Annotated in this window: 85 protein-coding genes and 4 pseudogenes; 51 read left to right on the plus strand and 38 right to left on the minus strand. The window is 70.3% G+C overall.

The window, feature by feature from the left end:
* The 3 genes from ACZ67Q_RS36515 to ACZ67Q_RS36525 all read right to left on the minus strand — a co-directional run.
* On the minus strand, nt 1-362 hold a 362-nt coding region (locus tag ACZ67Q_RS36515), incomplete at its 3' end, for a DUF7144 family membrane protein (protein WP_471190987.1).
* Between the two features lie 27 nt (nt 363-389).
* Nucleotides 390-863 (minus strand): SHOCT domain-containing protein, encoded by a 474-nt coding sequence (locus ACZ67Q_RS36520; protein ID WP_471190989.1) that lies wholly within the window; start codon nt 861-863, stop codon nt 390-392.
* 370 nt (nt 864-1,233) lie between these two features.
* Nucleotides 1,234-1,935, minus strand: coding sequence for an HdeD family acid-resistance protein (locus ACZ67Q_RS36525; protein ID WP_471190991.1), 702 nt, complete (start codon nt 1,933-1,935; stop codon nt 1,234-1,236).
* 193 nt (nt 1,936-2,128) lie between these two features.
* Here ACZ67Q_RS36525 and ACZ67Q_RS36530 point away from each other — a divergent pair, with 193 nt between their 5' ends.
* Together ACZ67Q_RS36530 and ACZ67Q_RS36535 are read left to right on the plus strand one after the other, a co-directional pair.
* Nucleotides 2,129-2,752, plus strand: a complete 624-nt coding sequence (locus tag ACZ67Q_RS36530) for a potassium channel family protein (RefSeq protein WP_471190993.1) — start codon at nt 2,129-2,131, stop codon at nt 2,750-2,752.
* A complete protein-coding gene (locus ACZ67Q_RS36535) occupies nt 2,749-4,158 on the plus strand; it encodes a DUF2252 domain-containing protein (protein WP_471190994.1) in 1,410 nt (469 codons plus the stop codon). Before ACZ67Q_RS36530 ends, ACZ67Q_RS36535 begins: the two co-directional genes overlap by 4 nt.
* 57 nt (nt 4,159-4,215) lie before the next feature.
* On the opposite strand, the gene ACZ67Q_RS36540 is transcribed toward ACZ67Q_RS36535, so the two are convergent.
* The gene (locus tag ACZ67Q_RS36540; RefSeq protein WP_471190996.1) at nt 4,216-5,832 is read right to left on the minus strand and encodes an MFS transporter; all 1,617 of its coding nucleotides are present in this window, start codon (nt 5,830-5,832) and stop codon (nt 4,216-4,218) included.
* A 451-nt stretch (nt 5,833-6,283) separates the two neighbouring features.
* Between ACZ67Q_RS36540 and ACZ67Q_RS36545 the strand changes: the two genes are divergently transcribed.
* Nucleotides 6,284-7,588 carry a chloride channel protein gene (locus ACZ67Q_RS36545; RefSeq protein ID WP_471190999.1) on the plus strand — a complete coding sequence of 435 codons (1,305 nt, stop codon included), beginning with the start codon at nt 6,284-6,286 and terminating at the stop codon, nt 7,586-7,588.
* Nucleotides 7,589-7,635: 47 nt separating this feature from the next.
* On the opposite strand, the gene ACZ67Q_RS36550 is transcribed toward ACZ67Q_RS36545, so the two are convergent.
* Complete coding sequence (locus tag ACZ67Q_RS36550; protein WP_471191002.1) at nt 7,636-8,469, minus strand: YhjD/YihY/BrkB family envelope integrity protein; 834 nt, start codon at nt 8,467-8,469, stop codon at nt 7,636-7,638.
* A 384-nt stretch (nt 8,470-8,853) separates the two neighbouring features.
* Here ACZ67Q_RS36550 and ACZ67Q_RS36555 point away from each other — a divergent pair, with 384 nt between their 5' ends.
* A complete protein-coding gene (locus ACZ67Q_RS36555; RefSeq protein WP_471191205.1) occupies nt 8,854-9,516 on the plus strand; it encodes a GAP family protein in 663 nt (220 codons plus the stop codon).
* A 35-nt stretch (nt 9,517-9,551) separates the two neighbouring features.
* Here the strand turns inward: ACZ67Q_RS36555 and ACZ67Q_RS36560 are convergent, their stop codons facing one another.
* Nucleotides 9,552-10,994, minus strand: a complete 1,443-nt coding sequence (locus ACZ67Q_RS36560; protein WP_471191005.1) for a hypothetical protein — start codon at nt 10,992-10,994, stop codon at nt 9,552-9,554.
* Here ACZ67Q_RS36560 and ACZ67Q_RS36565 point away from each other — a divergent pair.
* The 6 genes and pseudogenes from ACZ67Q_RS36565 (at nt 10,993) to ACZ67Q_RS36590 (ending at nt 15,988) form a co-directional block, all read left to right on the plus strand.
* Nucleotides 10,993-11,436: a DUF6325 family protein gene (locus tag ACZ67Q_RS36565; protein ID WP_471191008.1), complete on the plus strand. Its 444-nt coding sequence runs from the start codon at nt 10,993-10,995 to the stop codon at nt 11,434-11,436. The two genes, ACZ67Q_RS36560 and ACZ67Q_RS36565, sit on opposite strands and share 2 nt — an antisense overlap.
* 203 nt (nt 11,437-11,639) lie before the next feature.
* Nucleotides 11,640-11,945: an SHOCT domain-containing protein gene (locus tag ACZ67Q_RS36570; protein ID WP_471191011.1), complete on the plus strand. Its 306-nt coding sequence runs from the start codon at nt 11,640-11,642 to the stop codon at nt 11,943-11,945.
* 183 nt (nt 11,946-12,128) lie between these two features.
* Nucleotides 12,129-12,758, plus strand: a complete 630-nt coding sequence (locus ACZ67Q_RS36575; protein WP_471191014.1) for a hypothetical protein — start codon at nt 12,129-12,131, stop codon at nt 12,756-12,758.
* A gap of 307 nt (nt 12,759-13,065) precedes the next feature.
* On the plus strand, nt 13,066-13,461 hold the full coding sequence (locus ACZ67Q_RS36580) for a hypothetical protein (protein WP_471191017.1): 396 nt from the start codon (nt 13,066-13,068) through the stop codon (nt 13,459-13,461).
* A gap of 382 nt (nt 13,462-13,843) precedes the next feature.
* Nucleotides 13,844-14,802 (plus strand): annotated as a pseudogene (locus tag ACZ67Q_RS36585) (zinc-binding dehydrogenase).
* A 337-nt stretch (nt 14,803-15,139) separates the two neighbouring features.
* A complete protein-coding gene (locus ACZ67Q_RS36590; protein ID WP_471191019.1) occupies nt 15,140-15,988 on the plus strand; it encodes a patatin-like phospholipase family protein in 849 nt (282 codons plus the stop codon).
* Between the two features lie 647 nt (nt 15,989-16,635).
* Here the strand turns inward: ACZ67Q_RS36590 and ACZ67Q_RS36595 are convergent.
* Nucleotides 16,636-16,830 (minus strand): hypothetical protein, encoded by a 195-nt coding sequence (locus tag ACZ67Q_RS36595; protein ID WP_471191022.1) that lies wholly within the window; start codon nt 16,828-16,830, stop codon nt 16,636-16,638.
* 608 nt (nt 16,831-17,438) lie between these two features.
* On the opposite strand from ACZ67Q_RS36595, the gene ACZ67Q_RS36600 reads away from it, so the two are divergent.
* Complete coding sequence (locus tag ACZ67Q_RS36600; protein WP_471191025.1) at nt 17,439-17,846, plus strand: DUF3224 domain-containing protein; 408 nt, start codon at nt 17,439-17,441, stop codon at nt 17,844-17,846.
* Between the two features lie 340 nt (nt 17,847-18,186).
* Here ACZ67Q_RS36600 and ACZ67Q_RS36605 read toward each other — a convergent pair whose 3' ends face one another.
* On the minus strand, nt 18,187-18,438 hold the full coding sequence (locus ACZ67Q_RS36605) for a hypothetical protein (protein WP_471191027.1): 252 nt from the start codon (nt 18,436-18,438) through the stop codon (nt 18,187-18,189).
* 736 nt (nt 18,439-19,174) lie between these two features.
* On the opposite strand from ACZ67Q_RS36605, the gene ACZ67Q_RS36610 reads away from it, so the two are divergent.
* Nucleotides 19,175-20,041 carry a COG4705 family protein gene (locus tag ACZ67Q_RS36610; RefSeq protein WP_471191030.1) on the plus strand — a complete coding sequence of 289 codons (867 nt, stop codon included), beginning with the start codon at nt 19,175-19,177 and terminating at the stop codon, nt 20,039-20,041.
* Between the two features lie 126 nt (nt 20,042-20,167).
* On the opposite strand, the gene ACZ67Q_RS36615 is transcribed toward ACZ67Q_RS36610, so the two are convergent.
* The 3 genes from ACZ67Q_RS36615 to ACZ67Q_RS36625 are packed head-to-tail and all read right to left on the minus strand — an operon-like array spanning nt 20,168 to nt 22,856.
* Nucleotides 20,168-21,199, minus strand: coding sequence for an NAD(P)/FAD-dependent oxidoreductase (locus ACZ67Q_RS36615; RefSeq protein ID WP_471191033.1), 1,032 nt, complete (start codon nt 21,197-21,199; stop codon nt 20,168-20,170).
* A complete protein-coding gene (locus ACZ67Q_RS36620) occupies nt 21,196-21,711 on the minus strand; it encodes an isoprenylcysteine carboxyl methyltransferase family protein (protein ID WP_471191208.1) in 516 nt (171 codons plus the stop codon). The genes ACZ67Q_RS36615 and ACZ67Q_RS36620 overlap by 4 nt, the downstream gene beginning before the upstream one ends.
* 8 nt (nt 21,712-21,719) lie before the next feature.
* Nucleotides 21,720-22,856 (minus strand): type III polyketide synthase, encoded by a 1,137-nt coding sequence (locus ACZ67Q_RS36625; RefSeq protein ID WP_471191036.1) that lies wholly within the window; start codon nt 22,854-22,856, stop codon nt 21,720-21,722.
* A gap of 135 nt (nt 22,857-22,991) precedes the next feature.
* Between ACZ67Q_RS36625 and ACZ67Q_RS36630 the strand changes: the two genes are divergently transcribed.
* A complete protein-coding gene (locus ACZ67Q_RS36630; RefSeq protein WP_471191039.1) occupies nt 22,992-23,762 on the plus strand; it encodes a UbiA family prenyltransferase in 771 nt (256 codons plus the stop codon).
* Between the two features lie 34 nt (nt 23,763-23,796).
* Here ACZ67Q_RS36630 and ACZ67Q_RS36635 read toward each other — a convergent pair whose 3' ends face one another.
* Nucleotides 23,797-24,315: a DUF6529 family protein gene (locus ACZ67Q_RS36635; RefSeq protein ID WP_471191211.1), complete on the minus strand. Its 519-nt coding sequence runs from the start codon at nt 24,313-24,315 to the stop codon at nt 23,797-23,799.
* 98 nt (nt 24,316-24,413) lie between these two features.
* Nucleotides 24,414-24,773 (minus strand): COG4315 family predicted lipoprotein, encoded by a 360-nt coding sequence (locus ACZ67Q_RS36640; RefSeq protein WP_471191042.1) that lies wholly within the window; start codon nt 24,771-24,773, stop codon nt 24,414-24,416.
* An 877-nt stretch (nt 24,774-25,650) separates the two neighbouring features.
* Between ACZ67Q_RS36640 and ACZ67Q_RS36645 the strand changes: the two genes are divergently transcribed.
* From ACZ67Q_RS36645 to ACZ67Q_RS36700, 12 genes are all read left to right on the plus strand, one after another.
* Complete coding sequence (locus tag ACZ67Q_RS36645) at nt 25,651-25,776, plus strand: hypothetical protein (RefSeq protein WP_471191045.1); 126 nt, start codon at nt 25,651-25,653, stop codon at nt 25,774-25,776.
* A 14-nt stretch (nt 25,777-25,790) separates the two neighbouring features.
* Entirely contained in the window at nt 25,791-26,273 is a 483-nt protein-coding gene (locus tag ACZ67Q_RS36650) for a universal stress protein (protein ID WP_471191048.1), read from the plus strand.
* Between the two features lie 763 nt (nt 26,274-27,036).
* Nucleotides 27,037-28,491 (plus strand): glycoside hydrolase family 30 protein, encoded by a 1,455-nt coding sequence (locus ACZ67Q_RS36655; protein WP_471191051.1) that lies wholly within the window; start codon nt 27,037-27,039, stop codon nt 28,489-28,491.
* Between the two features lie 208 nt (nt 28,492-28,699).
* On the plus strand, nt 28,700-30,676 hold the full coding sequence (locus tag ACZ67Q_RS36660) for an alpha-glucuronidase (RefSeq protein WP_471191054.1): 1,977 nt from the start codon (nt 28,700-28,702) through the stop codon (nt 30,674-30,676).
* Between the two features lie 435 nt (nt 30,677-31,111).
* Entirely contained in the window at nt 31,112-32,113 is a 1,002-nt protein-coding gene (locus ACZ67Q_RS36665; RefSeq protein ID WP_471191057.1) for an acetylxylan esterase, read from the plus strand.
* 128 nt (nt 32,114-32,241) lie between these two features.
* Complete coding sequence (locus ACZ67Q_RS36670) at nt 32,242-33,300, plus strand: LacI family DNA-binding transcriptional regulator (protein WP_471191060.1); 1,059 nt, start codon at nt 32,242-32,244, stop codon at nt 33,298-33,300.
* A gap of 125 nt (nt 33,301-33,425) precedes the next feature.
* Entirely contained in the window at nt 33,426-34,760 is a 1,335-nt protein-coding gene (locus ACZ67Q_RS36675) for an extracellular solute-binding protein (protein WP_471191063.1), read from the plus strand.
* A 6-nt stretch (nt 34,761-34,766) separates the two neighbouring features.
* Entirely contained in the window at nt 34,767-35,756 is a 990-nt protein-coding gene (locus ACZ67Q_RS36680; RefSeq protein ID WP_471191066.1) for a carbohydrate ABC transporter permease, read from the plus strand.
* The gene (locus ACZ67Q_RS36685) at nt 35,753-36,598 is read left to right on the plus strand and encodes a carbohydrate ABC transporter permease (protein WP_471191069.1); all 846 of its coding nucleotides are present in this window, start codon (nt 35,753-35,755) and stop codon (nt 36,596-36,598) included. Before ACZ67Q_RS36680 ends, ACZ67Q_RS36685 begins: the two co-directional genes overlap by 4 nt.
* 52 nt (nt 36,599-36,650) lie before the next feature.
* Nucleotides 36,651-38,873: a beta-xylosidase/alpha-l-arabinosidase gene (locus ACZ67Q_RS36690; RefSeq protein WP_471191072.1), complete on the plus strand. Its 2,223-nt coding sequence runs from the start codon at nt 36,651-36,653 to the stop codon at nt 38,871-38,873.
* A 64-nt stretch (nt 38,874-38,937) separates the two neighbouring features.
* Nucleotides 38,938-40,023 carry an endo-1,4-beta-xylanase gene (locus tag ACZ67Q_RS36695; RefSeq protein WP_471191074.1) on the plus strand — a complete coding sequence of 362 codons (1,086 nt, stop codon included), beginning with the start codon at nt 38,938-38,940 and terminating at the stop codon, nt 40,021-40,023.
* A gap of 1 nt (nt 40,024) precedes the next feature.
* Nucleotides 40,025-41,086, plus strand: a complete 1,062-nt coding sequence (locus ACZ67Q_RS36700; RefSeq protein WP_471191077.1) for a glycoside hydrolase family 62 protein — start codon at nt 40,025-40,027, stop codon at nt 41,084-41,086.
* Between the two features lie 108 nt (nt 41,087-41,194).
* Here the strand turns inward: ACZ67Q_RS36700 and ACZ67Q_RS36705 are convergent, their stop codons facing one another.
* A complete protein-coding gene (locus ACZ67Q_RS36705; protein WP_471191080.1) occupies nt 41,195-41,818 on the minus strand; it encodes a TetR/AcrR family transcriptional regulator in 624 nt (207 codons plus the stop codon).
* 100 nt (nt 41,819-41,918) lie between these two features.
* Here ACZ67Q_RS36705 and ACZ67Q_RS36710 point away from each other — a divergent pair, with 100 nt between their 5' ends.
* The 9 genes from ACZ67Q_RS36710 (at nt 41,919) to hypE (ending at nt 51,401) form a co-directional block, all read left to right on the plus strand.
* Nucleotides 41,919-42,362, plus strand: coding sequence for a nuclear transport factor 2 family protein (locus tag ACZ67Q_RS36710; RefSeq protein ID WP_471191083.1), 444 nt, complete (start codon nt 41,919-41,921; stop codon nt 42,360-42,362).
* A 663-nt stretch (nt 42,363-43,025) separates the two neighbouring features.
* Entirely contained in the window at nt 43,026-43,394 is a 369-nt protein-coding gene (locus tag ACZ67Q_RS36715; RefSeq protein WP_471191086.1) for a low affinity iron permease family protein, read from the plus strand.
* A gap of 66 nt (nt 43,395-43,460) precedes the next feature.
* Nucleotides 43,461-45,170 (plus strand): enoyl-CoA hydratase-related protein, encoded by a 1,710-nt coding sequence (locus tag ACZ67Q_RS36720; RefSeq protein ID WP_471191089.1) that lies wholly within the window; start codon nt 43,461-43,463, stop codon nt 45,168-45,170.
* On the plus strand, nt 45,167-45,745 hold the full coding sequence (locus ACZ67Q_RS36725) for a hydrogenase maturation protease (protein ID WP_471191092.1): 579 nt from the start codon (nt 45,167-45,169) through the stop codon (nt 45,743-45,745). The genes ACZ67Q_RS36720 and ACZ67Q_RS36725 overlap by 4 nt, the downstream gene beginning before the upstream one ends.
* 59 nt (nt 45,746-45,804) lie before the next feature.
* Nucleotides 45,805-46,530, plus strand: coding sequence for a hydrogenase nickel incorporation protein HypB (hypB, locus tag ACZ67Q_RS36730; protein WP_471191095.1), 726 nt, complete (start codon nt 45,805-45,807; stop codon nt 46,528-46,530).
* Nucleotides 46,527-48,881: a carbamoyltransferase HypF gene (gene hypF, locus ACZ67Q_RS36735; protein ID WP_471191098.1), complete on the plus strand. Its 2,355-nt coding sequence runs from the start codon at nt 46,527-46,529 to the stop codon at nt 48,879-48,881. Before hypB ends, hypF begins: the two co-directional genes overlap by 4 nt.
* Nucleotides 48,882-48,884: 3 nt before the next feature.
* A complete protein-coding gene (locus ACZ67Q_RS36740) occupies nt 48,885-49,175 on the plus strand; it encodes a HypC/HybG/HupF family hydrogenase formation chaperone (RefSeq protein ID WP_471191101.1) in 291 nt (96 codons plus the stop codon).
* Nucleotides 49,172-50,317: a hydrogenase formation protein HypD gene (gene hypD, locus ACZ67Q_RS36745; RefSeq protein ID WP_471191104.1), complete on the plus strand. Its 1,146-nt coding sequence runs from the start codon at nt 49,172-49,174 to the stop codon at nt 50,315-50,317. Before ACZ67Q_RS36740 ends, hypD begins: the two co-directional genes overlap by 4 nt.
* Complete coding sequence (gene hypE, locus ACZ67Q_RS36750; protein ID WP_471191106.1) at nt 50,310-51,401, plus strand: hydrogenase expression/formation protein HypE; 1,092 nt, start codon at nt 50,310-50,312, stop codon at nt 51,399-51,401. Before hypD ends, hypE begins: the two co-directional genes overlap by 8 nt.
* Before the next feature lie 59 nt (nt 51,402-51,460).
* On the opposite strand, the gene hypA is transcribed toward hypE, so the two are convergent.
* From hypA to ACZ67Q_RS36790, 8 genes are all read right to left on the minus strand, one after another.
* Nucleotides 51,461-51,802, minus strand: a complete 342-nt coding sequence (hypA, locus tag ACZ67Q_RS36755; protein WP_471191109.1) for a hydrogenase maturation nickel metallochaperone HypA — start codon at nt 51,800-51,802, stop codon at nt 51,461-51,463.
* Between the two features lie 7 nt (nt 51,803-51,809).
* A complete protein-coding gene (locus tag ACZ67Q_RS36760; protein WP_471191112.1) occupies nt 51,810-52,037 on the minus strand; it encodes a hypothetical protein in 228 nt (75 codons plus the stop codon).
* Nucleotides 52,038-52,055: 18 nt separating this feature from the next.
* Nucleotides 52,056-52,262 (minus strand): hypothetical protein, encoded by a 207-nt coding sequence (locus ACZ67Q_RS36765; RefSeq protein WP_471191115.1) that lies wholly within the window; start codon nt 52,260-52,262, stop codon nt 52,056-52,058.
* A gap of 20 nt (nt 52,263-52,282) precedes the next feature.
* Nucleotides 52,283-52,879 carry a DUF5947 family protein gene (locus tag ACZ67Q_RS36770; RefSeq protein ID WP_471191117.1) on the minus strand — a complete coding sequence of 199 codons (597 nt, stop codon included), beginning with the start codon at nt 52,877-52,879 and terminating at the stop codon, nt 52,283-52,285.
* Nucleotides 52,876-53,430 carry a NifU family protein gene (locus tag ACZ67Q_RS36775; RefSeq protein ID WP_471191120.1) on the minus strand — a complete coding sequence of 185 codons (555 nt, stop codon included), beginning with the start codon at nt 53,428-53,430 and terminating at the stop codon, nt 52,876-52,878. Before ACZ67Q_RS36775 ends, ACZ67Q_RS36770 begins: the two co-directional genes overlap by 4 nt.
* Entirely contained in the window at nt 53,423-55,216 is a 1,794-nt protein-coding gene (locus ACZ67Q_RS36780; RefSeq protein ID WP_471191123.1) for a nickel-dependent hydrogenase large subunit, read from the minus strand. Before ACZ67Q_RS36780 ends, ACZ67Q_RS36775 begins: the two co-directional genes overlap by 8 nt.
* Nucleotides 55,217-55,292: 76 nt before the next feature.
* Nucleotides 55,293-56,381 carry an NADH-quinone oxidoreductase subunit B family protein gene (locus ACZ67Q_RS36785; protein WP_471191126.1) on the minus strand — a complete coding sequence of 363 codons (1,089 nt, stop codon included), beginning with the start codon at nt 56,379-56,381 and terminating at the stop codon, nt 55,293-55,295.
* Between the two features lie 120 nt (nt 56,382-56,501).
* Nucleotides 56,502-58,010 carry a hypothetical protein gene (locus ACZ67Q_RS36790; protein WP_471191129.1) on the minus strand — a complete coding sequence of 503 codons (1,509 nt, stop codon included), beginning with the start codon at nt 58,008-58,010 and terminating at the stop codon, nt 56,502-56,504.
* Between the two features lie 477 nt (nt 58,011-58,487).
* Between ACZ67Q_RS36790 and ACZ67Q_RS36795 the strand changes: the two genes are divergently transcribed.
* On the plus strand, nt 58,488-58,826 hold the full coding sequence (locus tag ACZ67Q_RS36795; RefSeq protein ID WP_471191132.1) for a hypothetical protein: 339 nt from the start codon (nt 58,488-58,490) through the stop codon (nt 58,824-58,826).
* A 72-nt stretch (nt 58,827-58,898) separates the two neighbouring features.
* Here the strand turns inward: ACZ67Q_RS36795 and ACZ67Q_RS36800 are convergent, their stop codons facing one another.
* The 4 genes from ACZ67Q_RS36800 to ACZ67Q_RS36815 all read right to left on the minus strand — a co-directional run bounded on the left by ACZ67Q_RS36800 (nt 58,899) and on the right by ACZ67Q_RS36815 (nt 64,800).
* Nucleotides 58,899-60,113 (minus strand): glycosyltransferase, encoded by a 1,215-nt coding sequence (locus ACZ67Q_RS36800; RefSeq protein ID WP_471191135.1) that lies wholly within the window; start codon nt 60,111-60,113, stop codon nt 58,899-58,901.
* On the minus strand, nt 60,110-60,910 hold the full coding sequence (locus tag ACZ67Q_RS36805) for a MerR family transcriptional regulator (RefSeq protein ID WP_471191138.1): 801 nt from the start codon (nt 60,908-60,910) through the stop codon (nt 60,110-60,112). Before ACZ67Q_RS36805 ends, ACZ67Q_RS36800 begins: the two co-directional genes overlap by 4 nt.
* A gap of 367 nt (nt 60,911-61,277) precedes the next feature.
* Nucleotides 61,278-62,825, minus strand: a complete 1,548-nt coding sequence (locus ACZ67Q_RS36810) for an MFS transporter (RefSeq protein WP_471191141.1) — start codon at nt 62,823-62,825, stop codon at nt 61,278-61,280.
* A gap of 520 nt (nt 62,826-63,345) precedes the next feature.
* Nucleotides 63,346-64,800: an MFS transporter gene (locus ACZ67Q_RS36815; RefSeq protein WP_471191144.1), complete on the minus strand. Its 1,455-nt coding sequence runs from the start codon at nt 64,798-64,800 to the stop codon at nt 63,346-63,348.
* 210 nt (nt 64,801-65,010) lie between these two features.
* On the opposite strand from ACZ67Q_RS36815, the gene ACZ67Q_RS36820 reads away from it, so the two are divergent.
* Nucleotides 65,011-65,658 (plus strand): TetR/AcrR family transcriptional regulator, encoded by a 648-nt coding sequence (locus ACZ67Q_RS36820; protein WP_471191214.1) that lies wholly within the window; start codon nt 65,011-65,013, stop codon nt 65,656-65,658.
* A 45-nt stretch (nt 65,659-65,703) separates the two neighbouring features.
* Here the strand turns inward: ACZ67Q_RS36820 and ACZ67Q_RS36825 are convergent, their stop codons facing one another.
* Nucleotides 65,704-66,495: a pentapeptide repeat-containing protein gene (locus ACZ67Q_RS36825; protein ID WP_471191147.1), complete on the minus strand. Its 792-nt coding sequence runs from the start codon at nt 66,493-66,495 to the stop codon at nt 65,704-65,706.
* Nucleotides 66,496-67,373: 878 nt separating this feature from the next.
* Between ACZ67Q_RS36825 and ACZ67Q_RS36830 the strand changes: the two genes are divergently transcribed.
* Genes ACZ67Q_RS36830 through ACZ67Q_RS36840 form a run of 3 tightly spaced genes read left to right on the plus strand, consistent with a single transcriptional unit; the run spans nt 67,374 to nt 69,289 of the window.
* On the plus strand, nt 67,374-67,775 hold the full coding sequence (locus ACZ67Q_RS36830; protein WP_471191150.1) for a YciI family protein: 402 nt from the start codon (nt 67,374-67,376) through the stop codon (nt 67,773-67,775).
* A gap of 13 nt (nt 67,776-67,788) precedes the next feature.
* The gene (locus ACZ67Q_RS36835) at nt 67,789-69,021 is read left to right on the plus strand and encodes an RNA polymerase sigma factor (RefSeq protein ID WP_471191153.1); all 1,233 of its coding nucleotides are present in this window, start codon (nt 67,789-67,791) and stop codon (nt 69,019-69,021) included.
* Between the two features lie 10 nt (nt 69,022-69,031).
* Nucleotides 69,032-69,289: a hypothetical protein gene (locus tag ACZ67Q_RS36840; protein ID WP_471191156.1), complete on the plus strand. Its 258-nt coding sequence runs from the start codon at nt 69,032-69,034 to the stop codon at nt 69,287-69,289.
* Nucleotides 69,290-69,471: 182 nt separating this feature from the next.
* On the opposite strand, the gene ACZ67Q_RS36845 is transcribed toward ACZ67Q_RS36840, so the two are convergent.
* Both ACZ67Q_RS36845 and ACZ67Q_RS36850 read right to left on the minus strand, forming a co-directional pair.
* Nucleotides 69,472-69,732: a DUF6233 domain-containing protein gene (locus tag ACZ67Q_RS36845; RefSeq protein ID WP_471191217.1), complete on the minus strand. Its 261-nt coding sequence runs from the start codon at nt 69,730-69,732 to the stop codon at nt 69,472-69,474.
* A 15-nt stretch (nt 69,733-69,747) separates the two neighbouring features.
* Nucleotides 69,748-70,485 (minus strand): TetR/AcrR family transcriptional regulator, encoded by a 738-nt coding sequence (locus ACZ67Q_RS36850; RefSeq protein ID WP_471191158.1) that lies wholly within the window; start codon nt 70,483-70,485, stop codon nt 69,748-69,750.
* 114 nt (nt 70,486-70,599) lie between these two features.
* Between ACZ67Q_RS36850 and ACZ67Q_RS36855 the strand changes: the two genes are divergently transcribed.
* The 3 genes from ACZ67Q_RS36855 (at nt 70,600) to ACZ67Q_RS36865 (ending at nt 74,068) form a co-directional block, all read left to right on the plus strand.
* Complete coding sequence (locus ACZ67Q_RS36855; RefSeq protein ID WP_471191161.1) at nt 70,600-71,199, plus strand: NADPH-dependent FMN reductase; 600 nt, start codon at nt 70,600-70,602, stop codon at nt 71,197-71,199.
* 29 nt (nt 71,200-71,228) lie between these two features.
* Complete coding sequence (locus ACZ67Q_RS36860) at nt 71,229-72,812, plus strand: MDR family MFS transporter (RefSeq protein ID WP_471191164.1); 1,584 nt, start codon at nt 71,229-71,231, stop codon at nt 72,810-72,812.
* A 137-nt stretch (nt 72,813-72,949) separates the two neighbouring features.
* A complete protein-coding gene (locus tag ACZ67Q_RS36865) occupies nt 72,950-74,068 on the plus strand; it encodes an NADH:flavin oxidoreductase (RefSeq protein ID WP_471191167.1) in 1,119 nt (372 codons plus the stop codon).
* A gap of 297 nt (nt 74,069-74,365) precedes the next feature.
* Here ACZ67Q_RS36865 and ACZ67Q_RS36870 read toward each other — a convergent pair whose 3' ends face one another.
* Both ACZ67Q_RS36870 and ACZ67Q_RS36875 read right to left on the minus strand, forming a co-directional pair.
* A complete protein-coding gene (locus tag ACZ67Q_RS36870) occupies nt 74,366-74,608 on the minus strand; it encodes a hypothetical protein (RefSeq protein WP_471191170.1) in 243 nt (80 codons plus the stop codon).
* Nucleotides 74,609-74,924: 316 nt separating this feature from the next.
* Nucleotides 74,925-75,650, minus strand: a complete 726-nt coding sequence (locus tag ACZ67Q_RS36875; protein WP_471191172.1) for a dienelactone hydrolase family protein — start codon at nt 75,648-75,650, stop codon at nt 74,925-74,927.
* Here ACZ67Q_RS36875 and ACZ67Q_RS36880 point away from each other — a divergent pair.
* The 6 genes and pseudogenes from ACZ67Q_RS36880 (at nt 75,649) to ACZ67Q_RS36905 (ending at nt 80,699) form a co-directional block, all read left to right on the plus strand.
* Nucleotides 75,649-75,801 carry a hypothetical protein gene (locus ACZ67Q_RS36880; RefSeq protein WP_471191226.1) on the plus strand — a complete coding sequence of 51 codons (153 nt, stop codon included), beginning with the start codon at nt 75,649-75,651 and terminating at the stop codon, nt 75,799-75,801. The two genes, ACZ67Q_RS36875 and ACZ67Q_RS36880, sit on opposite strands and share 2 nt — an antisense overlap.
* A gap of 83 nt (nt 75,802-75,884) precedes the next feature.
* A pseudogene (locus ACZ67Q_RS36885) lies at nt 75,885-76,922 on the plus strand (ATP-binding cassette domain-containing protein); the annotation flags it as partial.
* A gap of 99 nt (nt 76,923-77,021) precedes the next feature.
* Complete coding sequence (locus tag ACZ67Q_RS36890; protein WP_471191220.1) at nt 77,022-77,648, plus strand: SRPBCC family protein; 627 nt, start codon at nt 77,022-77,024, stop codon at nt 77,646-77,648.
* Nucleotides 77,649-77,684: 36 nt separating this feature from the next.
* Complete coding sequence (locus ACZ67Q_RS36895) at nt 77,685-79,994, plus strand: FdhF/YdeP family oxidoreductase (RefSeq protein ID WP_471191175.1); 2,310 nt, start codon at nt 77,685-77,687, stop codon at nt 79,992-79,994.
* 45 nt (nt 79,995-80,039) lie between these two features.
* Nucleotides 80,040-80,150 (plus strand): annotated as a pseudogene (locus tag ACZ67Q_RS36900) (IS5/IS1182 family transposase); the annotation flags it as partial.
* Nucleotides 80,151-80,315: 165 nt separating this feature from the next.
* On the plus strand, nt 80,316-80,699 hold the full coding sequence (locus ACZ67Q_RS36905; protein WP_471191178.1) for a hypothetical protein: 384 nt from the start codon (nt 80,316-80,318) through the stop codon (nt 80,697-80,699).
* 72 nt (nt 80,700-80,771) lie between these two features.
* On the opposite strand, the pseudogene ACZ67Q_RS36910 reads toward ACZ67Q_RS36905, so the two are convergent.
* Nucleotides 80,772-81,098, minus strand: a pseudogene (locus ACZ67Q_RS36910) (transposase); the annotation flags it as partial.
* A complete protein-coding gene (locus tag ACZ67Q_RS36915) occupies nt 80,996-81,337 on the minus strand; it encodes a transposase (RefSeq protein WP_471191223.1) in 342 nt (113 codons plus the stop codon). The gene ACZ67Q_RS36915 and the pseudogene ACZ67Q_RS36910, both read right to left, overlap by 103 nt.
* Nucleotides 81,338-81,680: 343 nt before the next feature.
* Between ACZ67Q_RS36915 and ACZ67Q_RS36920 the strand changes: the two genes are divergently transcribed.
* The gene (locus ACZ67Q_RS36920; protein WP_471191181.1) at nt 81,681-81,860 is read left to right on the plus strand and encodes a hypothetical protein; all 180 of its coding nucleotides are present in this window, start codon (nt 81,681-81,683) and stop codon (nt 81,858-81,860) included.
* 451 nt (nt 81,861-82,311) lie between these two features.
* Here ACZ67Q_RS36920 and ACZ67Q_RS36925 read toward each other — a convergent pair whose 3' ends face one another.
* The 5 genes from ACZ67Q_RS36925 to ACZ67Q_RS36945 all read right to left on the minus strand — a co-directional run bounded on the left by ACZ67Q_RS36925 (nt 82,312) and on the right by ACZ67Q_RS36945 (nt 87,371).
* Nucleotides 82,312-82,980: a histidine phosphatase family protein gene (locus ACZ67Q_RS36925; RefSeq protein ID WP_471191184.1), complete on the minus strand. Its 669-nt coding sequence runs from the start codon at nt 82,978-82,980 to the stop codon at nt 82,312-82,314.
* A complete protein-coding gene (locus tag ACZ67Q_RS36930) occupies nt 82,977-84,677 on the minus strand; it encodes a GMC family oxidoreductase (RefSeq protein WP_471191187.1) in 1,701 nt (566 codons plus the stop codon). The genes ACZ67Q_RS36925 and ACZ67Q_RS36930 overlap by 4 nt, the downstream gene beginning before the upstream one ends.
* A gap of 18 nt (nt 84,678-84,695) precedes the next feature.
* A complete protein-coding gene (locus ACZ67Q_RS36935; protein ID WP_471191190.1) occupies nt 84,696-85,103 on the minus strand; it encodes a sugar dehydrogenase complex small subunit in 408 nt (135 codons plus the stop codon).
* Nucleotides 85,104-85,117: 14 nt separating this feature from the next.
* A complete protein-coding gene (locus tag ACZ67Q_RS36940; protein ID WP_471191193.1) occupies nt 85,118-85,966 on the minus strand; it encodes a nuclease in 849 nt (282 codons plus the stop codon).
* A 643-nt stretch (nt 85,967-86,609) separates the two neighbouring features.
* Nucleotides 86,610-87,371 carry a DeoR/GlpR family DNA-binding transcription regulator gene (locus ACZ67Q_RS36945; RefSeq protein WP_471191196.1) on the minus strand — a complete coding sequence of 254 codons (762 nt, stop codon included), beginning with the start codon at nt 87,369-87,371 and terminating at the stop codon, nt 86,610-86,612.
* A gap of 70 nt (nt 87,372-87,441) precedes the next feature.
* On the opposite strand from ACZ67Q_RS36945, the gene ACZ67Q_RS36950 reads away from it, so the two are divergent.
* Both ACZ67Q_RS36950 and ACZ67Q_RS36955 read left to right on the plus strand, forming a co-directional pair.
* Nucleotides 87,442-88,668: an MFS transporter gene (locus tag ACZ67Q_RS36950; RefSeq protein ID WP_471191199.1), complete on the plus strand. Its 1,227-nt coding sequence runs from the start codon at nt 87,442-87,444 to the stop codon at nt 88,666-88,668.
* A gap of 430 nt (nt 88,669-89,098) precedes the next feature.
* Nucleotides 89,099-89,683 (plus strand): TerD family protein, encoded by a 585-nt coding sequence (locus ACZ67Q_RS36955; RefSeq protein ID WP_471191202.1) that lies wholly within the window; start codon nt 89,099-89,101, stop codon nt 89,681-89,683.
* Nucleotides 89,684-89,855: the final 172 nt, after the last annotated feature.

The following is an 89,855-nucleotide window of genomic DNA, read 5'->3' on the forward strand; positions in this document are numbered from 1 at the left end:
GTGATCATGATGACGGACCACACCGGGTAGTAGGGCAGGGAGAGGAAGTTGGCGATGATGACGAGTCCGGCGATGGCCACGCCGAGGACCCTCGCCCACGTCGCCGCCTGGAACAGCCCGATGCTGATGATCACGGCGACGACGCCGAGGGCGAGGTGGATCCAGCCCCAGCCGGTGAGGTCGAACTGGAAGACGTAGTTGCGCGTGTTGAGGAACACGTCGTCCTCGGCGATCGCCATGATGCCGCGGAAGATGTCCAGGATCCCCACGAGGGTGAGCATGACGCCGGCGAACGTCATCAGGCCGGCTGCCCATGCGAACTTCGTCGAGTGCCCCGCCCGGGGCGCGTGGGTGGCGGTCATCTGTCTGCCTCGTTTCCTTGTGCTCGCTCAGCGGGGTGCGGATGCGCTCGAGGTGCCGGAGCCGGACGGGGTGCCGGAACCGGCCGGTGCAGCGGTCTGGCTGAGGACAAGATCCTTGGCGCGGCGGAATTCCTCGTCGGTGATGTCTCCGCGGGAGCGCATGTCGGACAGCTTGGCGAGTTCGTCCGCGCTCGTGGGTCGGCTGGCGTCGCCCGCTGTCTTCTTGATGTACGCGTCGACCTCCGCCTGCTGGGCTCGGGCGTGGGCGATCTCGCGGTGGCCCATGCTCTTGCCGCGGGCGATGACGTAGACGAAGACGCCGAGGAAGGGCAGCACGATGACGAAGATCATCCAGCCGGTCTTGCCCCAGCCGCTCAGCTCGTCGTCGCGGAAGATGTCGCCGATGATCCGGAAGAGCAGCACGAACCACATGATCCACAGGAAGAACCACAGCATGGTCCAGAACATGCTCAGGAGCGGGTAGTCGTAGGCGAGTTCCATGGGGTGCTCATCTCTCTTCTCGCTTCCGGGCGGGCGCCCCGCCGCCGTCCCCGGCTGATCTCAGCGTGCACACGCCCACACCCACCCGACCTCACCCGAGATGGGTGAGGCCCTGGTGACTCAGGGGGCCGCCCGGCCGGACGCCGACCGGGCGCGCCGTGTTCCGCCGGCGCTTTCCTCGGCGACACCGTCAGCGCGTCGACGCCGACGTGGGACGCGGCCCGGTGGTCAGCCGACCGGTCACGATCGCCGGTGGGCGTGCTCCCCGGCGCTCAGCCCCCCGGGCGCGGTCCCCGCTGCAGGGTCCTGGAGGTGCAGGGGACGTGCAGGGGACGTCCTCGAAGCCACGGCGCTCCTCGGGTGTCGGTACTCACACCGCCGACGGGCCGGACGCGGGCCTGGAGCGCTCCCTGCGCAGAGCGGCCCGCAGAGCCAGGGACAGACCGAGCTCGGCGACACCGAGCAGCACCAGCCACAGGCCGAGCAGCCGTGTCAGGGCCACGGCGGACTCGGAGGGCAGGGCGAGCACCACGACACCCGCCACGGCGGCGAGGGCGGCGACACCGAGGACGAAGCCGCGGTGCGGCAGGCCCTTTGCCGCGAGGGCCGCCCAGGCGGTCAGCAGACCGGTGACGAGCCAGACGGCGCCGGTGATCAGTGAGAGCGCGGCGATCGTCTGCAGCGGATGCCGCAGGCACAGCACTCCGGCCAGGACGTACAGCACCGCGACCAGGAGGCCGGTGTGCCGGTCGCCGTGCTCGCGGGCGAAGGCGGCGACGAACCGGAAGCCACCCGTCACGAGCAGATACAGCCCGATGAGCACAGCCAGGACGTGCAGGGTCTCGTGCGGCCAGACCAGGATCAGGATGCCGGGCACCAACGTGGTCACCGCCGAACCCAGCAGCCAGGCCCAGGAGCCGCCGAGCTCGGACAGCTGCCGTTCGGGGTCGTAGCCCCGGGCGGGACCCGCCGCGTCGGTCGGTCCCGCGGCATTCCCGTCCGGGGCCTGCGGCGTCCCGTCGGTCAGAGGTTCGGATCCGGAGCGCGGCGCCGGACCACGCGACACGGTCATGGCTCCTCCTCGCGTGACGCGGCCCGCTGCCGGACCGCCGACGGGACGGTGTGTGCGATGCCCGCACCTCCACAGCGTCGCGCGCAAGGACGCCCATCGGGTCACCCCCGGTGGGTGATCCGCACCGGGCGTCGAGACGGTGGGCTGGGCTCAGGACCCGGCCACCGTTCGCGGAGGGACCAAGTGCCACGCCATGAGTGATCCAGTCGCCCACAGGACCGAGGCATCCGCCCCCGGGCGGGCGCGCCCACCCCGCTCGCGGGCGCGCCCGGGCCGGTTCGCGACGTTCGTCGCCCTCCTGCGTCCCGTCCTCATCGCGGCCGTCCTCCTCACCGCCTTCTACCTGCTGCCCCTGGACCACGGCGGCACGGTCCTCACGACCGTCGTCCTCGTGTGCGGTCTGGTCGCCGTGGCCGGCGTCTTCGCGTGGGAGGTGCGGATCATCGTCCGCTCGCCCTACCCCCGGCTGAAGGCCGTGGAGGCGCTCGCCACCACCATCGCGCTGTATCTCGTCCTCTTCTCCTGCGCCTACTACCTGATGGAACGGCACACGCCGGGCTCCTTCAGCGAGCCGCTGACGCGCACGGACGCCCTGTACTTCACGCTCACCACATTCACCACGGTCGGGTACGGCGACATCACCGCCCGCTCACAGGCGGGCCGCGTGGTGACGATGCTGCAGATGGCGGGCGGACTGATGCTCTTCGGTGTCGCCGCGCGGATCCTCGCTGAAGCCGTCCAGACGGGACTGCGGCGCAAGGGCGAGCAGGCGACGGACCGCGACCGGAGCGGGGGAGAAACGGAAGGACCGTCATGACGACACCGATCACCGCGCACCCCGCGGCGTCGTCGGCCGAACGGGCGGCGTACGGCCGAGACGCCCGCAAGCGTGCCCCGCGCTCCTGCCACGGCTGGTTCGAGGCGGACGGCGAGCGACCCGATCCGGTCGGGGTACTGGAGCGCCAGTCGGCCACCCGCCTGCCCGAGTTGGTGCCGATCCGCTACGCCCGCATGCTCGAATCCCCCTTCCGGTTCTACCGGGGGGCCGCCGCCCTCATGGCCATGGATCTCGGGCAGTTGCCGAACACGGGCCTGACGGTGCAGCTGTGCGGAGACGCCCATCTGCTGAACTTCCGGCTGCTGGCGTCGCCCGAGCGTCATCTGGTCTTCGACATCAACGACTTCGACGAGACCCTGGCCGGTCCGTTCGAGTGGGACGTCAAACGGCTCGCGGCCTCCTTCGCGATCGCCGGCCGGCACAACGGGTTCTCAACCGCCGACCAGGACAGCGCCGTACTCGAGTGTGTCCGGGCCTACCGCACGCGTATGCGGGAGTTCGCCCCGATGCCCACCCTGGACGTCTGGTACGCGCAGGACGACGCCGACCGGATGCGTGCCCTGATGGCCTCGTCGATGAGCAAGGCGGCCAGGCGCCGCACCGCCGAGGCGACGGCGAAAGCCCGCACACGCACCCATCTCGAGGCTTTCGCCAAGCTCACCCGGGTGACGGCCGAGGGGCGGCGGATCGCGCCCGACCCTCCGCTCGTGACTCCTCTGCGGGACCTGCTGAACGACCCGTCCGACGACCGGCAGGAGAAGGAGCTGCGGGGCGTGGTGGAGGGATACGCGCGGACGCTGTCGTCGGAGCGCCGGTTCCTGCTGCGCCGCTACCGGCTGGTGGACATGGCCCGCAAGGTGGTGGGCGTCGGCAGCGTCGGCACCCGCTGCTGGATCCTGCTCCTGCTCGGCAACGGGGACGACGACCCGCTGCTGCTGCAGGCCAAGGAGGCCAACGAGTCGGTACTGGCCCCCTACAACGGCGCCGCCCGTTTCGACAACCAGGGCCGTCGCGTGGTCACCGGACAGCGCCTGATCCAGACGACCAGCGACATCTTCCTGGGCTGGACCCACGCGGTGGGTCTCGACGGTATCGGCCGGGACTTCTACGTCCGCCAGCTGCGGGACTGGAAGGGTATCGCCCAGCCGGACACCATGGACCCGGACCTGCTCCGCCTGTTCGCCCACCTGTGCGGGGCAGGTCTGGCCCGGGCCCACGCCCGCTCCGGCGACCCCGTCGCGATCGCCGCCTACCTGGGTGGCGGCGACCGCTTCGACCGGGCCCTCGCCGTCTTTGCTCAGGCCTACGCCGACCAGAACGAGCGGGACGCGCGCGCACTGGCCGCGGCGGTCGCCTCGGGCCGGGTCCGCGCCGCCGCCCTGTGACGGGGAACCCCGGCACGACGTGGTTCGGCTCAGTGGGGACAGCGTCTCCGGCCGCACTCAGTGCACCGAGCCGACCGTGCCGGCCTCTTTGCGCTCGGGCCTGGGGGCCCGGTCCGCCGGCAGATGCGCGGTGACCAGGAAACTGATGAGAGTGATGCCGCCGGTGGCCAGGATGGCCGCCTTGAGGCCGTCGAGCTGGGCCGTGGCGTACGAATTCGTCACGGCATCGACCTCGGAGGGCGGAAGTCCGGCCCGTTGGGCCGCCGTGTGCACTTGGCTCGTGGGGACGAACGAGATGCCGGCCTCGAGCGCCACACTCGTCTGTTGGCGGGCCTCCTGCGACAGGGCGGGGTTGTTCTCCACCTCCGTGGTGAAGGCGTGGGCCAGGGCGCCGATGAGCAGCGATCCGATGAGCGCGGTGCCCAGTGCCGAGCCGAGATTCTGGGCCGTGAACTGAAGACCGCCCACCTCGCTGCGCTCCCGTTCGCCGACGCTGGACTGCACGACGTTGCCCAGTTGGGAGGCGAGCAACCCCATGCCCAGTCCCAGGACCGCCATGGCGCCGGCGAACTGGGCGTCATCGATCGCCGGGTCGATGGTGGCCAGCAGCCACACGATCGCCCCCAGCAGTGTCACCAGGGCACAACGGACGACCCGCCGCGGCCCTGCCAAGCGACCCAGGCGGGAACCGGCGAACGAGGCCACGAGCATGGTCGCGGAGACCGGGAGCAGGCGCAGCCCCGTCTCGAAGGCGTCGAACCCCTGGACCACCTGGAGATACAGCGGGATGGTGAAGAACAGACCCAACAGGATGAGGTTCTGGCTCAGCAGAGCCATGAGTCCCGCCCTGAGCGGAGGCCGGCCCAGCAGGCCCAGGTGCACCAAGGGCTCTGCACCCGCGCCCTCCTGCCGGTGCTGCCATCGCACGAAGAGTGCGAGGAGGCCCGCCCCGGCGGCGATGACGAACAGCGTGGGAGCGAATCCGAAGACGGTGAACGGCGGATTGCGCGGCTGCACCCAGCCCCAGGAACTGCTCTGCAGGACACCCAGCACGCCCAGGGCGAGGCCGGCCGCCGACAGGACGGCGCCGACGCCGTCCAGTTGGGGGCGCGGACCGCTGCGCGGGGATTCCCTGATCACCCGCTGGCAGGCCAGAACGGCGAGCACGATCACCACCTCGCCGGCGAAGACCAGACGCCACGTCAGATAGGTGGTCACCCAGCCTCCCAGCAGCGGGCCGACGGCGATGCCCGCGCCCGCTAGGCCGCCGATGACGCCGTAGGCGACGGCCCGGTCGCGCCCGTGATAGGCCTCGGCGACCAGGGCCGCCATGGAGGGCAGGACCATCGCGGCACCCAGTCCCTCGATCACCGACCAGCCCAGCGCCAGCACCCACAGGGTCGGGGCCGCGGCGGTCAGGGCGGAGCCGGTGCCGTAGACGGCCATACCGAGCAGGAACAGACGCCGGCGTCCCAGCATGTCCCCGAGGCGCCCTCCGATGACCATGAACGCCGCCATGACGAGGGCGTAGAGCGTGATGACCGCCTGGATGGCGGTGACCTCCGTGTCGAAGTCCTCGACCAACTGGCTGATGGAGACGTTCATGACGGAGGTGTCCAGGACCATCAGGAACTGGGCCGTGCCGAGAATGATCAGAGGTTGCCAGCGTGCCATCCTGCACCACCCACGGAGTCGGCCCGGGCCGAGGTGCAGGCGCCCGGGGTGCGGTCGCTGAGGCCGCGGTTGCCATCACACCCGAAACGACCGCCCCGCACCTCACCCGCCTGGGGGGAGGGCACACGGCCGGCTCCCACGCGATCAGACAGGCTCGTCCGTCGTGCCTGTCGCACGGCGTTGTGCCGTCGCTTTCACCGCCGGTCACCGTCCTGCTGACCAGGCGGTCACGCGGGGCTGAGCCGCCTCGCCAGGCGCGAGATGACGAGCATGGTGATCCGCTCCATGTATGTTCATCCCGATATGTGGCCATGGCGCATCAGGAGTGCACACCGACGCGGCCATGTGCGTGGGAGCGGACTCAGGAGGACCCATCGCCGGAACGACGTCGGAGAGCGGCTCCGGGACCGTCTCGGGAAGTCAGCCTCCGGAAGCCGACCTGCTGCGGACCATGCTCGGCCGACCCGAGTACCGCAGGGCGCTGATGTTCTGCGGACTGATCGGTGTGCCGGTGGCGCTGGCCGCGTTCTGGTTCCTCGTGGCGGTGCACCAGCTGGAACAGCTGATCTGGACGGACTGGCCCAAGGACCTGGGCTGGCGGCAGGCTCCCTGGTGGTGGGGCCTCCCCATGCTGACGGTGGCCGGGCTCGTGGTCGCCCTGGTGGTCGCACGCCTTCCCGGCCGGGGCGGCCACATTCCGGCGGGTGGGCTGCATGCGGGCGGGATCACGAAAGAGGCGCTGCCGGGCGTCGTGATCGCCGCGCTGGTCGGTCTGCCGCTCGGTGCCGTCCTGGGCCCCGAGGCTCCGCTGATCGCCCTGGGCGGCGGGCTGGCGTTGTACTTCGCGAGCCTCGCCCGGGCGCCGCAGACCGAAGCGAGCACGGCTCTGCTCGGTGCCGCGGGGGCGGCGGCGGCCATCTCCGCTCTCTTCGGCAACCCCGTGGTGGGCGCCGTCCTCCTGATGGAAGTGGCCGGGGTGGGCGGGCCGCAACTGTTCGCGGTGATGCTGCCGGCACTGTTGGCCAGCGGCGTAGGAGACCTGATCTTCACCGGGTTCGTCCACTGGACCGGTTTCGAGACGGGGAGCTTGAACATCGGTCTGCCCAAGCCACCTCCCCTCGACTGGGCGGACGTGCTCTGGGTGCTGGTGCTCGCGCCCGTGATCGCCTTTGTGGTCCACTGGATCTTCGTCGGCGGGCGGTTCGCGGCGCGTTTCGTGGCGAGCCGCATCGTACGGAACACCATGCTGTGCGCGCTGGGCGCGGCGGGCTGTGTCACGCTCTACGCGCTCGCCACCGGCCGTTCGCCGGCCGAGGCCGCTCTGTCGGGGGAGTCCGCGCTGTCCGCCCTGGCACATGATCCGCACGCCTGGCCGGTAGGCGCCCTCGTCGCGGTCCTGGTCTTCAAGGGCCTCGCCTACACGCTGTGTCTGGGCAGTCTGCGCGGTGGCCCGGTGTTCCCGGCGCTGTTCCTGGGAGGTGCCGCCGGCGTCCTGCTGGCACCGCTGCCGGGTCTCGGGCTGGTGCCGGCCATGGCGATCGGGATGGCGGCCTCCGTGACCGCGGCCCTTCGGCTGCCCGTCAGCGGTGTCGTCCTGGTCGTGCTGTTGCTCGGCAACGTGGAGACAGTGGCGCTGGTGGTGCTTTCCGCGGTCGGGTCCTTCGTGCTCAGCCAGCGGCTGCCGCAGGGTCCCCGCATTCCGGCATTCGGCGAACGGGAAGCCCACCAGGCGAGTGGCCTTCCTGGTGCCGCTTGACCGGTCCGGGCTGCCGTCCTCCGCCCTGGCCATCCGAAGGAAGAGCACTACTGCGGCGGTGGAGCGTCGGGCGCGGGTCCGTTCGGCCGAGAGCCGCCGGAGGGCGGGGGAGAGGGCAGTACGGGCGGGCCCAGGCGACGGACGGCCCAGGGTTCACCTGCGACGACCGCACCGGCGGTGATGCACAGGGTTGCCACGACGCAGAGCGAGATCAGCCAGGACAACGAGGTGAAAACCGCACCGAGGGAGCCGTACTTCTCCAGGCTGTGGTTGAGAGCCCGGGGCATGTACAGCGAGGCGGTGGAGGTGATGACGGTCAGGGCCGTCCCGGTCAGGAGCGCCCCGGGCAGGAGCGGCAGCCATGGCACGCGCGCGGTCAGCAGCAAGTGCTGCGACCACCACCAGATGCCGACCTCGGCGAGCAGAAGCAGCGGCACACCGAGCCACAGGCCGAGGCCGAAACCGTCCCGGAGGCTGCCTTGTACTGCGAACATGAGCAGCCACGTCGCGAGCCAGGCGATCCAGCGCCAGGCGGCGACCCGGGCGCGCGCCCGGGGCAGGCCCCAGGCGCGCTCGCACAGCCGTTGCACGGCCCGGCTGCATGCGGTGGCAGAGATCAACACCATCAGACCGCCGACGACTCCGGTGGTCTGCCGCAGCTCGTCCGAGGGGTTGCCGGTGGGCTGGAAGACCTTCTCCAGTTCGGTTTTCGCGCTTCCGGACACTCCGAAGGCGTCCTGCACCGAGCTGACGAACTGATCACGCAGCGACTGCGGGGCGAAGGCGGCCACCACGAACACCAGGGGTACGGCGGTGAGGAACGTCTGGGCGGCCAGCCGTGTCGCCGAGTCCAGCAGGTTCACCGCGATCAGGTGCGACATCACACGGGTGATCACCGGGAACCGGGCCTCGATCCGGGACCGCGCTCCTCTCAACCGGGATTGCAACGAGGCTCCCCGCTCCCGCCACGATCTGCGGGGTGACCGGGCGTCCGGGCGGCCTTCGCCGGCCCCTGCCCCTGGCTGCATGCTGCCGGCGTGCCGCCACTGCGGCCGCCCGGCTCGCGGCACGAGCACAGCAGGGGGCCGAAGGAGTGATCAGGTCCGGAAACGGACGAGCGGCGCCGTGATGCTGAGGAACGGCATGAGTCGGCGGCGCGAACGGCCCCGCCGCCCCGCATGTGTGAGGTGCCGTGCCGGGTGAGACTGGGTTCATGAACGAGAGCCGCTCCGCGGCCGGGTGGGCACGATCGGGCGGGGGCCGTGATGGTCCTTGACCTGGTGCTCATCGGACTTGCGATCGCTGTGTTCCCCTTGTCGGTGACAGCGTTCGTCCTCGTGCTGTCGGCCCGGGGCGGGACATGGAAGGGGCTGGCCTTCATCCTCGCCTGGCTCGCCTGTTTCGTCGCCGTCCTGATCGCGGTGCTGCTCACCACGGGCGGCAAACCTCCGCCTCCCAAGTCTCCGCCGTCCACCGCCACGTCCGCGGTCAAGCTCGCGATCGGCGTGGGGCTGGTCGCATACGGTTGGTACCGGCATCGGCGTCGGCACGGTGAGCGGGCCGGCCATGGCGGGAAGCCCTCCGGCGGACCGATGGCGCGGCTCGACCGGCTCTCCGTGTGGACGGCCGCCGGACTGGGTCCACTCCTCCAGCCGTGGGGGCTCGTGGCGGCCGGCGCGGCGACGGTGGTGAGCGCGGACATGTCCCAGGCCTCCTCCTACCTGACCTTGTTCGCGTACTGCGCCCTGGCCACGAGCAGTCTTCTCGCGATGGAGGTCTACATGGTGTTCGCCCCCGATTCGGCTCGTGTACGCCTCGGGAAACTGCGCACCTGGCTCGAGACGCACCAGGAGCCGGCGCTCGTGGCCGTGGCGCTGGTGGCCGGGGTGTTCCTGGTGGGGAGAAGCATCGACCAGCTGACGTCCTGAGACCTGCGTGACGTCCTGGAAGCCAGACGAGACCGTCACACCCCACCGGGTGCTTCGGCTGTCCCGGCGTCGTCGAGGAATTCGCGGAGGGCGAAGCCGACCAGAACGATCACCGCGATCCAGACCACAACCGCGATGGTCGGATAGCTCCAGGTGAACAGGACGATGGCGGCCACCGCGAGGATCGCCACCCCGATCCACCGCTTGAAGCGGTGCACGAACCGGCCCACCGGCCCCAGCCGCAGACCCGACGAAAGGGCCACACTCCGACCCGCACCGATGCCCTTGCTGAAGAAGTGACGGGTGAACACGGCTCCGCGAGAGGGGCCGACGAAGAAGGCACCCAGGCCCGTGACCACGGCCAGTGCCCCGACCGCCCGCACACTGGAGCGCAGGAACCGCACCAGAGCGTCGTAGACGGTGCCCGCGGCGTTCTCGTTGGCGCCGGGCGGCAGGTGGTCCAGATATACGGCGCGGAAGACAGTGAGGCCCACGCCGAGCACCACCATCGCGAGGAAGAACCCGATCGCGGCCCCGATCAGCGCTCGCCGGCGATGCGACGCCAGAAACACGCCTGCGGCAGCGATCAGTACGGCGATGACCGGCAGCCAGTTGCCGATGATCTGCAGTACGCGCAGATACGACTTGACCTTGCCGACGTCCTTGCCCTGCACGACCACGAAGTCCGTGTGGACCGCGGGGATCTTCGACGCGACCCCGAGCCCCGAGGCGACCAGTCGATCCTTGACCTGGGCGACGATGGGCCCGACATCGATCGCGACCGCATTGTCCTTCAGCTGCACGACACTGTCGCTGTTGCCGGTCAGCGCCTTGTTCACGGCGGAGTGAGCCCGGCGGTTGGCATTCGTCCAGGCCGTCTCGAAGGCGGAACTGGAGACCACGCGCTCAACGGTACGGCTCACCAGGTCCTTCAGTCCGTTGGTGATCGGGCCGTCCAGGTTGCCGATGAGGTCGGCGACCCGCGGCGGGACACCCTTCTGCGACGCCGCATCGCTCAGCTGCTTGACGAGTCCGTCGACGTCGATCCGCTGCAGCACGGCGCTGGTGACCCGGTTGGTCACCGCCTGCTGGACGTCGGGATCGGACGCGAGCGGCGCCATGGTGGCCACATAGCGATCGGTGTCCCGGATGATGCTGTTCGCCCAGACCGCGACCACCGCGAGGAGGGCCAGCAGGGACGCCAGAATGATCAGCAGGGCCGAGCCGAGCGCCCGCAACCGATGCTTCGACTCATGCCGGGTGTTCTCCAATTCGTTCACGCGGCGCCGCAGTTCTATCAGCTCGTCGTCGCGCCCGGGCCCCGGAGGAGCGTCGCTGCCTGTCATGGCTCCGAGGAGACCCCGGCGGAACCTGGCACGCGAGCCGGGGAAGCCCAGCGGAGTGACACGGCGTGCGCCTGTACATCGCCAGTGCTGCAATGTAACCAGAGGGCTCACACGCACAGAGGTGACCACCATGAGCGAGCAACTGGACGAAATGGGACCCATCGACTACATCGTGGTGGAGTTTCCGAACGATCACAGGACGGGGGAGGGCTTCCCGCTGCTGCTCGATCTGGTGGACAGGGGCATCATCCGCATCCTGGACCTGCTGTTCGTCAAGAAGGAGCAGGACGGCTCGGTGACCGCCCTGGAGATCTCGGACATCACTGGTGGCGAACCCCACGACCTCGCCGTCTTCGAAGGCGCCCGCTCCGGCCTGCTGGGCCAGGACGACGTGGAGGAGGCCGCCTCGGCGATCGAGCCGGGCAGCGCAGCCGGCCTGCTGATCTACGAAAACCTCTGGGCGGCGCCGTTCGCCACCGCACTGCGCCGCGGCGGCGCGCAGCTGGTCGCCTCGGGACGCCTGCCCGTGCAGGCCATTCTGGCCTCCCTCGAAGCGGCGGAGGCTGCGTCGTGAGGTGACGCGCAGGCACGGGACACAGGCGCACCTCGCCGACCCCGCGCCGCGGGCCCCGCGTCCCGGTCCCGTCGTGCCGCCGATGCGCGGGTCACATGAACAGGCCGCCGACACGTCGGGCGCTTCCATCGAGATGCCCTCCGAACAGGGCAATGGTCCAATGGAGACTGAGTCTTCCATCGACAGGGTGAGAGGCGATCACCATGCCGGAACTTCTTCGCGGGATTGCCCGTACCGCCGTGGTCGCGGGCACGGCGACCGCGGTGTCAAACCGGGTGTCCCGTCGCCAGCAGGGACGCTGGGCCGCCCAGGCAGCCCAGCAGTCCGCTTATCAGGAGCCCCAGGGTTATCAGCAGGCTTACTCGGCGCCTCCGCCCGAACCGGCGGCGCCCGCAGCCGACGACATGAGCAGCAAGATCGACCAACTCAAGCAACTCGGTGAGCTCAAGGCACAAGGCATCCTGACGGAGGCCGAGTTCGAGGAACAGAAGCGAAGGCTGCTGGCCTGACACCCGTCCTGTCACGTCGTGGCCCGGCCAGACGCTCGGCGACACACATGTGCGTCCTGGTAACTGACGACTGAGGTTCAGCGGGGACGAGCTTGTGCGCCTCGGTGTCCAGCAGCTGTTTTTGGCCTGCGCGGCCGTAACCCGGGCCCGCAGCCTGATCCGACCAGGTAACGCGCGAGCAACATGTTCCACGGCCTCGATGCAGGGTTCTCCGCAGGTTCCACCCATGCGGTCGCCCTGTGTCCGTTGCCCCAGGATGCGGACGTCGGAAACTGCGCCTTCACTCGGAAGCGACGTATCGACAGTGAGCAGAAGGGTCACGACGTGACGGGACGCGGACGACGCAGTGCAACGGTGGCCGGGGTGGTGGCGCTGCTCGCGGTAGGGGCGATGGGATGCTCGGAAGGCGGCGGTGACAACGCGTCGGACGTGGCCGGCCAGGCGGCTTCCGCCGCCGCGTCGGTGGGCTCCCGGGCGGCCGAGGCCCTGGAGTCGGCGACCGCCGAGGCCCGTCGCGAGCTCGACGCAGTCAAGGACGGCGCCGACGCCACCGACGACGTGACACTCGGCAAGCCGAGTATCGACAGCAGCAGGCGCGGCATCGTCCCCGTGACCGCCAAGAACATCACCGACTCCGAGAAGTCCTTTGTCATCCAGGTCAACTTCCGCGACGGCGCAGGCAATTTGCTGGACGTGGTCGTCATGACGCTCTCCGACATCGCGGCCGGCACGTCCGGCACCGGCACGGCCCGCAGCACACGTGAACTCTCCGGTACCGTGAAGGCCGAGATCGGCACCGCCGTACGCTACTGACGGCGCTGAGGCCGCCGGGCAACCAGACCACTCGATTCGCCCGTGCCGTCGCCCCCGCGCAGGCTGCTTGGAGCACCGGTCCCCCAACTCGCACACCTCACCCGCCGAGGTGATCCGCGCACCGCTTCCAGCGCACTTGCATCGGGCCGCAACGACAGCCCGGCCGGTCGACCGATTGGCCGACGGCGCGTCGGCCTTGCGCCCCCTCGTGCTCCTGGCCGAACCGATGCCCCCTTGCCCGATCGACGCCGATTCGCCACAGTTCGGAATCAGGCGATCACTCAACGCGAACGATCGAGGAGGGTTCATGACCTACAACCGCAGCGCTGCGCCCCGGCCCCCGTTGCCCGCCTCGCGCCGACTCACCATGGTCGGCGCCGCTGTGACTGCCGTCGGCGCGCTGCTGCTGGCGACCGCAACACCGGCAAGCGCCGAGGTGAAGTCCACCTGCGGCAGCTACATCTGCGTTGCCACCGCCTTCCAGGGGCGCGACTACGTCCAGGACATCACCGTCACGACCAAAGACGGCCTGCCGGGGACGCTGCGCGCCTTCGTCGGCGACTACCGGGGGAGCAAGGCGAACGTCTCGCGCTGGCGGTTCGTCGTCAACCGGGAGATCAGGGCCTATCCGAGGCTGGCCGTCTGCGGCGGCCTGGACCGCGGCGGCCGGGTCATCGAGAACCACTGCGTGATGATCCCTTGATGCCTGACGGGCGCGCCCGGGGCCACGCCCAGCGGGGTTCCCCGGTGCTGATGGCGGCGGCCGCAGAGAGAGCCGGCCCCGGGCGGCAAGGCGCCACCCTTGCGCGAACTGCGCCGCGCCGGCGCGACGGCAGGTGGTCTGAGACGCATGTATGCGTCACATCGCTGTAGGCCCCGCAGCGCTTGCAGGCGGGGGAGTGACGGATTCATGGAGCGTGGGGGGAGGCGTGAGCTGCAGTTGCGGTGCCGGCGGCAGCGGCGTCGGCGCTCGCGTCCCCGGTGCGGCGAAGGCTTCGATCATGGGACTCGCCGCTACGCCCCGGCCGGGGGCTCGACGCCCGTGGCCGGCTGCGGTCCGTCCCTTCACCGACCGAGGAGCAGAGATGAAAGCCGTCGTGATCAGGACGTTCGGAGACCCGATGGTCTGCAGGTCGTCGATGTGCCCGTGCCCGTTCCCGCGCCGGGGCAGGTGCTGATCGCCACGGAGGCGATCGGGGTGGGCGGCGTGGACGCCGTGATCCGCCGCGGAACGCTTGCCGCCTACGGCTTCCGGGAGGGCCATCTCCTCGGCAGCGAGGTCGCGGGAACGGTCACCGCGGTGGGAGAGGGCGTGGACGCCTCGTGGATCGGACGGCGGGTGTGGGCGTTCACCGGCCTGTCCGGCGGGTATGCCGAGCAGGCCGTTGCCACGGTCGAGGACGTCCTTGCGCTGCCCGACGGCTTGACCGGCGCCGACGCGGTGACCCTCGGTGGGTCCGGCGTGGTCGCCCGCTTCGCCCTGGACCGGGCCCGGTTCACGCCCGGCGAGACGGTGCTCGTGCGCGGTGCGGCGGGCAGCATCGGGATCACGGCGGTCCAGCTCGCAGCGAGGGACGGCGCGAGCGCGGTGGCGGTCACCACCTCGTCGGCGGAGCGCGGCGCCCGCCTGCGGGGCCTGGGCGCAACCATGTCCTTGACCGTTCCGGCGAAAACGGCACGGACGCGCCGGCGGGCTTCGATGTCGTGATCGACGTGGCGGGGGAACCCAGCTCCCCCTTTTCCTGGACAAGTTGAACTCCAACGGGCGGTACGTGGCTGTCGGTGTGGTCGCTGGACAACCGCCGGCGGACTTCGGCATGCGGCTGATGGACGCCTTCCGCAGATCGCTGTCGTTCGCCACGTTCAGCTCGGACACCGTGCCCAGCCCCGACCGGCAGGCCGTGCGATCGTCCCAGTTCGCCGATGCAGCGCGCGGGCACCTGCGCACGGTCGTCCACGAAGTGTTGCCGCTGGACAGGCGTTGCTGGCCCACCGAGAGATGGACACGGGGAAGGTGTTCGGCCGGGTTGTGCTCGCGCCCTGATGCGATGCTGGCTGCGGGTCCATGAAACGGTCCTTGCGCCCGGTGCACTGCCCGCCGCCTGGTGTTCCAGCCGCGGTGCGACGGTTCTCCAGACACTTGAAGCTGTCTCACCCGAGTGACATCGCGGCATCTCCCAGCACACCTCCGGCCGACACCGGAAGACTGCTGGCTCGGCGCGGCATTCGCATGTTCTTCGAAGTCCCCGCCGACCTGCTGGCCACCCCGAGCGCTACACGGACCAGGATCGGAAGGCCGTCCCAAAGCGCTCTGTCCTCTCGTGCGATAACGCCGTGCAAGTATCTAGCACAGGTGTTTCAACAACGGGCGGAGAGTCATGATGACCGACGGCATGCACGACCTCGACCGGGCACTGGTCCTGGGGCCCGGCGGGCGACTTGGCACCGCATGGACGGCCGGCCTGACAGCAGGCCTACGCGGCTTCGGGGTCGAGCTGGGTGATGCCGACCTCATCGTGGGCACCTCGGCCGGGGCGATCGTCGGCGCAGTCCTCGCCACCGGTCAGGACCCCGCCCGCCTCGCCACCGTCCCCGTCCGGCACTCCGCCGACGCCTCGTCCAGGCCGCGCCACCCCGACCCGGCAGTGATGGGCGCGGTGTTCGCCGTCCTCGGTGACCCGGGCGTGGACCCTGCCGATGCCCGTCGCCGGGTGGGCCGCATCGCTCTGGGAACTGTCGACGCGGAAGCGGAGAACCAGTTGATCGCCCAGCGCGCAGCCCTGATCGCCGCCGACGACTGGCCGCGACGCCCGCTGCTGATCCCGGCCGTTGACGCCGAGAGCGGCGAACCCATCGTGTGGGACGCCGCCGCGGGCGTCCCACTGGTTCACGCGGTCGCCGCGTCCAGCGCTTTCCCCGGTATCGAGCCCCCTGTCGCCATCAAGGGCCGCCGCTACCTGGACGGCGCCTTGCGAGCCGGCACCAACACCGACCTGGCGGGTGATGCCCGCACTGTGGTGGTGGTCGACCCGCTCGCCCACCGCCACCCACACCCCACGACTGACGGCGCCCACATCCTGGCCCCCGATCCGGCCGCGGTGCGCCTCCTGGACGCCGAGCACAGCGACCACGAAGCGTGGAAGGCGGCCTACCAGGCGGGCACGGCCCAAGCCGGCGCGGCAGCTGAGGGGCTACGCGCGCACTGGCAGCCTGCCTCGGCCCGCGGCTGAACAGTTCCGAACCGCTCTTCGCTTCAGCGAGAGCGGCCGCAGCCCCAAGAGCGCCGTCGAGGCCGAACGCACGTAAACCGGCGCCGGGCCTGATCGTCGAATCCACCGCCGATCAGTCTCACGAGACGCATCTCGGGCCGAGGAACCCGTGAAGGCGGCCTGACACCTGCCGTCCCATGCCGGGCAGCATCACCTACTCACCAGGGCGGCCCACAAGTAGCGGTTGGAAGAAGCCGGTCTCCCGCGGCATCCGCCATGCGGGGTCGACGACCCCGGCCTCCGCTGCAAGGTCGGCGAGCCGGTCCGGGGCCGTCTGCCCCAGTCGGTGGTCCGACGGACCTGGACGCGTCATCCTCCGTCCGCTGGAAGGAGTTGGACGGGAGGCGGCGCATGTTGGCGACGGCCGTGCGCAGGCTCAGGCTCCGGCGGGCGGTCTCGCGGCAGCGCGGGCGGTGGCGCGGGGGCTGATGTCGGTCCCGGTGACGCTGTGCTCGTGTGTCGTAGACCTCGCCGCATCCGCGGCCGCCGTTGCGGTACTCCTCGTTCTTTCGGCAGCCCCGCCCAGGCTGCCCCCGCTCGAGAGAGAGGAGGTCGGGCGCCCTGACGTCCAGGGATTTGCGAGCCCCGACGCTCTCGCTCGCAGTCGCTCACCAGGGGACTCGTCCCAACCTCCGGTGCCACCACCACCGCTCCGTCTCCGCGTCGCTCCCCGGCTCGGTGTGCGCGCGGAAGATCCGGTCCAGCTCGTTCATCGCCGACTGCAGTCCGCCGACGCGCGTGCCGGGGAGCTTCGAGGCAAGGCGGTCCAGGCTGTCCCGGGCCTCGAGATCACGCCGGAACAACTCCTCCCGGTACCGACCGGACGAGCCCCAGACCGACCAAGCGCCGGACGAGTCGCTCCCACACCTGCAGGTAGTAGAGCAGAGCACTCCCGCTGAAGCCCCTCGCCAAGTGAGGTGCTCGGGGTGGCGAGCCGGACAGCGTGGCCTCATCCCTGAGTGCACGTGCCGGACTGCGGATCGGCCGATGCAGCACGCGGACACCGCCCGAGTCCCCGCCTTTGAACGCGCCACTTCGGTGGACACCCAGAACTCCTGGGCCTGGAATGTTCGTCATCGCCGGTGTCGGCCAGCGACTGATCTAGGGGCCCTCCGCGGCAGCCGTTGTCGCCGGATTGCTGCTCGTGGGGTTCCGGGTGGGCGTCGTTCTCCGCTCTCGGTGGCCTGGGTCAACCGGCCACGCCGGTGGGTCCCCACCTACCTGCGCACGGGGGAGAGAGGGCGAAGCGTGGACGCAGTGGCACGCCCGTAAGGTGCTATGAGGGCTGGCCGCAGCCCCGAGTCGAGTGCGGCCCAGCGCCTGAGCCTGTTCTTCAAGGTGTCTGCCTCGCGACGTCCGCGTTGTCGATGATCCAACCGCGTTTGTCAGACCGTCTCGGTACGGTCGGTGCATGAGAGCTACGGCAACTTTCACCGTCAAGGCGTTCGTCCCGACTGAGCTGAAGCCCGAGCCTGCCGTGTCCACCGGGCTGCCGGTAGGGGTCGCGACCATGGAGAAACACTTCGAGGGAGAGGTCGTGGGACGCTCGGCGACCCTGTTCACTGCCGCGTTCGACCAGTCGACTGGCGTCGGCACCTACGTGGCCATGGAGTCGTTCGAAGGCTCGCTGCAGGGACGGCAGGGGTCCTTCAATTTCGTGCACTCGGCGACAACATCCGGCAGCGACCGTACAGCGGAGTTCTTCACCATCGTGCCTTCAAGCGGCACCGGCGAGCTGGCCGGGATCTCCGGGGCCGGAGGGTTGGCCGTTGACGCTGACGGCACGCATCGCATCTGGTTCGACTACCAAGTCGGCTGAACGGCGAGGTCTTGTCGGCCTCGAACTATGACTCGATCATGATCGCCCGAACGAGGATTGCGGACCGCGTCGGCTACGGCCATGCATGCCTTCCTTCCCTGACCCGACGCGGGCCCGGACGACTGCCCGACCCGTAGCGAGGTCCTGCCGGAGAAGGCGGTCCACGTGTCCGAGCATTCCGGGCGCTGTGTGCCGGCCGAGGGCACCTGGTACAGCCAGTGGGGTCGGTCGGCGGCGATCATGTGGGCCCGGACGGTCGGTAGCAAGTGCGGAACGTGAGGATCCTGCGCTGCCGGTGCGCGCAGTCGTCAGCCGGCCCCTCAGGTCTTCCCCTCGCCGGTCAGGGCTGGATGTTCTCCAGGTCTTCCAGGAGGCTGGGGTGCTTCGGCTCCCAGCCCAGAACCGCCGCGTCGAGCGCGTGCACGGCCGACCAGCGCTGTGCGCTGTCGCCCGGGTAACCGGACACACCGGTCCGCCGTGCGACGTCAGTCAGTTGGCCGGCGAACCCGCCCTTGCCCTGGTTGTGCACGGTGCGCGGCAGGCGTACGGTCGCGCTCCGCACCGCGCGCGAAGACAGTCCCAGGACGGCCATGATCGCGCGACCGCGACACCCGACGGACCCCGTCGGCCGGCACCGGGTCGGCATCGACGGATACGCGGCCGGACACGGAGGGCGTACCCGAGACAGTGACGAAGGGACGGTCGCTGCCGATGTGTTTCTCGCCGATGGCCGCGAGGGCGGCACTCTCCTCCGCGATCCCCTTTGCGAGGGCGTCGGGGCTGCTGAAGTCGTCGGCGAACGCCAGGTGGATCATCCCGTCGGTCCGGGCGACGCCGGCGAGGGTGTCCAGGTCGGCGAGAGCTCCTCGGAGCGGCTCGGCACCGGCCGCTTCGGTGGCCCGCGCGGATGTGTCGGAGCAGGGCGCGGTGCTCACACGGATGCCCACGCCGTTCGTGCTCTTCAAGCCGTCTGGAGGGGCTCCGGCTGGCAGAAGTCGGGGCCCTTTTGCCTGCGCGCGCTGAGCGGTTCGGTGGTGGAAGCCGATCGATTCGTACGTGAGTACTGGGTCACGTACCCAGTCGTAGCGGCGACAGGGCGCCCGGGTGCAGTCCGCGCGTCGCGGCCTGCCGCGTCGCGCTGACGGTCGGTGTGACGCAAGGAGGTTCCCGAGCCGGAGCAGGCAGTTCGACACGCGGCCCGACCTGCCGAACAGCCCGCGTTCAGGATGCGTTCGAACTCTCTGTGACACGGTCGAGGACTCAGCTGCCGCGGGCTGCCGACTCATCTGACAGGGCGCTCGCATTCGACCGGACAGGAGACGTTCCAGTTGGAGAATTCGGAGGTCCTCACCGACCTCGACGTGGCGGGCACGTCGAGTACGACCAAGTCGGTGATGAAGAAGCTGCCCGAAGTCACGCTGGCGTTCTGGGTCATGAAGATCGCCGCGACGACCCTGGGCGAGACGGCGGGCGACCTCTTCGCGCAGACCCTGAAGCTGGGCTACTTCCTCACCACGATCTCACTGTTCGTGATCTTCGTGGTGACGCTGGTGGTGCAGCTGCGATCCAGCCGCTACAACCCGTTCTTCTACTGGGCCGTGATCTTGTCGACGAGCATGGCAGGCACCACGATGTCCGACTTCATGAACCGCGACGCCAGCTCCGAGTACCTCTCGGGCGGCGTCGCGAAGCTGGGCTGGGGCCCGCAGGGCCTCGGCCTCGGATATCCCACCGGAGCGGCCCTTCTCATCTCGATCCTCCTGGCGATCTTCCTCGCCTGGAAGCTGAGCGGGACGACGTTCCAGATCCGCGACATCGTCACCTTCAAGGGCGAGGCCCTCTTCTGGTCGGCGATCCTCGTGTCCAACACTCTCGGCACTTCCATGGGCGACTTCCTCTCCGACAGTTCCGGCCTCGGCTACGCCGGCGGCGCGCTGCTCGTGACGGGGATGCTCGCCGTGCTCGTAGCGCTGATGCAGGTGCCCGCGGTGCCGAACGTGCTGTTGTTCTGGATCGCGTTCGTCCTCACCCGTCCGCTGGGTGCCACCGCCGGCGACTTGCTCACCAAGCCGACTGCCAAGGGCGGCCTTGATCTCGGCACCGCGGGATCGTCCGCCGTCCTGCTCGCCGCCCTCTTCGGCTTGATGGCCTACGCCCATGTGCAGGAGCGTCGCTCCACCGGCCGGCCGGCTTAAGAGGTCGCTCGCGGAGGCGGGCCCGGCTGGGAGCGTCCGGATCGCAGGTCGCCAGCACCCTCATAGGCCGGGCGGGCGATGCGCGGCCCAGCACGGTGACACCGCCGTCCGGCCTCTTGCGTCCGGTCAGGCCAGCGCGTTCACCGCTGCTGCGAAGAGGCGGGGCAGGCGTGCGGCGGTGGGCATGATGCGTGAAGCCAGTGCCGGTTGCTGGCGTGCCCGCACCAGGAGGTCGGTCAGGAGCCGGTGCTGGCGGGTCGCGCGGCACCAGTCGGTCTCGTACCGGCTGGGTGTGCCGCGGCGCAGGTTGGCGACCAGGGCTTCGGCACCGGTGAGGGCGAGAGAGATGCCCTCACCGGTCAGCGCGTCGGTGTATCCAGCGGCGTCGCCGACGAGCAGTACCCGTCCGTGGGTGCGGGTGCGGGCCCGCTGGCGCAGCGGTCCCGCGCCGCGTACTGCGGTGACGGCCCTCTCGGAGGGGAGGCGGGCCGCCAGTTCGGGGAAGCTCTCGAGTTGGGTGCTGAAGGGCGCTCGCCGGGTCGTCAGCAGGGCGACGCCGACGAGTGCGGGGCCGAGCGGAGTCACGTACGCCTCTGCGTAGGGTCCCCAGTGCACTTCGACGTAGGAGGACCAGGGAGGCACCGCGTAGTGGCGGCGCAGGCCGTATCTGGCTGCGGCGCTGGTCTTCACCTCCAGGCCGAGCGAACGGCGCAACGGTGAGTGGAGTCCGTCGGCGGCGACCAGCCACCGTGCGCGCAGGCCCGTACCGGGTACGGTCACGCTCGTCGTGTCCTGTCGTACTTCCCTCACCTGCAGGGGCAGTACGGATACACCTGCGTCCACGACGGCTTGGTGCAGGGCACTGTGCAGGTTGGTGCGGCGCACGCCGCGGCCGGGGCCATGCCGAAACGCGGCCTGCACCTGGCGGTGGCCCTGGATGTAGCGGATGCCGGTGATCGGGTGGCCGGGGACCTCCAGGCCGAGCGCGCCGAGGGCTCGGACGGCGCCGGGCATCAGGCCCTCGCCGCACGCCTTGTCGACCGGTGTCCGACGTGGCTCAGCCACAAGGGTGTCGAGACCGGCGCGCACGGCGTGCAGTGCGGTCGCGAGACCGGCTGGACCGCCTCCGACGATCAGCAGGTCGTGGCCGCCGCTCACGCGGGCACCGCCGAGGCGAGGGCGGTGTTCTCGCAGCGGATACGGACGGCGAGCAGCAGTGCATTGGCCGCGGTGAACGCGGCGGCGGTCAGCCAGGCGCAGTGGACCAGTGGCAGGGCGGCGATCTCCACGACGACAGCCAGGTAGTTGGGGTGACGTAGGAACCGGTAGGGCCCGGCTCCGACCAGGCGTGCTCCGGGAACGACGATGACCCGTGTGTTCCAGTACGGCCCCAGAGTGCTGATGCACCACCAGCGCAGCGCCTGCGCCATGATCACGAGCGCCAGCATGGGCCACCCGAGAGCGGGCAGGAACGGCCGGTGGGCGAGCGCACATTCGGCAAGGCAGCAGGCGAGCAGACCCGTGTGCAGCACGACCATGACCGGGTAATGACCGCGGCCGTGCTCCACACCGGCGCGAGAAAGGGTCCAGATGGCGTTGCGCCGAGCGACGACGAGTTCGGCGATGCGCTCGGCCGTGACGGCCAGGACGAGAAACGTGTACCAGGGCATGAGATCACTCACCAGCGCAGCAGGACGACTTCGGAACAAAACCCCGGCCCCATCGCCAGGAGCAGCCCCCACGTGCCGGGCTCCGGTCGATTCGACTCCCAGGTCTTTTGGAGGATGTGAAGCACTGAGGCGGAGGACATGTTCCCCACCGTTGCGAGCGAGTGCCAGGCGGTGTTCAGCGCGTCACAGGGCAGGTCGAGGGTGTCGGCCATGGTGGAGAGCACCTTGGGGCCTCCTGGGTGGCATACCCAGCTTCCGATGTCGTCCGTGGTGAGGCCGTGGTCGGCCAGGAAGGCACGCAGGTGCCGGCCGAAGTGGCCCCGGACGATGTCGGGAACACCGGCGTCGATCACGACGCGGAAGCCGGTGGGGCCGATGTCCCACCCCAGGAGCTGTTCGGTGTCCGGATACAGGTGGCTGCGTGTGGCGACCACGAAGGGTCCGGCCCCGTCCGGCCCGGCGCTGCCCGAGCCGCGCGCCACGAGCGCTGCCGCGCCATCACCGAACAGGGCGCCGGCGACGAGGTTGGCGCGGGAGTCGTCGTGCCGCTGAAGGGTCAGTGAGCACAGTTCGATGCTGAGGAGTACAGCGGTGTCGGCGGGGTGCCCTCGCAGGTAGTCGTGCAGCCGGGCGAGTCCTGCCGCGCCCGCCACGCACCCCAGGCCGAACACCGGGAGTCGTTTGACGTCGGGCCGCAGCCCCAGGCGACCGGCCAGCCGGGCGTCGAGCGAGGGAGCGGCGATGCCGGTGATGGAGGTGCACACCAGCAGATCCACGTCGGCCGGTTCGAGCCCGGCCTCCTGCAGTGCGCCGACGAGGGCTTCCTCGCCCAGTTCAAGTCCGGCGGCCATCCACGCGTCGTTGCTCTGCCCGAAGTCGCCGAGGTCGGGGTACCGCTCGATCGGCAGGGCGAGATGGCGTGTGCGCACACCGGCGGATGCGTGGAGGCGGCGCAGCAAGGCGCGATCGGCCCCGGCGGGCAGGCACAGGTCACCGATGGCCTCAGTGAGGTCGTCCTGGGCGTACCGATACGGCGGGAGCGCGGTGCGGATCGCTGTGACCGCGGTCGCCGGGCCGAGCGGAGGTGTTCGGGACGGCGCGGTGGGCAGCGGAAGGGCGTCGTCGACAATCGCAGTGACACGCATGCCGGTAATGCCTCCTGTTGCCGGTTTCTCCCGTAACTTCCCTGTGTGTCTCTACACGCACCCCATGCCCTTACGTCCACGACACGCCGGATCCCGGCGTTGCTGCGCTCCTGCCACCTGGAGCCGGCGGTCGCGGTGACGGTGTTCGTGACCGCGCTCGCCGTGGCAGCGGACCGCGGGGCGGCGGGCTCTGTAGCGGTGGCCGCGGCCGTGCTGGCCGGCCAGCTCTCGGTCGGCTGGTGCAACGACGCGGTCGACGCCCAGCGCGACACGGTCTGCAAACGCCGCGACAAGCCGGTGGCCACCGGTGAACTCCCGCCTCGGGCGGCGGCTGTCGCGGCCGGGACTGCTCTGGGGCTGTGCGTACCGCTGTCGCTGCTGAGCGGCGCCGCCGCCGCAGTGGCGCATCTGGGCATGGTGGCTTTCGGCTGGGCCTACAACCTGGTGTTCAAGCACACGGTGCTCTCGCCGCTGCCCTACGCCGTGGCCTTCGGATCGCTGCCGGCCTTCGTCACCCTTGGTATGCCGTCGCGGTCGTGGCCTGCCTGGTGGGCGGTGACGGCCGGGGCGCTGCTGGGTGTGGGGGCGCACCTGGTCAACGCGCTTCCGGACATCGAGGACGATCTCGGGACCGGTGTCCGCGGGCTGCCACAGCGGCTGGGCCGTGGAACCTGCCGGTGGCTGGCCCCGTTCGTGATGCTGACAGCCATGGGTGTGCTTGTCGCAGGCCCGCCCGGAGCGGTGGGCGGGTTGAGCGGGGTACTGGCGGCGTTGGCCGGGGCCGTCGCGGTCGCGGGGACGGCGGTGCCGTCGGACATCCGGAGCCGGTGGCCGTTTCGGGCGGCGATCATCGTGGCGGGCATCGCCGTGGCGCAACTGTTGCTGCGGGGCTCGGACGTGGCCTGAACCCTCGGCAGCGTCGTTGCCGCTCTGGCGGTGGCTACAGGCCGGGAGCGCTGAATCCGTTGAGGGCCCACAGCGCGGCCGAGTACCACAGCAGTCCGATGAGGCCGAACAGGAGGCTTCCGGCGGCGGGGAGCGTCCAGCCGGGCAGGCGGCGGCTGCGCACCACGAGGACCTTGGCGACGAAGGCCCCGTACAGCGCGCAGCCGGCTGCCGAGTGGAGGAAGACCCGGGTGTTCGTCGTTTCCACGCCATAGGTACGGACGCAGTGGTAGGCGATCGGTACCGACAGCAGGAAGGCGGCCCATCCCAGGATGCGGTGCGAGGTGCGGACGTGGCGGGGCGCCGCTGCGAGGCCGGGGAGCCGGCCGTACATCCACAGGGCCAGCAGAAGTTGGACGAGCGCGAGGGCGAAGAGGGCGCTGCCGAGGCGGGCCTTGAGGGTGACCGCTGCGGCGCCGTGCGCGCCGAACAGACCCGTCGTGTACTGCGGGCTGTGGTGCCTGCCGGTCACCCAGACAGCCACCGCCACACACACCGGCACGGCAACGCCCAGCGCGACGGCGGCAGCCCGGGCGGGAGAGTGCCGCCGGGGGGCTCGACGATCGGTTCCGGCTGCCACGTCGGCTGACCCATCGTGCGGTCGTCGCCGGGTCAGCTCAGGTCCACCTTGTTGCCACTGACGCCCAGTACGTACCACTCGGCACCGAACTGGTCGAGCGCCTGGCCGTTCGTGTCGCCCGGCTTGGAGTCTCCCGCGTAGCTGTACAGCGGGTGCCCGTGGTAGGTGACCTGCGTCTTGCCGTCGGACCGCTTCGACGTTCCCAGCAGGCTGGACTTCGCCGAGCCGCCGACCGAGGGCGCCCCGGAGGTCAGCAGCGGCGGCCAAGCCGCTGCGCACGGCCCTGTGCAGGTCGAGGTTGTCGATTTGTCCGCCTCGAACAGGTACAGGGTACGGCCCTTCCCGTCGACCAGAATCGTGCCGAGCTTGCCGGCCGAGGCGGTCTTCACCATGGCCTGCGCACCGGTCGGCGCACTGCTCGCCGCTCCGTACGGGCCTGCGCTCCGACCCGGCGCGCTGCTCGTGGCCGTACTCGACGGTGTCGCCGATGACGAGGAACCGCCGTCACTACTGGAACAGCCACTCGCGACAGCGATCGTCACCAGCGCGGCCGTCCACACTGCGGCCAGGCGGATACGCCTCATCACCACTCCACCACTGGTCGGTAAGGGGCCCGACGTACGTGGGGCCGATGAACGCATATTCCCCACGATCCTCGGCGCTTTGTGCCCCACAACGCCGAGTTTCACTGAGATGGGCCGGTGCGCGGCAGCAGAGCGCGCATCAGCCTCTGGACCCGCAGCCCTCCCTCCCACGCGTGACGACGAACCACTCGCCGTGCCCCATGGAGGGCTACGGTGTCGCGTGTCGCCCGGCGCCTCGCGTGGTCTCCCAGCCAGCCGATTGCCCGTACGAGCTACTCACACCGCTGCGGCGCGCTGACCTCCCGCGCCGGCACCCATGGATGCCGCAGATCGTGGGCCTGCGCCAGGCCGTGCAGCTGCGGGGGCGGCCCGAGGACCTGGAACTCGCCTGAACCAACCAGACCTCGATGCGGCATCCAGGCAGCGAAGAAACTTGCACGGAGGGGCCTTCGGCGGGACCGTGGAAAGGTGTTCCGTCGGCGGGTGTGGCCGCATGCCAGGGCCGCGTTTGCCAAGACGCGCGGAAGGCTGAGGGCAACGCAAACGGTGACACTCATTCCGCTCGTGGTCATGTTGCCCGCGCCGGCGGCTGCGGTCGGCACGCTGCGCGAGACGTTGTGCGCCGTCGTGTGGGTGGTCCTGGTCATCACCGCACTACCGGCATACCGGCCGCTTCCCTCCTTCGGTGACCAGGTTGGAGGAAGACCCGCTGGTGGGCGGGGAGATCTACGCGGCGGTGGCCTCGCCCTGCGGTGCGCGTCTGCTCATGAGGGACGACATCACCGCGCTGGTGGCCCGTAGGGCCAACTGAAAGGAAGGCATTCCATGACGCAGCCCACCGGCCATGCACCCGTCGTGGTGGGAACCGATGGCTCAGGAGCTTCCGAATTCGCCATGCGCTTCGCCCTGCATGAGGCACAGCTGCGCAGTACCAGCGTGCGTGCCGTGTGCGCATACGATTTCACCGTCACCAGGGCGACTGTGTCCGGCTGGCTGACCGTGCCGGATTCCTACGATCTGGACACGCAGATACGGGACGCCACCTACGAGTCCATTGCACACACGGTGGAAGAGGCCAGGCAGGAGTTGGGCGGCTCTCCCGTCGAGGTGGAGATCAAGGTGGAGCCGGGTCGTCCCGCGCAGGTCCTGCTGGAGGCGAGCGCGGACGCCTGCCTTCTGGTCGTGGGCAGCAGAGGCTCTGGAGCGTGGGGACGCCTCACCCTGGGTTCCACCAGCACCGAGGTCGTGCATCACGCACACCTCCCAGTCGTCGTCGTGCCGTCCAGGACACAAGCGGAACCAGCCTGACGCACGTCGATGGCGCGCCTGGTCAGGGACCGGCATGTCGAACTGCTGTCGCAGCGAGCGAAGGCTCACGTCCAGCATGTTCTTACCGCCATCGCGGCCCACCTCGAACGGTCCCGCAGCGCTGCGGCGTCCTGCCGCAGCTGCCCCTCATACCGGCCTTGGCTGTCGTGGATGATCGCGGACGCGTTCACCGGCTCGAGCTCGGGCGGCTGGGTGCTGTCGGCGCCGTCCGCGGCCGGCTGTGACAGGTTCTGGCCCTTCCGGCAGGAGCCCGCTCCCGGGAGGGGCGCGCGGTGAGGGCGGGCCGCGGCTGGAGAAGGGCTGCGGTGTCGGCGCCCACCCCCGCCCGTCCCGCCCGTGGCGTCGCGGTCCACGGCGCCGACGGTGAGCACGGCCGGGGCGCACCCCGGGGGAACTGATGGGGCCATGGTGCGGGCCGTTGTGCGGAGGCGATGGCGAAGATGTCTGTGCGGCCGCGGCCATCGGGTCGGTGTAGTCGCGGTCGGGCTCCAGGGCCGGCGCCTTGCCGCTTGCCTCTCCTGGTCCATCGAGGCCCCCTTTTTTTTTGCGTCAGCGCGCACATCCTGTCCGCCGGGCTGTCCGTCGGGCAAGGGCATTCCCGGCCTCGGGTCGAATTTGTTAAGCGCCTTGACAGATTGCTCGCCGCTGGCGACCGTACCTGGAGCACGACGCACACGTACCGGCCAACCGCACCGCATGCACCTCTGGGACCACAGGTCCACCGGACTACGGGAGCACATGGATGCCGTCGAAGCTCACACCCCGCCGCCTCACCCTGCTCGCCTCCGCCCTGACGCTGGCCTCGGCCGCGCTCACCTTGGCCGGCCCCCCGGCAAGCGCCGGCACCGCGCCCGGAAGCATCGACTTCTCGGCACGAAACCAGCGCATCGACGGCTTCGGCGTCTCGCAGGCCTTCCAGCGCGCCGCCGTCATCCACGGCCTGAAGGGCCTGTCTGCCGAGAAGGGCGACGAGATCGTCAAGCTGCTCTTCTCACGGGAGAACGGCGCGGGCCTGAGCATGCTGCGCCTCGGCGTCGGCTCGTCCACGGACGAGGTGTACGACCACATGCGGACCATCGCCCCGAACGCGCCCGCGAGCCCCGACGATCCGCTGACGTACACCTGGGACGGAAACGACGGCGGTCAGGTCTGGCTCGCCAAGGAGGCCCGGAAGTACGGGGTGAAGCGGTTCATCGCGGATGCGTGGAGCGCCCCCGCGTACATGAAGGACAACAACTCCGACTCGAACGGCGGCACCCTGTGCGGAGTCGTCGGCACCGACTGTGCAACCGGCGACTGGCGCACCGCCTACGGCAAGTACCTCGCCCAGTACGTGAAGTTCTACAAGCAGGAGGGCATCCGCATCACCGACCTGAACTTCACCAACGAGCCCGACTGGAAAGCGTCGTACGCCTCCATGCTCTTCACCCCCGCACAGGCCGCCGATGCGGTCAAGGCGATCGGCCCGGTGCTGCGCGCCGAGGCCCCCGGCACCAAGCTGTACTGCTGCGACAGCTTCGGCTGGAACCAGGGGAAGGCGTACGCGGCCGCCATCGCGGCCGACCCGGCCGCCGAGAAGGAGGTGGCCGCGTACAGCGCACACGGCTATGCCTCCGCCGCCACCAGCCCGCTGATCGACAGTGCCAAGCCGGCGTGGATGTCGGAGTGGGCCGGCAGCGGCGTCTGGCCGAGCAAGTGGGACGACGGCACGAACGCGGCCGGACTGTACGTGGCCGAGAACATCCACAACGCCCTCGCCCAGGCTGACGCCTCCGCCTACCTCTTCTGGCTCGGCGCCTCGATCGGCGACACCGGCGCGCTCATCCGTATGGACGGAGACAGCTACATGGTCTCCACACGGCTGCGGGCGATGACCGCGTTCAGCCGGTTCATCCGTCCCGGCGCAGTGCGCGTGAATGCCTCCTCCGGCGACGAGGCGGTGCTCGCGTCGGCGTACCGGAACACGGACGGGACAGGCGTGGCCGTCCTCATCAACACCGGTACCCAGTCCACGACGACGGACATGGCTCTGAAGGCCGCGAAGGGACAGCGGGTGACCGGATACGTCACAGACGGCGATCACGACACGACGGCGGTGGAGGGACTCGCACAGGTCGCACACGGACACCTGACGGCGAAGCTCCCGGCCCGCTCGGTCGTCACCGTGGTCCTGGATCGGGGCCCGCCCCAGGGCTGACACCACTCCGCATGGAGATACGACCGTGTCGGTGCAGGGCGTCGCGGGCCGGCCCCACTGCTGCACCCCGCACCGCCGAACTTGCGGTGCAGCACCGTCCTCGCCTTCGACGCCGTACGTACCGGAAGGATCCGCCCGACATGACCAGCAGCAAGCCCGGAGCCGTCGAGGGCGCCCTCGGCATCATGACCCTTCAGGTGGCGGCGTCATGACCACCGACGGAATCGACCCCGCCTGGTTGCCCGACGAGGCACTGCGCGGCGTGGGGACACGGCGGGTGTGCGTGCGTGGCGAAGGCATGCTCGTCGACACCGTACGGGCCGAAGTCGGCCGTGCCGGCCGGGTGTTCGGTGGCACCGATGACGCGGATGAGGGGGCGTGCGACCTGCTGCTGAAGGTGGCCGCCGACGGTGACCAAGGTCCCGAGGGGTTCACGCTGACACGGACCGCGCGGAACACCACCGTCACCGCCGCCGCCCCGGCCGGGCTCCTTTACGGCTTCTTCCATGTCGTACGGATCGGCGAGGCCGCGTTCACGGCAGGCCCCGACGAGATCCACCGCCCCGCTCTCACCCTGCGCATGCTGGACCACTGGGACAACGTCGACGTGCACCCCGTGATGGGGCAGGTCGAACGAGGCTATGCAGGCGGCTCGCTGTTCTGGCGGGACGGACGGGCGCGAGGTGACATCTCCAGGATCCGCGCATACGCAAGGCTGCTCGCCTCCTGCGGCATCAACGCGCTCGCGGTCAACAACGTCAACGTCCACGCGACCGAGACCCGCCTGCTCACTGAACGGTTCGACGAAGTGGCCGCCATCGCGGAGGCGTTGCGGCCGTACGGCATCCGAACCCACCTCTCGGTGAACTTCGCCGCACCCCTCCTGCTCGGCGATCTCGACTCCGCCGATCCGCTCGACGAGGGTGTGCGTGCGTGGTGGCGCGCGGCGGCCGACCGGGTCTACGCGCGGGTCCCCGACTTCGGTGGCTTCGTCGTCAAGGCCGATTCGGAGGGGCAGCCGGGCCCGTTCGCCTACGGGCGCAGCCACGCCGACGGCGCGAACCTCCTGGCCGACGCGCTCGCCCCGCACGGCGGCACCGTCCACTGGCGGGCCTTCGTCTATGACCACCGACAGGACTGGCGCGACCGCTCGACGGACCGGGCACGCGCCGCGTACGACCATTTCGCCCCGCTGGACGGCCAGTTCGCGGACAACGTCATCCTTCAGGTCAAGCACGGGCCGATGGACTTCCAGGTACGCGAACCCGTCTCGCCCGTGATCGGCGCCCTGTCCCGCACCCGCGTCGCCGTCGAGTTGCAGGTCACCCAGGAGTACACGGGCCAGCAGCGGCACGTGTGCGCGCTCGCGCCGATGTGGTCCGAGGCACTCGCCTTCCGGCCGGAGGGGGAGGGCGGCCCCACCGTCGGCCAACTGGCTGCCGGCGGCGGACTGGTGGCGGTGGCGAACGTCGGTGACGACCCCTTCTGGACCGGCCACCCCCTTGCCCAGGCCAACCTCTACACCTATGGCCGCCTCGCCTGGGATCCGATGGCTGATCCATATCAACTTCTGGAAGAGTGGACGGAGTTGACGTTCACGCCGGATCGCACGGGGGACCCCGAGCGGTTGCGCTCGGGGCTGCGGGCGGTGCTGCACGGTTCCTGGGCCACGTACGAGAAGTACACTGCGCCCCTCGGCGTCGGCTTCATGGTGCAGCCCGGACACCACTACGGGCCGTGCGTCGACGGCTACGAGTACAGCCCTTGGGGGACGTACCACTTCGCCGACCGCGACGGCATCGGCGTCGACCGCAGCCGGGCCACCGGCACTGGATACGCGGCGCAGTACGCGAAGCCGTGGGCGGACACGTACGAGCGGGTGGAGAGCTGCCCCGACGAGCTGCTGCTCTTCTTCCACCATGTGCCGTACAGCCATGTGCTGCACAGCGGCAAGACCGTCGTGCAGCACATCTACGACACCCATTTCGAGGGAGTCGAGGAGGTCGAGGCCGCCCGCGAGGCCTGGGCCGCGCTCGCCGGTCTGGTCACGCCCGCCCGGCACACCCGGGTGACCGAGTTGTACGAGGAGCAGCTGCGCTGCGCCCGCGAATGGCGGGACCAGATCAACAGCTACTTCCTGCGCAAGTCCGGGGTGCCGGACGCGCACGGCAGGCGAATCCACTGAAGCCTCGGCTACCGCAGTTGAAGGAGGTGCGACGCCCAGCGGGGCGAGTCGTAAGTGAGAAGGCAGAGCGGGCGTATGCCGTCCCGCGTGACCCGGTGTGCGGTCTCGACGGGGCGTGTGCGACAACGGGCCGCCGAGCCCGTGTCGGTCGAGGACCCGGCGCGCCACCTCGTCCGGGCCGCCTCGTCCAGGCGGGTCGCCACGTACCAGGCTGCCGGCCGGCGAGTCACCGCCGCGCAAACAGCGCGGCACCCCCGAAGCCCGCCGCTCCAGCCCGCCGAAACGACGCACCCCGTGCGCATCCGCGACCAGCGTGACCAAGGACTCTTGAGAATTTTTCCGGTAACGTCGCCGCAACCCAGAGCCGCACCCGAACCGCCGGCAATGGGTGCCGCGCGTGAGGGAGTTGGCTCCCCAGACCCGTGTGAGGTGTCCGTGCCCGCCGTCGATCTGTCTCTCGATCAGCTCAAACGTCACCGCCCACCCCTCGACGAACCCGCCGACTTCGACACCTTCTGGCAGACCACCCTGAAAGGCGCCGAGCATCCGCAGCCGGTCGTCAGCGCCGAAAGGATCGACAGCGGGCTGCGGCTCGTCGAGACATGGGACGTCACGTTCCGCGGATTCGCCGGCGACCCGGTCAGAGCCTGGTACACGCGGCCTGCCGGCACGGACGGTCGGCTCTTGCCCGCCGTCGCGGAGTTCGCCGGGTACGGGCGCGGACGCGGCCTCCCGCACGAGCGGCTCACCTGGGCGAACGCCGGATACGCACATCTGCTCATGGACAACCGCGGACAGGGCGACCAGTACGGCAACGGCGGTGCCACCCCCGACCCGCACGCGAGCGCGCCCGGTGGCCCCGGCGCCATCGTGCGCGGCATCCTCGACCCGCACGACCACCACTACCGGCGGCTGATCACCGACGCGGTGTGCGCCGTCGCCGCGCTGCGCGTGCTGCCCGGAGTCGCCGCGGACCGGGTCGCCGCCGTCGGCAACAGTCAGGGTGGGGGAGTGGCCCTCGCCGTCGCCGGACTCGTCCCGGACCTGGCGGCCGTGCTGGTCAGCGCGCCGCTGCTGTGTGGCATCCGGCGCGCCCTGGACCTCACCGACGACGGGCCCTACGGAGAGGTCGCCGCCTATCTGGCCGTGCACCGGGGCGCCGAGAAGGCCGCGTACCGGACGCTGGCGTACGTCGAGGGGATCTCCTTCGCTCGCCGGGCGTACGCTCCCGCCCACTTCGGGGTCGGCCTGCGCGACACGGTCTGCCCGCCCAGTGGCGCGTACGCCGCATACCACCGCTACGGCGAGCTGACCGGGCAGGATCCCGCGCGGGAGATCCACGCGTATCCGTTCAATGGGCACGAGCACGGGGACGCCACGCATACGCGGCGGCAACTTGCCTGGCTGCACTCGGTGCTGGACGGCGGGCAGGCGTAGGTTCGAGCTCCCACGTTCGACGGGCCGGACGGACGCTGCCGCGACGGTGAGCAGGTCGGTGGCATGTTCTACGCTTTCCGGAAGATGTGCGGAAACTTTCCGGACGCAGCGCTACGGAGGTGGGGACGGTGGCCCGGGACGGCACCCAGCGCAGGACAGCCACGCGGAGCTCGGACGGGCCGGCCAAGGTGACGATCACCGAGATCGCGCGGGAGGCCGGGGTCTCCGTGCCGACCGTCTCGCGGGTCGTCAACGGACGTTCGGACGTGTCGCCGGCCACCCGGGCGAGGGTCGAGGACCTGCTGCACCGGCACGGCTACCGGCGCCGCCCGCCCGCGCCCGGGGCCCGGGCGGTCCTGCTCGACCTGGTCTTCAACGACCTGGACAGCCCCTGGGCCGTGGAGATCATCCGCGGGGTCGAAGAGGTCACGCACGAGTCGGGTGTGGGGACGGTGGTCTCCGCGATCCACAACCGGGCGGGCGCGGCCCGGCAGTGGATGACGAATCTACGAGCCCGCGCGTCCGACGGAGTGATTCTGGTGACCTCCGTCCTGGAACCGACACTCCACGACGAACTGCGGCGTCTGGGCGTGCCGCTGGTGGTGATCGACCCGGCCGGCTCGCCCGCGTCGGAGGAACCGACCATCGGCGCCACCAACTGGGCGGGCGGCATGGCCGCGACCGAACACCTGCTGGGTCTCGGACACCGCAGGATCGGCTTCATCGAGGGTCCGTCCCGCCTGATGTGCTCACGGGCCAGGCTCGACGGCTACCGGGCCGCGCTCGACGTCGCCGGAGTACCGGTCGACGGCGAGCTGATCGTGCCCGGCGACTTCTACCACGAGTCCGGGTTCACCGGCTGCAACCAGCTGCTCGCCCTGGACGACCCGCCGACCGCCGTGTTCGCGGCCAGTGATCAGATGGCGCTCGGCGCGATGGAGGCACTGCGCCGCCGAGGCCTGCGTGTGCCCGAGGACATGAGCGTCGTCGGTTTCGACGATCTGCCGGAGATGCGCTGGGCGTCGCCGCCTCTGACGACGGTCCGCCAGCCGCTGTCCGACATGGGCAAGCTGGCGGCACGGGTCGTACTGGACCTGGCCCGGTCCGTCGTACCCGCGTCACCACGCGTGGAAGTCGCCACCGAGCTGGTGGTCCGCGCGAGTACCGCGCCGCCGCGCCGGGCGTAGCGGAGGAAGACACTCCGGGGGTGTTGACGGGCCTTTTTGTTAAGGCCGTTGACACCCCCGACGCGTGCCCGTAACTTTCGTGGCCATGTCCCGATAGTTTCGGACCCACTTCCGGAAGGTGCGCCATGTCAACCTTCGACAGAGCCGCTGCAATCGCCTCCAGCGCCGCGTCATCTGCCTTCTCCCGTCGCAGGTTCCTGGGGACCGCGACAGCGGTGGGCCTGGGCGCGGCCGGTCTGTCCGCCTGCTCCGACTCCGACTCCGGCACCACCGACAGCAAGGGCCGTACCGTCGTGGAGTGGTGGAACATCCAGACCACCGAGCCCTCCAAGAGCGTCTGGCCCGAGCGGGCCAAGGCGTTCGAGGCCGAGCACCCCGACGTGCACATCAAGCTCGTCACGCTGGAGAACGATGCCTACAAGTCGAAGATGACGGCGCTGACCAGTTCCGGAAAGCTTCCGGACATCTACCACACGTGGGGTGGCGGCGTTCTGAAGCAGCAGATCGACGCCGGCCTCGTCGAGGACCTCACCGACACCGTCAAGCCCATGGCCGGCACCCTCGTCGGGGTCTCCGCAAAGGCCTACGAGTTCGACGGCAAGTCCTACGCGATGCCCTTCGACATCGGCGGCGTCGGCTTCTGGTACAACAAGGCGCTCTTCAAGCAGGCCGGCATCACGTCCCCGCCCGCCACCTGGGATGACTACCTGGATGCCGTGAAGAAGCTGCAGAGCGCCGGGATCACGCCCATCGCCCTGGCGGGCAAGGAGAAGTGGCCGGGCATGTACTTCTGGGCCTACCTGGCGATGCGCATCGCCGGTGTCGACGGCATGCAGAAGGCCGCCGACACCAAGGACTTCACCGGCGACGACTTCGTCAAGGCCGGAGAACGCCTCAAGGAGCTCATCGCCCTGCAGCCGTTCCAGAAGGGCTTCCTCGGCGCCGCGTACTCCACGCCCAACGGCGAGGCCGCGGCCATGGGCAACGGCAAGGCCGCGATGGAGCTGATGGGCCAGTGGGCGCCCGTCGTGCAGGCCGACGCGGGCAAGGGCATCGGCAAGGACCTCGGGTTCTTCACCTTCCCGACCGTGGCGGGAGGCAAGGGCGCCGCCACCGACATCTTCGGCGGAGGCGGCGGCTACGCCGTGCGCAAGGGCGCGCCCAAGGCGGCCGTCGACTTCCTGAAGTTCTTCCTGTCGGCCGAATCCGACAAGATCCTTGTGTCCAAGGGCTCGATGATGCCCGTCGTGAAGGACGCCACCGGCTCCCTCACCGACCCCAACCTCAAGCTCGTCTCCGCCGCCCTGGACAAGGCGACCGGCTTCCAGCTCTACCTCGACCAGGCGTACCCGCCCGCCGTGGGCCAGGAGATCAACGACTCGGTCGCCGCCCTCATCGCCGGCGCCAAGTCCCCCGAGCAAGTGGCGCGTTCCATCACGCAGGTCGCCAAGAGCCAGTAGCCCACGATGACCTCGACCCAGATCAACGACGCGCCGCCCGCTCTCGCCAAGGAACCGGCGGCCCCGGCGCAGAACCGGCGCCCGCTGGTGCGGCGGGTCCGGGACTGGCTGACCGCCTTCTCGTTCACGGTGCCGGCCCTCGTTCTGTTCGCCCTGTTCGTCCTCACGCCCATCCTCTACGCGTTCTACGTCAGCTTCTTCAACTGGGGTGGATTCGGAGCGCCGTCGGACTTCGCCGGCACCGACAACTACACCCGCTTGTTCGACGACCCGGTCTTCCTCGGCGACCTGTGGCGCGGCCTGCTCCTGGTCGTGTTCTCCGTCGGCCTGCAGCTTCCGTTCGCGCTCGCCATGGCCGTCCTGCTCAACCAGAAGCTGCGTGGCCGTGCCGTCTACCGGATGCTGTTCTTCGCCCCGTACGTCCTGTCCGAGGTCATCACCGGCGTCCTGTTCTCCATGATCTTCGCGCCGGACGACGGACTCGCCGACAAGGTGCTCGGCTCGATCGGCCTCGACAGCCTCGGCGGTCTCTGGTTCGCCGACCAGGACTGGGTGCTGCCCACCCTCTTCCTCGTCATGATGTGGAAGTACTTCGGCTTCCACATGATGCTGTACCTGGCCGGCCTGCAGGGCATCCCCGCCGAACTGCACGAGGCGGCCCGGATCGACGGCGCAGGTCCCTGGCAGCGCTTCCGCAACATCACCCTGCCGCTGCTCGGACCGACCATCCGCATCAGCGTCTTCCTGTCCGTGATCGGCGCCATCCAGCTCTTCGACCTGGTGTGGGTCACCACCCAGGGCGGCCCCGACCACAACTCCGAGACGATGGCCGTCACCCTCTTCCAGTTCGGCTTCAAGCGCTACCAGATCGGCTACGCCAGCGCGATCAGCATCGCCATGTTCCTCATCAGCCTCGTCTTCGCCCTCGCCTACCAGCGGCTCGTGCTGCGCCGTGACACCGAAGGAGCCCTCACCACCATGCGAGGCAACCGATGAGCGGCCTGACACCCGCAGCCCGCCGGCGGCTGCGCTCCACACCGCTGTACGTCATCGTGTGGCTGGTCGGCGTGGTCATGGTCACCCCGCTCCTGTACGCGCTGGTGTCCGGCTTCAAGTCCACCGACCAGCTCTCCCAGAACGCCTTCGGGCTGCCCTCGCCCTGGGTCGTGTCCAACTACACGGACATCCTGGCCGACAGCTCGTTCTGGCGGATGCTCGGCTCGTCCACACTGGTCGCCGTCGGCACCACGGTCCTCACCGTCGGCGCCTCCGCGCTCGCGGCGTTCGCGCTTGCCCGATTCGCTTTCAAGGGAAGGGAGTTGATGTTCACTCTCTTCACCATCGGGCTGATGTTCCCGTTCGCCGTGGCGATCCTGCCCTTGTTCATCCTGCTGCGCACCTTCGGGCTGCTCGACAACCCGTGGGGCGTGATCCTGCCGCAGGCCGCGTTCGGTCTGCCCATGACCATCGTCATCCTGCGCGGCTTCTTCCGGGAGATCCCCGGCGAACTGGAGGAGGCCGCCACGCTCGACGGCTGCTCTCCGTTCGGCTTCTTCTGGCGGATCCTGCTGCCGATGGCGCGGCCCGCGCTCGGCACCGTCTCCGTCCTCGCCATCGTCGGCAGCTGGAACAACTTCCTGCTCCCGCTGCTCGTCTTCAGCGAACCCACCTGGTGGACGATCCCCGTGGGCGTCCAGCAGTTCCAAGGCCAGTACGCCGCCGACATCGCCCGCGTCTTCGCGTACCTCGTCCTGGCCATGGTGCCCGCGCTCGGCTTCTACGCGGTGGCCGAACGGCAGTTGATCGGCGGCATCACGATGGGCGCGACCAAGGGCTGACAGCGCCCTCACCCGTCAACATCCCTACCTTCCAGTGAGCTTGAGGAGTTCCATGGTCGAGCCATGGCAGGACACCACCCTGCCCGCGCACACCCGGGCGGCGGACCTGCTCGCCCGTATGACCACCGAGGAGAAGACCGCCCAGCTGTCCAGCGTATGGATCGGCGCCGACACCGAAGGCGCCGACGTCGCCCCCGGCCAGCACACCTACGCCTCCCGCAGCGCCGCCCTCGACGCGCTGCTCCCGTACGGGCTCGGCCACCTCACCCGGCCGTTCGGCACCGTGCCCGTCGAACCGGCCGAGGGTGCGGCCCGCCTCGCGGAGCTGCAGCGCACCATCCGCGCGGGCAACCGTTTCGCCCTGCCTGCCATCGCCCACGAGGAGTGCCTGACCGGCTTCACCGCCTGGCAGGCCACCGTCTTCCCGACGCCGCTCGCCTGGGGCGCCACCTTCGACCCCGCGCTGATCATGGAAATGGCCCAGGCCATCGGTACGTCGATGCGCGCGGTCGGCATCCATCAGGGACTCGCCCCGGTCCTCGACGTCGTACGCGACGCCCGCTGGGGCCGCACCGAGGAATCCATCGGCGAGGACCCGTACCTGGTCGGCACCATCGGCACCGCATACGTACGGGGACTTGAGGCCGCGGGTGTCGTCGCCACACTGAAGCACTTCGCCGCATACTCGGCCTCGCGCGCCGCGCGCAACCACGCCCCCGCCTCGATCGGCCCGCGTGAGCTCGCCGATGTGATCCTGCCGCCGTTCGAGATGGCGGTGCGCGAGGGCGGTGCCCGCTCCGTGATGCCCGCCTACAACGACATCGACGGCCTGCCCGCCCACGCCCACGCCGGCCTGCTCACCCAACTCCTGCGTGATCAGTGGGGGTTCGCGGGGACCGTGGTCTCGGACTACTACGGCGTCTCACTGCTCGACGAGGCCCACCGCATCGCCGACGGCGAGGGCGCGGCGGCGCGCATCGCGCTGGCGGCCGGTGTCGACGTGGAACTGCCGGCGGCCCGCTGCTTCAGCCCGGCGGATCCGCTGCCCGAGGAACTGCTCGACCGGGCGGTGCTGCGCGTCCTCACCCAGAAGTGCGAACTGGGGCTGCTCGACGCCGACTGGGAACCGGTCACGGGCGACACGCCCGTCGACCTGAACCCCCCGCACATGCGAGAGCTGGCGCAGAAGGTGGCCGAGGAGTCGGTCGTCCTGCTCGCCAACGACTCCGGGGTGCTGCCGCTGAGCGACGGGCTGCGCATCGCGCTCCTCGGTCCGCTCGCCGACGAGCAGGCGGCCATGCTCGGCTGCTACACCTTCCCCCGGCATGTGGGCGTCCACCACCCCGACCTGCCGACCGGCGTCGAGGTGCCCACGCTCGCCGAGGCGCTCCGAGCCGAACTGCCGGGCACCGTCCTCGGCGAGGACCCGGCTGCCGCCGATGTCTGCGTCGTTGTCGTCGGCGACCGCTCGGGTCTGTTCGGACGCGGCTCGTCGGGTGAGGGATGCGACGCCGAGGACCTGGAACTGCCGTACGGGCAGGGAGAGCTGCTGGACGAGGCGATGGCCTCCGGCGTGCCGGTCGTCATCGTCGTGCTCAGCGGCAGGCCGTATGCGCTCGGCCGCTGGGCCGACCGGGCAGCAGCGGTCGTCCAGGCGTTCTTCCCCGGGCAGGAGGGCGGCACCGCCGTCGCGGGTGCCCTGTCCGGGCGCGTCGACCCGTCCGGGCGCCTGCCCATCGGGGTGCCCCGCACGCCCGGCGGCCAGCCCGCCCCGTACCTGGCCCCGCCGCTCGGCCGGCACGGCTTCCCCAGCACCGTGGACCCGACCCCCCTGTACCCGTTCGGCCACGGCCTGTCCTACACGACGTTCGCCTGGGACGCGCCCCGGTGCGACACCCCCGAACTGCCCACAGACGGCGAGACCACCCTGCGCCTCACCGTCCGCAACACCGGCAGTCGGCCCGGCACCGAGGTCGTCCAGCTCTACCTCCACGACCCCGTCGGTACCGTCGCCCGGCCCGAGGTCCGGCTGGTCGGCTACGCCCGCGTCACGCTCGATGCCGGAGCGTCGGCCGAAGTGCACGCAACCTTCCCAGCCGACCTCGCCGCGTACACCGGCGCCGACGGCCGCCGCGTCGTCGAACCCGGCGCCCTCGAGCTGCGGGTCGCCGCGTCCAGCGAACACGTCCACCACACCGTGCCGCTCACCCTCACGGGTCCGGTGCGCGAGGTCGGCCACGACCGCAGGATGCGCTGCGAGCTCCGCGTCAAGTGACCCCACGGAGCAGCCCCGCGCCAGGCAACCCCGCTACCCCTTACCTGAGTTGAGGAGAGGCACCATGAGCACACCCGCACGCCGTTTGCGCTTCGGATCCGCCGCGCTCGCCGCGTCGGCCGCCCTGCTGCTCGGCCTCGCCGTCGCCCCGGCCGCCCAGGCCGGCACCGACGGCGCGAAGAAGACGAAGACGCTGCACGAGCTCGCCCGTGAGACCGGGCGCTATTTCGGCTCCGCCGTCGACAACCCGGAGCTCGCCGACACCGAGTTCGCCGATCTGCTCGGCAAGGAGTTCGGTCAGACGACGCCCGGCAACGGCATGAAGTGGTACGCCACCGAACCGCAGCGCGGCGTCTTCGACTACACCGCGGGCGACGAGATCGTGAACTACGCGAAAGCCGAGCGCCTCAAGGTGCGCGGTCACACCCTGCTGTGGCACAACCAGCTGCCGAGCTGGCTCACCTCCGGCACCTGGACCAAGGACGAACTGCGTTCGATCCTCAAGAACCACATCACGAACGTCGTGAAGCACTACCGCGGCAAGGTCTTCGCCTGGGACGTCGCCAACGAGATCATGAACGAGGACGGCACGTACCGCCAGAACATCTTCTACAAGACCATCGGCCCGTCCTACATCGCCGACGCCCTGCGCTGGGCCCGCGCCGCCGACCCCGGCGTCAAGCTCTACCTGAACGACTACAACGTCGAGGCCATCGGACCCAAGTCGGACGCCTACTACGCGCTCATCAAGCAGCTCAAGGCCGATGGCGTCCCGATCGACGGCTTCGGCATGCAGGCCCACCTCGCGCTCCAGTACGGATTTCCCGACCGGCTCCAGCAGAACATCCAGCGGTTCGCCGACCTCGGTGTCGACGTCGCCATCACCGAGCTCGACATCCGCATGATCCTGCCTTCCGACCCGGCCAAGCTGGCCGAGCAGGCCGACTGGTACGGGAAGGTGACCGACGCCTGCCTGGCCGTGCGGCGCTGCGTCGGCATCACGGTGTGGGGCTACACCGACCGGCACTCGTGGATCCCGTCGGTCTTCCAGGGCGAGGGCGCCGCACTGCCGTGGGACGAGAACCTGCGGCACAAGCCGGCGTACGACGCGATCCACGACGCCCTCGCCGCGGCCGCGCAGGAGGACTGAGATGCGTATCCGCACACGCCTGTCCAGTGTCGCGGCGGCGGTGGCCGCCCTGGTCGCCGTGCTCGGTACGGCGCCCGCCGCCACGGCCGACGGACAAGGGCGGCTCACCAGCACCTTCCAGTGGTCGTCGACGGGCCCGCTGATCGCCCCTCAGCCGGACGCCTCGCACCCCGTCGTCTCCGTGAAGGACCCGTCGGTCGTCCGCTACAAGGGAACGTGGCACGTCTTCGCCACGACCGCCGACACCTCCGGCGGCTGGAGCCTCGTCCAGACAAGCTTCGACGACTGGTCGAAGGCCGGGGCGGCGCACCAGACCCCGCTGGACACCACGGCGATCGGCAAGGGCTACCGCGCGGCGCCGCAGGCCTTCTACTTCGCTCCGCAGAAGAAGTGGTACCTCGTGTACCAGACGGGCCTGCCGTCGTACTCGACGACGAAGAACATCGACGACCCCACCTCCTGGAGCGCTCCGAAGAACTTCCAGGACTCCATGCCACAGGTCATCAAGGACAACATCGGCAACGGTTACTGGGTCGACTTCTGGACCGTCTGCGACGAGGAGAAGTGCTATCTCTTCTCCTCCGACGACAACGGACACCTGTACCGCTCGGAGACCACGGTCAAGGACTTCCCGAACGGGTTCGGCAACACGAAGATCGTCCTTCAGGACAGCAAGTTCTCGCTCTTCGAGGCGAGCAACGTCTACAAGATCAAGGGCACGGCCGATCAGTATCTTCTGCTCGTCGAGGCCATCGGCAACGACGGGCGACGCTACTTCCGCTCATGGACGGCGCATGGACTCGACGGTCAATGGACACCGCTGGCCGACACGGAGGCCAACCCCTTCGCACGGTCCACCAATGTGACCTTCGGGGACGGGACGGCGTGGTCCAAGGACATCAGCCACGGTGAGATGGTCCGCGACGGCATCGACCAGACCATGGAGATCGACCCGTGCCGGCTTCAGTTCCTGTACCAGGGGCTGGATCCGGCGGCGTCCGGGGCCTACTCACAACTTCCCTACAGGCTCGGTCTGCTGACGCAGACGAACAGCAACTGCTGACGCCACTCACCGGCCGGGGCGAGGCGTGAGTCCGGGGACGCACCCCCGCCACTCCGCCTCGCGCCAGCGCGCCCAGCAACGTCGCGGCGGGGGAGGACATCCGCCATCTCACCCGTGCGCAGGAAGTCGTCCCGGGCTCCCGGCGCCCGCCTTCAGACCGTCGCGGACGACCGCTCGGGCACGCTTCGCGGACTCCGGGTGGCCGTCCAGGTGCTCCAGCATGCGGCAGGTGCCTACCAGGATCGCCGTCAGCTCCGGTACCTCCAGGTCCCGTCGCACCACACCAGCCTGCTGGGCCCCGTCGAGGAGCGCGGTGAGCGCCTCGCGCAGGGCACGCCCGGCCTCAGAGGTGGCGGCCCGCACATCGACTCCCGCGTCCGCGAGCGCCGCAGCGAAGGCATTCTTGACCGGAGACTGATCCAGTACCAGGTCGAAGAACGCGAAGAGAGCGGACGCCGGCCCGGTCTCGGCCATCAGGCGTCGCCCCTCCTCGGCCAGCCGTTCCAATCGCCGGACGAGCACCGCTTCGAGCAGTGCTTCCTTGGTGGGGAAATGCCTGAACACGGTGGCGATGCCGACCTTCGCCTCCCGGGCGATCTCCTCCGTCGACGCGCCGATGCCCCGCTCGGTGAAGACCGCCTCAGCGACCTCCAGCAGCCGCGCGCGGTTGCGCCGTGCGTCGGCGCGCAGGGGCTTCGCACCTGGGGCGGGGGGAGTCTGGTCTGTCGTCAAGTGGTCCTCATCATGCCTGGACAAACGGAGTCGCGTATCCGTATCGTCGGAACCGGAGTCGCCTATCCGATTATAGGCGGCGGGACTGCGGAGGTCAGCCATGTCTGCACCAGCTACTCCCCGCGAGGTCTTCGGGCAGTTGACGGGTCTCATCTCGGCGGGCAAGTGGAGCGAACTCCCCGCGCTCTACGCGGAGGACGCCGAGGTGGAGATCGTCTTCTCGCCGGTGCCCCCGCGCCGTATCCACGGCCGGGCGGAGCTCCGTAAGCGCTTCGACGCCCTGGAGGCCTCTGACGCGATTCGCCTGCGTACCGAGAACATCCGCATCCACGAGACCGACGACCCCGAAGTGGTGATCGCCGAGTTCGACTACGAGGGCCTGTACCCCGCCACTGGCCGCACCTTCCGCACAGCCAATATCCAGGTCCTGCGCGTCAGGGACGGCCTGATCACCGAGACCCGCGACTACCACGACCATCTCGCCTTCGCCGCGGCGGACGGACGTGCGAGCCAGTTGCTCGCAGCGCTCGATCAGCAAGGGTGACTGGTACATCAGGTCCTCCCTGTACGCCGGGCGCCGCGGCACTCTGGAACGTTCGGCCCTCGCCGCGGCCGTACGAGCGAGCCCGGACTACGCGACCGGTGACCCGGTGGGACTGCCCAGGGCACTGACAGGGCACCTGGGCGCGTGCACGGTCAGGCGGTGGTCTGGCCGTGTCCGTGCCGGTCACTCACGCCGAGCGGTGATCGGCGTGGTGCGGGCGTCCTCGCCCGCCGGCGCCGTATGCCGAAGCCGGCGGTGAGGCCGTGCACGTCCCGCTCGGTCTACGGGTTGTGGCAAGGCGAAGCCCGGCAGCAGCCGCGCGTGGTCGGCGACGGTGAGCTGGGCGTCCGGTGCACGCGGCGTGGACCTCGATCTCCTTGCACGGGCGCTCGCCGACACGGACCACGGCACGGAGACGGCGGCCGAGTTCCGCCGGCTGCTCGCCCCCGGCGACGGTGACCTCCGCCGCGCAGCCGCCCTGCTCCGCCATCCCGACATGCCGGCCCCCGTGACCGAGCTGCACCACCGGCGGCCCCGCGGCCGCCTCACCTTCGGGTCGGCCCTCCATCCCCCTTCGGGCGTGCCGCAGCCGTCCGGGCCGCGCGCCGGAGCCCCACCCCTCAGGCCGTGCGCCGGGGGCCCGCCGCGGGGAAAGACTCGGGCATGACCTTCAAGAACCCCGTGCACCGTGGCGGCTCCCGCCGCGGCCGGTTCGAACAGTTCGCCGAGTACGCCTCGAACTTCACCAGCTCCCCGGCGTTTTTCCTCTTCTGCCTGCTGCTCATCGGCTTCTTCGTCGCCGCCCACGCCGCCCACCTGTCACTCGAGCTGCGGCTGCTCTCGGGCGAGGCCATGACGGCGGTCACACTCCTGCTGCTGGCCCTGCTGAAGAACGCCGAGATGCGTGCCGAGCACGCCGTCCAGCGCAAGCTCGACGCGATCGCCGCGGCCCTGCTGGAGGCGCACCGGGAGGAGCGGGGCCAGGCGTTCGAGGACCTGCGCCATGCCATCCGGATGGAGGAAGAGACCTGACCGAGGCCGGAGAAACGCCGACGCGGTTCTTCACTGCCCCCCGAAGAGGGACGAGCATGCCGTGTCATGGACATCTTGCTCGTCGCGAGCGCGTTCAACAGTCTCTCCCAGCGTCTGTACGCCGAACTGTCGGACCACGGGCACCAGGTCGACGTCGTCCTGGCCGCGCACGGCCCCGACCCGGTCCGGGCAGCCGTGCGCGAGCTGCACCCGGATCTGATCGTCGCGCCGATGCTCAAGACCGCGCTGCCCGAGGACGTATGGCGGGAACACACCTGTCTGATCGTCCACCCCGGCCCGCCCGGCGACCGCGGCCCCTCATCGCTGGACTGGGCCGTCTCCGGCCGGGCGGAGCGGTGGGGCGTGACCGTGCTCCAGGCCGAGGCGGTCATGGACGCGGGCCCGATCTGGGCGGCCGAGCCGTTCCCCGTCCCGCCCGTCGGCAAGAGCGACCTGTACCGCAACGAGGCGTCCGACGCCGCCGTCACCGCCGTACTGACGGCCGTACGGCGCTACGGCGAAGGCGGGCACAAGCCGCTGGCGCAGACCGACGAGTCGGTCACCGTCGTCCGGCGCGACGTCATCCGGCAGGAACGGCGGCGGATCGACTGGGAGAGGGACGACACCGAGACGGTCCTGCGCATGCTCCGCAGCGCCGACTCCCAGCCCGGCGTCCTGGACGAACTCCTCGGTCACGAGGTGTTCCTGCACGGCGGCCACCCCGAAGACCGGTTGCGCGGCCGCCCAGGCACCCTGCTGGCCCAGCGCGCGGGCGCCGTCTGCCGCGCCACCCGCGACGGCGCCGTCTGGATCCCGGAACTGCGCCCCCGCAAGAACTCCGGCGACCCCACGCCCTTCCGCCGGCCGGCCGCCGACGTGCTCGCCTCCTGGCAAGCCGGTCCCGGGCTTCCCGAGGACCCCGCCCCGCTGGAACTGCCGCCCGAGCGGCGCACCTGGACCGACATCCGCTACCGGCAGCAGGGTGACGTCGGCTTCCTCGCCTTCTCCTTCCCGGGCGGCGCGATGAGCACCGCCCAGTGCCGCCGACTGCTCGCCGCCTACCGGGAGGCGCTCAGCCGGCCCACCCGCGTCCTCGTCCTCGGCGGGCCGCGGGACTTCTTCTCCAACGGCATCCACCTCAACGTCATCGAGGCGGCCCCCGACCCGGCCCAGGAGTCCTGGACCAACCTCAACGCAATGGACGACCTGGTCGAGGCCGTGCTGCGCACCACCGACCGGCTGGTGGTGGCCGCGCTCGCCGGCAACGCCGCGGCCGGCGGCGCCATGCTCGCCCTCGCCGCCGACCAGGTGTGGTGCCGCACCGGCGTCGTCCTCAATCCGCACTACCGCCGAATGGGCCTGTACGGCTCTGAGTTCTGGACCTACACCCTGCCGCGCCGCGTCGGCACGGAGCGGGCCGGCCGGCTGACGGACGAGGCGCTGCCGGTCAGCTCGGCGACCGCCCGGCGGATCGGGCTCGTGGACCGGCTGGTACCCGCCACACCCCAGGACTTCGCGGCCGAGGTCGCTCGGCTGGCCACCGACCTCGCCGCCACCGCCGACCTGGACCGCCTCCTCGCCGAGAAGGCTGCGGCCCGCACGGCCGACGAACGGCAGCGGCCCCTCGCCCGCTACCGGGAGGACGAACTGGCCCGCATGCACGCCCTCTTCTTCGACCCCGAGGCCCCCTACCACGCCCTGCGCTCCGCCTTCGTCCGCAAGACGCCGGGAGGCTCGCACCGGCCCCTCGCCCCGGCCGGCGGAGACCTCCGGTGACGCCGCGGCTACTGGTGGCCGGTGTGGGGAACATCTTCCTCGCCGACGACGCCTTCGGCCCCGAGGTGATCCGCGCCCTCGAAGACCGCCCCCTGCCGCCCGGGGTCCGGGTCCGCGACTACGGCATCCGCGGCATGGACCTCGCCTACGACCTGCTGTCCGGCTACGCGACCGCCGTCCTGGTCGACGCGGCCCCGCGCGGCCACCGCCCCGGCACCCTCTCCCTGATCGAGGCCGAACCCCCGGACGGCACCGTCCCGCCCGAGGCTCACGGCATGGACCCGGCGAAGGTGCTGGCCCTGGCCACCCACCTGGGCGACGAGCCACTGCCCCGGGTCCTCGTCCTGGCCTGCGAACCCGCCGTCCTGCCGAGCGACGACGACCTCCTGCCGGGACTCAGTGCGACGGTGCGCGAAGCAGTCGGCCGGGCCGTGGACGCTCTGCACGCGCTCCTGCCCGCACTGCTCGAGGATCCCGCCGCACCGCTGCCCCCGTTGGGCCGCCCGATGGAATCCGGGACCCCGCGCACGGCTGCGCTGCCCGGCACCGCGCCAGGCGGCGCCGAAGATCGATGAGACCCCGGGCCGCACGGAAGGCGGCCCGGACTCCGTCCCCTATGCGAGGAGCAGCGCCCATGTGCGGGTCCGACGTCAGACAGGCAGTCCTGGCGAAGAACGACGACCTGGCCGCGGCCCTGCGCGGCGAGCTCGCCCGACAGGGCGTGACCGTGGTCAACCTGCTGTCCAGTCCCGGCAGCGGCAAGACCGAACTGCTCGGCCGGGTGCTGGCCCGCGCGGTGGAGCAAGGCGTGCCGGTGGCCGCCCTCACCGCAGACCTGGCCACCGAGAACGACGCCACCCGGCTGGCCCGCTCCGGCGCCCCAGTCCAGCAACTGCTCACCGACGGCCTGTGCCACCTGGAGGCCCGCCAGGTCCGGGCCAGGCTCGAGGACTGGCTGCCGCCGGAGACCTCCGTCCTCTTCGTGGAGAACCTCGGCAACCTGGTCTGTCCGGCCTCCTACGACCTAGGAGAGACCCTGCGGATCGTGCTGATGGCCGTCACCGAGGGCGAGGACAAGCCGCTGAAGTACCCCACCGCGTTCGGCTCCGCCCATCTGGTCGTCATCACCAAGACCGACCTCGCCGGACCGGCCGGCTTCGACGAGAGCCTCTTCCACGAGAACGTGCGCCGGGTCAACCCGGGCGTGGAGATCGTACGAACCTGCGCCCGCACCGGCGCCGGCGTCGGCACCCTGCTGGAGCGTTCCCTCGCCGCCCGCGACGGCGCCCCGGCGCACCGGCCGCCCCTCGCGCCGCACCCGCACGGCCACCACCACACCCCGGCCGCACCCGTAGCATGACCGCCCCCGCAACCGGACTGGTCCGTCGTCGGCTCACCGTACGCGGCACCGTCCAGGGCGTCGGCTTCCGCCCGCACGTGCACCGCCTCGCCGCCGCGATCGGCCTGAGCGGCTTCGTCGGCAACACCGGCGACGGCGTGCTCATCGAAATCGAGGGCCCGGCGGACGAGGTGGACCGCTTCTGTGCGCTGCTGGCCGCTCAGCCGCCGCCCCTGGCCACCGTCACCGAGGTCGAAGGCGTCCCCCTGCCCGCCACTGGCGAGACCGGCCCGTTCACCATCCGCTCCACCGAGCGGGCCGCGGGACGCACCCAGCTCCCGCCCGACACCGCGACCTGCGCCGACTGCCTGCGCGAAGTGGCCGACCCCGGCGACCGCCGCCACCGTCACCCCTTCGCCACCTGCACCCACTGCGGCCCCCGCTTCACCATCGCCACCGGCATGCCCTACGACCGCGTGGCCACCACCATGGCCGGCTTCCCCATGTGCCCCTCCTGCGCCCACGAGTACGGTGACCCGGCCGACCGGCGCTTCCACGCCCAGCCCGTCGCCTGCCCCGACTGCGGCCCGCGCCTCGTACTCACCCGGGCCGAGGGCCTCGGGATCCGCTCGGCCCGGGACGCGGAGGCGCTCGCGACGGCACGGGCGCTGCTCGCCGCCGGGCGGATCGTCGCCGTCAAGGGCGTCGGCGGCTACCATCTGGCCTGCGACGCCACCGACCCCCGGGCGGTGGGTGCCCTGCGCGACCGCAAGGAGCGGGGGGAGAAGGCATTCGCGGTGATGTGCGCCGACCTGGCCACAGCCGAGCGGATCGCCCTCCTCTCCGACGCGGAACGCGCCGCCCTCACCTCCGCCCGCCGCCCCATCGTCCTTCTGCGCCGCCGCACACCCCCGGACGGCCTCCGCCTCGCCGATCAGGTCTGTCCGGGCAGCCCGTACATCGGCCTGCTGCTGCCCTACACCCCGGTGCACACCCTGCTGTTCGGACTTCCCGATGATCCCCCCGGCCCCCGGACGCTGGTCATGACCAGCGGCAACCGCTCCGGTGAGCCCATCGTCACCGACGACGCCGAGGCGCTGACCCGGCTGGCCGGACTCGCCGACGCCTGGCTCGGCCACGACCGGCCCATCGCCGCCTTCTGCGACGACTCCCTGCTCCGGGTCCGCCCCGACGGCACCGAACAGGTGCTGCGCCGCTCCCGCGGATACGTCCCCCGCCCACTGCGCCTGCCGCGCCCGGTGCGCCCCACGCTCGCCGTCGGCGGAGACCTCAAGAACGTGCCCTGCCTGGGCGAGGGCGAGCACGCCTGGCTCGGCCCGCACATCGGCGACATGGGCGAGCTGGCCACCTTGGAGGCCGCCGAGCGGGCCGAACGGCACTTGGCCGGCCTGACCGGCGTCACCCCGCGCCGGGTGGCGGCCGACCGGCACCCCGGCTACCACTCGGTACGGCGCGCCCGCGCCCGGGCCGCCGGACTGGGGCTGCCCGCACCGGTGCTCGTCCAGCACCACCACGCCCACATCGCCTCAGCGATGGCCGAGCACGGCCTCGACGGCACCACACCCGTGATCGGAGTCGCCTTCGACGGCACCGGTCACGGCGACGACGGCACGGTGTGGGGCGGGGAGGTCCTGCTCGCCGACTACAACCGATACCGGCGCTTCGCCCACCTGGTCCCTGCCCCCCTGCCGGGCGGGGACGCCGGCGTGGCCAACCCGTGCCGGCTGGCCCTGGCCCGGCTGTGGGCGGCGGGGCTGCCCTGGACACCCGGGCTGCCGAGCGTCACCGCCTGCTCGGACACCGAACGCGCGGTCCTGCGCCGGCAGCTGGAACGCCAGGTGGCCTGTGTGCCCACCTCCAGCATGGGGCGGCTCTTCGACGCGGTGTCCTCACTCGTGGGCGTGTGCCACCGGGCGGGCTACGAGGCGCAGGCCGCGGCGGAACTGGAGGCGGCCGCGCTGGAGGCCGGCGGCTCGGACACCGTGGCGTACCCCTTCGGCCTCAGTGGTGGGGACAGCCTCGGCTGCGACCCCGCGCCGATGCTGACGGCCCTCCTGCACGACCAGGCCCGCGGCACCCCCGTCCCGGTCCTCGCGGCCCGCTTCCACCGCGGAGTCGCGCGGGCCGTCACGGAGATCTGCCACCGCGCCCGCACCGCGACCGGCCTGGCCACCGTCGCCCTCACCGGAGGCGTCTTCGCCAACGCCCTGCTGGAGCAGGAGTGCGCCGTCCGGCTCACGCAGGACGGCTTCACGGTCCTGCGGCACGGCGAGGTCCCCCCGAACGACGGGGGACTGGCACTCGGCCAGCTGATGGTCGCCGGAACAGCCCACCACCACGAGACGGAGTGACCCATGTGTCTGGCAGTGCCCGGCAAGGTCGTGTCCATCGACCAGTGCGCCGACCCCCTCACCGGACTGATCGACTTCGGCGGAGTGCAGAAACAGGCGTGCCTGGAGTACCTGCCCGACGTCCAGGTGGGGGAGTACGTCATCGTCCACGTCGGATTCGCGCTGCAGCGACTCGACGAGGAGTCGGCCCGGGCGTCCCTGGAGCTGTTCGAGCAACTGGGGCTGCTCGAGGAGGAGTTCGGCGACGCCTGGGAACAGGCCGCCCGGCAGGAGAACGGAAGTGACGTCCGATGAAGTACATCGACGAGTTCAACGACCCGGCGCTGGCCCGCCGGCTGCTGGACGAGATCCGGGCCACCGCCACCCGGCCCTGGGCGCTGATGGAGGTCTGCGGCGGCCAGACGCACTCCATCATCCGCCACGGCATCGACCAGCTCCTGCCGGAACAGGTGGAGTTGATCCACGGCCCCGGCTGCCCGGTGTGTGTGACGCCGCTGGAGGTCATCGACAAGGCCCTGGAGATCGCCGCCCGTCCCGGCGTGATCTTCTGCTCCTTCGGTGACATGCTGCGCGTGCCGGGCACCGACCGCGACCTGTTCCGGGTCAAGGGCGAGGGCGGCGACGTCCGCGTGGTGTACTCACCGCTCGACGCGCTCGACCTCGCCCGCAAGAACCCCGGCCGCCAGGTCGTGTTCTTCGCGATCGGCTTCGAGACGACCGCGCCCGCCAACGCCATGGCCGTGCACCAGGCCCGCCGCCTCGGCCTGGACAACTTCAGCCTGCTGGTGTCCCACGTCCGCGTCCCCCCGGCGATCGAGGCCATCATGACGGCCCCCCGCTGCCGGGTGCAGGGCTTCCTCGCCGCCGGTCACGTGTGCAGCGTGATGGGCACCGCCGAGTACCCGGACCTGGCCGCGAAGCACCGCGTGCCGATCGTGGTGACCGGTTTCGAACCGCTCGACATCCTGGAGGGCATCCGCCGCGCCGTCCATCAACTGGAACGCGGCGAGCACCGGGTGGAGAACGCCTACCCCAGGGCCGTACGCGAGCGGGGCAACCCGGCGGCCCTGCGCATGCTGGAGGAGGTGTTCGAGGTCGCCGACCGCAACTGGCGCGGCATCGGACCCATCCCGGCCAGCGGCTGGCGGCTGACGGACGCCTTCCGCGCCTACGACGCCGAACACCGCTTCGACGTCACCGGCATCCGCACCGAGGAGCCCGCCGTGTGCCGGGCCGGCGAGGTCCTGCAGGGGCTCATCAAGCCGACCGAGTGCGAGGCGTTCGGCACGGCCTGCACCCCGCGCACCCCGCTCGGCGCCACCATGGTCTCCAACGAGGGCGCCTGCGCCGCCTACTACCTCTACCGCCGCATGACCGACGGCCCGGCCCGGCAGGGATCCCGTGTCCCCCGCGAGGAGATGAACCCCGTTGGCTGATCTCGCCACAGAAGCGGTGGAGGCGACCGGACCGGTCGTCGACCCCGCCAGCTGGACCTGCCCCGCCCCCCTGCGCGACCAGCCGGTCGTCGTCATGGGCCACGGCGGCGGTGGCGCCCTGTCCGCCGAACTGATCGAGCAGATCTTCGCGCCCGCCTACGGCAACCCCACCCTCGCCGCCCTCACCGACTCCGCCGTCCTCGGCCTGGGCGGCACCCGGCTGGCCTTCTCCACCGACTCCTACGTCGTACGGCCGCTGTTCTTCCCCGGTGGCTGCGTCGGCGACCTGGCCGTCAACGGCACCGTCAACGACCTCGCGATGAGCGGCGCTCGGCCCGCGTACCTCTCCACCGCCTTCATCCTCGAAGAGGGCGTGGAACTGGCGGTCGTGGAACGCGTCGCACGGGCCGTCGGCGCGGCGGCCGAGGCCGCGGGTGTCACCGTCGCCACCGGCGACACCAAGGTCGTGGAGTCCGGGCACGGCGACGGCATCTACATCACCACCGCAGGCGTCGGGCTCGTGCCCGACGGCGTCGACATCCGCCCGCAGCGGGCCCGGCCGGGCGACGCCGTCATCGTCAGCGGGCCCATCGGCCTGCACGGAGTGGCGGTCATGAGCGTGCGCGAGGGCCTGGAGTTCGGGGTGGAGATCGCATCCGACACCGCACCCCTGGCAGACCTCGTGGCCACCATGCTGGCGGTCACCCAGGACATCCACGTCCTGCGCGACCCCACCCGCGGCGGCCTCGGCGCGTCCCTCAACGAGATCGCCCGCGCCTCCGGTACCGGTGTCCGGCTGCGCGAGCGGGCCCTCCCGGTCCCCGACGAGGTCGCCAACGCCTGCGGCTTCCTCGGCCTCGACCCGCTGTACGTCGCCAACGAGGGCCGGCTCGTCGCCTTCGTACCCCCCGGGCACGCCGACGCCGTGCTGGGGGCGATGCGCGCCCACCCGCAGGGCGCCGGAGCCGCCCTGATCGGCGAGTGCGTGGCCGACCACCCGGGCATGGTGGTGGTCGCCACCGGACTCGGCGGCACCCGGGTGCTCGACCTCCCCCTGGGCGAGCAGCTGCCGCGTATCTGCTGACCCGTCCCCCCACGGACATCGGCCCCGCCGCGAAGGCGGGGCCGATCGCGTCCCACGGCTCAGGTCTCGACGCCGGTGATCTCCAGCTCACGCCCCCTGCGCAGCTCCCGTGACGGCCGGTCGCAGCGCGGGCACCAGAAGAACGGGGGCATGCCGACCGCGAACTCCTCGGCACACTCACCGCACCAGGCGTGCGCGGGCACCTGCTCCACCACCAACCGGGCCCCCGCGAGGGCCGTGCCGTCACGGGCCACCTCGAAGGCGAAGTGCAACGCGTCCGGCACCACACCCGCGAGCTCTCCGACGCGGACCGTCACCGACGCCACACCGTCAGCGCCGTCCGCGCGCGCGATCTCCCCGGCCTGCTCCACGATCGCGGTCGCGATCGACAGCTCGTGCATGCCGGCCTCAGGGGTACCGGTGGCGGGCGCGCAGCCCCCCGGTCATCCGGTAGATCCGCAACTCCCTGACGATTCCCGGGAGTTCCTTGACGATCAGGGCCGCCATCACGCTGCCCGCCAGCGCGCCCTGCGCAGCGAGCAGCTGCCGTCCCGACAGACCCCGCCGCCCGGTCCTTCTTCTTCGCCCGGCTGTGTTCATCGCGTTCATCGCGTTCATGGCCTTCATGGCCTTCATGGCGTCACTTCCGCTCTCTCATCCCGGTGAGATGTTCGGCATGTCCTTCACCAGGGCGTCATGCCGTTTCCAGTGGATACCGGTGGAGCGGCGCGCGTCGGAGGTGCCGTCCTGGTGATGTCCGGTCTGGCGCTTGTACGGACCCCAGTTGCCCTGGTGCAGTCCGCGCACGTGGGAGGGGGTGTCGGGCCTGGCCTGGGGCCGGCCCACCCGGATGCTTCCCATGTCCGATCTCCTTTCGGTCCTCAACGTCGCTCGGTCAGCTCCCTGAAGAACTGTTCTACGGCCGGCCAGACCCGGCCGCCACCGGAGAGGCCCTGCCACTCACGGCGGACCAGGGCGGTCATCCGGAAGCAGTCGTCGACCGGCACGATCCAGTGTTCGTCGAGTCCGCGTACGGTGTTCACCAGCAGCGCCTCCACATCCGGTGCCATGGCGGCCAGCTGTGGAACCGAGGCGGCCAGGCGCCGCCAGGCCGCCGCGTCCACCTCCCAGCGCATGGCCCCGGCCGGGCTCGGTCCCTGCGCGGTGACCGTGCCGTCGGCGCGTGGCACGAAGAACACCAGCCCCACCGGCACACCCAGCACCCCGGTGTCGACCGGGGGCAGCCGCAGTCGGCGCCGGGGCACGAGCCGGTAGCGGCCCTCGCCCGCGCCGTCGTCGGCGAACAGCACCGAGCAGGGCCGGCACACGCACCGCACCTCGGCGGCACCGGTGTCGTACAGGTGGGGGTGCTCCTCGCTCACCTGGGCGGCGCACAGCTCGCAGCGCTCGGTCGCAGCCGGCTCCGCACGGCCGGCGGTGGAGCGGATCACCCGGGCGAGCGCCCCGTCCACGCTCACCGTGCCTCCTCGGGCAGGGCCCGGCGCCTGATCGTGCTCAGCGGTACGAACGCCGGAGCCGCCCTGCGCCCCTCGGTGACCGCCTCGACCGATTCCAGCTCCGGGGCCACGGCGAGGACGGCGGCCCGCACGGCGTCGACGACGCCCGCCGATCCACCGCCGCATCCCGAACCGCAGCCGCCGCCGCTGTCCAGCCGGACCCGCGCCACCTGCCCCTCGACGCCGGCCCACACCAGATCGCCGCCGCGTTCACGGACCGCCGGCCGCAGCTTCTGGACCGCGCGTTCGGCCCGGCGCTCCGGCGGCTCGGGGTGGATGTCGTGCAGTACCAGCAGGTGACCGAGCAGCTCGTCGTCCGCCAGCGTCTCCCGCAGCGGCTGCGCCGCGTGGTCCAGCACCCGGGCCAGGGCCTCGCCGTAGACCTCGGTCAGCAGCCGCACCGCTTCCATGGCCGGTCCGGGAGCGGACTCCAGTCCGGCGAGCACCTCGTCCAGGCGGGCGAGCCGCGCCTCCACCGCCGGGTCCGCCAGCCGTACGGCGATGTCAGCCATGGTCGGCTCCGTACGTCGGCGAGTGCACGGTGGTCAGGGTCTTGCCCTTGCCCATGTACATGTGGACGCCGCACGGCAGACAGGGGTCGAAGCTGCGGACCGTGCGCATGATGTCGACGCCCTTGAAGTCGTCGGGCCCGTTCTCCTCGAAGATCGGCTGGCCCTGGACGGCGTCCTCGTACGGTCCCGGGGTGCCGTAGATGTCGCGGGGGCTGGCGTTCCACGGGGTGGGCGGGTACGGGTGGTAGTTGGCGATCTTCTTGTCCCGGATCACCAGGTGGTGCGAGAGGACGCCGCGTACGGCCTCGTGGAAGCCACAGCCGATCGATTCGTCCGGCACCTCGAAGTTCTCGTACACCTTCGTGTCGCCGCTCCTGAGCATGCCCATGGCCTCCTCCAGGAACTGCAGGGCCATGGCGGCGGCGTAGGCGATGAAGTACGGCCGGGCGCGGTCCCGCTCCAGGGTGTTGCTCCACTTCGGGATGCGCCACTCCAGGGTGGTCTCCGGCAGCTTCTCCCCCTTGGGCAGGGTGATGCGGATACCGCCGCCGGTCGCCTTGACGTACGGAGTGTCGACCAGGCCGCTCAGGGCCGTCGACCAGAGCCGGGCGAGGGGGCCGCCACCGGTGTCCAGGGCGAGGTGGTCACCGGTCTCCGGGTGGTACCAGCGAGGGCTCATCACCCAGCTGTAGTTGCCCTCGAAGTCCCGCTTCTGCGGCACCGGCACGGTGGTCTGGTTCCACGGGTGGCGCATGTCGACCGGGTTGCCTAGTGGGTCGTGGGTGACGAAGGGGTCCTCGTTGACCCAGTCCTCGTAGAACGAGCTGCCCAGCATGATGCGCAGGCCGAGGTTGATGTCGATGAGGTTGTTGGTGACCAGCTTGCCGTCCACGATGATGCCCGGGGTGACGTACATCGCCTTGCCCCACTCGTTCATCGTCGCGTACCGGTAGTCGACGACGTCCGGGTTCTGGAAGGCGCCCCAGCAGCCCAGCAGGATGCGGCGCTTGCCGACCTCCTCGTAGCCGGGCAGGGCCTCGTAGAAGAAGTCGAAGACGTCGTCGTTCATCGCCACCGCCTTCTTGATGAAGTCGATGACCCGCATCAGGCGGCTGAGATAGTCGGTGAAAACGCTCGGCTGCGGCATCGTGCCGACCCCGCCCGGGTACAGCGTGGAGGGGTGCACGTGCCGCCCCTCCATCAGGCAGAACATCTCCCGGGTGATCCGGCTGACCTTCAGCGCCTCCTTGTAGACCTCGCCCTCGAAGGGGTTGAAGGCCTTCATGATCTCGGCGATGGTCCGGTAGCCGTGGATGTCGCCTCGGGGTGCGTCGGTGCGCTCGGCGCGGGCCAGGACGCTGGGGTTCGTGGCCTTGACCATCGCCTCGCAGAAGTCCACGAAGACCAGGTTGTCCTGGAAGATGGTGTGGTCGAAGATGTACTCCGCCGCCTCGCCCAGGTTGGTGATGTGCTCGGCCAGCTTCGGCGGCTTGACGCCGTAGGCCATCTGCTGGGCGTAGTTGGAGCAGGTGGTGTGGTTGTCGCCGCAGATGCCGCAGATCCGCGAGGTGATGAAGCCGGCGTCCCGCGGGTCCTTGCCCTTCATGAACACCGAGTAGCCGCGGAAGAGCGACGAGGTGCTGTGGCACTCCACGACTTCCCGGTTGGCGAAGTCGATCTTCGTGTAGATCCCCAGGTTGCCGATGATCCGGGTGATCGGATCCCAGGACATGTCCACGAGCTGGGCGGGTTTGCGTCCTGTGGGCCGGGACTCGGTGGTGGTCATCTGCGGTACTGCCCCTCGCTGTTCGGGTTCGACTGGTGGGTGGCGGGATGCGGGACGGGCGCGGGCACCGGGGATGTCACGCGCGCCAGTGCGGGTCGTAACCGCTGGTCAGCTTGCGCTTGTTGTGGCGCCACTTCGGCTCGTGGTTCACCATGTCGTTGGTCAGGCCGCGCAGTCGGCGGATGACCGCCCCGTACGGCCTGATCACCATCGTCGACAGCGTGCCGCCCGGGGGCTCGTCCATGAACGGCATGAAGGCGTCGGGGAAGCCCGGCATCGTGCAGCCGATGCAGATGCCGCCGACGTTCGGGCAGCCGCCGATGCCGGCCATCCAACCGCGCTTGGGCACGTTGCAGTTGACGACCGGACCCCAGCAGCCGACCTTCACCTGGCACTTGGGGGAGTTGTAGTCCCTCGCGAAGTCAGCCTGCTCGTAGTAGGCGCCCCGGTCGCAGCCCTCGTGCACGGTCTTGCCGAACAGCCACTGCGGACGCAGCATGTGGTCCAGCGGCGGCGGGGGAGCGGCACCGGCCGCGTGCTGGAGTACCCAGATCAGGGTCTCCATGAAGTTCTCGGGCTGGATCGGACAGCCGGGCACGTTGACCACCGGCAGTCCCGAGCGAGCCTTGAACTCCCACCCCAGGTAGTCCGCGAGGCCCATGCAGCCCGTCGGGTTGCCCGCCATGGCGTGGATACCGCCGAACGTCGCACAGGTACCGGCCGCGACCACCGCCCAGGCCCTGGGCGCCAGCTGGTCGATCCACTCGTTGAGTGTCTGCGGCTGGCCCGTCTCCGGGTCGTTGCCGAACGACGTCCAGTAGCCGTCGCCCTCGATGATGTTCTGGTTCGGGACCGAGCCCTCGATGACGAGGATGAACGGCTCCAGCTCACCGCGCGCCGCCGCCCGGTAGGGGGCGAGGAAGTCCTCACCGCCCAGGCTCGGCGAGAGCACCTTGTTGACGAGGTTCACCTTCGGCAGCCCCGGGATGAGGCCGAGCACGACGTCCTCGATGGAGGGCTGGCCCGCGGCGGTCAGCGACACCGTGTCGCCGTCGCAGCTCATGCCCTCCGAGATCCACAGGATGGTGATCTCGTCGAACCCCTCCCGGGCCTCGGCCCTGGCGGGCTCGCCGCCGACTTCGGTAGTACCGCTCTGTGTGGTCATCTCTGGACCTCCGTTGCAGCCGGTCTCGGAAACCGTTCAGGCCGCGGCCGACGGGGCCGCGATGGTCGGTGCGGGGGGTTCGCCAGGGCCGGCGGCCGGCCGGTGGCCCCGGCGGACCCCTCAGACATGTGCATCGGACGGCCCCCTCTCGGGGCGGTCGGCCGGGCGCGCGGGCCGCGGGTAGTGCGGCTGGGCCGGGCCGCCCTGATCCGGTGCGTCCGCGACGGCGAGCGGTTCGACCTCGTCGGGGCGGAAGTAGTGGAACCGGCCGTACCAGCCGTGCAGTTCGGCGGCGGGGTCGTCGTCCACGGTGACGGCCAGGTGGACGCTGCCGTCCACGTCGTGGAAGAGCGCGGAGACCCGGGCGGACCGCCCGGCCAGGAACATGTCCTGGGCGTCGGCGCCCCGGACGCGCGGGCGCAGCCGCACCCGGCTGCCGCCACCCACGGGCACCCCGTCCACCGGCACGGTGTCCGTCATGGGGAAGAGGCCGTCGTCACCGCCCTCCTGCCACCAGGCCGGCCGGGCCGAAGCGGGGGCCTGGGCCGAAGACCGGGCCGGGGCCAGGGAGCGAATGGTGCCGTGCAGCCGCGCGAAGACCTCCTGAGGCATGGTGTCCACACGGTCGACGATCCGGGCCGCGCGCGGATCGGTGGCCCGCGCCTCGGCCTTCTCCTCGTCGGTCAGCAGCATCGTGCGCAGGGTGAGGATCTCGTCGATCTCCGCCGCGTCGTGCAGATCGCCGGGACTCTCAGGCGCCACCTGCGGATGGTCCGGCAGGATGATCGGCGCGGAGAGCATGGAGGCGCCGGTGGCCCCCTCCTCGCCGCCGGACTGCTGCGGCGCCCCGCCGAGCACCGGGAAGGTGAAGGCGTTGCGGCAGCCGCGCACCTGTTCCGCGAGGCCGGCCGGCGGATCGATCAGCGACACGAACTCGACGCCGTCGCCGACGAGAAGAGTGTGCGTGGCGAGCAGTGCCTGCCCCAGCACCGCACCGCGCGGGGCGGCCGGGTCCGGCGCCCGGTCGGTGTTCTCGGTACGCACACGCAACCGGTACAGCTCCGGGGCCAGGGGCTCGGCCACGACCGTCGCCTGGGCCCGTACCTCCCGGCGTCGCCGCGCCGTCCGCCCCGCTCGGGCGGGCAACGGCTCATACTCCCCACCGGCCGGCGCCCCCACCGCGACGGTCCGGCCGCCGTGCAGAAGCTCCTCCAGGGTCAGCACCACCTCGGTCTCACGGGGCACCGCTTCCTCGAAGGACAGGTGTGTGACGCCGTCCGCCGTCCGCAACGACTCGACCGGGCGGTGCCCCCCGTCCCCGTCGGCAGCCTCCACCTGCTTGTGCTGGAGCTGCAGGTACCGCACCTGAACCCGTACGGCGGCGTCCTCGTGCCGCGCCCGGACCAGGCACTCGGTCTGCTGGTACCAGGAGTCGGCGGAGCCGGAGATTCCGGGCGTGACCGGGCCGTCCCGCTCCACCCAGTTCCTCGGCAGCAGTACGCCGAATTGCCAGCGGACTCGGTTCTTCGCCGAGGACCGGCGGTACGGGTAGAGCAGGTACCCCTCGTACAGCACGGCGTCCGCCACGGCACTGAGCGGTGCACCGCCCTCGCCGACTCCGTTCACCACGCTCGCTCCTCGCCTCTCGCGGTCCGCGCTTTCCTCCCCACGGTCACACCCGCCACGCCGCCCCGCCCCTCCGGCGCACCGTCATTGGGCCGGACAGGGGAAGCGGCGCAGTGTCAGCGGGAAGCGAGGCCGAAGCGGACCGGCCCGACAGCGGGCTGCGGTGATCGAGCGGCGGACCGTGCGGCGGCGCGGGACATGGGCGGCCGGGGGAGAGCAGTAAGCGCCGGTCTCCTCGGTCGGCCGGCCACCGGTTCGGGGCGCCCGAGTGACAACTCCCGCTGTGCGGTCGCCGCCGCCACCGCGCGCGCCGCGATCAGGCAGGCGGGGGAGAGCGGTACTCGGGGTAGATGCTGGAGGTGCCCGGTGGTCTGCACCGCTGAAGGACGCAGGCGTCGTGGCGCATTCGGTGGTGGCGACCGGAAGGCTTAGTCGGTATGGCACGTACGCGTGCGCAGGCGAGCGTCAGGCATCCGCGGCATGAACGCAGGGGCGAAGTACGGCTGCCGAGACCGCGGCGGCCCGGTCAGCCGCATCCAGGTGCCCCGCTCGGCCCTGCCCCTGGCGGATTTCCGCTTCTCGCAGGACGAGAACGACGACGCCATCCAGGAAGTGGCCGACGGCGCCAGCGGCACGTCGGACTGGGTCCCCACCCTCGCGGACTACCTCTACGTGTCCGTCACGAACTCCACGGCGTTCAGCCCGACCGACACGATGCCGCTGTCGACCCGCGCAAAGCTCCTGATGGGCATCCAGAGCGTCTCCGCCCCGTTCACCTCGCTCCTCGTGATCGCCCGGGCCGTCAGCATCCTGCACTGACCGGCCGTGGCGGGGATGCTCTGTGCGATGAGCGTGATGAACAGTTGACGACGACGAGTACCGGTTTGGGCGTCACGCATCGGTCAGTTGCTGGATGGCCTTGAGTACCTGAGCCGCTCCGTTCTCGGCCGCCAGATGGTGCGCTGCCTTCGTGGCGGCTTGGTTGTGTGATGGCTGCTTCACCGCTTGGTCGAGCGCGTCGGCGAGCCGTTCGGCGGTGAGGGCGCGGAAAGGTATCGGGGTGGCGGCGGCGCCGAGGGCGGCGAGCCGCCGCGCCCAGAACGGCTGGTCTGCGGTCACCGGCACGACCACCGAGGGCACTGCGGCGCGCAACGTGGCGGCCGTGGTGCCGGCCCCGCCATGGTGGACCACCGCAGCCAGCCGTGGGAACAGCAGGGCGTGCGACACGTCCCCGATGGTGAGCACGTCGTCCCCGTCGGCGGCGAGGGCGGCGCTGCCGGCTTGGAGGATGCCGCGCAGCCCGGCGCGGCGCAGGGCTTGTACGGCGATCTCGCTCAGCCGTTGTCCGTCGCCGGACGCCATACTCCCGAAGCCGATGAGGACGGGCCGCGTCCCAGCACGCAGGAAGTCCTCAAGATCAGGAGGCAGCCGCTCGATGGCATCGTGATGGGGCCACCAGTTGCCTACGACCTCCAGGCCGGAGCGCCAGTCGGAGGGGCGCGGCACCAGGGCCGTGCTGAAGCCGTGGAGGATGGGCCAACGTGCCTGTTCCTGTCGTCGACGCATCTCGGAAGGGGTGGTCGGAGGCAGCCCGAGGCGGTGGCGCAGCTTTGCGACCGCCGGTTCGTAGAGGCGGTCGGCCATCCGCAGTGCGACGTGTCCGGTTGCTCGGTTGAGGAGACGGCCCAGTGAGCGGGAGCCTGTCACGACGGGAGGGAAGTCACCGGTCGGTGTGGTGGGCTGGAGGTACACGCCGAGGCTCGGTGTTCCTGTGGCCTCGGTGAGGTGCCAGCCGAGTGGGGCCGTGGTGGTCGACAGCAGGAGCAGGTCCGCGCCGTCGTCCATCGCGTCCGCGAATCCCTGACCCAGTTCGGTGATGAACTCGGCAGCGGTACGCATCAGGTCACGTTTGCCTGTGCCTCCGCCACGTACCCGTGTGTCTGCGGGCAGGCTGCGGAATTCCAGCCCTGCATCGCGTACGAGGGGTGCGAAGGTGTCTGCGGCGGCGATGGCAACGTCGTACCCGGCCCGGCGCAGTTCGGCGCCCAGGCCCGTGTAGGGCGCGACGTCGCCGCGCGATCCAGCCGCGGCGATCAGGATTCTCATCGTTCCTCCTCCCCATCGGTACCGCCACCTGCGCGGCGGGCTGCGTTGGCGTGGACCGCCCTGCACGTATAGGCGGCCAGGCCCGGGCGTTGCTGCGACAGCGGTACAACCAGAGCGAACGCACGCGGATCGGCGACGAAGTCGTCCGCGATGCGCCGATGCATGTCGGGCGGGCAGGCGGTGAACCAGCGTGCGATGTGAAGGCGATGCTCCTCGGCGAGGTCCATGGCCCGCTCGCCGTCGCTCGGCTCCCCCTCGTCGAAGACCGCGAGCAGCTCGGCGCGCCAAGCGGCGGCTTCGCCCATGAGCTGGCGCCAGTCCTCCTTGGTGTGGGCGGCCGCGCGCGCCATTGCCTCGCGCTGTCCCTGTGAGTGCGCCCACTTCAGCTCGGCCTCGGTGGCGTAACTCAAGTCGAACGTGACCTCGCCGAAGACCTCGAAACGCTCTTGAGGAGTAAGCGACAGCCCGGTCTTCTGAACCTCTATCGCCCGTTCCGCCACCTCGGCCAGCCGCTGCAGCCTGGCGATCTCCTCACTCAGCTGCCGCTGCCGTGCCCGGAGCCGCTCCAATGGGTTCGTCTGCGGATCCTTGAAGATCGAGGCGATCTCGTCGAGGGGGAAGCCGAGCTCGCGGTAGAAGAGGATCTGCTGGAGTCGGACCAGGTCAGCCTCACTGTAGAGCCGGTATCCGGCGTGGCTGCGGTCACTGGGCGAGAGCAGTCCCGCCTTGTCGTAGTGATGCAGTGTCCGCACCGTCACCCCGGCGAAGGCCGAGACCTGTCCTACGGAGTAGCTCATCCACCTGCCCTTTCGTCGGCACACAGCCTCAAGCCTGACGTAAGGGGAGGGTCAACTCGCGCGGCTCGCGCGGCTCCCGCGGCGGCGAGGGCCACCTGCCGTTCTTCGTCCGCGATCCGCTACGCGAGGATGGGGCGGTCCATGGACGGCGTCTGCGTGGCGGCGAGGACCAGGCGCTGAAGCCCGGTCGGGTCGAGCGCCTCCACCTCCCACTGCACTGGCCGGCCTTAGGTCGAGCTCGTATCGACTGGCGCACCCTGGCCGGCGGAGGCCGCCGGCCTATCCCGCAGCCGCAGGCAGCTTGCAGTCGCGTACCTGGTCGTGGGTGAGCTGTACGCAGGTGTCCCCGGGCCGCCCGCCGACCGAGTCAGCGCGACGGTCGCCGCGGGCATGCCGGCGGACCGGCGAGGGAACAGGACGGGGGATGATCGCGGGGCTGTGTGCCGGTAAGCACCTCGTTGGAGATGGTGAACCAGGCGAGGACACCTCCTGCGGCGGCGAGGGCGGCGGTGACCAGCATCGCCGTGTGGAAGCCGGTGGCCAGCGCTTGGGGCTGGGCGAACGTGTCACCGGTGAGCCCGGCGATCGGCGGGAGCAGGGCGACGGCGAGCAGCCCGGCGGTACGGGCCACCGCGTTGTTCACCCCGGAGGCGGTGCCGGCGTGCCGTGGGTCGGCGGCAGCGAGAACAGTGGCAGTCACCGGGGCGACGGTGGCCGCCAGGCCGAGGCCGAACACCACCACCGCGGGCAGCACGTCCGACAGGTAGCCGGCGCCGGGTCCGATGCGAGTCATCAGCAGCATCCCGGCCGCGATCAGCAGCGGCCCGACGGTGAGCGGGATCCGCGGCCCGATCCGCTGCGCGAGCGCGCCGGCGCGCGAGGACAGCCCCAGCATCAGCGCAGTCACCGGAAGCGACGCGGCGCCGGCCTGGACCGGCGAGTAGCCCAGCGCCCCCTGCAGCACCACCACGAGCAGGAAGAACACCCCGCCCAGCGCGGCGTAGACGACGAAGGTGACCAGGTTGGCAGCGGTGAACTGCCTCACGGCGAAGATACCCAGCGGCAGCATCGGGTGGGCGCTGCGACGCTCGACCAGCACGAATCCACCCAGCCCCACGATGCCGACCAGGGCCGCAACCGCCACAGGCGGCGCGCCCAGTCCGCGGGCCGGCCCGTCGACCATCGCATACGTCGCCCCGGCAAGCCCAGCGGTGGCCAGGATCGCACCGGGGTAGTCGAGCCGGCCCGTGGCAGTCTCGTCCCGGCTTTCCGGCACGTGCCGCACCGCCAGCCACCACACCACCGCGCCGAGCGGCAGGTTGAGCAAGAAGATCGCCCGCCAGGAGACCGTCTGCACCAGGTACCCGCCGATCAGCGGGCCGACCGCTGCGGCCACACCCCCCAGGGCGGACCAGGCCCCGATCGCCCGGCCCCGCTCCGCAGGTTCGAAGCTCGCCTCGATGATCGCCAGACTGCCCGGCGTGAGCAACGCGCCCCCGATACCCTGCAGCGCCCGCGCCCCGACCAGCACGCCCACCGTCGGGGCCAGCGCGCACAGCAGCGACGCCACAGCGAACCACACCACCCCGGCCATGAACACCCGCCGCCGTCCCAGGCGGTCACCCAGCGCGCCGGCCAGCAGGATGAGCGCGGCCAGCGTCACCGAGTACCCGGTCACCACCAACTGCAGCGGCCCGACCCCGGCGTGCAGGCTCCGTCCGATCGACGGCAACGCCACGTTCACCACCGTGGCGTCCAGCTGCGCCATCCCCGAGCCCAGCACCGTGGCCGCCAAGACCCACCGCCCCGCGGGCGACGCCACCAGGAACCCACCGCCCGGGCCAGGCGGCCGAGTGTGTCCCTCGGCGGCCGCCGGCCGCCGCCCCCTGGTACCGCGCCAGTACCGAGCCGACATCACACCTCAACGTAGATCCGCAGCCACGCGTGCCGCCAGCACCTCGAGGACACTGCACTCACGACGGCGCCGGCCCGATGCGCGGGACAGTCGGTGGCCCGGCAGACACAGCATGAGCACGGCGCGGCCTCTTCGCGACCAGGACCGCAAGCCCAGCCCTGGCTGCGGAACCAGCCGAGAGCGCACCGCGCTCGCCGACCGAGCCGCATAGACCTCTACCACTCGCCACCCCGGTCCGAAACGCGCCACTACCCACGCCGTCCGAAACGCGCCACTATCCACGCCAACCGATGCGCGACCTGCCAACCATGGCGACCGGGCCGGTCGCATCGACGCACGCGATCAGACCACCCAGTGGCCGGCACATCGGCGCCAGGCACCCTGCTCCACTCGCAGCGGCACGCGCCCACCGGCTAGGCGTCAGGCCGTCCGTCCGGCGGGTGCCGCCTTTTTCATGAACGAAGCCGGTCCTGGAAGCGTCGCGGGCGGTGGAGGTCATGCGCACCGGAGATGGTGTCGTTCAGGCGGGCTCTTCGACCGAGTGCGAGTCGGTGAGGGTGAGGGCGCCGCCTCCCGCGATCAGACCGACGATCACCGCCAGCACGGCGTAGGTGATCTGTTCGCCGTGGAAGAACGACTGCACGAGGTTGCTGCTCCAGACACCTGCGGGCAGCCGGGTGGTGACCAGGGCGGCGATCATGGTGCCGACCACGGCGGTTCCGACGCTGGTGCCGACCTCCTGGGCGGTGTCGTTGAGCGCCGTGCCGACCGAGGTGCGGTTTTCCGGCATCGCCTCGACCAGGGCGATGGCGCAGATCGTCATGACGGTGCGCAGCCCGATGGTCATCACGACCATGCAGACGGCGATGGCGGTGTACCCGTGGTCGACGCCCCAGGCGAGGCCGGCCAGCGCGCCGGCCAGGCAGGCCGCGCCGACCAGGCAGGCGATGCGGTGGCCGAACCTCTTCGCGAGCCATTCCGACAGCGGAGTTGCGACGATCATGGTCGCGATGAGCGGCAGGTTCGCCAGGCCGGCCCGCACGGGGCTCCACCCGTAGGCGTACTGGAAATGGAGGATGAGCCCGAACATCACGCCGGCCATCGCGATGGACGTTCCGATCTGGGCGATGGCCGCGCCGCGGACGATACCGCTGGAGAAGATCTTGAGATCCAGCATGGGCGCCTTGCTGCGGTGCTCGTGCCACACGAACGCGATGCCCGCGGCCACGGCGCCGAGGATCGAGGCGAGGGTGAGGGTGGAGAGCCAGCCGTGCTCGACGCCGCTGGTCAGCGCGTAGCAGGCCAGGCCGATGGTCAGCACGCTCAGGGCGGCGCCGGGCAGGTCGAGCCGGTCGTGGGTCAGGCCGTCGGGATCGTCCGCCGCTACGCCGAGCCGCACGCCGATTGCCGCGATCAGCGCGATCGGCGCGTTGATCAGCAGGAGCCACTGCCAGCTGACGTGCGCGAGCGCGGTGCCGCCCAGCAGCGGGCCGAGGATGAAACCGGACATGCCGACGACGATCATCAGGGTCATGGCGCGCATGCGCAGCGCCTGGTCGTCGAAGAGCCGGAAGACCAGTGAGTTGGTGATGGGGGCCATGGCCGCGGCGGCGACGCCGAGCCCGGCCCTCAGGGCGATGAGCTGTCCGGTGGAGTCGACGGCGATGACGCACAGGCTCAGCAGGCCGAACGCGGCGAGGCCGATCAGCAGCACGCGGCGGCGTCCGAAGCGGTCGGCGATGGAGCCGGCCGTCAGCAGGAGACCGCCGAACGTCAGCGAGTAGGCGCCGGTGATCCACTGCAGGGCCGTTGTGCCGCTGCCGAGATCGCGGCCGATCGTGGGCAGCGCGATCGAGAGCAGCGTGTTGTCGACCATCTCGACGAAGAAGGCCAGGCAGAGCGCGGCCAGGGGAATCCACGCCGCGCGCAGCGACGGGTAGGTGCGGGATATGGCGGGCTCGGTGGTCGTGGTCATGGCCGGCCTCCTCTCCGAACGTCGCCTGACATCGAACGACGCTCTGTGTGGAACATCATTCGATGAACGAACGTTGTTCGATGATGGAACGTGGTTCGAGAGTAGAACGATGTTCGATGTCATGCAAGTCGTGATTGGATGAGTGACATGGCACCCCCGCGAACCCGCCCCGCCGCCCCCGCCCGTGGGCGCAAGCGCGCCGCGCACTCCCTGGAGGCCGTCCTCGCCGCAACCGTCGCCCTCCTCGACGAGGCCGGCGGATCGGCGCTGACCTTCCGCGCTCTGGCCGCCCGGCTCGGCACCGGAGTCGGCACCATCTACTGGTACGTCGCGAACAAGGACGAGCTGCTCGACCGCGCCACCGACCACGCGGTCGGGGAGATCCTGGCCGCCCTCGAAGAACAGCCCAGCAGCGACGACCCGATCGCCGACCTGCGCGCGATGGCCGTCACGCTGTTCGACGCGATCGTGGACCGGCCATGGCTGTCGGCCTACTTCATGCGCAACACCGACGTCCAGATCAATTCCTTGAGGCTGTACGAGAAGCTCGGCGAGCAGGCACTGCGCCTCGATCTCACGCCTCGCCAGCGGTTCCACGCCGTTTCGGCGATCACGGGCGTCGTCGTCGGTACGGCCGCCGACCTCGGACTGGAGATCCCGCAGGAGCTGCTCGAGGGTGAGGTGGACCGCGACGCGTTCCTCGGCCGCTTCGTCGAGATGTGGCGCTCACTCGACGCCGCGGAGTTCCCGTTCGTGCACCAGATCGTCGACGAGTTCGCGGGACACGACGACCGGGACCAGTTCCTCGCCGCTTTGGACCTGACCCTGGCAGGCCTGCGCCTCCAAGCCGGAACCTGACCTGCCGCTCCCCCTCACGGCCGGGTGTCGGCCGCACCACACGACTCAGAAGCGAGTCGTCTCGTCCGTCTTCGCCGCTTTCTTGATCGCCTCGGGAGTCGTTCCCCGGACGCCGGTCAGGTCCACGCCGCTCAGATCCGCGTCCGTCAGATCGGCGCCGGTCAGGTCCGCATACCTCAACGAGGAGCCGTTCAGCCGCGCCCCACTGAGGTCTGCGTGAGCCAGGTCTGCTTCGGTCAGGTTCATGTGGCTCGCGTCCGCCGAGATCAGATCGGCGTGGCTCAAGTCCGCGGTGGACAGGTCCATCCCGGTCAGCTTTGCGCGCGGCCACACAGCTCCAGGAACCCTGATCCGGTGCAGGTCGGTGAAGCTTCGCGACGCACGAGGGAGCCGTCCCAGGACGGTCAAGGCGGCTTGCACGTCGGTATCGGGCTCTCGGGGCAGCCTGGCGTCCGACATGGCCGGAGCGGGATCATGTTCGCGCACGAAGGCAGCCAACACATCGATGATCACTGCCCTGTCTCGCGAGGAGTCATGAGCGATGCGTTCCAATGCGTAGACGGCACTGGCCCGGACGTCGCGACCGGGCGAACCCAACTGTTCGGTAGCTCTGATGTACCGGTCGGTGATCTGTCCTTCCCGCGCTGTCCGTAGCTCGCTCTGCGCCGTCCGCCACGACAGCGCCGTGGCCACCAGGCCGGCGGCAGCGAAGAGCACACCGAACAAGATTCCGATGCTGTTGAACCACTGGTGCCGGCTCTGACGCCGACGCTCCCGCTCTTCAGCCTCGTAGCGCCTTTCCTCCTGAAGAAGCTCCCCCCGACGTTCGGGAGACAAGGCGTCCAGTTCCTCTTGAGTGGGTGCAGCGATACGGGTACGCGTCGGCTGTGCCGGTGCTGTCCCCCCTGCACGTCCTGAACCTGCGAGATCAGATGTTGGCTGCCCCGACTCGCCGTCAGACGGCTCGTCAGAATCAGGAGAGGGAGTCACCCTTGGCACGATACGGACCGTGCCTGCCGAAGGGCAGTGTGTTGCACGATCCAGCTACCAGCAGATCATGGCGTGCTCGCCGCGGCCGACGCACCGCTGCGGGCACGACAGGTGTGCGAGGCTATGGGCCTGGAAGATCGCACCCGACGACATCAACAAGCCCTGCCTGAAACCAACTCACGTACCACCCTCACAGAGCCAGGCACCTTCCGGCATGTCGTCGAGAGGACAAGGCCGCCGCGCCTTCTCACCGAGGTGTTACGGAATCACCGGCCGCCCGCCGATGGCCAGGCCACGTGTCGTCGTACGCCGCATCGAAGCACTGGGCCTGGCCGACGCGGGCACGTTGCTCACCTGTCGGCCCGGGGTATACCGCAATATCCTGAGGACGTGTCCAGTGATGGGTGTTTTTGTTCTATTTCGCGGCCATCTCGTCGAGCAGGTCGTGCGCCGGCACAAGACCCTAGGCGTGTTCGTGTCCCGGTGGCGTCCCTGCCCGTGCGAGAACCCCGAGTGCCAGGCGTACGAGGCGGAAGAGGCCGAGTCGGAGCCCGTCCACGGCGGAGAGCGGACCGGCGGTCGACGGGGCCGAGCAGCGGGACTCCTGACGCTCTTCCCGCGAGCCTGAAAAAACTTCCGCGAGCGTGTAGAGGAGCGCGGGCCGGCTCCGACGTCCCCTGTGAGAGCCGCCCACCACGGGCGGTCCGAGTCGAAGGAGCGGACTCATGAAGTACCTGGTGATGGTGCAGGGCACGCAGGCGGACTACGAGGCCCAGGCGGGCAAGCCCGCCGCCGGTCTCCCGGCCTGGAGCGACGAGGATATTCAGGCGATGTTCCAGTACATGGGTGCGATCAACGACGACCTCGCCGAGACAGGTGAGTTCATCGATGCCCAGGGGCTGGCCGAGCCTGCCAGGACCCGCCTCGTCAGCGCCGGCGCGGACGGCAAGCCCGTGATCACCGACGGGCCGTACGGCGAGACCAAGGAAGTGATCGCCGGTTACTGGCTTCTGGAGTGCGAGAGCCTGGAGCGGGTCACGGAGATCGCCGCGCGGGTCACCCAGTGCCCCGTTCCCGAGGGCACGAACACGTACCCCGTCGTCATCCGGCCGCTCGGCGAAGTGTGAGCAGGGGAGTCGTTTGAGACGTACGAGCGAGGTCGAGGACCTGCTGCGCCTGCACGCGCCGCAGGTTCTCGGCGCGCTCGTACGCCGGTACGGGCACTTCGACGCCGCCGAGGACGCCGTACAGGAGGCGCTGCTGGCAGCGGCCGGCCAGTGGCCCGAGTCGGGGGTTCCGGACAATCCGCGGGGCTGGCTCATCAGGGTCGCCTCGCGGCGGCTCACGGACGCGCTGCGCAGCGATCAGGCGCGGCGGCTGCGGGAGGAGAAGGCGGTGGCCCTCACACCGCGCGACGCCTTCATCACGCCGCCGCCCGGGCCCGATCGTGCGCCCTCCGAGGACGACACGCTGACCCTGCTCTTCCTCTGCTGCCACCCGGATCTGCCCCCGCTCGCCCAGATCGCGCTGACGCTGCGGGCCGTCGGCGGTCTGACGACGGCCGAGATCGCCCGCGCGTATCTGGTGCCGGAGGCGACGATGGCCCAGCGGATCAGCCGTGCCAAGCAGCGGGTGAAGGGCACGCGTTTCGGCCGCCCCGATCGCTGGAGGGAGCGGCTGCCCGCCGTCCTCCACACGCTCTACCTGATCTTCAACGAGGGCTACACGGCCACCTCCGGAGCCTCCCTCCAGCGGGCCGAACTCGCGGGCGAGGCCATCCGGCTGGCCCGTGCGGTGCACCGCCTGCTGCCCCGCGACTGCGAGGTCACCGGCCTGCTCGCCCTGATGCTCCTCACCGACGCCCGCCGCGCCGCGCGGACCGGGACGGGCGGCGAACTGATCCCCCTCGACCAGCAGGACCGCGGACTGTGGGACAAGGCGGCGATCGAGGAGGGCGTGGCCCTGGTGACCTGGGCTCTGTCCCAACGCCACCCCGGCCCATACCAGTTGAGGGCCGCGATCGCCGCCGTCCACGACGAGGCGGACTCGCCCGAGAGCACCGACTGGCCCGAGATCCTCGGCCTCTACGACGTCCTCGTCCACCTTGTCCCCAGCCCTGTCGAACGCCTCAACCGTGCCGTGGCCATCGCCATGGTCCACGGACCGCAGGCTGGTCTGGCCGAACTGGACTTGATCGCACCGGAGTTGACCACAGGCCACCGCCTGGACTCGGTCCGCGCCCACCTCCTGGAACGCGCCGGTGACCCCGAGGCCGCCCGAGCCGCCTACGAGTCAGCCGCCGCCAAGACCCTGAGCCTCCCCGAACAGCGCTACCTCCGGGCCCGTGCGGCCCGCCTCGGCGACATCACTTGACGTGTCGCTCATGCCCGAGCTGGCGCACATGACCGAGCGCTCCCTGTGGGACGCGGCATCGGAAGGAGCAGCGCGCCTGCCGCTGGGCAATCTTTCAAGGACTCCGATGCCGCCGATCGGCAACCCCGAACTCGCGCTGGTCCTCGCCGGTGTCCCGGGCTCCCTGGCGAAGACCGGCGCGGACCTGTACGCGGTCGTCATCAACGTGGCGGTCAGCGCATGCATGGCCGGCCGCGTCCACGGCGAGGAGGGCCGCGCCCGGGTGTGACGGCGGCCGCGGCCCGGCCGGGCACGGCTGGCAGGTTCGGATGTGCACCATCGCCGAGACGCAGCCGCACATCAGCAGGTGGTTCGACCGCGAACCGTGGTCCCGCGCCGTCAGCGACGCGGGTTACGCCGTCACCCGCAGCTGACGTCAGGGCGCGGGCACGAGCAGAAGGCCACGTCGACCTACTGCTCGCCGAAGCCCTTGAGGAAGCGGTCCAGCTCGGTGGCGAGGCCGCACAGCGGGCACAGCCGAACCCCCGGCTGCTCTGCTGCGTCCAGCGCCCGGTTCAGCGGCAGTGCCGTCGCTCCGGCCTGCGCCTCTTCGCAGTCGACGGCGTGCGCGCCGCCCCGGCCGGCGGGACCGCGGCCGTCGGCCTTCGCCGGCGCCCAGCCGAACGGCCGCCGTGGCCCCGGCGCCTCCTGGACGGGCGAGGGGGCGCACAGCGGGTACGGGGCGCTTCAGGCGGCCAGGCGTGCCGCGATGCCGTCGAGGACGCAGTCGAGACCGGTCTCGAACTGCCACTGCAGGTCGTCCTTGCGTGTGGCATCGCCAAGGTAGTGCTCGTACCTCGGATAGCGACCGGTGTTCATGAGCCAGGTCATGTGCGAGGCCAGTCCCGAGCGCGCCTCCTCGCGGCTTGACCAGCCGCGGCCCCTCAACATCTGCGTCAGGCCGATCTCGGAGTCGACGGCTCCATGCACGTACGCGGTGACGGTGCTGAAGACCGCCATCGCCGTGTCGGCGTCGAGGCCGAGACTGGAGAGCGCGGTCAAGGCCCTCTCCGGCACCGCCAGTTGGTTCGGGGTCGGTGCGCACCAGGTCGCGCGGGTCACCCACGCGTGCTTGAGCAGGACGGCGCGGATGCGCAGGGCGAGCGTCCGCATGGCCTCACGCCAGTCCATTGCCTCCTCGGGGAGCTCCAGCTCCCCGTAGACGAAGTCGACCATCAGCTCAAGGAGTTCGTCCTTGCCGGAGACGTAGCGGTACGCCGCCATGGGTGCTGCGCCCAGTTCGCTGGCCAGGCGCCGCATGGTGACAGCGTCGAGGCCCTCGGCGTCAGCGATCCCGACCGCGGCCGCAGCGATCCGCCGCGCGGTGAGGGTCGTCCGTGGGGCGGGTGCAGGGCGTTCGAGGCGTTCCCACAGGGAGACCTGGTCCCCGTCCTCGGGTTGTACCTGTCGCTTCTGGGCCGGCATCGGTCGGGCTCCCTCCGTCAAACGCTCGTATACACCGTATCAAGAGTGGACGTCGTACACGTCAATGTGTACGTTGTACGCAGTAGATACGACGTACACACCGGAGGCGTTTCCATGGTCGACCAGAACGACAGCCCGCTTCGGACCGCGGTGATCATCGGCAGCACCAGGGACGGACGATTCGGCCCCGTCGTGGCCAACTGGCTGAAGGATCACATCCAGCAGCACGACAACATGACGGCGGACCTCGTCGACCTCGTCGAGACGCCCATGCCGACGGTGTTCCCGGCTTTCGGCCAGGCGCCCACCGAAGAAGTCATGCGGCTGCTCGGCGCAGTGTCGCCGAGGCTGGCGGCAGCCGACGCCTTCGTCATCGTCACGCCGGAGTACAACCACAGTTTCCCGGCGTCATTGAAGAACGCCATCGACTGGCACAACGAGCAGTGGCACGCGAAGCCGGTCGGCTTCGTCTCCTATGGCGGCCTCGCCGGTGGGCTGCGCGCCGTCGAACAGCTCCGCGTCGTACTGGCGGAGCTCCACGCGGTGACGATCCGCAACACGGTCAGCTTCCACAACTACGGCCAGGTCTTCGACGCGGACGGCAAGCCGTCGGACCCGGGGTGCGACGTCGCGGCCAAGGCCATGCTCGACCAGCTCAGCTGGTGGGGGCACGCCCTGCGCGAGGCCAAGCGCAGCCGTCCGTACGCCGTCTGACGTCTCGCCATGCGTGTATGGGGGAAGCAATGATCGACCGCACACCCGGCCTTTCCGTACCCGTCCGACCGGACCTTCCTCGCCTGGGCGTCTTCGGATTGATGCTCGGCATCTTCCTGGCCACACTCGACGGGCAGATCGTCAGTACCGCGCTCCCCACGATCGTGGGTGACCTCGGCGGCCTCGACAACTTCTCGTGGTCGGTGACCTCGTACCTGCTCACCATGGCCGCCTCGACCTCGGTCTGGGGCAAACTCGGTGACCTGTACGGTCGGAAGGGCGCCTTTGTGTCCGCGGTGGTGGTCTTCCTTACCGGGTCGATGCTGTGCGGCCTGGCGCAGGACATGGGCCAGCTCATCGCCTTTCGGGCCTTTCAGGGGCTCGGTGCCGGCGGGTTGATGGTCGGGGCGCTCTCGGTCATCGGGGTACTGGTGCCACCACGGGAGCGGGGCCGCGTCCAGTCGATGGTCGGCGTGATGCTGCCGGTCGCCTTCGTGGGCGGGCCACTGCTCGGCGGGTTCCTCACCGACCACATGAACTGGCGCTGGACGTTCTACGTGAACGTACCGGTCGGTGTCGTCGCGCTGCTGGCAGTCTCCAAAGGCGTACGGCTGCACACCGAACGCGTCAAGGTCCGGATCGACTACCTCGGTGCGGCTCTACTGACCACCGGCATCCTGGCCCTCACCCTGCTGGCCAGTCGGGCCGGTACCAGCTACGCCTGGTCGTCGCCCCAGATCGCCGTACTCGGCGCGGTGGCCGCAGTGAGCATGGCGTGGTATGCCCGCGTCGAGCTGCGCGCGGCGGATCCGATCACACCTCCGAGCCTGTTCCGCAGCCGCGAGTTCACCCTCGCTCAGGTTCTCAGCTTCCTGGTCGGCGCCGTCCTGGTCTCCGTGACCAACTACCTTCCGCAGTACTTTCAGTTGGTGCAGGGTCTCTCGTCCACGGTCAGTGGCATGCTCATCCTGCCCCTGATGCTCGGCTTGCTCGCGGCCCAGCTGACCACCGGGCGGATGATGGACCGCGGCGGCCTGGAGCGCGTCCTGCCACTCACCGGCGCTGCCGTCATGACCGGCGGTGCACTGCTGCTGCTCCTCCTTGGTACGGACACTCCTGTGGCCGTGGCCTGCGCGCTCACTCTGGCCATCGGGGTCGGCGTCGGCATCCTGATGCAGTGCACCCTGCTCACCACCCTGAACAATGCTGCTCCGCGTGACATGGGCGCTGCCACGGGAACGGCCACCCTCGTGCGAACCCTCGGCGGCTCCCTGGGGGTCGCCGTCCTTGGGGCCGTGCAGAGCAGCCGCATGGGCGACGTGCTGGCCGAGCGGCTCGGTTCCGAGGCCGAGCGCAGCCTCACGGCCGGGGGCGAACTCACCCCGGCCCTGTTGAAGGACATGTCCGCCGGGACACGCGACGCCGTCGAGGAGGCGGCCGGCAGCGGCCTGCACGGTGTCGTGGTCGGCGCCGCAGTCCTGTCGGCGATCGCGTTCGCCACGGCGTGGTTCGTACGGGTGGCACCGATTGCCGACGCGAAGACCCGCGGGACCATGGACCGAACGGACGCTGACGCACCGCAGGCTCGCCTCAAGACGCCTACCACGGATTGATCCCCTCCTCTCGTCCGATCCCTGCCGCGGTCGAGGTTCTGACCTCGGCCGTCGGCCACATCACCCCACCATGTACCGACCGCATCGTTCGCATGCCCTTGCCGTGCGATCGGCCCTCTGTCGAAGGCGATTGACTGATGCCCAGCAATTTGGCCGCACGTGCCAAGGACTTACTGGTCCGCCCCTTCTCCCTGGGAAGCCTCACTCTTCCCAACCGCGTCGTCATGGCGCCGATGACGCGAGAGTTCTCCCCCGACGGCGTCCCGGGCAGGGATGTGGCGCGGTACTACGCCCGGCGGGCGGCCGGCGGCGTCGGCCTGATCATCACCGAGGGCACGTACGTCGGCCATGACTCGGCGGGGAGCAGCGCCCGGGTCCCACGTTTCCACGGCGACGACGCACTCGCCGGCTGGTCCGCGGTGGCGGACGCGGTGCACGACGCAGGCGGCCGGATTGTGCCGCAGCTGTGGCACGTGGGCATGGAACGCGCCGCCGGAGCCCCACCGGTGCCCGACGCCCCTCGGGTCGGTCCCTCCGGCATCGCACTGGACGGTTCGGTGGCGGGGGAGGCGATGACGCACGCGGATATCGACCGCGTGATCGCGGCCTACGCCACAGCCGCAGCTTCGGCCGAGGCGGCCGGCTTCGACGGCATCGAGATCCACGGCGGGCACGGCTATCTCATCGACCAGTTCTTCTGGGCCCACACCAACAAGCGCAGCGACGCGTACGGCGGCGATGTCGCCTCCCGCGCCCGGTTTGCCGCAGAGGTCGTGGCGGCCTGCCGTGAGTCCGTGTCCGAGGACTTCCCGATCCTCTTCCGGCTCTCCCAGTGGAAGATGAACGCCTTCCAAGCGAAGGTCGCCGAGACGCCGCAGGAACTGGAGACCATTCTCAGCCTGCTCACCGAGGCGGGCACCGACGCCTTCCACTGCTCCACCCGCCGCTTTCACCTGCCGGAGTTCGACGGCTCCGACCTCAACCTCGCGGGCTGGGCGAAGAAACTCACCGGCAAACCGTCCATCACCGTGGGAGCGGTGGGCCTCAGCAACGAGTTCCTCCAGGTCTTTCAGGGCGAACAGGCAGGCGTCACCGACATCGGCGGCCTGCTCGCCCGTCTGGAACGGGAGGAGTTCGACCTCGTGGCGGTCGGCCGGGCTCTCCTGGGTGATCCCGACTGGCTGAACAAGGTACTCAGCGGCCGAACCGAGGAGCTCAACCCCTTCCACGTGGGCCTCGTCCGCACCCTCGACTGAGCCGCCCGACAGTGCGAAGACGATCGCTGGCTCGTGTTCCGGATCGGTCCCGTCGGCGGCCGGCGTCGGTGAGAGGCGACATCGAGTCGTGGTCCCCGGAGCGGCACGACAAGTGTGTGGGCCAGGCAGAGCAGTTGCTGCTCAGTCCCGATGACGCGTGGCAGGCCGCGAAGGTATCGGGTGGCGCTGTCGGGGCAACGCGTCCAACGCCTCGTGGGTCGCCTCGCTCTGCTGGGCGGTGAGTTCAGAGGGGATTCTCGCGCTGCGGCTGCGGCTGCGGCTGCGGCTGCGTCGCAGTCAGTTGAGGACCGCGTAGACGTTGCCGGCTTCCGCTTCACTCTCCAGCTCGCGGCCCGAGGCGGCGCACATGTCACCGCGGTCACCAGAGACCCGGCGCACTCGGAGGAGCTGCGCGCACTCGGTGCTGACGAGCTCGTCACAGATCTGACCTGGCTCAAGGACATCGAGCCGGTGCACGGAGTGGTCGACCTGACCGGAGGCCCTCACATGGTCGCCGCACACGAGGCCTTGGCGGAGCACGGTGGTGAGCGCAGGTCACATCTCCGGCGACGGCCGAACGGAAAGGCCGCCGTGTGCGGGGAGAAGCCATGATCGACATCTACTGAACGGAGCGAGTGAAGAGGCTCAGGCGTTTGCGTACAGCGGCCTCTGCCCTGCCCGAGGAGCATCCGAGCGTGTCCAGGCCGACATCGCGGTGTGCGGGGGGCCGCAACGCGCCGGACGAGCGATGACCAGCGGCATGCCGGCCGCACCTTCCGCTCGGCTCGGCGCCACTGAGAGGGGCCTGGCGGTTGACCGACCTGCTACTCGGCCCGGATCGGGGTTGCTGCCAGGATCATTCCGTCACGGGCAGGCACTCGGCGAGCAGGTCGACGATGTCGCGCCAGGCTCGCTGCGCGTGCCGTGGGTGGTGGCCGACGCCGGGGAGCACGCTCTGGTCGACCGGCGGATGGTGGAAGGCGTGCAAGGCGCCGCCGTAGACCACGAGGCGCCAGTCGACGCCCGCGGCCTGCATCTCGGCGGTGAACGCTTCCCGTTGCGCGGGCGGCATGATCGGGTCTTCCGATCCGACCCCGGCCCATACCGGGCAGCGAATGCGTGCTGCCTCGCCCGGCCGGCCTGTGGTCACTGCGTTGACCGTCCCGATCGCCCGCAGGTTGACGCCGTCGCGCCCGAGTTCCAGCCCGATGGCGCCCCCGGTGCCGTAACCGACGGCGGCGATCCGGTCGGGGTCGGTCCGCGGCTCGGCGCGCACCACGTCGAGCGCCGCGTGGCCGATGCCCCGCATCCGGTCGGGGTCGGCGAGCAGCGGCGTGCAACGGGCCAGCATCTCGTCGGGGTCGCGCAAATAGCGCCCGCCGTGAATGTCGAAGGCCAGTGCCACGTACCCCAGCTCGGCGAGCGCATCGGCCCGGCGGCGCTCGACGTCGCTGAGTCCAGGGCCCTCCGGCCCCACCAGGACCGCGGGCCGGCGTTCGGCACCGGCCGGCAGCGCGAGGTGCCCGATCATGGTCAGGCCGTCGGCCGGGTACTCCACCGTGCGCGTTGTCACCCTCGTCATGAGAGGGACGATAGTGATCGCCGAGTCCGCTCGGACCGCTGTTCTGCCGCCGGCAGAACACTGTCTGAACCGGCTGGTGGTCGTGGAACTGTGGGGCTCGGTCGAGCCCCGGGCCATCGCGGCGATGGTCGCCTCCGCGGGGGCCCGCTGACACTGACCGGCGTCCCCGCCGGAGTCGACCCGGCACCTGTCCTGCCGTACCTCTCCAACGGTGACGATCTGGCTGACGTCGGCCTCACCGCCGCACCGCGCACCCTGCGGATCGCCCTGCTCTCCACTCCGGCGGGTGGTGCGTTCCTCGTCGCGGCCTGGGGTGCCTTCGCCGCGGCTGGCGGTGACCGGCCGGATCGACCCGGCCGTCACCACGACGGCCGTGATCGTCGTCCAGACCACGCTCGCGGCGCTCTCACAGGTCGTCGTCAACGGTGCCGCCGGCTTTCATGCCAGCCGGTACCTGGGCGACATGCCGGCCTTCTTCGACGATGCCGCCGCCCGCGCACCCCGGCGCGGGCCGGGCCGGCTCACCGCGCCGGGGGAGGAGATCCGGCTGGAGGACGTCGTCTACCGGTACGCGGGCAAGGACAAGCCAGCGGTCGACCATGTGTCCCTGACCCTGAGGCGTGGCCAGAGCCTCGCCGTCGTCGGCGCGAACGGTTTGGGGAAGTCCACCCTCACCCGGCTGCTCCCGGCATCCACCTTCCTGACCAGGGCACCGGCACCAGGAACGGCACTCACCTCGCGAATCTCACCTTGGGCCGGCCCCGCACCCGGGACGACCTTCCCGTATGGGAAGTCGTCGACGCCGTCGGACTACGGGAGGCCGTCGAGGACCTGCCCTGCGGTCTGGACACGCTGCTGTTCCGGGAGGTCTGCGGCGGGTCCGAGCTGTCCGACGGCCGCTGGCAGCGCATCGACTGCTCCAGGGCTCTGCACCGGTGGCCCGAGCTGCTCATCTTCGTCGAGCCCACCGCCCAGATGGACCCCCGCGGCGAACACCGGATCTTCGAGCGGATCAGCTCCATCGCCGCCGACCGCATCACCATCGTGATCACCCACCGTCTGGAGAACACCAGGGCCGCCGATCAGGTCGTCGTCATGGAGCACGGCCACCTGCCGGGGCACGGTGAGTGGCGGGTGGCCGTGCCCGGGGTGAAGCTGGAGGCGACCGCCGGGCACCGAGAAGCCTGTGACCGGCGCCCCTCCCGCGCCCCGGGCCGGGCACCCTTCTCGCGATCGGGCCCATCCACCCAGGACGCCGACCTGGTCGGGTGACTCGAAACCCGGGATCGGGGAACCGGAGGAGATGCCCTGACCCACGAGGGGAGGCCGGGTGCCCGGACGCCCGGCTCCCTCACCGGAAGAAGGACCATGATGGCGCACGAAGACGACGGCGGGCAGGCCGAGCCCAACACGCCGGGTATGCGCACCGACGGCGACGGCGACGGCGTCACGCGCCGCCGTCCGCTGGGCGAGCGGCACGTCGAGGAGACGGTCGAGGTCGCGGTGCCGGTCCGCACGGCGTACAACCAGTGGACTCAGTTCAAGACGTTCCCGCGTTTCTCGGCCGTGGTGCGCGACGTCGCGCAGATCAGGCCCACCGTCACCGTGTGGACCATCGGCTACGGCCCCCTGCGCCACCGTTTCTCGGTCGAGACCGTGGAACAGGACCCCGACGCCTACCTCGCCTGGCGTGGCCTGGAGCAGCACCCCTCGCACCAGGGCGAGGTGGAGTTCAGGCCGACGGAGTCCGGCGGCACCGCGATCACGGTCCGGATGTTCCTCCAGCCGCACGGAGCCGCGAAGGTCCTCACCCGCTCGTCCAGGGTCGCGAGGCTGACCGCCCGGCTGGTGCGCGGGGAACTGGTCAACTTCAAGCACTTCATCGAAGGGCTCGGTCAGGAGGGCGGTGCCTGGCGCGGCACCATCCGCAACGGCCGTGTTCAGCACGACACCCCGGAACCGCCCAGGAGCCGTGTCGCCCAGTGGCCCGTCGGCTGACCCGCGTACCGCCCACGGCAAGAGAAAGGCCAAGCGATGCAGAACCCGCCCGGTGAGGAGCCGGAGACCTCCCTCTTGACACCGCCGAAGAAGTGGGCGGCCGGGGTCCCCGCCGTCGTGCACGCGCTGGAGTACTCCCTGGAGCAGACCTCCCCGCGCAAGACGGGGGTGGACCTGCTCACCATGAACCAGGTGGGCGGGATCGACTGCCCCGGCTGCGCGTGGGCGGACCCCGCCCCGGGCCGGCGCCACCGCAACGAGTACTGCGAGAACGGCGCCAAGCACATCAACGACGAAGCCACGACGCGCCGGATCACCGCCGACTTCTTCCGCGAGCACAGCGTGTCCGATCTGGCCGCCCGTTCCGACATGTGGCTCAATCAGCAGGGCCGGCTCACCGAGCCGATGATCAAACGGCCCGGATCGGACCACTACGAGCCCATCGGCTGGAACGACGCCCTGGGCGTCCTCGCGCAGGAACTGAGGGGGCTGGACTCGCCTGACGAGGCGGTCTTCTACACCTCCGGCCGGGCCAGCAACGAAGCCGCTTTCGTCTTCCAGCTCTTCGCCCGCGCCTTCGGCACCAACAACCTGCCCGACTGCAGCAACATGTGCCACGAGTCCAGCGGCTTCGCCCTGAACGAGACGCTGGGCGTCGGCAAGGGCACCGTGAGTCTCGACGACCTCCACCATGCGGACCTGATCTTCCTGGTGGGACAGAACCCGGGCAGCAATCACCCGCGGCAGCTCTCGGCCCTGGAGGAGGCCAAGCGCAACGGCGGCCGCATCGTGGCCGTGAACCCGCTGCCGGAGGCGGGGCTGCGACGCTTCAAGAACCCGCAGAAGCCGCGCGGGGTCGTGGGGCGGGGCACCCAGATCGCCGACCGCTTCCTGCACATCAAGCCGGGCGGGGACCTCGCCCTGTTCCAGGCACTGAACCGGCTGCTGCTGGAGGCGGAGGACGCGCGTCCCGGCACCGTCCTGGACCACGACTTCATCAACGCCCACACCTCCGGTTTCGAGGAGTTCGCCCGGCACGCCCGCACCGTCGACTGGGACGACGTGCGCGCGGCGACGGGACTGACCCGCGAGGAGATCGAGAAGGTCCGCGACGAGGTCCTGCAGAGCGAACGCGTCATCGTCTGCTGGGCCATGGGCATCACCCAGCACAAACACGGCGTGCCCACCATCCGGGAGATCGTCAACTTCCTGATCCTGCGCGGCAATCTGGGGCGTGCCGGCACGGGCGCCTGCCCGGTGCGCGGCCACAGCAACGTCCAGGGCGACCGCACCATGGGCATCTGGGAGCAGATGCCGGACACCTTCCTGGACGCCCTGCAGAAGGAGTTCGGCTTCGATCCGCCGCGCCCGCACGGCCTGGACTCGGTGAACTCCATCAAGGCGATGCTGGATAGCCGCGTCAAGGTCTTCCTCGCCCTGGCAGGCAACTTCGTGCGCGCGGCGCCCGACAGCGACGTCACCGAGAAGGCGATGCGTTCGTGCCGGCTGACCGCCCACATCTCCACCAAGCTCAACCGCTCGCACACGGTCTGCGGCGACACCGCGCTTATCCTGCCGACGCTGGGGCGCACCGAGCGTGATGTCCAGGCCGACGGCGAGCAGTTCGTCACCGTCGAGAACTCCATGAGCGAGGTGCACACCTCCCAGGGACGGCTCGAACCGGCCTCGCGCATGCTGCTGAGCGAGGTCGCCATCCTGTGCCGGCTCGCCCGGCTGAGCCTCGACGGCGAGGGGGACATCCCCTGGGCCAAGTTCGAGGGCGACTACAACACCATCCGCGACAGCATCTCCCGGATCGTGCCGGGCTTCCACGACTTCAACGCCCGGGTGACCCGTCCGGGAGGCTTCCAGCTGCCCAATCCGGTCAACGAGGGCGTGTTCCGGACCGCGACCGGCAAGGCCCGGTTCACCTGCAACGAGCGGGTGGTCCCGCGGGCCCCCGAGGGACACCTGCTGCTGCAGACCCTGCGCTCGCACGACCAGTGGAACACCGTCCCGTACACCAACAACGACCGCTACCGCGGCATCCACGGCAGCCGCCACGTCGTCCTCGTCAACCCGGCCGACCTGTCAGAACTCGGCCTTGTCCAGGGCGATCGCGTGGACCTGGTGAGTGTCTGGGAGGACGGCACCGAGCGCCGGGCGGAGAACTTCGAGGTCGTGTCCTACCCGGCGGCCAAGGGTTCGGCCGCCGCCTACTACCCGGAGACGAACGTCCTGGTGCCGCTCGACAGCGTCGCTGACATGAGCAACCAGCCCACGTCGAAGGGCATCGTCGTCCGCCTCGAGCCCACTGGCGACCGGTCCCGGCCGGCACCCGTCTGACCGAGACCGAGGACGCCGCACCCCGGCGGGGACGTCCCCGCTCCGATAGCGGGCTGCTCAGGGGTGACCGCCTGGCGCCGCCTGGGGGACTGGACCGAGGCCGGGGTCTGGCCCCGCCTGCATGCAGTACTCCTCGGCGAACCACGAATGGCGGGGTGGCCCAGTGGTCTCGGGATCGGCGCCGTTGCGGCGAGGGCTGACGACGCCAACCCGATGAGCCGTTTGCGTCGGCCGCCGTGAGCCCTGCGCGTCGCCGCATCCCGGAGGAGCCCACCCGAAGGGCGGAGCCCAGAGAACCGGCGAAGGGGGAATGTCAAGGACATGACTTTGCCTGAGGACATGAACGGTAGTGGTGTCACGAGGGTGGGCGCGCGGCCGTTCGCCGAAGTTGAACGTGCACTTCACGAACTGGCGATCAACGGCGCGGAGCGTTCGTCGCAGTTCTTCATCGGGGCGGCAGCGGCGTACGAGTGGGCGCTCGGGCGTATCGAGAATCCCCCGGTGACCGGCCGTGGCGGCCGTGGCGTCCTTGATCTGCCTCGGCTGACGTCTGAGTTGGACGCGGCTGCTGTCCTGCTCGAAATCCCTGATGATCAGCCCGGCAGCCTTGACTTCGTGCGCGGGGTTCGCACGGCTCTGGCGTGGGTGTGCGGTGATGACCAGGTCCGTGTGGCCGGCAGGGCACAAAGCCGTGACCTTACGTGACCTCGCCGAGCGCCGATCGAGCGGCTGATCTTCTGGGTATCCGGGCCGGAGAGCCAGGCCGTTTCCTTCGGGTCACCTCGCGGACCAGATGAAGATGGCGGCGAGGTGAAGTCCGGCGAGGTAGATGGTGGCGGTCTTGTCGTAGCGACTGGCCAGGCCGCGCCACTGCTTGAACGTGTTGATGCACCGCTCGACCGTGTTGCGCTGCTTGTACGCCTCGCGGCCGAAGGTCGGCGGGCGCCCACCGAGGCGGCCGAGCCGCTTGCGGTTGGCGGCCTGGTCGGCGGGCTGCGGGATCACGGCCCGGCTTCCACGGCGCCGCAGGTGGCGGCGGATCGCCCGCGACGAATAGGCCTTGTCGGCCAGGACCACATCCGGCGTGATCCTGGGGCGGCCGTTCCGCCGGGGCACCCGTAAACGGGCCATGTCGTCCGGCTCGCCGGCCGGGGCCCTTTGTGGGAGCCCTTCCACGAGCCGAAGTGCTCGGGCAGGTCCATCCACGGAGTGCCGGTGGCGTACTTGAACGCGATCGGGCCGATCGCCTGCCGGTGATCAGGCCACCGCCCAACCCGCCGAGGTGTCCGGTCCGGCAGCAGCGGCTCGATGCGTGCCCACTGGGCGTCAGCCCAACGACACACATCAACCAACAATCCGATGTTCTGAAAAAACGGCCCAGGCGATACGCAGTGCAGGTCTGCCGGGTGTCAGTGCACTGCGGTGGCCCGCGTCATGATGGCGAACTCCATGTATTTCGGGAGCTGAACATGATCCGGAACCCGGAACCGTGCCCCCTGGCCTGCATCCCTGTAACCCGGCGCGGCGCCGTCGCGTGTGTCAGCTTTGTGTTGTTCTCCAATGGTTTACCCGCCCGATGTAGCGGTCGGGACGCGAAGGTCCCACGGCGCCGAGGGGCCGTCGCGCGGAGTGTTTGCACTGGCCGCGAGGAGGGTCCACAGTCGGGAGTGGAGACAGGAGAACGCCGTGATCGTCCTCGCTACCCTACTTCTCATCATCGGGACGATCTTGCTTATCCTCGGGACGATTTTGATCGCTCTCGGAGCTTTCTTGATTGCTGCCGGGATGCTCTTGATCATCATGGGGATGGTCTTGATCGCAGCAGGTGTGTACTTGCTCCTTCGTAAAGCGCTGAGGCACCACTGACCCCGGGGGCAGCGTCATCGGGTCAAGCCGGACACGGAGTCGCGCAGGCGCAGGGACGGCCGACTGCGGAGTGTCCGACGCGGGCCGTGACGTCCAGGTGTGACATCCGTCGCGCAGTGTAGGCCGCGGTCGTGGACCGACTGGAGGAGCTTGTCCGCGACGTGTCAGGGGTGTTGGACAACCTCGCCCGGAGGAGCACACCGCCCGGCGCAAACGAGGTCGACACCGACGCCCTCTCGGCATCAGTTCGGAGCAGCTCCCGAGCCAGGATGCGCCCCTGGGGCGCACCGAATGCGGGTTCGGCCCCACCTGGGGCTTCCCTGGTCATGGCCGCTCCGGACGAGTCGGGGCCGCAGCGCCAGCGCCAGCGCCCGGGCGATGGCGACGCGTAGACACTGACCGCCGGAGAACTCGCGGGCAGACGGGCCGCAGCGTCGGCGGGGAGGCGGGGTCACCGGACCTGCCGCAGGTGGGCTGTGTCGTTGAGCCTTGCCAGCGCGGCGGTGTGGTTGCCGAATCGGTCGTGGCCCAGTTCGAACCAGGTCAGGGAGGCGTGATCGGTTCGGAAGGTCACGTGGGAGGCGGATTCGGGCTTCAGGTCCAGGAGCAGGTGGCAGGCGGCCTGGACGGTTTCGCCGTGGACCGTGAGGAGCACCGTCTGCCCCTGGTGGAGGTTCAGCAGCGTTTTGAGGTGGTCGGTGGCGCGGTGGAGGTAGTCGTTCCAGGGCTCGGCTCCTTGAGCGTATGGCCGGTCGGGGTGCGTGTGAGGTGCGCCCCGGAAGGCGGTCTCGACGTCGTCCCAGAGCCGGCCGTCCGCTGCTCCGTGGTGCGGGCCGTCAAGCCCTGGGTCGGTCACCATCCTGAGGCCGAGTTCCGCGGCGAGGATGAGGCCGCTCTCCGCGAGGCGCCGTCGAGGGCCGCTGTAGAGGGCGTCGATGGGATGCCCGTCCCGCTGCTCGGCTGCTGCCAGGCGAGCTGCGAGCCGGGTGACTTGTTCGCGTCCGAGGCCCGTCAGGCCGGTGCAGGTCTTCGGGCCGCCTACGCGGCCCTTGACGTTGCATTCGGCCTGTCCGTGCCGTGCCAGTAGCAGACGCGTCGTGGCGCCGGGGGAAACGGTCACAGCGTGGCGGCGAGGGCCTCGGCGCTGCGCAGGGTCAGTGCGGCCAAGGTGAGGGTGGGGTTGGCGGTTCCGCCGGTGGGAAAGACGGAAGAGCCGACGACCCACACGTTGGGATGGGCGTGGGACCGTCCGTGCGCGTCGACGACGGACGCGGTCGGGTCGGTGCCCATGCGCATGGTGCCCATCAGGTGCCCGGCGCCGTTGTAGTTCAGCCCTGCTTCCGGGGCGGCGACCTCTGTGGCGCCGGCGTTGTCCTCGAGGTGCTTCCAGATGCCGCGGGCGACGGAGTCACCGAAGGCGAGCGTCTTCTTGGAGTAGTCGTCGATGTGGTACGTGATCTTTGGGCGCCGTACTCCCAGCCCGTCCGTCTTGTCGGACAGGGTGACCCTGTTGGCCGGGTCGGGTAGTTGTTCCGTGGAGTAGCCGATGCGCACCATGCGGGTGACGCGGTCGGCGATCTGCTGCTGGAGGGCCTTGCCGAAGACTTTGATCTTCTGCGCTCCGGCGTCCCACAGGTCGCGGTCGAGGGTCGTAGCCGGTGACTCGGTGCGGCCCCAGCCGTCGTTGCCGATGGTGATGCGGAAGGCGCCCTTGTCGGAGCGGAACGCGCCGTCGCGGAAGGTTTCGATGCTCAGGATCGACTGAGGGCCCCGGAAGGGGAACAGGGGCTGCCCGAAGAGCCCGACGACCTCGTTGGCCAGGTGATCCATCAGGTTGCGGCCGACCTGGTCGCTGCGGTTGTCCAGGCCGGACAGCAGCCACAGCTTTGGCGTCTCGACGGCGTTGAGTGCCAGCACCACATGGGTACCGGTCACTTCTTCCTCGGCCTTTTCGGTGGTGGTCCAATCGCGGAACAGCACGGTCGGGGCCGCGCTGTCGGGGCGGGGTTCCAGTCGGACGACGACGCAGCCGGTGCGCAGTTCGACACCGAGCTCGTCGCGGGCCCGGCGGACGTGTACCGAGGCGTCGTACTTGGCGCCGGACGGGCAGACGGGGATGCAGCTGGAGTTGCCCTGGCAGGCGCTACGGCCCTGGTATTCCTGCGAGTTGCGCGCCTGAGGCGTGGTTAGGACGGTGACGGGCGTGCCCTCGATGGGACAGATGCCGTCCAGGGCTTTGCGTACGAGTTGGTCGCTGTAGCTCGGTGCGATCCCGGGCATGGGGAAATCGGTGCTGCGGGGCGTGAGCGCCGGATCCCACTCCTCACGGTTGCCGGAAACACCGAGTTCGGCTTCGGCTCGTGCGTAGTACGGCTCCAGCTCGTCGTAGGTGAGGGGCCAGTCCTCGCCGATGTTGTACAGGGTCTTCAACCGGAAGTCGTTCGGCAGGAACCGGGGTGTGTTGCCACGCCATGCCCAGGTGCTGCCGCCCACCATGCGCTGGAAGCCGCTCTTGAACAGGTCCGGTCCGGCCTCGTCGTAGTAGCGGTTCATCACCTCCTTGTTGCCGGTGCCGTCCGAGGACGGGGCGTAGCCCAGTGTGTTGTTGGGCAGGCCGTCGTAGGGAGAGGGCACGTTCTTGATCGGCGAGACCTGGTAGGCGTCGACGAACGTGTCGCGTTCCTGGGAGTCCAGGGCGTTGTCGCCGGCGTCCAGCAGCAGTACACGGGCGTCGGGTCGGGCTTGCTTGATCTGGCAGGCGCACAGGGCGCCGGCCACGCCGGCTCCGACGATGACGACGTCGTACGGGGATTCCATGGAATCTGCGTCCTTGCCTCAGGGATGCTGGGCCCAGTAGCCGTACCCGGACGGTGCGGGCGGGGTGGGGGCGGCGGAGATCGGGTGGGCCTGGATCACCTTCCACACCAGGCCGGCCCGGTACTGGTCGGGTGTCGCCGGAGGGTCCATGGTGTTGTCGGGTCTGGCGAACTGGGCGGTGTACCAGACGGTGATGGTCTCGCGCGCGACGCGGGCCAGGGCGGTGTCGGCATCCATGGCCGCCTGAAGCGCGGTCGCCGGGTCGGGGGCCGTGGACGCCGAGCGGTAGGCGCTGATCAGCCTGGGGAGGTCGGTGGCGAACGCGGCGGTCAGGCGTTGCCGGTAGGCCTCCGCCAGCGCGGGGTCGAGCGTGGGCTCACCGGTGAGCAGCTCGGACAGGGCGAGGAAGTCTGCGGCGTCGGTCACGGGTCCCGCGCCTCTCAGCCCTCGTCGAAGAGCAGGTCTTCGACCGGGCGGGTCATGCGGACGGTGTGGCCGTTGGTGACGGAGACGACGTGGTGCAGGCCCACGAGGCGCTCACCGGTGGGCAGGACGGTCAGCATGTCTTCCTTGCCCGCGAGGTAGGCGGGGAAGCAGGCGATCGACATACCGAGCTGGAAGTAGTCCACCAGCCGCCGGAACAGTTTGGGCATGATCACCGCGTGGTCGGTGATGCTGGACAGGTCGTCGACCTTGAACCCTGTCGTGGTCACGTCCTGCGACCACACGCCTTGACGGGCCGTCCGGGCGCTCTGGGCGACGGTGGTGAGTTCCTGCCGCAGCTCGGTGAACAGGCCGGCGTAGAAGGTCGGATAGACGAGGCCCAGCGCGGCCAGGTGGTGGTTGGCGGTCTGCTTGAGCAGAGGTACGTCCACGTTCACCGCCGTTCCGCTGGCCGCGGGAGGCGCACCCCGGCCGGCGAAGGCCACGGCACGGTTGTTGACGTCACCGCCTCCGGTGAGGACCCAGCCGGGCACGGTCTCGGGGGTCGAGGCGGTGACTTTCTCGTTCGGCTGCCGTTCCACGGTGTTGAAGCCGAGCCAGCTGAGGAGTTCCGACGCGGCGGCGTGGGCGAACTCCAGGGGCTGGTGCTCCCCGGCGTAGTGGGTCTCGAGTGCGTCGATGCCCTCCAGGCGGAGGGACGCATCGCCGGTGGTGGAGGCGATCACAGGGTGCTTGCCACCGACGAGCTTCCACTCATCGGGGTTGTCGGCGACGAAGTGGACGGTGTCCCCGTCGGGCTGAGTGTTTTTCAGGCGGTACTTGCCTTGGATGAGCAGCAGAGGCATGGGGGCTCCTGTGGGGACGCGAGGGGAGCAGGCGGGGGAAGCCGCCGTACGGACACCTGGGCGGGATTCGAACGTACAGACATGGTGCCCATAACGAACAAAGGGGTCGTCTTGAGTGATGGATCCGGACCGAGACGCGCTGCATCCAGTTGTCGCGGCCGTTCTTTTTGGTGGGCACGGTTCAATAGGGGCAGGAGGTGGCGGTCGCCCACCGGCTGTGAGTGTGCCTGTGCAGTGCAGTTATCGCTGCTTCGAATTCGCAACAGCGGCACCGTAGATGCCGATTGCGGAGAGTTTTGCCTGCGGCTCCCGACCCGCTGAAAACCCTCCTCTCACCAGTCTGATACGCCCACGGTGTAGTGCAAATTCTGGCCGCAGGTGCTTGGTTGAGGGCTTAACGAAACATGTGCCGGAGGAGAGCCGCTCCAACGCTGCCGCCGTGCCAGAAACTCTTTTGATCTTCGACCGGATCGCCCGGAGTCGCTGGTCACAGAACTTGAGCGAGAACCCGATTCGGCAGCGCCGCCCTTGTCGGCCTGTTCGATGGCGCGGGTTGACGCAGCTGGGCCGACTCCGGCCCGCCGCTCTTCGCTTCCCCGGTGAGCGGCTCCTCATCGACGCGGGCTTGCGGATCGGCGGTTTGTCAGACGGCTTTGACGACGGTCCCCGAGCCTTCGAGTGCGGCGACCTCGTCGGTGGCCGCGGTGGTGTCGGTGACGAGGGTGTGCAGGAGCGTGGCGGGGCCGACGTGGGCGTAGGCGGTGCGGCCGAGTTTGCCGCCGTCCGTGGCGACGACGATGCGGCGGGCCGAGGCGATGGCCGCCTTCTTCACCGCGGCGTCGTCGAGGTCGTAGGCGGTCAGGCCCTCGGCAGCGCTCAGGCCGCAGCAGCCGATGACCGCGGTGTCGAAGCGCAGCGCGGCCAGGGAGGCAAGGGTGAGGGGGCCGGTCAGGGCTCCTTCAGCGGCGCGGGGCCGTCCGCCTGGCACCATCAGCGTGGCCTTGCCTGGGGGGTCGCTGAGGACGTGGATGGCCTGGAGGGACAGGGGCATCACGGTTACCGGCCGCTCGCGCAGGAGGCGGGCCACCTCCAGGCAGGTGGTGCCGCTGTCCAGCAGAACGCTCTCGCCGTCGGCGATGAGCGAGGACACCTCGGCGGCGATCCGGCGCTTGGCGTCGACGGCCTCGCGGGCGCGCAGCGCGAAAGGCGGCTCCTCGCCCCGCAGCAGCAGGGTTCGCGCGCCGCCGCGGACGCGTTCGAGCACTCCCTGGCCGGCGAGTACGTCGAGGTCACGCCGGATGGTCATCTCGGAAGCGCCGGTCAGCGCGACGAGTTCGTGGACGGTGACCTGGCCCGACTCCCTGACGGCCTGCGCGATGAGGGAGTGACGGTCTGCGTTGCTCATACCCGCGATTGAACACCACCCCGAAACAAACATTCAAGACGTTCGAACAGCAGCCTTTCAAACATTGAGAATGTTCGTTACGGTGGGTGGTGTGAACCCTTCGCTTCGAGCCGCCCGCGCGGCGACCTTCACCTACTTCGTCCTGGCCGGCAGCCTGATGGGCACCTGGGTGGTGCACATCCCCGTCATCGAGACGCGGGTCGACATCAGCCACGCCACCCTCGGGAGCCTGCTGGTGCTGCTCGGGCTCGGAGCCTTCGCCGGCATGCAGGTGGCCGGCCCCCTGACCGACCGCCTCGGACCACGCCTCGTGGTCCCCGCCACCGGGGTCCTGGCCAGCGCCACCCTGGTCCTGCCCGGCCTGGCCCACGACCCGTGGACGCTTGCAGGGGCCCTGCTGGCCTTCGGCTTCTGCAACGGCTGCCTGGACGTGAGCATGAACGCCCACGCCGTCCACGTGGAGAAGGCCTACGGCCGGCCCGTCATGTCGGCCTTCCACGCCACCTTCTCCGTCGGCGGCGTCATCGCCGCACTCACCGCGGTCGGCGCTGCCAGCGCCGGCATGACCCCGGTCGCCACGCTCGGCGCCTCCGCCGCGCTCGGCATCGTGATCGCACTGGCCCTGGCCCGCGGCCTGCTGCCCGGCACACCCGCCACCGTCGCCGCCGCCCCTGCCGAGCAGGCTCCAGCCGCCGGGCGTCGCGGCATCGCCGGACGGATCTGGATCCTGGCCGCGCTGGCGTTCACGACGATGCTGTGTGAGGGAGCCGCCAACGACTGGAGCACCCTGCACCTCAAGGACGTCCTCGGCGCTCCGGCAAGCACCGCCGCTTTCGGATACGGCACGTTCGCCGCGGCGATGACCACCGGTCGTCTCCTCGCGGACCGGTTCGCCACGCGGTTCGGGTCGATGGCGGTCCTGCGCCACGGCTCGGCCACGGCCGCCGTCGGCATCACGATCGCCGCCCTCGCCCCGTCGGCATGGACCGCGTTCGTGGGCTGGGCCCTGTTCGGCCTGGGCCTGTCGGGCTGCATCCCCCAGCTGTTCAGCGCCGCGGGCCACGCCGACCCCGCCGCGGCCGGCGCGAACGTCTCCCGGGTCGCCGGGCTCGGCTACCTCGGGATGCTCGCCGGACCCGCCGTCATCGGCTGGCTGACCCATCTCACCGCACTGAACCACACCTTCCTGCTGCTGACCCTGCTCTGCGCCACCACCGCCATAGCCGCCGGCATCCTGCGCACCGGCTCCGGCGCCACCCCCGAGCCGGAACCCGAGCCGGCATCCAGCAGCCACTGACCGCCGGTGCGGCACCACCCTGACACATCGAATTCCCGGCGGCCTGGCTGCTGACCTTCACCGCGTGCAGCCGGGCGGTCAGTAGTTTCTCCTGGTCCAGCTGCAGGGTGGGTTCCGGCCGGTTCACCGGAGCCCAGCGGCGACGCCGACGGTGCGGCCCCCTCCATGCCAAGAGGCGGGGGTGGACACGGGGGACGGGTGCCGAGCGCCGAGGCTCGGGCCGGGGCACGGGACGAGGTGCCGGGCGCGTAACCGGGTTCGGTTGCTCCTGGCGGCGTTCTTTCTCGTCCTCCTGCTTCGACGGCGGTGGCTGGGTTGCGGGTGCGGTCCCGGCCTGCCGGATGCCAACGAGGAGCGATCGCTTGGAACCGCCGAGGGCCCGGACAGACTCTGCATGTTGTAGTTGCGCTTTGAAAGGGATGGCCGATACATGATCACGCTCACCAAAGAAGACGGCCCGGCGGACCTCGACGGGGTGACACATCTGTCCATCGGGGTGTCCTGGGATGCCACGGCCGGCAGCAGCGGCGGAGTGCTGGGCGCGCTGCGCCGTAAGCAGGGCACGGACCTCGACCTGATTGCCGTGGCCATGCAGGGCAGTGACCCGGTGCGCCTGGCTGGTCTCGACTCGCTCGACCCCATGGGAAACGGCTCGTTGGTGCACAGCGGTGACAACCAGACGGGACACGGGGCCGGCGACGACGAGACGGTGACCGTCGAATTCGCCCGGATACCGCCCCACATCACGTCGATCGTGTTCGTCGCCGCCGCATTCAAGAAGGGCAGCTCCTTCCAGAAAGCGCGCAACATCAGCTTCAAGGTCTACGACGCGACCGGCGGCAGCTCCCAGCAGGTCGCCGACATCTGGCCCAGCCTCCTCACCCAGGACAACGGCTGCGCCGTGGCCAAGGCGGTGCGCCACGGCGGAACCTGGAAACTCGAAGTGATCAACCAGCCCGGGAAGATCAAGCAAGGCGACGAACACGCCCTGATGCGTTTCGCCATCAGCAAGTAAGGCGGCCCAAGGGCCTGCAGCGGTGGGGGGGGGGGGGGGGGGGGGGGGGGGGGCCGCCCCCCGGGGGGGGGCCCCCCCCCCCCCCCCCCCGGGGCGGCCCCCCCCCCCCCCCCCCCCCGACGCCGGCATGATCCAAACGACAGGGCCTAGATGTATTGATCACGAGCGTTGT

Source organism: Streptomyces sp. NPDC036813 (genome assembly GCF_055609245.1).

Bases quoted from the DNA above. Each gene is read 5' to 3' on its own strand.
- ACZ67Q_RS36520 (WP_471190989.1), bottom strand. From the start codon at position 863: ATGGAACTCGCCTACGACTACCCGCTCCTGAGCATGTTCTGGACCATG.
- ACZ67Q_RS36525 (WP_471190991.1), bottom strand. From the start codon at position 1,935: ATGACCGTGTCGCGTGGTCCGGCGCCGCGCTCCGGATCCGAACCTCTG.
- ACZ67Q_RS36530 (WP_471190993.1), top strand. From the start codon at position 2,129: ATGAGTGATCCAGTCGCCCACAGGACCGAGGCATCCGCCCCCGGGCGG.
- ACZ67Q_RS36535 (WP_471190994.1), top strand. From the start codon at position 2,749: ATGACGACACCGATCACCGCGCACCCCGCGGCGTCGTCGGCCGAACGG.
- ACZ67Q_RS36540 (WP_471190996.1), bottom strand. From the start codon at position 5,832: ATGGCACGCTGGCAACCTCTGATCATTCTCGGCACGGCCCAGTTCCTG.
- ACZ67Q_RS36545 (WP_471190999.1), top strand. From the start codon at position 6,284: ATGCTCGGCCGACCCGAGTACCGCAGGGCGCTGATGTTCTGCGGACTG.
- ACZ67Q_RS36550 (WP_471191002.1), bottom strand. From the start codon at position 8,469: ATGTCGCACCTGATCGCGGTGAACCTGCTGGACTCGGCGACACGGCTG.
- ACZ67Q_RS36555 (WP_471191205.1), top strand. From the start codon at position 8,854: ATGGTCCTTGACCTGGTGCTCATCGGACTTGCGATCGCTGTGTTCCCC.
- ACZ67Q_RS36565 (WP_471191008.1), top strand. From the start codon at position 10,993: ATGAGCGAGCAACTGGACGAAATGGGACCCATCGACTACATCGTGGTG.
- ACZ67Q_RS36560 (WP_471191005.1), bottom strand. From the start codon at position 10,994: ATGGTGGTCACCTCTGTGCGTGTGAGCCCTCTGGTTACATTGCAGCAC.
- ACZ67Q_RS36570 (WP_471191011.1), top strand. From the start codon at position 11,640: ATGCCGGAACTTCTTCGCGGGATTGCCCGTACCGCCGTGGTCGCGGGC.
- ACZ67Q_RS36575 (WP_471191014.1), top strand. From the start codon at position 12,129: ATGTTCCACGGCCTCGATGCAGGGTTCTCCGCAGGTTCCACCCATGCG.
- ACZ67Q_RS36580 (WP_471191017.1), top strand. From the start codon at position 13,066: ATGACCTACAACCGCAGCGCTGCGCCCCGGCCCCCGTTGCCCGCCTCG.
- ACZ67Q_RS36590 (WP_471191019.1), top strand. From the start codon at position 15,140: ATGACCGACGGCATGCACGACCTCGACCGGGCACTGGTCCTGGGGCCC.
- ACZ67Q_RS36600 (WP_471191025.1), top strand. From the start codon at position 17,439: ATGAGAGCTACGGCAACTTTCACCGTCAAGGCGTTCGTCCCGACTGAG.
- ACZ67Q_RS36605 (WP_471191027.1), bottom strand. From the start codon at position 18,438: ATGGCCGTCCTGGGACTGTCTTCGCGCGCGGTGCGGAGCGCGACCGTA.
- ACZ67Q_RS36620 (WP_471191208.1), bottom strand. From the start codon at position 21,711: ATGCCCTGGTACACGTTTCTCGTCCTGGCCGTCACGGCCGAGCGCATC.
- ACZ67Q_RS36625 (WP_471191036.1), bottom strand. From the start codon at position 22,856: ATGCGTGTCACTGCGATTGTCGACGACGCCCTTCCGCTGCCCACCGCG.
- ACZ67Q_RS36640 (WP_471191042.1), bottom strand. From the start codon at position 24,773: ATGGTGAAGACCGCCTCGGCCGGCAAGCTCGGCACGATTCTGGTCGAC.
- ACZ67Q_RS36650 (WP_471191048.1), top strand. From the start codon at position 25,791: ATGACGCAGCCCACCGGCCATGCACCCGTCGTGGTGGGAACCGATGGC.
- ACZ67Q_RS36655 (WP_471191051.1), top strand. From the start codon at position 27,037: ATGCCGTCGAAGCTCACACCCCGCCGCCTCACCCTGCTCGCCTCCGCC.
- ACZ67Q_RS36660 (WP_471191054.1), top strand. From the start codon at position 28,700: ATGACCACCGACGGAATCGACCCCGCCTGGTTGCCCGACGAGGCACTG.
- ACZ67Q_RS36675 (WP_471191063.1), top strand. From the start codon at position 33,426: ATGTCAACCTTCGACAGAGCCGCTGCAATCGCCTCCAGCGCCGCGTCA.
- ACZ67Q_RS36680 (WP_471191066.1), top strand. From the start codon at position 34,767: ATGACCTCGACCCAGATCAACGACGCGCCGCCCGCTCTCGCCAAGGAA.
- ACZ67Q_RS36685 (WP_471191069.1), top strand. From the start codon at position 35,753: ATGAGCGGCCTGACACCCGCAGCCCGCCGGCGGCTGCGCTCCACACCG.
- ACZ67Q_RS36690 (WP_471191072.1), top strand. From the start codon at position 36,651: ATGGTCGAGCCATGGCAGGACACCACCCTGCCCGCGCACACCCGGGCG.
- ACZ67Q_RS36695 (WP_471191074.1), top strand. From the start codon at position 38,938: ATGAGCACACCCGCACGCCGTTTGCGCTTCGGATCCGCCGCGCTCGCC.
- ACZ67Q_RS36700 (WP_471191077.1), top strand. From the start codon at position 40,025: ATGCGTATCCGCACACGCCTGTCCAGTGTCGCGGCGGCGGTGGCCGCC.
- ACZ67Q_RS36710 (WP_471191083.1), top strand. From the start codon at position 41,919: ATGTCTGCACCAGCTACTCCCCGCGAGGTCTTCGGGCAGTTGACGGGT.
- ACZ67Q_RS36715 (WP_471191086.1), top strand. From the start codon at position 43,026: ATGACCTTCAAGAACCCCGTGCACCGTGGCGGCTCCCGCCGCGGCCGG.
- ACZ67Q_RS36720 (WP_471191089.1), top strand. From the start codon at position 43,461: ATGGACATCTTGCTCGTCGCGAGCGCGTTCAACAGTCTCTCCCAGCGT.
- hypB (WP_471191095.1), top strand. From the start codon at position 45,805: ATGTGCGGGTCCGACGTCAGACAGGCAGTCCTGGCGAAGAACGACGAC.
- hypF (WP_471191098.1), top strand. From the start codon at position 46,527: ATGACCGCCCCCGCAACCGGACTGGTCCGTCGTCGGCTCACCGTACGC.
- ACZ67Q_RS36740 (WP_471191101.1), top strand. From the start codon at position 48,885: ATGTGTCTGGCAGTGCCCGGCAAGGTCGTGTCCATCGACCAGTGCGCC.
- hypD (WP_471191104.1), top strand. From the start codon at position 49,172: ATGAAGTACATCGACGAGTTCAACGACCCGGCGCTGGCCCGCCGGCTG.
- hypA (WP_471191109.1), bottom strand. From the start codon at position 51,802: ATGCACGAGCTGTCGATCGCGACCGCGATCGTGGAGCAGGCCGGGGAG.
- ACZ67Q_RS36760 (WP_471191112.1), bottom strand. From the start codon at position 52,037: ATGAAGGCCATGAAGGCCATGAACGCGATGAACGCGATGAACACAGCC.
- ACZ67Q_RS36765 (WP_471191115.1), bottom strand. From the start codon at position 52,262: ATGGGAAGCATCCGGGTGGGCCGGCCCCAGGCCAGGCCCGACACCCCC.
- ACZ67Q_RS36775 (WP_471191120.1), bottom strand. From the start codon at position 53,430: ATGGCTGACATCGCCGTACGGCTGGCGGACCCGGCGGTGGAGGCGCGG.
- ACZ67Q_RS36780 (WP_471191123.1), bottom strand. From the start codon at position 55,216: ATGACCACCACCGAGTCCCGGCCCACAGGACGCAAACCCGCCCAGCTC.
- ACZ67Q_RS36785 (WP_471191126.1), bottom strand. From the start codon at position 56,381: ATGACCACACAGAGCGGTACTACCGAAGTCGGCGGCGAGCCCGCCAGG.
- ACZ67Q_RS36795 (WP_471191132.1), top strand. From the start codon at position 58,488: ATGAACGCAGGGGCGAAGTACGGCTGCCGAGACCGCGGCGGCCCGGTC.
- ACZ67Q_RS36800 (WP_471191135.1), bottom strand. From the start codon at position 60,113: ATGAGAATCCTGATCGCCGCGGCTGGATCGCGCGGCGACGTCGCGCCC.
- ACZ67Q_RS36805 (WP_471191138.1), bottom strand. From the start codon at position 60,910: ATGAGCTACTCCGTAGGACAGGTCTCGGCCTTCGCCGGGGTGACGGTG.
- ACZ67Q_RS36810 (WP_471191141.1), bottom strand. From the start codon at position 62,825: ATGTCGGCTCGGTACTGGCGCGGTACCAGGGGGCGGCGGCCGGCGGCC.
- ACZ67Q_RS36815 (WP_471191144.1), bottom strand. From the start codon at position 64,800: ATGACCACGACCACCGAGCCCGCCATATCCCGCACCTACCCGTCGCTG.
- ACZ67Q_RS36830 (WP_471191150.1), top strand. From the start codon at position 67,374: ATGAAGTACCTGGTGATGGTGCAGGGCACGCAGGCGGACTACGAGGCC.
- ACZ67Q_RS36840 (WP_471191156.1), top strand. From the start codon at position 69,032: ATGCCCGAGCTGGCGCACATGACCGAGCGCTCCCTGTGGGACGCGGCA.
- ACZ67Q_RS36850 (WP_471191158.1), bottom strand. From the start codon at position 70,485: ATGCCGGCCCAGAAGCGACAGGTACAACCCGAGGACGGGGACCAGGTC.
- ACZ67Q_RS36855 (WP_471191161.1), top strand. From the start codon at position 70,600: ATGGTCGACCAGAACGACAGCCCGCTTCGGACCGCGGTGATCATCGGC.
- ACZ67Q_RS36860 (WP_471191164.1), top strand. From the start codon at position 71,229: ATGATCGACCGCACACCCGGCCTTTCCGTACCCGTCCGACCGGACCTT.
- ACZ67Q_RS36865 (WP_471191167.1), top strand. From the start codon at position 72,950: ATGCCCAGCAATTTGGCCGCACGTGCCAAGGACTTACTGGTCCGCCCC.
- ACZ67Q_RS36880 (WP_471191226.1), top strand. From the start codon at position 75,649: ATGAGAGGGACGATAGTGATCGCCGAGTCCGCTCGGACCGCTGTTCTG.
- ACZ67Q_RS36875 (WP_471191172.1), bottom strand. From the start codon at position 75,650: ATGACGAGGGTGACAACGCGCACGGTGGAGTACCCGGCCGACGGCCTG.
- ACZ67Q_RS36890 (WP_471191220.1), top strand. From the start codon at position 77,022: ATGGCGCACGAAGACGACGGCGGGCAGGCCGAGCCCAACACGCCGGGT.
- ACZ67Q_RS36895 (WP_471191175.1), top strand. From the start codon at position 77,685: ATGCAGAACCCGCCCGGTGAGGAGCCGGAGACCTCCCTCTTGACACCG.
- ACZ67Q_RS36905 (WP_471191178.1), top strand. From the start codon at position 80,316: ATGACTTTGCCTGAGGACATGAACGGTAGTGGTGTCACGAGGGTGGGC.
- ACZ67Q_RS36930 (WP_471191187.1), bottom strand. From the start codon at position 84,677: ATGGAATCCCCGTACGACGTCGTCATCGTCGGAGCCGGCGTGGCCGGC.
- ACZ67Q_RS36940 (WP_471191193.1), bottom strand. From the start codon at position 85,966: ATGCCTCTGCTGCTCATCCAAGGCAAGTACCGCCTGAAAAACACTCAG.
- ACZ67Q_RS36945 (WP_471191196.1), bottom strand. From the start codon at position 87,371: ATGAGCAACGCAGACCGTCACTCCCTCATCGCGCAGGCCGTCAGGGAG.
- ACZ67Q_RS36950 (WP_471191199.1), top strand. From the start codon at position 87,442: ATGTTCGTTACGGTGGGTGGTGTGAACCCTTCGCTTCGAGCCGCCCGC.
- ACZ67Q_RS36955 (WP_471191202.1), top strand. From the start codon at position 89,099: ATGATCACGCTCACCAAAGAAGACGGCCCGGCGGACCTCGACGGGGTG.